The following is a 111,440-nucleotide window of genomic DNA, read 5'->3' as shown; positions in this document are numbered from 1 at the left end:
GCCCACACAGCCAAGCGGCGACACCTTAAACAGCTGAACAAGCGACATCGGCTTCGCCGTGGAATGCGCCGGTGCGGGCGTCACCGTCAAAAGGATCGGCAGAAATGAGATCGAAACCAGCACCGACATGACAACGAACAGGGAATATCCCGCCGGGTCACCGAGGTTGACCAGAAGCTGCGCAAAAATCACGCCCAGCATCTGCACGATGATGTAAAGCGAGAGCGCCTTGCCGCGCGTGCTGTTGGTGGAACTCTCATTGAGCCAGCTCTCCGCAACAACGTAGACCCCGCTGAAGCAGAACCCGACAATGAACCGCATGGCGATCCAGACCCAGGCATGGGGCGCGGCGGCATAGATGACGAAGGCGGCCGAAATCATCGACGCCAGCGCCGCAAACACACGCACATGGCCAACATTGCGGATCATGAAGGTCGCCCGCCGTGACCCGAGCAGGAACCCGGCGTAATAGGCGCTCATTACCCATGACATCGTGGCCGGGTCGTAGCCCTCAATGGCACCGCGAATACCCAGAACCGTGCCCTGAAGCCCGTTCCCCACGAGCAGGAGCATGACGCCGAGCAGCAGGGCCCATGAGTTCTTCATTACTTCGGTCATCGGTACGATCCTAAACTGTCCGCCAGACCTCTGGACGATTTACTGATTAAGTCATTGCCCGTCAGCGACCCTTTGGCGCGGATTCGGGACAGGTTGCGCGGATAGGGCAGGTCGTCTGATTTGACCAGAGCCTGTTTTTCACTTCGGTATCAGCAACGAAGAATCTCCGTAGGAGAAAAACCGGTACTTCTCCCGAATGGCGTGATCATACACCCGCAACATTGTCTCCCGTCCCATCAGTGCCGATACCAGCATCAACAGAGTTGATTTGGGAAGGTGAAAGTTGGTCATCAGCCCGTCGGTTATCCTGAATTCATAACCTGGCCGGATGAATATGTCAGTCAGACCGGTCCATGGCGCAACGGTGCCAAAGCCCGTCGCAGCGGTTTCAATGACCCTCAGAGCCGTTGTCCCGACCGGGATAATCCGTCCGCCGCGCGCCTTGGTTTCCGTGATGCGTTGGGCCGTCTCCACACTGATATTGCCCCATTCGGCGTGCATCCGGTGTTTGCTGATGTCCTCAACCTTCACGGGAAGAAAAGTGCCCGCACCCACATGCAGCGTAACCTTCGCCATACCGACGCCTTTTCCCGCCATGGCGTTCAGAAGCGCATCGTCAAAATGCAGCGAGGCCGTTGGGGCCGCGACGGCACCGGAATTTTTGGCGAAGACGGTCTGGTAATCCTCCCGGTCCTGATCGTCGACATCGCGCTTCGCCGCGATATACGGGGGCAGGGGCATTCGGCCGATCCGGTCCAGGATGGCCGCCAGTTCCTCCTGCGGCTGATTGAATTCCAGAATGACCTCCGCGCCATCCTTTTCAATGACCTGCGCCGAAAGATCGTCATCAAAGGCAATGTTGTCGCCGGTGGCCAGACGCTTGCCCGGACGCGCCAGAACCCGCCAGCGGCCCGCGTCAATCAACGAAATCAGCGTACAGTCGATGCGCGACCCCGTCGCCCCTGGGCGCGTACGCAGCCCTGTAATACGTGCGGGCAAAACTTTGGTGTCATTCAGGATCAGCAGGTCACCGGGTCTGAGATGATCGCCCAGGCGCGCCACCTGACTGTCCTCGATCCCGTCCCCTTCGGCCACCAGAAGCCGTGAGGCGGGCCGCGGTTTGGCTGGTCGCAGTGCGATCAGTTCCTCAGGAAGTTCAAAGTCAAAATCATCGAGTTTCATGCGGTGGCCCCAACCGGTTGGCCCGGCGCATTAGTGCGAATCCCGCACGCTGGCAACCGGTTTGAAGTTCGAACACACTGATTTCAACGCACTGAAAAGCAGGCATGAAATGGTTAACAAATCTGCCGCTTTCGAACGCTTTTGAATTAAAGGGTTGCAAAATTGTCGGGAAATGATGCATTGGCGATTTTCCGCTTACACCCTTTGCGCCACTCAATATCCGGTTGCAAAAACCGGGTTTCCTCCATAAGCCAACCTGGAACTTGCGCCTGTGGGTTGGGTGACAACAATATAGCGGATGAAAGTATGAGGAACAGTTCCCGTCAGAAGGGCGGCGTTTTATCTGTCGTTTTTCCGGAAAAACGTCTCTACATTCAATCAGGTGACAGCACCAAATACATCCGTTTCACCCCCGTTTCGCAGGCGCTTCTGACCCTCTCCGGGACGGCGCTTTTATGCGTTCTGACCGCCTCCACAACCCTTTTTGTGATGGATCGCCTGTCCTCGCCCAACGACGTCGATGAGGCCGTGTTCCTCAAAAGTTCCTATGAGCGCCGCCTCGATGAACTGGCCGAGGAACGGGATATACGCACCCGTGAGGCCCGCTCCGCGCAGGACCGTTTCAAGGTCGCGATGGACCAGATCAGCGAGCAGCAGAGCATCATTCTGGAGTCCATCGAGGACCGCCGCGAACTGTCTCTGGCCCTCGGTCTGATGCGTGAGCGCCTTGAGGAATCCGTGCGTCAGCGCGACCAGATTTCGCAGGTGAATGACCGCCTCGTTGAGCAGATCAACGACGTCAGCGACGACCTTGTCCGCAAGCAGGGCAACGGTGAGGACCTGACCGAAATCGTGGCCACCGTCTCCTCCGCACTGACCGAGGCCGCCGCGGCCCGGGACGTGGCGAATGCCGAAAAAGCTGAACTGGAACAAAAGCTTGCCGAACTTGAGCTGCGCGCTCTGGTCAATGACCGGCGCAATGACGAAATGGTTCAGCAGCTGGAGCAGACCGTCGCCCAGTCGTTTGAGCCGCTCGAGAAAATGATGGAGAAAACCAACATCGATATCGAGGGTGTTCTGGCGTCGGTGCGCAAGAGTTACTCCGGCACCGGTGGTGGTGACGTGGCGACCGTTACGGTCAGCAGCCGGTCCTTCGAGGGCGACCTGAACGAGCGCTTCAACGAGGTGATGCTCGACCTCGACCGGATGAATCTACTTAGGGTTGCGACGAGCAAAATCCCCTACACAAATCCGGTCCAGTCGGCCTATCGCTTTACCAGCGGTTTTGGCTACCGTCGCGACCCCAAAGGGGCCGGTCGCCGCATGCATCGCGGACTTGATTTTGCAGCTGCGAAAGGCACGGACATTCACGCCACCGCCGATGGCGTTGTAGAGTCGGCAAAATATGAGAGCGGATACGGCTACGCCATCCGCATTCGCCACGATTTCGGGTTTGAAACACTTTATGCGCATTTGTCGAAAATTTTGGTCGAACCAGGCCAGGAGGTATCGCGTGGGGAGCATATAGGTGATATGGGTTCAACCGGACGTAGTACGGGCGTTCACCTCCACTATGAGGTACACCTGAACGATCGCCCAGTGAACCCTATGATTTACCTGGAGGCAGCCAAGGATGTTTTCTAAACCGAAACCAGGCGAAACGGTACCGCAGCCCACGAATGCGAATCCGACGGAAGAAAAGATCAAACCTTCCGACCTTCGTCCCCCCACCATGGAAAAGCGCGCGACCGCTCCGGTCCCGGCCGCAACTCCAAAACCCAAGCCGGCCGCTTCGGTCTTCTCGACCGACCTCACCATTACCGGCAACGTACATTCCTCCGGCGACATTCAGATCGAAGGCACCATTGAGGGTGACGTCCGCGCTAACACGCTGATCGTTGGCGAGACCGCCGTCGTCAAAGGCGAGGTGAGCGCAGAGGAAGTGATCGCCCACGGACGCGTTATCGGCCGTCTGCGCGGTGTTAAGGTCCGTCTGTCCTCCACGGCCCGTGTTGAGGGTGACATTGTCCACAAGACCATCGCCATCGAGAGCGGCGCCCATTTCGAGGGTTCGGTTCAGCGTCAGGACGATCCGGTCGGCAAGCCGCAGCAGCCCCAGGCCGTTCGCAGCCAGCAGCAGAACACCGCAGCGACCGCAGCGGCAGAGTAAGGTTTCGACCTGCGTCAGGTCAGGGAGTGTCGCCGGGGTGTGGTGACCTGATGACGGCCTGAATAAAGCTATCCGGGTAAAGCCCCGTGGGGGGTAATTCCTGTTCAGGATTGTGCGGACCGAATTTTCCGCCAGCCAAATTTTTTTGAAATCTGTTACGTCAGAATTGGTCGTATTTCGTCCAGTAACGTCTGCCGCCAGTGATCAAACCGCCGACAGACCGGTATTCTCGGAAACCTTACTCGGCCTCGTCCATCTTTGAGGCGTTGAGCTGCGCGTAGCGCTCTTCCCCGATGTTCTTCATCAGATCAAGCTGGGTTTCCAGGAAGTCGATATGACCCTCCTCATCGGTCAGCAGTTCCTCAAATATGTTCTTGGTCACGTAGTCGCTCACGGACTCGCAATGGGCGCGGGCTTCCTTGTAGAGCGCCTGAGCCTCACGCTCGGCCGCCAGATCGCATTCCAGTGTTTCCTTTGGTGTCTGACCGATGCGCAGCGGATCGAGTTTCTGGAGGTTGGGGTGACCACCCAGGAAAATGATGCGGGCAATCAGTTTGTCCGCGTGGTTCATCTCCTCGATGCTTTCCTCACGGCTCTTGCGGGCCATGTGCCCACGGCCCCAGTCCTCCTGAAGCCGGTAATGCAGCCAGTACTGGCTGACGGCCGTCAGCTCCGAGCGCAGAGCCTTGTTAAGGTAGTCTATTACTTTTGAATCTTTTGCCATTTCCGGGTTCCTGTGTGACTTCGGCTCTCAAGTTGCGAAGGTGCATCGGTACTTCCAGGTTGGCATTTTCGCGCATGGAAGACAAGAATAGCGGGAGGCATCCGCCGCAATCCGCGGCCTTGCCGAGTGCCCGGTAGACCTTGCCCGGCGTGATAATGGTTTCAGCATCAGACGCGCGCATCCAGTCGATGGCGGCGTGAATATCCCGGTCGGTGATGTTTTTGCAGTGGCAGACGATCACGCGGTCGTTCCTCCAGTCGATCGTGCCCGGACGGGTCCGGGACCGCTTCCCTCAGCAGGTGTCCGGCGCATTACCACCACACACCCCGCCATTCCTGCCGTTCGAGCCGGTCGAAAAACCACTCGAGATTGAACCAGCCGACGGTACCGTCGCCCATCAACATCTCAATCATCTCCGGCCTGTCCGGTGACGCGCGGTGTACCTGGGCCGTGTTTCCGTTTGCTGACATTTCCGTGAAATCCTTCCAATCTTTCGATTCAGGCTTCCCTGGAGTTTCGGCAGGGTGGCGAAGCGAAAACTGAGTGAATTGGTCGGAAAAGTCAATCCGACTTTTTCAGTCAGTTAAAGGATATTCGAACCCGACCGGTCACGCCTCCGTCAGACGTGATGCAGCACATGCCGGTGCCCGTCGATTTCAGTCACGTGTGCATCCAGATCATAGAGCGTCCTCATGCCGACCTCGGTCACCACATCCTCCACCGGCCCCTCAATCACCACGCGGCCATCCCGCATCCCGATGACATGATCCGCCCAGGCGCAGGCGTAGTTGATCTCATGGACCACCATCACCACACTGCGGTTGAGTTCACGGGAAAGCGTGTCCAGATCCCGCATCAGTTTTCGGGCGTGGAACATGTCGAGATTGTTCAACGGCTCATCAAGCAGCAGCCAGTCCGTCGCCTGGGCATGAGCCATTGCGATAAACGCCCGCTGCTTCTGTCCGCCCGACAGTTCGTCGAGAAAACGGTTCTCCAGTCCATCGAGGGAGAAGAGCGCCAGTGCCTCCGTCACTGCCTCACGGTCCGCCTGTGTCGGCCTTCCATGACAGTGGGGCCAGCGTCCAAACCCGACCAGTTCAGCCACCCGCAACCGGCTCGCCACACCCGTATTCTGCGCCACATAGGCCATTTTCAGCGCCAGCTGCCGCGTGTCGGTGGTACTGACATCCAGACCGTCGACCGTAATGCGCCCGCTCTCAATCGGGGACTGCCGCGCGATCAGGTTCAGCAGCGTGGATTTTCCCGCACCGTTCGGACCGATGATCGCCGTAATCCCGCCTGCGGGGATTGACGTGGTCACGTCTTTCAGGATCCCGGAGCCACCAATACTGTGGCTCAGTCTGTCTACTTCAATCATCGGACCCGGCCATTTGCGACAAGATAGAGGAAGAGCAGTCCACCGAAGAACTCGATGACCACCGCCAGGGTGGACTGCATCCGGAACATGCGCTCAAACACGGTCTGCCCCGCGACCAGCACCGTTGCGGAAATCAGCGCCGCTGCGGGCAGCAGGAGCACATGCCGGTGGGTTTTCATGAGAATATGCGCAAGGCTGGCAACCAGCAGCCCCAGAAACGTAATGGGACCAACCAGCGCGGTGGAAACCGACACCAGCGCGGCCACCATGACCAGAACGCCCATCTGAATGCGGTCATACGGCAGCCCCAGCGAAATCGCCGTCGAGCGGCCGAGGGACACCACATCGAGCTTCGCAAGATTGCGCCACACGACCACAGAGACCACTGCGAAGACAGCTGTTGAGATCATCAGCTGCGTCGTGTCGATCGCGCCGAAACTGGCGAACATGGCGCCCTGAACCATGGCGAATTCCGACGGGTCGATCATGCGCTGAAAAAACGAGGTCAGCGAGCGAAACAGCAGGCCGCAGATCACGCCCACCAGGATCATCAGCTGAATGTCATGCCGGTTGCGCGACAGCAGCAGACCAAACAGTAGCATCGCCGCGCCCATCATCACCAGCATGTTCATCATGAACGTCATCGTCCCGGGAAGCTGCGCATACCCGAACCCGCCAAGCGTAAACACCAGCGAGGTCTGAAGAAGCAGAAACAGGGCATCAAACCCCATGATTGCGGGTGTCAGAATGCGGTTGCCGCTGATTGTCTGGAACATCACGGTGGCAACACCCACTGAGAAGCCGACAAGGATAAGCCCTGCGAGTTTGACGCTGCGCATCTCCAGAATGAGCCAGACCCGTCCCGTCAGGCCCCAGCCCAGGAAGAGCAGGGATACCGCAACCAGAAGGCACGCCAACACAAGAAGTCGCCTATCGGGCAAGGGACGCCCTCCGGCCGAGCAGCAGCCACAGGAACACGATCGCCCCGACGACGCCAAACACCGTTCCCGCAGGGATCTCATAGGGATAGCGCACCAGCCGCCCGATCACGTCCGACAGAAGCACCAGACCCGCACCCATGCCCGCAACCACCGGCAGGGTCTGACGCAGGTTGTCCCCGAGCAGCCGCGACACGATATTCGGCACCACCAGCCCAATGAATGGCAACAGGCCCACGGTCACCACCACCATGGCCGTCACCATGGCCACGGTCGCCACGCCAAGCGCCATCACCTGGTTGTAGTTCAGGCCAAGATTAAGGCTCGCACTGCGCCCAAGACCCACGATGGAAAACTGGTCCGCGGCAATCCACGCAACTCCGGCCAGCACACCCGCCAGCCACAGCAGCTCATACCGCCCGGCCAGCACACCGGAAAACTCCCCGTTCATCCAAACGCCGAGATACTGCATCAGATCGGTCTGCCAGGCGACGAATGTCGTGCCCGCGCCAATGATGCCGGAATAGATCAGTCCCACCAGCGGAATCAGAACCGGCTGTTCCGGCGGCAGGTTTCGGGTGAGAAGCAGAAACCCTCCCATCCCGATCAGGGCCGCCACCGCCGACACCATCATCTTCCCAAAAATCGCCATCCCTGGGGCCACCAGCGTGACCGCCAGCAGGCCCAGCATGGCCGCCTCCGCCGTACCGGTGGTGCCAGGCTCGACAAACCGGTTGCGCACCATCAGCTGCATGATCACCCCGGCCACGGCCAGACCGGCCCCGGTCAGCAGGCAGGCCAGCGTGCGGGGCAGGCGGCTCAGCATCAGAAGCTGTAACGCCTCGGGATCGGCAAAAATTTGGCGTGGATCGAGATGCGCCACCCCGGTCAGCAGGCTCACCCCGCTGAGCAGGAGCAGCCCAAGAACCGTCGCGAGCCTGGCCCGGGAAAGTCCCATAGCGTAATTCCCCAGGCCGTTGGTCAAATCAGGAGGACGATTTGTCGAATGCGTTGATGATCTCATCCATGGTGATGGTCATGGACTGGATGCCGCCGCCGGCGATGTAGAGGTTGGAGGCGGTCAGGAAAATCACCTGATCGTTCTGCCAGGCTCGGGTCCCGGTGACGAGTGCGTTGTCGAGCGTCTCCCGTGCGCTTTCGCCCTCGGCCCCAATGGCCGCTCCACGGTCAACCACGATCAGCCAGTCCGGATCGGCCTCCGCGATGAACTCAAACGAAATCGCCTCACCATGGGTCTGAACGTCCACGGCCTCCACCGCCTCGGGCAGGCCAAGCGCGGAGTGAATCCAGCCGAACCGGGAACCCGCGCCATAAGCGGAAACCTTCGGGCCATTGGTCAGCACGATGAGCGCGTTGCCGCGTCCCTCAACCGCGGCACGGGCCAGGTCGAGTTTTGCGTTAAACTCTTCCGTGATTTCAGCGGCTTTGTCCTCCCTGCCCATGAGTTTCCCATAGGCATTGAGGCGTTCCAGCGACTGCTCGATGTGATTGTCGCCCCAGACCGTCATGTCGACCACCGGCGCGATTTTCTCCAGCGCCTCGCCCTGTTCGGAGGAGCGTCCGCCAATGACGATCAGGTCGGGGTTCATGTTGACCAGAGCCTCAAAATCCGGCTCAAACAGCGTGCCGACCACTTCCGCGTCCTCTACAGCGCCGTCGAGATAGGGTACGTAATGCGGCGACGGCACGCCTGCGATGGGCACGTCGAGAGCGGCAAGCGTGTCGATGGCCGCCACGTCAAATACCGCAACGGTCTTGGGTGCTGCCGGCACGGAAACCTCGCCGGTCGCGGTGGAAACTGCGACGTCCTCGGCAGCTGCCGGGTTCCAAAAGCCAGCGGAAAGTGCGAGCATTCCGCCCGCGAGAGTGGAATGAATTTTCATGTGGTTGTCCCCCAACTGGATCGTGTGGCTCGCGGACCGCTGGCTTCACGGAAATTCCCTGGTAAATTAGTCTGTTGCCACAGGGAGGTCCAGCGCATAATCTGAGCAAAACAATCGGATATTGCCATGATCAGACTCACCGGACATTTTGAAACCCCCAACGCGGGCAAATATATCGGCCAGTTGTGCAAGCATTTCGGCCACAAGGTAGAGGTCGAATACGATGAGACCACCGGCCGCGCCGAGCTTCCCCTCGGGACGGCGCACATGGTCGCGCGCGATGGCGTGATGGAGGTCGTGATGGATGTCAGCGACGAATCAAGGCTCTCCATGGCGAAGGATGTGATCGACCGGCATCTTGTAACCTTCGCATTTCGCGAGGATTTCCAGAACATGAACTGGACCGAAACCGCGCTTCAGCCCTGAACGGGAGAGGGCACGGGTGTCAGCGCGGGCGGGCCACGGCGGCGCCCGAACTGCCTCTGCAAACTCCCTTCGCGTCAGGCATGCATCACCCGACACACGACCGCCGATTGTAACTCCTGTTACGTATTGGTGTTGCAAGACTTAATCCTGACAAATATAGTATGGTAATATCCCCGCGGCGGATTTGAGGCGCCGGAGGCGCCGGAGGCGCGGAAAAGCCGTGGATCAAGTGATTTTTTGCGGAGAGCGACACCGTGAGCAAAGCCAGCAAAGCAGTATTCGGGATGTTAGAGTCGGAAGGATCCTTGCGACGGTTTGGCCGTAAGAGCGGCATGATTCCCGCTTTGGTCTGTCTCGGTCTGCTGGTCGCAGCCTCACCCGGTTTCGCGCAGGACGCACCCGAGCCGATGACTTCGGTCGAGGCGCCGGCGTTCGAGGGCGGAGCCGACGCAACGGGCCAGGAAAAAGCCGAAAACCTGTTCTCCCCGGCGGAGACTGAAGCTTCTAAGCCGGATCTGCTGACGGCGTCTGAAGAGGTTGGTACCGAAACGGCCGTGGCGGAACCTGCCGCACCACAGAGCACCCCTGAAGCAGCCATCGACACCTGGCGATACGCCTGGGACACGGCGGCGACGTTCCTGCGTAATGGCGGGCCATCGATCTGGGCGATTGCGGCTCTTTCGGTGATTACGCTCGCGCTGATCCTGTGGAAAATCTGGCGGCTGGCCCTGATCGGGGCCTGGTCGACGGGCAAGGCGGGCAGCGCGCTCGAGGCGTTTGAGCATGGCCGCTACGACCAGGCCATTGCGACGGTACAGGGCCGCAGCGGGATCAGGTCGAAAGTCGTCTATGCTGCCCTCTCAGCCGTGCGTCAGCTTCCGGAGGACCGGGCCCGTGAGGAGACCGCACGTGTTGCCCGCAAGGGCATTGGCGAGGCCGGAACCGGTCTGCGCGCGCTGGAGCTCATCGCCACAATTGCGCCGCTTTTGGGGCTTTTGGGCACCGTTTTGGGCATGATTGCGGCGTTTCAGGCCCTGCAGCAGGCCGGTAGCCGTGCCGATCCCTCTCTGCTGGCAGGTGGTATCTGGGAGGCTCTGCTGACCACTGCGGCCGGTATGGCCGTGGCAATTCCGGCCTCCGCGGCGCTCACCTGGTTTGAGGCGGTCATCGACCGTATCCGGCGTGATGTTGAGGACGGCGCGGCCCGGATCTTTGTCGCCCGGGAGCCCATAGCGATGAAACTCGCCGCGGAATAGGCACATGCAGCTGTTGCCCCCAGCCAGACCGCGGCGGAAGCCGAGCCTGACACCAATGATTGATGTGGTGTTTCTGCTGCTGGTTTTTTTCATGCTCGCGTCGCGTTTTGGGGTGGATGAGGTCCTGCCGCTGCCGCTTGCGTCCGGGGGCGGGAGTTATACAGGGCCGCCGCGTTTGATTGATGTCACGCCGGGGCGTGTGCTGCTCAACGGTGCGGAGGTTGGCAGCATTGTTTCGGCGGTGACGCCGCTCATGGAGGCGCCCACTGACCCTTTGATCCTGCGCGGAAAGGATGGGGCGACGTTGCAGCACCTCGTTGATATTGCTGCGAAATTGCGGGCTGCGGGGTTTACCTCAATTGTACTGGTGGAATGATGATGGATTTTTCCGATCCGCCGCGTCGGGCAAGGGGCGAGTCCATTGTGCCGATGATCAACGTGGTGTTTTTGCTGCTGATTTTCTTTCTGATGACCTCGAACCTGTCGCAGCGGGAACCCTTTGAGGTGACGCCGCCCGAAACAGCCGATGCGCAGTCGGCGGGTGGCGAGGATGACGGTCAACAGGTTGTATTCATGGACGAAAACGGCCGGATTCACCATGACGGCCAGGAAGGTGACAGCGCCATCGACAGCCTCGCGGCTGCGGATCATTCCACGGTCAAAATACGCGCGGATGCGGATCTGGAGGCGTCGGTTTTGGCAGAAACCCTCCAGCGGATGGCGCAGGCGGGGCTGTCGAGCGTAGAACTGGTGGTGACGCCGGAATGAGAAAACCCGCTGAAATCACGGTATTTTTCGGTGTTGCGGTCGCGGTTCACGTGGTGCTGTTTGCACTGGTTCCGCGCGAGGGCGTTGAGGCCGGTGGCGTCGGTGGAGAGTATCTGATCAGCGTTCAGGCGGCGGATGCGAGCATCAGGGAACTGGTCGAGACCTGGGAGCGGCCGCCGGAGGTGGTGGAGGATCAAACGGAGTTGGATGCGCCGAATGAGGCGGCGCTGGATGTGAACCTGCCGGTGATCAAACCGTTGGTCGCGCCGCGGGCGGAGATCCAGCTGGCGATGGCCGCGCCGGAGCGGGATCGGCCGGAGAAGATGGAGACGGAAACGGTCGCGCCGCCGCCACCGTCGGAGCCTGAAAAACCGGAGGCCGAGGCGGAGTTGGAACCGGAGCCGGCACCGGCGGCGGCCAAAGCGGTAGTTGTTGAGAAGCCAAAGCGCCGTCCGGAGAACCTGGAACCCATTGAGGAAACTGCAAAAACCGCCGATGTGGACAGCGCGCGACAGGTGGAGCAGAAATCCGCAGGAGCGGGTGGATCCGTCGTGGCGGGCAACCGCGGAAATGCCAGTACGACGACCCTGTCACGGGGTGAGACCGTCAGGCTGACAACCGTCTGGGGGAGCCAAATCCGGGCCCGAATAGAGCGGCGAAAAAGGCGTCCGTCCGGGCGGCCGGAGAGAGTTTCAGTGGAAATTTTTGTTATTGTTCAGACATCTGGCCAGTTGGCGAATGTTGGAATTGAGCGCTCGTCGGGCATCGCGGAGTTCGACCATGCCGCGGTGCGCGCAGTGAAGCGGGCGGGCAGATTTGACAGGGCGCCGAAAGGTCTCGACAAGCCGCAATACCGTTTCACGCTACGCATGGATTTTGGCTGATTGCGGTGTCCGAAACCGCTCTGAAATGTGTCGAAACGGCTCTGAAACTGTCCGAACCTGCACCAAAAGTGGCACAGATTGTGAGTCAAATGGCACAGATTGCACGGGGTTTTGCCGAAAACGGCCGAAATTGAGAGGGGTTTTGGCCAAAACTGCCCTCGGATCAGGGCTCAAAAATCTCCTCAATCGGTAGGCTGAAGACCTGAGAAATCCGAAACGCGAGGGGCAGGCTCGGGTCATATCGGCCGCGCTCAATCGCGTTGACGGTTTGGCGTGAGACCTCCAGGGATTTGGCAAGTTCGGCCTGGGACCAGCCGCGATCCTGGCGGAGATCCTGAATTCGGTTTTTCATCGATACCTGATCCGGCCGACCAGTGTTCCGATCACCCAGAGAGCCGCCATCAGAGGCCAGACGGCGAACATCGAGAGTTTGGGGAAGCCGACATTTTCGAGAAAGCCGTAACTGAAGGTAATGAGTGCGGTGCCGGTGAAGGCGAGGGCCAGAGCTTCGAGCTGAAGTTTGCGCTGGAACTCGTCGAGGCGGGCGAGGTGGCGCAGGATGATCACGCACATGGCGAGGCCGGGCAGCATGGGCAGGAGGGAAAGGGCGATGCGGGTGGCCTGTGCGTCCACGCCGGTTGCGAGCATCCGGAGGGAAATGACGAGGGTGACGGCGTAGGCGAGGAAAGCGAGTCCCAGTTCGATGATGTAGCGTTTCATGGGTCACTCCGTATGTCAGGTCGGGGTGTGTAAAGGTTGTTTTACAATTGTGCCGGAAAGCGGATGTTGTCAAGGATGCTTTACATGGGCCGGTATTGACTGAAGTGTGCGCGGAAACGCCTGTTGCCCAAATTTTAAGCATGTGTGCAAATTTAGGCACAAGAATGTTGTGTGATGGATCTGGCGTTTACCGGCGGCGACCGCTCCCCACCGGGTCCGGTGAAACACATGCGTTTCGGAAAGTATCGTGAAAACAGGATTTTAACGGTTCAGGTGGGACGGGTTTAACGCCGTATTCCACCCGTTGACGGGACCTTGCCAGGCATCAGCCATGAGAGCCGGTTGATTGCGGTCACCTGAAAAATGTGCAACTGATTCAGCATGTATGCTTCGCACGGATTTCTCAGGTCTGATATCGGCGACGTCGATGTTGTGTACCACAATGGTTTGTTTCACCTTTTCCATCTGGTGCTGCCAAACCACGACTTCATAGCCCATGCCGTCAGTGAGGACGGAATGACGTGGCGCAGGGTCAAAAATGCCCTTTTTGTGGGCGATCCTGGCCAGTGGGACGATGACATGCTCTGGACCATGCATGTGACACCCGATCCGGAAAAACCGGGGTCGTGGCGCATGTTCTATACCGGGCTCTGCCGGGCGGAATATGGCCGGGTCCAGCGTGTGGGCCTGGCGCGGTCCGATGACCTTTACACCTGGGAGCGGTGTAATTCGGGGTCGTACCCGCTGGAGGTGCCAGGACCGTGGTACGAATCCACCGTGGATGAGGGGCGCAACTGGGTCAGTTTCCGCGATCCGTTTTTCTACCACGATCCGGTGACGGGGGAGCGGATGCTTCTGTCCTCGACGCGGGTCAAGGACGGGCCGATCATCCGGCGGGGCTGTGTCGGGGTCGCGCGGGAGACGTCGCCGAACAAATTCGAGTTTGGGCCGCCGCTTTATACGCCGGGGCTCTATGACGATGTGGAGGTGCCAAACCTCCTTCGGATGGACGGGCGCTGTTACCTCATTGGCTCGATCCGTGAGGATACCAAGATCCATTACTGGCAGGCGGACAAAATTGAGGGTCCGTGGATGAACTTCTCGGACAACGTGCTGCTGGCAAAGGGGAATTACGCGGCGCGGACCTGCAAGGTGGGTGACCGGGTGCTGCTGTTCAACTTCTTCCAGCGCAAGGAAATCATTTACGGGCGCGAGTTTACCGCGCGTCTGCTGCCACCGCCCAAGGAGCTGGTGACGGATGATGGCGGACGGTTGCGGCTCAAATCCTACCGTGGGTTTGATGACCTGACCTATAACCATTTTCAGGTGACCAATCCGGCCGAGTACAGCGCGATGATGGGCAACAATGCCAATGCCATGATCGACATGGATGCGGATGACGGTGTGCATCTGCGCTGTGACAGCGGGTTTGAGGCGTTTCTGATCCCCGGTGAGCATCAGGATTTCCGGCTGCGCACCAAGATGCAGCTTGAGGGTCGCGGGAAATGTGGCCTGGTGCTGCGGGTCTCGGATGAGGGGGACGGCTACTACCTGTCGCTCGATCTGGTGAAGGGCTTTGCGCAGCTCAGGCGCTGGGGCGCGAATTCGCGGCCGGAATTTGAACATGCGTTTGAGTATGAGACGCTGCAGACCGGAAATTTCCTGGCCAATCCGGACCGGAATGAGATCTCGCTCGAGATTGTCACGCACGGGACCTATATCGAGTTTTCGCTCAATGGACAGATCACCCTGTCGGTGGTGGATGACGGATATTCCGAGGGCCGGGTCGGGTTCTATACGGAATCCGCGAAACTGAAGCTTTGGGACACGTCGATGGAATGGCTGCGCCGGGCGGCCAGTGAGGTTGAATCGGTTTATACCGCGACCCGCGAGACGGATATGCCCATGCATGTTGATGGAGCTGCCGCATCGTGACCGGACCTGTGGAAGGTGGACGTGAGTGGCTTTTCATCAGCGATATTGACGACACGCTGACCGGGGATGACGCGGCGCTAAAACGCCTGTCGGAGGTGTTGGCGCGGAACCGGGACAGGCTTTGGTTAGTTGTCAATTCGAGCCGCCCTTCGGGCAGCGTGGCGGAGACGCTCATTAACGTGTTTCCAGCCGGGCTGACCCCCGATGCGGTGGTAACCGCGATGGGAACGGAGATTGGCGTGGGTGGTGAGAACCTGACCGTCTGGCAGGACCGGTTTGACGGCTGGCCCCAGGGGCGGATCTTTGAGATTTTGCAGGATCTCGGCCACACGCCGCATGATGAGGTTTACCAGACATCCTGGAAGGTGAGTTTTGCGGTCCCGGTGGAGGCACAGGCGGAGGCGGTGGCGGCCCTGGAGGGCGAAAACCTCAACTGTCAGATCATTGCCTCCGGCACGAGTGATTTTGATGTTCTGCCCGTGAACGCGGGCAAGGGCGAGGCGACACGGTTTCTGGCGGCGCATCTTGGTGTCGCAGCGGATCATGTCGTCGCATCCGGGGACAGTGGTAACGATGTGGAACTGTTGAAGGCTGCGGAACACCGGATTGCGGTGGGCAATGCGCGGCAGGAACTGCTCGACGCGCTGCCACCAGTGCCGTTCTACCATGCGCGGGCGAAACATGCGGCAGGCGTGCTGGAGGGGCTGATGCATTTCGGCGTCGTTCCGGCAGGCGGGGACCAGAACGGTCCGGTAAACGGATAGGGGAAAGATGGCACAGCAACATTCCGGCAACCTGATGATGATTTCGCTGCACGGCTACGTGGCGGGAACGCCCGAGCTGGGCAAGCCCGACACCGGCGGGCAGGTGGTTTTTGTCATGGAACTGGCCAAGCGGTTCGCGCGGCTCGGGTACCGGGTTGATGTGCTGACGCGCCAGTTCGAGGACCAGCCGGCGGAAGACCGGATCAATGACAATTTACGCGTCTGGCGCATTCCGTTTGGGGGGCCTGATTTCATCCGCAAGGAGGACATGCACGACTGGTACGGGGATTTCGTGACCAATGTGCTGTCGGCGGTGCGGCGGAACAATCTGCAGTATGACGTGGTGAACTCGCATTACTGGGATGCCGGTGTGTCGGGCCAGAAGATTGCCGAGGAGTTGCAGATCCCGCATATCCACACGCCCCATTCGCTGGGCTGGTGGAAGGCCAAGGACATGGAGAGCCTGGGCGAGGGCAAGAAGGCGAATTACCGGTTCGATGAGCGGATCGAGAAGGAATTCGTGCTGTACCGGTCGTGCGACCACATGATCGCCACGAGTGAGCAGCAGGTGGAGCTGATCGAGGATCACTACGATCTGCCGAGCAAGCATATCACCATGATCCCGCCGGGCATTGACGAACAGCGGTTCACCGCCACGACGCCGACCGTGCTGGAAGGGATCCGCAAGCGGCTGAACATGACGAAGCATGACGTGTATGTCGTGGGCCGGGCGGCGACCAACAAGGGTTATGACCTGGCCATTCAGGCGTTGCCGCATCTTCTGGAGCTGCAGCCGGAGGCGCGGCTGGTTCTGGCGGCGGGGGCCAATTCCGACGATGACAAGGCGCTGGTCAAGACCTGGAAGCAGCAGGCGCAGGACCTGGGTGTCGGGGATAAAATCGACTGGCGCGGTTATGTATCGGATGATGAGCTGGCGGATTACTATCGCGCGCCTGGGGTGTTTGCGTTGCCGTCCAGGTATGAGCCGTTTGGCATGACGGCCGTGGAGGCGATGTCCTGTGGCACGCCCACGGTATTGACCACGCGCGGCGGGCTCTTCGAGCAGGTGGAGTTCGGGCGTCATGCGCTGGTGGCCGATCCGACGCGGCCGAAGGAGTTTGCGGCGATGCTGAACATGCCGATGCAGCATGAGTGGGTGCGCGAGCGTCTGATGGTGGAGGGCGCGCGGTTTGCGCGGCGGACCTTCGGCTGGACGGGGATCGCGCGGCGCACGATTGAGATTTTTGAGCGGTATATCGGGCGGTATGACGATCCGTGACGGTGTGCCGCGGTAGCGGCGGGAGTTTTCGTGATGGCGGGTGATCTGGAACAGGTGCTGGCGGCGGTGGATGAGGCCAATGCCGCCGACCCGACGCTTGAGGACGATGGCGAGGGCAGCGAGATGCCCGCGGCTCTGCTCTATGGGCGGCGGATGAGTTCCGAGCTGGCGCGACTGTTCGGGGATGACGTGTCGGACGTTCTTAAGATCGCCTCACGGGGACAGCATATTGAGCGGTGGAAGATCGCGCGCACGTCCTATCCGGAGGGCCGCGCGGGATACCTGAAATGGCGTCGGGATCAGGGGCGCATTCACGGCGAGAAGCTGGGCGCGCTGATGGCCGATGCGGGCTATTCGGAAGAGGAGTGCGAGCGGGTTGGGGTTCTGCTCCGCAAGGAGGGGATCAAGCGGGACGATGAGGTGCAGATGCTCGAGGACACGATCTGCATGGTGTTCCTGAAATGGTATTTCCCCGCTTTTGCCGCCAAGCACGAGATGGAGAAGGTGCTCGACATCGTGGGCAAGACGGCGCGGAAGATGTCACAGGACATGCGCGACCGGGTGCTCCGCGAGTTTGACCTGCCGGCGCCGCTTGCGGAGCGTGTGACGGCGGCTTGATTTATTCCTTACGGGGCACGCCGCGCGATCCCGTCGGCTGGAGGGCTGTGCCCGGAGGCCGTGAAGGGTGTAGCTGGCCACGGAGGATTGGATCAAGGCGCGGCTGTCCTGGCGGTCGCGTGTGCGCGACTGCCCCGGACAGGACAGTCGCGGCTTGATTTGCCGCGGGTCAAATCAAGCGGGATCGTAACGATTGAATTTCGGACTCAACTTTGGGCTTGGGCATCCCGGACCGCATCTGCGGGGTGCCGGGGGCACACCGCGCGGTTCGGTCGGCTGGAGGGCTGTGCCCGTAGGCCGAGGGGAGTTGAGCCAGGACCGAACGCCTGGATCGGGGTGCGGTTGTCCTGGCAGGAGCGTTTGCGCGACTGCCCCCGGTAGGACAGCCGCGGCCCGATTTGCCGCGGGTCAAATCGGACGGGGTGGAGTCGGCTCGTCCAAAGCCCGTAAGTCGGGAGATCTGATCTTGAAGGGGGTGTCCCGCTCTGGCCCCTAATCCCCTACCTCGGCCCGGATGGCGCGGCGTTGGGAGACCTGGAGGCGCCAGGCGCGGAGGCTGTCGAGGAGGACGGCGACGAAGATCACCAGGCCGAGCGCGATGGGTTGCAGGTAGAGGTTGATGCCGGAGAAGATCAGACCGGTTTTGACGGTCTGGATCAGGGTCGCGCCCACGGCGGTGCCCCAGGCGGTGCCGACGCCGCCAAAGAGGCTGGCCCCGCCAAGGACGGCGGCGGCGATGACGTCGAACTCGCGGCCCTCGCCGAAGGCCACGTCGAGGCGGCCGATCTGGGAAATCAGGACAAATCCCGCGATGGAAGCGGTGGTGGCGGAGATGAGGAACACGCCGGTCTCGATGGTGCCGGTGCGGATGCCGGCTTTCTCCGCGGCTTCGGGGTCGGCTCCGATGGCGTAGACCTGTTTCCCGAACGTGGTGCGGGTGAGCGTCAGATGGGCGATCACCAGAGCCAGTGCGAAGAGCAGGATCGGGACGGGGATGCCCGCGACGGAGGAGAGGCCGAAATCGAGCATTTCGCGGTCGAAATCGAACTGGCGTGAACTGGTCATCCAGGTGCCCGCGCCGCGAAAGAAGAACAGCGTGGCGAGGGTGACGATGAAGGGCGCGATGCCGAGCCGGACGATGAAGAAGGCGTTGATGGCCCCCATGGCGAGGCCCGCTAGGATGGCGACGGCAAAACCGCCCGCGACACCGACGCCGTAGTCGCGCATGGCGAACCCGGCGATGAGCGGCCCGAGATACATCACGGAGCCGACCGAGAGGTCGATGCCACGTGTGAGCAGGACGAAGGTGATACCGATGGCGGCGATGCCGATGAAGGAGGACTGTTTGACGATGTTGAACAGGTTTTCCGGCGAGAGAAAGCCCGGCGCCACGAGGCCGAACAGCACGAGGACGGCGGTGAAGATCAGAATGGTGGCGTTGCGGAGCGCGAGGCGGGAGGGATCGGTGTTCACGCGGCGACCTCCCGGAAGGCGGCGGCAAGGATGGCTTTCTGGCTCCAGGGTTTCTCCGCGAAGGTGTCGATGATTTCGCCCTGGTTCATGACCATGATGCGGTCACACATGCCCATAAGCTCCTCCAGTTCCGATGAGATGATCAGCACTGCGCCGCCTTCGGCGGCGAGGCGGTCGGCCAGGGTGTAGATCTCGTATTTCGCGCCCACATCGACGCCCCGGGTGGGTTCGTCGAGGATGAAGAGGCGCGGGCCTTCCATGAGCCATTTGCCGATGACGACCTTTTGCTGGTTGCCGCCGGAGAGGGCCTTGGCGGGCTGGATGCTGATGTCGCCGGCCTTGAGCGTAACCTGGTCGGAAATGTCGGCGGTGGCCTGGGCGATGCCGGGGCGGTCCACGAGATTGAGGGGCTTGCGGCCGAAACGGCTGATCGAGACCAGAGAGAGGTTGTCGGAGATGGGAGCGTCCATCAGCAGACCCTCCTCGCGGCGGTTTTCGGTGACGAAGGCGAGGCCCGCGCGGATGCGGGCCTGGGGGCCGCCGGAGAGGGGTTTGCCGCCGAGTTTGATCCCGCCCGATGCGACGGGGTCGAGGCCAAAGAGTACGCGGGCAAGTTCACTGCGGCCGGAGCCCATGAGGCCGAAAAGGCCGAGGATTTCGCCGGAGCGGATCTGGAAGGAGACGTCTTTCATCACGCCGGGTTGGGTGAGGTTTACGGCTTCGGCCACGATTTCCGCGCCGGGTTGGGCGGTGCGGTCGGGGAACAGGGCGGAAAGCTCGCGACCGATCATGGCCTGGATCATCTCGGGGATGCCGAAATCGGAGGTGGGGCCTTCGGCCACAAGCTGGCCGTCGCGCATGACGGCGATGTGGTCGCAGAGGTGTTCCACATCGCCCAGGACATGGCTGATGAAGATGACGGTTTTGCCGTTCGAGCGCAGGCGGTCGATGACCTCGAACAGGCGTTCGATCTCGCGCGGGGTGAGCGAGGTGGTGGGCTCGTCGAAGATGATGAGTTCAGCCTCGCGGTGGAGGGCCTTGGCGATTTCCACCAGCTGGCGTTCGCCGGGGGAGAGTTCGCCCAGAAGCGTGTCGGGGGCGAGGTCGAGGTCCAGGAGTTTGAGCAGTTCGCGGGTGCGGGTGTCTATTGCTTTGCGGTCAATCAGGCCCATCCGTTTCGGGAAGCCGTCGATGAAGAGGTTTTCCGAGATGGTGAGGTTGTAGAAGAGGTTCAGTTCCTGGTGGATGAAGGCGATGCCGGTTTCCGTGGCCGCGGCGGTGTCGCGGGGGGTGTAGGGTTTGTCACGCCAGAACATGGAACCGGAAGTGGGCTGGTGGATGCCACCGATCATGTTCATCAGGGTGGATTTGCCCGCGCCGTTTTCACCGATCAGGCCGGTGACGGCGCCTTCGGGTATGTTGAGGGTGACGCCCTGGACGGCATGGACGCCGAAGAAGGCCTTGGAGAGGTCCTGGAGGGTGAGAAGGTGGCTCATCGTGATCTCTCCCGGATCAGGCGTTCGCGCAGGACATTGAGCATGGCGGCCCCGAGGATGACCGCGCCCTTGACCATGTCGATATGGAAGGAGGAGAGGTTCATCAGGTTCAGCGTGTTGGACAGAAGCACGAAGAACAGCACGCCGAACACCGTCCAGAGGATGCGGCCGCGTCCGCCGAAGAGGCTGGTGCCGCCGATGACCACGGCGCCGATCACGTCGAGCAGGAACGCGCCCTCGCCGAGGGTCGGGCGGCCGCCCTCCAGCCTTGCGGAGTAGAGGATGGAGCCCGCGGCGGCGCAGAGGGCGGAGATGACGAAGACGGCGACAATGACGCGGCGCACGGGCACGCCGGAGATTTCAGCCGCGCGGCGGTTTGCACCGATGGCGTAGACGTAGCGGCCGAACACCGTGCGGCTCAGCAGGATGCTGGCGGCGATGGCGATGCCCACGGCGATGAGCATGGGGTATGTGACGAAGGAGTAGATCTGGCGGCGGGGGATGCGGGGCTCGTCCTGTTCGCCGAGATAGACCGAGACGATGTCGCCCTTGCCGAGCTGGATGAAGCTTTCGGGCAGGGGGCGGATGTTCTCGGACTGGGTGAGCCAGATGGCGAGTGCGCCGAAGACGATCAAACCGACCAGAGTGACCATGAAGGGCGGCATGTTGAGGACGGCGACGGAGATGCCGTTGATGGCGCCGATGATGGCGGCGGTGGCGAGCATGGCGCCGATGCCTATCCAGATGGCGCCGGGGTGGCCTGCGAGGAGGCCGCCGTCCTCGGAAATGATGATGCCCCAGATGGGCGCGTTGGCGAGGACGGAGCCGGAGGCGGATGTGGCCAGGAGTGCGCCGGCAATGACGCTTGTGAGACCAATGACGCTGCCTTGGCTGAGGTCAATGCCGCCGACGGTCAGGACGAATGTCTGGCCGGTGGCGACCACGAGAAGCGGCCACATGTTGGAGAGGATGTTTGAGATGTTTGCCGGGTTTGAGAGCGTGGGCAGGAACGGGATCAGAACGATGAAATAGGCGAGGGACAGGTAGAGGACGAAATAGTCGGAGAGCAGCAGGTCCTGCGCCGTCCGGCTGAGGCTTGAGGCCAGGCCAGGGCGAGCGGCCCCGGTTCCTGGCAGATTGCCCGCAACAGGCGTGTCGGTCATGTCGTGTTCTCCCAGGCGCGTGCTGCAGGACTTTCTATTATTTTTCGAGGAAGCCTTCGGCCAGCAGGACGCAGCCCCACATGTCCATTTCGCTGTCCGTCACACTGTCGGCGGTCAGGGCGAAACCTGGATCCTCAAGCACCACGTTGGGGGCGTATTCACCCTCGTCGATGGCGGAGAGGATGGCGTCGAGTGCGGCCTCGGCCTCGTAGTAGAGGTCCTGCACGCCTGTCGCGTCCACATAGCCGTCCTTGATCAGCTGGCAGGCGGTGGCGTCACCGTCGAGACCGCCGAGCACGACATGGCCTTCCTGGTCACGGGTTTTCCACATGCCGCGGGGTTCGAAGACCGAGCGGATGGTGGGGAAGAGGAAGTCGGAGGAGGTGAAGACGAGGTCGATCTCGGGGTTGGCGGTGACTGCTGCTTCAAGGTTGGAGAGGGCCGTGGCGGCGTCCCATTCGGTTGCGACCTCGATGGGAGTTTCAAAGCGGTCGGACTGTTTGCCGATGGCGTTGTAGAAGCCCTTTTTGCGACCGACGGCGTTGGGGTCGCCCAGGTCACCTACGAGGATGAGGGGCTGGAGCGTTTCGCCCTCATCGGCGCCTTCGAGGGCATTCCCGACAAGGTAGTCAACGGCCTGTTCGGCGATGGTTTCGTTGTCGGCCACCACGATGATGCCGCGGCTGAGGTCGGAGGGCGGGCGGTTGAAGACGGCGATGGGCACGTCGTTGTCCTGGGCCTCGCCGACGATTGTGACAGCACTTTCACCGTCCTGGGGGATGATAATGATGCCGTCGACGCCCTGGGCGATGCAGTCGCGGACCTGTTCAAGCTGGCGGTTGGCATCCTCGTTGGCGTTGCGCTCGATGACGGTGTGGCCTTCCTCCTCAAGTGTTGAGGTGATGGCGGCGTGGCCGGCGACCCAGAACTCGGTCTCGAGGTCCTGGAAGGCGAAGCAGATGGTTGCCGCAGAGGCCTGGCCGGACAGTGCGGCCGTGGTTGCGAGCGCGAGGGCGCCTGCTGCCAAATATTTTTTCATTTTGTATCCTCCCTGTTGAATTTGATGGCCGGACGGCGGGTGATCAGTCGTCCGGGTGGCAGATTTCTTTCACGGAAGCGAGCACCGCGTCGGGGTCAAAAACGCGGTCAAGCCACCCGTCGCGGAAAATGACCGGTTTGGCCGTATCGATTGCCTTGAGCGCTCCGTCGGAAAACTGTCCGCCGGGGAAGATGCCGAAGGCGATGGCAAGCTCGATGTTGATGTGGCCGAGCATGAAGTCGTGGGCGGCCTGTTCGGGGACGCCGCGGCGCACGGCCTCGTCGGTGGCGTCGCGGAGCGCAAGGGCGAGTGTGGCGCCCACGGTCTCCGAGAGGGCCGGTTCCAGGATGGCGAGCTGTTCGACGGTGACGCGGTGGGAGCGCATGACCGGTTTCCATATCTCGCGGGAGATGGCCTCGCACATGGCATAATGTTCCTCCGGTCCCTGCATCAGGGCGCAGACGATGTGCTGTTTGGCCTTCACGCCGCCGAAGAAATCGAGGCGGTCCTCGCCTTCCTCATCGTTGAAAATCGGCGGGTGGCATGGATGTGTGACGAAATAGGTGACGTCGTCGCGTTTGGGCATTTCGCCCGCGTGGGGGGCGGCGGCGTCAAGCACAATGACGGCGGTGCCGGGGTCGAGGCGGTCGATGATCTCATGGGACACCGCACCGATGGCGCGGTCGGGCACGGCGAGGACGACGGCGTCGGCGCGGGAGAGGGCCTGGCCCTGTTCGACGCAGTCGAGACCGGTGGCGGCTTTGAGGCGCTCGCGGCCCGCTTCGCTGACCTCCACATGGGCCACGTCATAGTCGGTGCCGTGAAGGTTCGTGGCCAGGCGGACGCCCATTTTTCCGCCGGCGCCCAGCAGTGCGATTTTCGTCATGTGGTTTCTCCTGAGGTCTGTCCCCGCAAGGCGGAGAAATAGTCGGGCGCGCCCATCTGGCCGCCCTTGAGTGAGATTTCGATGCCATCAGTGGCGGGGGTGTCGCCATGGCCGCGCAAGAGCGGCGCGCCGGGTCCGATGGAGGCGGCGGCGGTCAGCGCCCAAAGGCCGAGGGCCTCGGTGGCCATGGAGGAGGTGTCGCCGCCCGCGATGGCCGCGCGGGTGAGGCCCGCCTCCTGCACGATGCGGCGCAGGACGGAGCCCAGGGCGCCACCGAGGCGGGCGTTGGTCCGGGCGGTGTCGGCACCAGCGGTCGTGATGGCCTCGCGGAAGCGGGCGACTTCGGGGTCGTCCGGGCCGGTGGCGGTGATGACGAGCGGGGCCTGGCCCTCACCAAGGGCCGCGAGCGCGAGGCTGCTGACCCGGGCGGTTTCCATGACGAGGGCGGTGGGGTCGAGCGCTTTGGTGGGGTCGAGGCGGATGGCGGCCCAGCCATTTTGCGTGGCGTGCTCGATCTGGCGGGCCGTGACGGGGGAACAGGAGCCGGAGACGGCGGCGATGTGGTCCACGGCGGCCGGTTTGGGAATGTCGGGCGCGGGGGCGAGGTCGCCTGCGGCGCGCCAGGCGGCGGTGAGGGCGTATTCGATGCCCTGGGAGCCGATGGTGAAGAGCTGGTTTTTGCTGGCTTCGGACCAGATCAGACGGCCTGCCTCGGTGAGGGTTTCCGCGTCGACGACGTCGATGGCGATGAGGGTGTGTCCGGCGGCGCGCTGGGCGGCTAGTTCCTCTGCGGCGGTGCCTGATTTGAGGGCGCGGAGGTCGATCAGGCCTACGGTGCGGCTGGTCTGCTGGCCGATGTGGCGGCGAAGATCGGCCTCGTTCATGGGCGTGACCGGGTGGACCGACATGGTGGGGTGGCGGTCGAGGCGTTCAACGTTGTCGCCCGCGGCCGCGAAGAGGTTGCCGAAGGCCTGCCAGCGGCCGATTTGGGGGGCGGCGGCAAGGACCGGAGCCCAGTCGCCCTCACGCAGGCCAAGGTCGGCGGCAGTGCCGATGGAGCCGATGTGAGGCGCGCTGTCGAGGGTGGAGCAGATTTTGTAGTGGATCACGGGGGCGCCGGTGGCGCGCAGGGCCTCGTAGACGGGCGGAAGGTGGTGGGCCATCCAGTCAGCGCTTTGGGTGCGGGCGTTGCCGGCGATGCCGATGCCGCGCAGGCCCTCGAACCGGGCCAGACGCTCAGGGGTGGGCAGGTCCAGGAAGAGGACGGAAGGCAGGCCCGCGAAGGTCAGAACCTCCATCACCGCGCCCGCGCCGGTGAAATCGTCGCCATACCAGGCGATCAGGGGACCGGCGGGCAGGGTCATGCGTATGTCCCCAGGGCTGCGGCGAGTTCGGGGTGGGTTTTGGCGTATTCCTCGGCGTCCTGGCCGGATGTGGCCGCCTCCCAGGCCTGCTGGAGGCTGGCGACACCGGCGGCGGGGCCATCTGGGTGCGCCATGATGCCGCCGCCCGCCGCGTAGATCAGGTCCGGGGTTTGCAGCGCGTTCCATGTGGCGGGCGGCTGTTTGGCGGACTGGCCGGAGGAGAAGACGGGCATGGCAACGCAGGGTTTGTCGTCCCAAAGCGGTGTGAGTACCGAGCGGGCGGAGGCGATGACGCTGTCATCCGGTTCGCAGAACTTGTTGGAAAGGCCATTGACATGCAGGTGGTCGGCCCCGGCGATCCGCCAGAGTTTGGACCAGGCGACATAGGAGATGCCGAGCATGGGATGGCGGGCGTAGAGGCCCCAGCCATTGCGGTGGGCGTGGATCGGGAGGCGTGAATGAGAGCGCAGGGCGCTGAAGCCGGTGAGGCCCACGGAGTGGATGCTGGCCATGACGCAGGTGCCATCGAGATCGGCCACAAGGTCGTGGCGGCGGCGCATTTCGTCGACCTCACCGGTGACGTTGAAGGCGAACATGACCTTCTTGCCGGTGCGTTCCGCGTGGTCATTGATGACGGCCATGACGGCGCGGGCGCGGTCCTCGAAGGGGCAGAGGGGGCCGTCGGCCTGAAGCTCGTCATCCTTGATGAAGTCGAGACCGGCCTCGCAGAGGGTTTTCACGAGGGCTGCGGTATCGTCGGCGGTGAAGCCGACACTGGGTTTGACGATGGTGCCGATGATGGGGCGGTTTTCGACACCCGCGAGCTGGCGGGTGCCGTCGATGCCGAAGGCGGGGCCGGGATAGGCGTCCCCAAAGGCGCGGGGCAGGCGGATGTCGAGGAGTTTGAGGCCGGAGAACTGTTTGAGCTCAAAAAGGTTTCCCGTGACGGTGGCCTGGAGGTTTGGCAGGGACGCGCCGAGATTGCCGAGCGGCCAGGAGACGGTAATTTTGGCGCGGCGGTGGGGTTTGTCCGGGTGGCCCGCGCCGGGCAGTGAGGGCCCGGCGACCGTTTCCCGCTCCTCAAGGCTTTCGACCACGGCGGCGGAGCGGGCCTTGAGTTCGGGGGTTTCGCCGGGAACGGGCATGAAGGTGCCGGAGGACTGCTCGCCTGCAAGCGCAGCGGCGGCCTCGGCGGGGTCGTACGCGGTCTCGATCAGGTAGTCGGCCTCGATGCGGTCGCTCACCGGTTCAGGTCCATTTCAATGTCGGCAATGCGGATGGTGCGGCCGGTGTCGTTGGATTCGTATGCCGCCACGGCCATGGCGAGGGTGGTGAGGTTGTGGCGGCCGGATGGCTGGGGCTCGGCCTTGCCCTCCAGCACGTCCACGACATGGTCCTCGAAGGCGGCGACGCTATCCTGCACCACATGCCAGGGACGCTCACCCCAGGGGGGGATTGCGGGCTCGGCGGGGATGGATTTGACCTCGCCGTCTTTGTGGACGCGGATTTCGTAGTTCTGGAGCAGTTCGAGCGTGCCCTCCATGCCCTCGATGCGGATGAGGGTCTCGGGGAAGGGGTCGGGCGTGACCTTGGTGAAGAAGGAGCAGTCGATGACACAGACGGTGCCGTTGTCGTGTTTGACCGTGGCGGTGAAGGCGTCCTCGCCCGCGATGCCCGGTTTGAGGCTCTGGGTGCGGCAGTGGATGTCCTGCACGTCGCCGAGCAGGAAGCGGTCGAGGTCGAAGAGGTGCAGGCCCACGTCCATGATCGCGAATTTCTCGGTCTCGGCCAGGTAGGGCTGGCCCGCGTAGACGTCGTACCCGTGGCGGAAGCTGAGGCGGGCGAAGGTGGGGTCGCCGATGATGTTTTGGTCGAGCAGTTTTTTCAGTTCGATCTTCGGATGCTGCCAGCGGAAGTTTTCGTGAATGATGAGGGGTTTCCCGGCGGCATCGGCGGCGTCGCACATGGCGCGGGCGTCCTTGAGCGTGTTGGCGAAGGGCTTTTGGCAGATGGTGAGGGCGCCGGAGGCGAGCGCCAGTTCGACGAGGGGGCGGTGGCTGTCGACGGTGGTGCAGACATCCACGAAGTCGGGTTTGACGGTGGCGAGGGCTTCCTGGACGTCGGTGAAGACATGGGTGATGCCGAATTTGTCGGCCATGGCCTGGGCCTTGGTACGGTCGAGGTCGCAGACGGCGGTGATCCGCGCGCCCTCGGCGGCGGCCCAGCCGTTCATGTGGTTGCCCGCGAAAAAGCCGCAGCCGATCAGAAGTCCGTTATACATCAGGCGTTCTCCCCGCCGTTGAAAAGGAAGGCCACGTCAAGCGGCTGTAAGGTTATGGACCCGGTTTCGCGCGGGGCGCTGTCGAGCCAGTCCGGGGTTCGGGCGGCGCCGGTGCTGTCTACGCACAGGAGTGCGGTGTGGGCGGTGCCGGGGTCGAGGGTTGCGGCGTCGGTGCCGGTGTTGGTGGCGAGGCCACAGAGGCCGGGTGCGCCGGTGCGGATGGTGGTGAGGCCGCTGCAGGGTGGGCCGGTGATTTCGGCCTGTTGGCCGGTGAGGCGGGCGAGGGCGTGGATGACGTGGAAGAGGGGGTAGACCGCGCCGGTGTCCTCGAGCGCCCCGAGCGGGCCGGAGGCCATGGCGGGGGAAAGCGATGTGATGCCGGATGCGGTCGCGGTGGCGGCGGCGCCCACGGCGAAGGCGGCGGCGAAGAGGCCGCGCTGGCGGGGGTCGTCGAGGGCCATTTCGAGGCGGATGCGGTCGGGGTTTTCGGCTACGGTGGCGCCGTAGGGGTTGCTGCGCATGCCGATGGAGACGAGGCCGAGACGGATGGGACGGTTGCCCGCGAGGGCGCGGGCGCTGGCGAAGACGTCTGGAAGCGCCTCTAGGGTTTCGAGAACCGCGCCATCGGCGGCGTCGTGGACGATTGCGGTGGTGCCGAAGGTGACAAAATCTCCGTCCGGGCCGGGCGGGCAGCGGTTAAGTTCGGTGAAGTTGGTGAGCATTCCGGCGCCGGTTTGGGCGTTGGGAAAGGCGCGGGCGGCGGCTTCGTGTGCGCCGGTGGGTGTGGTGCCGCCGGGCCAGGGGCCGTCGGGCTGGTGGCTGGCGAGATAGGGTTCGGGCAGGGCGATGATGTGGGCGGGTTGGATGCCTGCGGCCGCGCAGGCGTCGGCGAGGGACTTGAGGGCGGTGTCGGGGTCCTGGCCGTCGGGGATGACGGCTTCGAGCGTCAGGGGCGCGTTGAGGGTTTGCAGGGCGTCGGGGAAGACCGGGTGGTCGGTGGTGACGCGGAGTTGCAGACCGGAGAGGGGCAGGGCGGCGAGGGTTTGGGTGGTTTCCGCGTTTGGCGTGTGGATGGCGGGGTCGATGGCGAGGGCGATTTCGGGCAGGGTGCCGGTGCGGGGTGCTTCGGTGGCGCCAGAGGCGGGTTTGGCGGTGCCGGAGAGGTGGATGACGACGCGCTGTTGGATGGTTTCGCCGGTTTTGACGTCGAAGGGGCGCGGGGCGGCGAGGGGGCGGCAGTAGGTCTTGAAGGAGGCGTCGGTCCAGTTGCGCTGGTCCTCCATCTCAAAGATCTCGCCCTCGAGACTGATGCCGACACTGATGCCGTGGACGGTCTGGCGCAGTTCGGTGATGTCGAAGACAGGCTGGCCGGGGGAGATGTGGTCGGGGAAGCTAAGGGTTTCGGTTTCGCCGTTGGAATGGACGACCTCGACGGGTGCGCCTACGACGCCGGAGAGCGGGTGGAGCAGCACGAAACCGGCGCGGTTGACGGTTGTGGTGCTGCGGGCTTTCAGTGTGAGGCTGCCCTCGATCAGGGTGTCATCTCCGGTCTGGCGGGCGGTGAGGTCGAAATGGCCCTCAAAGTCTCCGGCCCGGAAGCTGCGCGAGACATGGGCCATGCCGGCGGTTTCGTCCTGGGTCGAGGCGGTGATGGTGGCGGGCGTGGTGGCCCAGTCGGCGTCGCGGATGGGAAAGGCGAGCGCGCGGATGACCTCGATGCCGTGATGGGTGATCGCGCCGAGGCCGCCGGGCGTGACGGAAAGCGTGGTGTGGCCGCAGTTCAGCAGAATCGGTGAGGCGGCAGGCTGTTCCGTGCCGAAGCGGGCCATGGCCGCATCAGTGGCGTCGCGTGTGTCCATCGCGAATTCCTCCCAAAATGGGTGCGGTGACGCACCGACCTTTCCGGTCTCTTATCTGGTATAATGAGTATAACATTGAATTTGGCTGTCAATAATTTCCTGCAAAAATTTGTTGCGGGGGGGGGGCGGATTGATGGCCGGGGGGTGGAGGTCCGTCGTAACCGGGGGACTTATTGGGATGATCTACGGCGCGATCGTAAGAACGCCTGGCAGCGTGCATGATTCCGAGGGGCGTTTATGGCGGATGATGTACCAGGTGCGATTGGGTTGTTCGGGTTCGGTGTCCAGTGCAAAGGCAATCGCGTCTCCGTCTGCAGTCAACCCGTTGGGATCGGGTTCAGAAAAATGGGCATTGGCCTCAGGTATTACGATCGTTCGCGCACCAGTTTCTTCTTCCCACCAAAGTCCGTTACTGCTGATGATCCAGTTGGGGAAATTCGCGGGCGGCGAGATTTGGTTGGTATGCCAGCTCCAGGTAGCTGCCGGGTCAGGCATCTCGAGTAGTTTTAGGGGGCGTCCTTTTCGGTACACGTACCAGTTGGTTGCGGTAGCAATGATCCACCGGTCGAAAGCCGGGCGGTATCCCGTCCAGTATACACGTCCGTCCAGCACGTGGCGGGGGTCAAGCTGCGTTGGTTTCGTTCCGTCAAAGCGCCAGGGACGGCCCGCTTCATCCCGCAGTAGCTGGCCATCGCTCAGGGGGTCGTCGGTCCAGTAGGCCAGCGGACCGGTTTCGCCGGGTTTCGGTCGAAACACCCTTCTGCCGTCGTGCCAGTATCGTTCCCGGGTTTCGTGTTCCTCCAGGACCGCACGGCCGGTGACGGGATCGTCGCCCACGTAGGCCAGCCGCAGCCACCAGAAATCGGGGATTCTCCGGCCCTTTCCCTCGTCGATATCGAACTCGTACGTGCGCTGTTTCCGTAGGGCTTCGCAGCACCACCATGTGGTGTAGCCGGTGTAGAAACCGAGACGGAGAGCGGGGCTGTAACGGGCGGACCAGGTGCCGGAAGACCTGGGGTCCCACGTCAGGCGAGGTCGCACCATGCCGCTGTCGGTTGGCTCAATGCCCGCCTCTGTGGACTGAAACTCGATCCAACCAATGCCTGCTGCATGACTGTCGCCATAGAGCCGTCCGCTCGGGGCATCGTAGTAGTTAAAACCAAGGTAATCGTCGCCGGAGGGGAACCACATTTCAGTGGTGTGTCCGGTTGCCGGGTCCCGGAATTCCACGCGGCCTTCTGATGGGTTGCTGATTTCAACGGGAAGGCCGGGAACCGAATAGGGAACGTTTCGGTCGCGGGTGGGTCGGCTGGCATCCTTGCGCAATGCGGGACGTTCGGCCACCTGTTCGATGCAGTAGTCCGCAGGGGATTCGGCGGTGGCAGGGGTTGCGAGGGCTGCGAGGGTGAGCAGTGCGGTCAGGGTAAGTATTGTCGCCACCATTTGGTCTTGTCCGTCTTTGTGACGTTAACCTGACCGGAAAAGGTGTTGAAGCCGTGAAGCGGGTGGCTTTGGCGGTCGAGGGGCCGCGTGCGGGCGCGGCCCCTGATTGGTTCGGCAGGCCCGGTCTAGTGGGTGAGGCCGGAGCCGCCGACGGCGGTGATGTTGAAGGGCAGGCCCTCGACCTCGATGGTGCGCAGTTCGCTGAAGGTTTCGGCGTCGAGGATGCGTACGAGGCTGGCGCGGGGGTCGGTGATGGCGATCTCATCGCCCATGACAGCGAGGCGCGGGCGCGGGTCCCTCCAATGGCCGTCCTTGCTGTAGGGGTCGGTGACCTGTGTGGAGCGGGAAAGCTCGCCGCTGATGGTGTCGAGCGCGTGGATCCGGCCGTCCTCGGTGAAGATGTAGGCGGTGGTCACGCGTTTGGGGTCGAGGGCGAAATCGACGCGGCGCACGGGCAGTTCCGTGAGGCTGAACGGGTTTTCCGCTTTGGCGTCGATCACGACGACGCCCTTGTCACCGTAGTTGCCGAGGAAATACTGCATGGATTTTGCGCCAAGCAGCGTGCCGACAGTGCCGTCGGGCAGGTCGTCGCCATAGGTCAGCATGGTGAGTTTCGGCTCGGCGCCGGACTGCGGTTCGGCCACCAGAACGCCCTCGGCACAGCCAAAGGCCACCATGCCGGCGGAGGAGGCTTCTCCGTGGAGGCCGGTGCAGACGGCGGCGTCGCCCACCTGGGCTTTCGTCTCATCGAGGATTGAGAGGCCAAAACGTGGGGGCAGGTCGCCGGCTTTGGTTTCCGCCGTCAGGTTGGGTTCAGCCATCAGCATGTATTTGTCCATCGGGACGGCGACACCGTGGACCGGGGCGGCGGATCTGAAAATGTCGTGTTTGGTGTCGCCTTCGAGCAGGGCGGCCTCGTTGTAGACGCGGGCCTCGCCGTCGCGGTCGTAGAACTGGATCATTTCATCGCCATGGGGAACGATGTGGACGGGACGGCTGCCGGCAAGCTCAAGGTCCAGAAGGGCGGGGTCGGATATTTCCACATCGCCGTGGTCGCCGTGGCTGGTAAAGCGGAGGCCGCTGTCGATGACGTTGACCATGTCGTGGTCCATCTGGACGGCAAAAAGGATGGAGCCGCTTTCGCTGGGCTTGAGGTGGGTGACGTAGCCGGTGGTGGGGAAGACGCCGAGGGTTTCACCGCTGGTCGCATCAAGCGCAGTGACGCGTCCCGCCTGCTGGTCGGTGACAAAAAGGCGCCAGACTTCTGCGGTCTCATCCGCCGCGAAGGTCGGCAGTGCGGAGGTTACGAGCAGGGCGGCGGCCAGCGAGGCCGGTCGGAAACGGGACGGCATGGGAGTAATCCTCAGTTCGTTATAATATAACATTACGTATAGGGGTTCGCGGTTGAGTGTCCAGTCGTTGCGCGGAAGAATTTTGGTTTTGCCGGCGCGCAGACGGCAAATGCCCGCTCAGCGTGGCGGGCTGTACGAGGGGCTGGCGGAGCCTGTGGGCTGTTGGGGTCTAGCGTGTCAAGCCGGCCTCGATTGCCATGCGGATGAGGTCGGTGGTGCTGGAGGCGCCGAGTTTTTTTCGGACGTTCGACGAGGTGTTGGCGGCGGTCTTGTAGCTGACGCGCAGGGCGTCGGCGATGGACTGGAGGTCCTGGCCCTGGCCGATGAGGCGCAGGACCTGGTGTTCGCGTTCGGTGAGCGTTGAGAGCGGGTCGGCGCGGCCGCCGATGCCTTTGCTGGCCACCGCAAGGGCCATTTCGTGGGAGAGGTAGAGGCGGCCCTGTTCCAGCGCCTCGACGGCGGCGAGAAAATCCTCGGGCGCGGAGTTTTTGGAGAGGTAGCCGGTGGCGCCGGTCTCGAGCGCTTTGGAGACGAAAACGGTCTGTTCGTTCATGGAGAAGATCAGGATCCGCGCGTCGGGCAGGCGGCGGAGCAGCGGCTCGATGAGGTTCAGCCCGCCGAGGCCGGGCATTCCGAGGTCGAGGACGATCAGGGACGGGGAATGGGCGTCGGCGAGTTTGAGGGCCCCGGTGTCGGTCAGGGCCTCGTGGATGGTGTCGTAGCCCGCCTCCGTGAGAAGCTGGCGGCAGCCGAGATGGGCGACGGGGTGGTCGTCGATGACAAGAGCGGATTTCATGATGCGATACTCAGGTCGCCAGTGGATTTGGTGTCGGCGGAAAGGGGGAAGCGGGCCTTCAGGCGGGTGCCGCTGGTGTCGGGGCGGTCGATGGTGAGCTGACCACCGACGGCGCCGATGCGGTCGCGCATGGCGGTCAGGCCGCGGCCCTCGCTGGTTTTTTCATCTATGCCGGGGCCGTCATCTTCGATTGTCATGTGGATCTGGCCTTTGGTGTCGGTGGTGAGGCCGGCGCGGATGTTCTGCGGGGTGCCGTGGCGCAGGGCGTTGGTGGTACCCTCCTGGAAGAAACGGTAGACGGTGAGGTCGATGATTTCCGGTGTTTCGGGCAGGTCGTCCGGCAGGTCTATGTGCCAGACGATGCCGGGATGGGTTTTGCGGAAGGCCTCGAAGAGGTCGCGCAGGGCGTCGGTCAGGGGGAGCTGGCCGATGGCCATGGGGCGGAGCGTGGTCAGGAGGCGGGCGTTGGAGGCCTGGATCTGGCTGACAATTTCGAGGATGGTCCCGGCGTCGGCCGTGATCTTTGGGTCGTCGGAGGCGCGGGCGATGGCGGAGGCCTTGACCTTGAGGCCGAACAGGCAGGGGCCGAACTCGTCGTGGAGTTCCATGGCGATGGCGCGGCGTTCGGCGTCGGCCAGTTCAACGATGCGGCGGTTGAGGCTGGCGCGTTCTTCGCTCGCGGTTTGGAGGCTGGCGGAGAGGGCATTGAAGCCTTCGGTGATGGGGGCGAGATCGGGGTGGCGTCCGGGGCGGATGCGGGTGGCGAGATCGCCGTCCTGCAGGGTTTTCAGCGCGGTGCGCAGGCGGCCCAGCGGACGCAGGGCGCGGTGGACGAGCCAGGAGAGCAGGGCTGCGGAGAACACGGCGGAACCCGCGATGATCCAGAACAGGCCCCTGATGTCGGCCCAGACCTCGGCGATTTCATCGGCAGGCGCGGTGGTGATGGAGACATAGCCGTAGTCGCGACCGTTGACCTGGACGGGCACGCGGGTTTCGACGGGTTCGGGCCAGACAAGGGTGGTGAACCAGGCGGGCGCGGGTGTGGGCAGGTCGTCCAGCGGGACCTCGCGGACGCGGATCAGGCCACGCTGGGCGTCGATCAGGGAGAGGTCGACATGGCGGGGCTGCACGAGAATGTCGGCGAGACGGGGCAGGACCTCGCCCGGTGGGGTGTCCTGAAGGGCGGAGCCCAGGGCTGCGATGACCAGGGCGCGGGCGCTGCGTTCTCCCGCGCCGATTTCCACGGCGACGGCGTTGCGGGCATTGGCCACGAGCACCGCGGCACCGAAGGCCAGTACCAGAAGCTGGACCGCCATGATGCTGAAAACCACCTGTTGTTTCAGGTGCATGCGCCTGAACATGCCGGATCCTCCCCAATGCGCCGGGCGGCCACGATAGACCTGGGCGGGGGAGCAAGTCGAACGAAAAGATGAGCCTGGGACGGGTGGGCCGTCAGAGGATCATCGACATTTCGTGCCAGGTCATGCCGCCGTGACCGGATGCGGACGGGCGGTCGTATCGGTATCCGAGCCGCTCATAGAGGGGGATGTGGTGGTCGCGGCACATGAGGTGGATTTCGCGTTTTCCTGCGGTCCGCATTCGGTTTACAAATTCGGTCATCAGGGTGCGGGACAGCCCTCTGCCCTGGTATCGGGGATCAATGACCACCGACATGATGACGACGTTCGGGGCGAGCGGGTCGTGGCCCACGAGTTCCTTGAAGTCATCATCGGACATTTCGACCTGATGGGCGCAGCCGGAGTTGATGAAGCCCGCGATGTCGTTGTCGATTTCGAGGATCAGGAAACCGTCCGGGTAGAGGTCGATACGCCTGGCGATTTTGTCGAGGGTTGCGGCCTCGTCGCCCTCGTAGGCGGCCTGTTCGATGTCGTAACAGCGTCGGGCGTCGGCGGGGCGGGCGTTTCGGAAAACATGCATGACTGTCGATAGCCCTGTTGGGCGTGGTTGGCCAGCGCCAAGGCAGGGATGCGCTTTGGAAGCCGGAGGGAAGGTGTGCATACAGACTTTAGTAGTCCCGCGGCGTTTCCCGGTTTCATTGCCGAATGTTCCCGGTATTTTTTGGGAGGCACGGTTCGGGAGGGGCGTGCTAGCAAAAAGGTTCTGGGAGGAGATTGGGGATAAATGACTGATATGCTTGACGCCGGTCCGCTGGTTTCATGGATGAAGCGGATGTGTCTGTCTGCGGCGACGGCGGTTCTGGTCTGTGGTGCGGTTTTCCCGGCTGCGGCACAGACGGCGACTGTTGCGGTGTTGCGCATTGATTATCCCTCTCTCCTTCCCCTTTCCCGTCTTGATCTGCTGCAGGAGGACCGGGCGTTTGCCGGGGCGCGTGTGGCGACGGATGACAACCGGACGACGGGACAGTTTCTGGGACAGACGCATGAGCTGGTCGAGGTGGCGACCACGCCGGAAAACGCGATGGCGGATTTTCAGGCGCTGGTGGAGGATGGTCTGAGGCTGTTCGTGCTGGTCGGCAGTTCGGAGGACATGCTTGCGATGGTGGATGCCGCGCCGGAGGATGCGGTTCTTTTTAATGCGTCCAGCGGAGATACGACCCTGCGCGATGAGCGGTGTCGGGCGAACCTTTTGCATATTGCCCCGAGTGACGCGATGCGGGCGGATGCGGTGACGCAGTTCCTGGTCTGGAAGCGCTGGACGGAGTGGTTTCTGATCGCGGGGTCGAACCCGGAGGATGTTGCGCTGGCAGAGGCTTACCGGACGTCGGCGCGGAAGTTTGGTGCGGAGATCGTCGAGGAACGCACGTTTGAGGATACCGGGGGCAGCCGGGTGTCGGATTCGGGGCATGTTCTGGTCCAGAAACAGATCCCCGTCTTCACCCAGGATGCGGAGGAGCATGACGTGGTCGTGGCGGCGGATGCCTCGGACGTGTTTGCCGAGTATCTGCCCTATCATGTCTGGGAGCCCGCACCGGTGGCGGGATCGGCGGGGCTGCGGCCGGTGACATGGGCGCCGACCCATGAAAGCTGGGGGGCCACGCAGATGCAGACGCGGTTTGAGGACTCGGCCGGTCGCATGATGGATGATCTGGACTACCAGACCTGGCTGGCGGTGCGTGTTGTGGGTGAGGCGGTGACGAGAACCGGCTCGGATGATCCTAAAGTATTACGTGAATACATGCTTGGCGACGAGTTTGAACTTGCCGCCTTCAAAGGCGTCCCGGTAACCTTCCGTGACTGGAACGGGCAGCTTCGCCAGCCCATTCTTTTGTCCAACGGGCGAATGACCGTAAGTGTCAGCCCGCAGGAGGGATTTCTGCATCAGGTGTCCCTTCTGGATACTCTCGGACTTGATCGTCCGGAAAACAACTGCAGTGCCTTTGCGGGGGGGAATTGATGATAAAGTATCTGCTGCTGGGAGGGCTGTCGGTGATGGCGGCCCCGGCGCTGGCCAATAATGTTTTCGTGTCGAACGAACGCGGGAACACCGTGACGGTGCTCGACAGCGAAACCTGGGAACAGATTACGGAATTTCCGGCCGGAAACCGGCCGCGGGGCATTACGATCGCGCCCGATGGAAGCGAGCTTTATGTCTGCTCGTCGGATGACGACCTGGTGCGGGTCTATGACCCGAACACGTTTGAGGAGTTGCACACGCTGCCTTCCGGGCCGGATCCGGAGCTGTTTGTGATCCATCCGTCGGGTAATCCGCTCTATATTGCCAACGAGGACGACAACCTGGTGACGGTGGTGGATACCGAGACCCATCAGGTGCTGGCCGAGGTGCCGGTGGGGGTTGAGCCGGAGGGGATGGCGATCAGCCCCGATGCGGGGATCGTGATCAATACCTCCGAGACCACAAACATGGCGCATTTCATCGATACGGAAACGTATGAGATCGTCCATAACGTGCTGGTGGACCAGCGGCCGCGCTATGCGGAGTTCACCTCCGATGGCAGCAAGCTTTACGTGAGCGCCGAGATCGGTGGCACGGTGAGCGTCATTGACCTGACGGCGGATGCGCCATCGATCACCAAAAAGATAACTTTTGAGGTGGCGGGTGTTCAGCCGGAATGGCTTCAGCCCGTGGGAATCAAGGTGACGGAGGATGCCAGCCGGGTGTTTGTGGCCCTGGGGCCGTCGAACCGGGTGGCGGTGATTGATGGCGAAACCGATGAGGTGCTGGAATACCTGCTGGTGGGGCAGAGGGTCTGGCAGCTTGGGTTCACGCCGGATGAGAAGTTTCTGATTACGACGAATGGCAACTCCAATGACGTGTCGATCATCGACGTGGAGAAGGAGGAGGTCATCAAATCCGTGCAGGTCGGACAGCAGCCCTGGGGCGTTGTCGTGGCGCCGGATCAATAACAAAGAGGGAGGATAAGGGACGTGAGGAAACTGTATCTTGCGGCGTTCGCGGCACTGATGGCCGGGCCTGCGGCGGCGGCGCCGCTCTGTGACAACATGGGATTTGCCGGGGTTCTGGCGTCGTGCAACCGTGGCGAGCCGGTGGAGCTGGAACTGTCCTCGGGCAAGCCGCTTTATGCCGGTGAGGGTCCGGTGGCGTTGCAGTCCGGTGCCTATTACGAGATCTACATCACGGCGGACGGGACGGCGGAACTGGCCGTGTCGGGGCCGGGTTTTTTTCGGGCGATCTGGATGAATGAGATCGTGATCAACGACATTGAGATCCGGCCCATGGCGATTGACAGCCTGGAGTTCGATGCCGGTGGCACCGCGCGGCTCTCGTTCGTGGCGATCAAGCCTGGCAGCTATACGCTCAGCATTCCCGGTTCGACCGGTGAGGCGCAGAGCGTGACCTTTCAGATCCAGTAGGTTTCAGGAGACATTCGATGCTTAAAAAGACCCTGTTCGCGGCGGCGCTGTGCCTGCCATTCGCTTCCGTTCCCGCCATTGCCGATGAGGAGGTGTCGGAAGAGGTTCAGGCGCAGATCATGGAGTATCTGGCGTCGGTTCAGTGTGAGATGGATCCGGGCGACATTGAGGTCGAGGATGACGGCTATGAACTCGATGACGTGTTCTGTGCTGATGGGCAGTATGACATTGAGTTGGATTCCAATCTTCAGGAAACGGGTCGGCGTAAGGAATAATCTCCGGGGCAGTTACGATCCCGGCTTTGCCGAACTTCGGCGGCCACCGGAAACGGTGGCCGTTTTTCGTTGTGCTGGGGAACCGGAGCGGGTGAGTGCCGCGCCGAGGGTCAGGAACCAGGCGATGCCGCCCAGGCCGAAGATCGTGCCCGTGGTCTCGCCGGTTGGCGCGACGATGGTGGCAAGGCCCGCGAGGCCGGTCACGAGGCCGAGCGCGGTCAGGGCGCGGGGCAGACCGGGGGTGGTCAGGGAGGCGCAGGTGATCCAGAGACCGCCCGCGATCTCATTGCCGCCGCCGAGGCCCTGTTCAACGGTGTGGAGCGTCAGCCAGAGGTCGGCGGCGCGGTCGGGGTCGGCTGGCAGGATGTGCGCGGCGCGCTCGAGGCCGACATTTGCGACCATTCCCGCTGCAAGGATGAGTGTGGCCCAGATCAGGCCAAAGGCGCGTGTGATGGCAGCCGGTGCGTCGTGGCGGCCGTGCGGGAGCATGACCACGAGAGACGCGAGTGCCGCGGCGTTGACGATGTAGATTACGGTGTTGAATGCCGTGAGGATGCCGGGTCGTGTGGCGTTGAAGGTCAGGATTGCGTTTGGATCGACGTCATGGGTGCCGTAGCCCATTGGGGCGAGCAGAAGGATCAGGACGGCCATGCCGATGAGCCAGGTTGCGCCGCAGAGGATGGCGGCGGGGCCGGCGGTGTTTTGGAGGGTCATGGGTCGAACGTGCTTTCGGTTTTGCCGGGAGTGATGTCCGCGAAATGGTCGGCCAGGTGGCGGGTGCCGTGGGGCGTGCCGGTCATTTCCATGCCGAAGGCGGTGAGGAAGAACAGGGCCGGACCGTGGATGCGTCGGGGTGTGATCCAGGGCAGGAGTGCGATGGCCGCACGGCGGGTCCAGTCGGGCAGCCGGGTGATGCGGGCGGGTTTATTGATGGCGCGGAAGGCGGCCCCGGCGATGTCGGTGTGGCTGAGGATGTCCGGGCCGCCGATGTCGAGATGGGGGCGCCGTTCGGCAATGGCGTCGGCAGTGGCTTTGGCGAGGTCGGCACCGTGGATGGGGTTTAGGCGCAGATCACCGGTTCCGAACAGCCAGACACGGCCTGAGCGGGCCATGTTGAGGAAATCGGCCATGTCGGAGAAGTAGCCTGAGGGCGCGATGATGGTGGAGGTTATGTCGGCCTGGCGAAGGGCGTCAGCGAAGGCGGATTTGGCGGCGACGAGGGGTACGTCGGGCATTTTGTCGGCATTCAGGACGTGGATATAGGCGAAATGGCGGATGCCCGCCGCCTGGGTCTCGTTGAGCAGGTTCAGGTTGGCGGCGTAGTCGACCTCGCGGTAGTCGAGCCCGTCCGTTTGTCGGGTAATGCCGAGGGCGGAGATGACGAGGTCGCAGCCGGTCATGGTGCCGGTGAGCGTTTCGGACAGGGTGGCCTCCGCCTCGATAAGGGCGTCGGCCTGGAGGTCTTGAGCGCTGCTGGCGTTGCGGACGAGGGCATGGACCCGCCAGCCGCGGCTTTGATATTCCGCGCAGAGGTGGCGGCCGAGGTATCCGGTGGCACCTGCGATGAATACGGTTTTCATGGTGGGGTGCCTCCGGGTGGTCAGGTTGTGTGAGTGTGCGGGTGTTTAGCCTACGACGTTGTGGCCGCGACCGCGCATGCATTCGGTGACGATGGACTGGCGGCGGTCATTGGCGCTGACGGCTCCTGCCGCGCCGCCTGCGACGGCACCGACGAGGGCGCCACCAAGGGCGTCGCCATCGTCATCCATTGCGCCGAGCAGGGCGCCGGCACCCGCGCCCATGGCGGCGGCCCCGGCGGTTTCGTCATCGAACTGGCCCTGGTTGCGCGCGAGGGTCTGGCAGGCGGTCAGGTCGCTGTCCCAGGAGGCGGCGCGGGTGCCGTCGGTGATGGGCTGGTAGTCCGATCCGGTGCCGGAACAGGCGGCGAGGAGTACGGGAAAGAGGGCGGCAAGGTATGTCGGTTTCATGGTTTGGTCCTTTGGTTTGAGACAATTAGAGTTGGATCGCGCGGACGGGTGTTCGCGCGGGTGTGGTCGTGATTGCGATGTGGCGGGCTTCAGGCGGGGCCGTCGCGGATGCGGTCGGGCCCGGAGCGGCGGAAGCGGTCGCGGTATTCGGTGGCGGAAATGCCGAGGTGGCGCTGGAAGGCGCGGCGCATGCGTTCGGCATTGTCAAAGCCGGTGTCGCGGGCAATGTGCTCGATGCTTTGGGCCGTGGTTTCCAGTGCCACGCGGGCGGACTGGACTCGGGCGGTTTCCACATGGGCCGCCGGGGTCATGCCGGTGGCGGCGCGAAAACGGCGGGCAAAGGTCCGCTCGGAGAGGCAGGCGCGGGCGGCGAGTGCCGTGACGGTCAGCGGATCGCCGGGATTGGCGAGGATGTGCTTGAGCGTGTCGTCGATGGCGGGGTCCTCCGCATGGCGGGCGACGAGATGGGCGCTGAACTGCGACTGGCCGCCGGGGCGCATCATGTACATGACATTGTAGCGGGCGACCTGGAGGGCGACGTCATGGCCCCAGTCCATTTCCACCAGTGCGAGTGCGAGGTCCATGCCCGCGGTCACGCCCGCGGAGGTCCAGATGTTGCCGTCGCGCAGGTAGATGGCGTCGCGTTCGACCTGAACCTTCGGGTAGCGCTTTTCGAGGATGGGGCACCACCACCAGTGGGTGCAGGCGCGTTTTCCGTCGAGCAGGCCGATTTCCGCGAGGATCATCGCGCCGGTGCAGATGGATACGATGCGGCGCGCGCGGGTGGCGGCGGTGCGGACGTAGGCGAGGAGTTCCGCATCCCCGACCGCGGCCATGGTGCCGTGGCCGCCCGCGACGATCAGGGTGTCGATGGGGGCGGTGTCATCCGTGGCGTCCGCGAAGCTGCGGTCGGCGGTCAGGGTCAGGCCGGAGGTGGTGGCGATAGCGCCGGGCGATTTGGCGACGACGCTGACCCCGTAGGGGTTGGGGCCGGCGGGGAGGAAATACTTCGCGCCGGTCAGGACCTCCAGCGGGCCGACCACATCGAGGATGTGGGCGTCGGGATAGGTTACCATCACGATGGACCGTTCGCGCCGGTCTGTCTGACATGTCCGTTTCTGTTCCATGGTCGGACACTAGCGTTTTGGCGACCTGACCGTTAGGACAAAGACCCCTCGGATTCTGCCAATTGGGATTTTTACGTGGCGGGTTCCGCCTGGGTCGGTTCGTCCATGGCCGAGCGGGTTTCGGCGTCGAGGCGTTTGGCGGCGGCTCCGGGAGCGGCCCCCCAGACGGCGATCCAGCGGTAGAAGACCGGCGTGAGGAACAGGGTAAAGACGGTTGCAAAACCAAGGCCGCCGACGATGACCCAGCCCACGGCCACGCGGGCCTCGGCCCCGGCCCCGGAGGTGAGGATCAGGGGGAGGCCGCCGAAAACGGTGGAGACCATGGTCATCATTACGGGCCGGATGCGCAGGCGCAGGGCGTTGCGGATGGCGGTGTCGATGTCCTGACCGGCCTCGCGCAGCTGGTTTGCGAACTCCACGATCAGGATGCCGTTTTTCGACATCACGCCGATGAGCATCACCAGACCGATCTGGCTGTAGTAGTTTAGTGATCCCCCGGTCAGGGATATGGCCATAAGGGCGGCGGCGAGGCCGAAGGGGACGGTCAGGATGATGACGATGGCGCTGGCGAAGCTCTCGAATTGGGCGGCCAGGACCAGCAGAACGACGAGCATGGCGGTGCCGAAGACCATGTACATGGCCTGGGTGCTGTCGTTCAGCGCCGCGGCCTCGCCCGTGAAGATCAGCGCCATGCCATCGGGAAGCGTGTCATCCGCGATGTTCTGGAGGCGGGTCATTGCGGTGGAAAGGTCGACGCCCTCGCCGAGGTTGGACTGGAGCGCGACCGAGAGCGATCCGCCCTGGCGTTCGATCTGGGACTGGCGCACCACGGTTTCGAGGCTGGCGAGGGATGAGAGCGGCACGAAGGAGCCGTCATCGAGGCGGATCGACATGGAGGCGAGGTCGGAGGGGTCGTCGATGGGTTCGCCGCCGGGGACAACGTTCACGTCCACCTCGGTGTCATCGAGAAACACGCTGACGGCGACATCGCCCTGAACAAGGGTTGAAACGAGGCTGGTGACTTCCGAGGGGGCGAGGCCCATGTCGGCGGCGGCGGTGTCGTCCACGGTGACCTGAAGCTGTGCCTCGACGCTGGTGTTGGACAGTTGCGGGTTGAGGAAGGTCGGGTCCTGCTGCATGGCGGCGACGAGGGCCTCGCCCGCCTCGGTCATGGCCTCGACACTGGTGCCGGTGATGGCGAAGCCGAGGCCGTTGCCCGCGCCACGGATGTTCAGCGAGTTGGTTGAGCGGGCGCCGACCTGAACGCCGGGGACCGAGGAGAGCTTGCCGCTAATCTCGGTTATCAGTTCCTGTTGGGTGAAATCGCGCTCGTCCCAGTCGGGCAGGCGCACGATGATGAAGGCACTGCTGCCGCCCCAGACGCCGATGATGCTTTGAACGGTTTCGATCTGACCGCTCTCCTGGTAGGGGGCGAGAATGTCCTCAACCTGCGTGACCTGGGTGTCGAGGTATTCAACGGTGGTGTCGGATGCGCCACGGGCGAAGACGAGGAAGAAGCCCCGGTCCTCGGATGGCGTGACTGTCGAGGGCAGGGTGAGGGCCGCCCCGAGGGAGACGATCACGAGCGCGCCCGCGACCGAGAGGACCAGAAGTGGCGTGCGAATGGCCCGGTCCATCACCGCGTCAAAGGCGCGGGAGAGGCGCGTGGGTTCCGCGGGTCCGGATTTGTGTCCGGGCTTTGGTTTGCCCGGGTCAAGCTGGGCCGCGAGGACGGGCACGAGGGTCAGCGCCGTGGCCGATGACAGCGTGACGGCGAAGGCGAGAACGAAGCCGAACTCGGAGAAGACGCCACCGGCCTGACCGGGCAGGAAGGAGATGGGGATGAACACCGCCGCGAGTGTGGCGGTGGTTGAGATGACGGCGAAGAACACCTCGTTGGTACCGGCGGCGGCCGCGGCGAAGGCGCCGAGGCCTTCCTTGCGTTTGCGCACGACGTTCTCGATCACGACGATGGCGTCGTCGACGACCATGCCGGTGGCGAGAACAAGAGCGAGCAGGCTGATGGTGTTGACGGAAAACCCGGTGAGCCAGATGGCGGCGAGGGTGCCGATCAGGGCCACGGGGATCGTCAGGGCCGGGATCAGGGTGGCGCGGGGCGAGCGCAGGAAGAGGAAGATGACCGCGATCACGATGACCGTCGCGAGCATGATGGATTTGACGACCTCGCGGATGGAGCCCTCGATGAAGACGCCGTCGTCGGAGGTGACCCGGAGAATGACGCCTTCGGGCATCTGGGGGCGGAGTTCCTCCACGGCCGCGTTGACCGCGCGGGAGATTTCGAGCGTGTTGCCCACGGACTGGCGGGTGATGTCGAGGCCGACCGCGCTCTGGCCGTTGACGCGGGCGAAGACGGTGCTTTCCTCAGGCAGAATCTGCACCAGGGCCACATCCGCTATGCGGGTGGTGGGATTGATACGGATCTCGCGGATGGTGTCGACCGTGACCTCGTCATTGCCCACGCTGAGCGCGATGGTCTGTGAACTGCTCTCGAGTTCGCCGAGTGGCGTATCGTCGCGCAGGACGGAAAGCGCGTCGCTGACGTCGAAAATGGTCAGGCCGCGGCTCAGGAGCGAGGGCATGTCGAGGGTGACGCGAAACTCGTTGGCACGGTCGCCGCGCACGGTGACCTCGGCAATGCCGTCGATTGTGGAAAGGCGCTCGTAGATCACGTCCTCGGCGATGCGGGTCAGTTCGTCAAAGCTGGCGTCACCCTGGAGGGCCAGGCGGATGATGGCGTCGGAGTTGCTGTCACTGCGGCGGACGGTCGGGTCGTCGATATCGTCGGGCAGGGAGCGGATGGTTTCCGAGACGATCTCGCGGGCCTCGTTGGCGGCGACGTTGACGTCCGTGCCTTCGGAGAGGTCGATTGTGATGCGGCTGGAACCGGCGCTGGACTCGGATTCCATGTAGGACAGGCCCTCAAGTGCGCTGAGCGCGTCCTCGAGCACCTGGGTGACCTCGGTGTCGACGGTGGCGGCGACCGCGCCGTCATAGTTGGTGCGGACGGAGAGGACGGGGCGGTCGACGTCGGGCATTTCGCGCACGTCGACACTGGTGAGGGCGGCGAGGCCTGCGATGATGACGAGCAGGCTCAGCACGATACCAAAGATGGGACGGCCGACGAAGGTGCCCGCAAAACCCGAGCGGTGGAGGGTTTTCTCGAGGCTCATGTGTTTGAGGTCTCCCGGGAGTTCGCGACCCCGGTGGCGGCGGCATCCGTGATCGCGGAGCCCTCGCGGAGTTTCGCCGCGCCCTCGGTCACGACCTGGGTGCCGGGGGCCACATCCGCGTCGATCCAGACCTCGTCACCGTCGCGGTAGCGGATGGTCACGGGAATGCGGGTGGCGCGGCCATTGTCGGAGATCCAGATCCCGGCACCGTCACGCTCCCAGGTGATGGCGGTGGCGGGCAGGACCGGCAGGGGCTCAGTCTCCTCGATCATGCGGATGGTGAAGGTCATGCCCGCGAGCAGAAGGCCGTCGGAATTGTCGATTTCGGCGCGCACCGTGGCGCTGCGGGTGATGCTGTCGAGGCGGCTGTCGAAGCCGGTGATTTTGCCCTCGAAGACGCGGCCGGCATAGGTGGGTGTGCCAACAAGGACCTTTTTGCCCGCCTCTAGGAGACCGATGGAGCGTTCGGGCACCTCGAATTCGGCAATCAGGGTGGAGGAGTCGTCGATTGTGACGATGATGTCGCCTTCGCTGACGCGGTCGCCTTCCTGGACGTCGCTGAGACCAAGGCGGCCGGAAATTGGAGCGCGGAGTGTGCGGTCCTCGAGGGCGACCTCGGCCATGCCGACATTTGCCTGAGCCAGACGCAGGTCGACCTGGGCCTCGCTGAGCGTGACGTCGGCGAGGGTGAGGTTTCCGGCGGACTGGAGCGACTGGTAGCGGGTGACCGTGTCGCGGGCGCGTTCCAGTTCGGCCTGGGCTATTTCGAGGGACAGGCGTTCGGCGCGGTCGTCGAGGCGCAGCAGAACGTCGCCCCGTTCCACGAGCGCGTTGGCCTGGAGGAAGGTTTCCACCACGTCGCCGGTGCCGCCGACACGGACGCTGGTTTTGCGAAGGGAGGTCGCCGAGCCCACGGTGCGCAGGGTGAGCGGGTAGCTGCGTTCCTCCAGCGGTTCCAGAACCACGGTGGTTGTGCGGCCCCCGCGTCCGCCGCCCGGACCGCCGCGCGCGCGCTCAGTACCGTCCGTGGTGTCGGCGGTGGTCGAGGCGGGTGCGCTCCACAGGCGGGTGATCTGTTCGGGCAGGCCAAAGGTGATGGCCCAGGCCCCGAACAGGATGCCCAGTGAAACGAGGATTGTGGCGAATTTTTTCACTGGTGTGTTCCCGTACTTTACTTAACTGGTGTCAGGACCGCGGCAAAACAATGGCATCTCACCGGGTCTGAATCACTCTGATACTCAGGTTATGTATACCACAACGGATCAGATCACGTTTTCCGTCGAAGGTCCCAGGATAATTTTCGGGAAGGGACATCACCATCCGGTGATTGCGGATACGGAATGGCCTGGGTCAGGCGGGACCGTGTTCCAGGGTCAGCAATTGCAGGGGGGCGGCTATCCGGACGCGCGTGGCAATTTTCGGGAAATCGATGGTACCAGCGCCCCGGCTCGAACGGGGGACCTCCTGATCCACAATCAGGCGCTCTAACCAACTGAGCTACGCCGGCACATCGTGGGGGGTGCATTAACGGGGGATAATCATGATTGCAAGACCCCTCTTGATCGGGTCATTAGGGTTTTGTGAAAAAACGTTAACTGAATGACGGGAATGTGCGGGATGGGTATCAACCGCGAAAGCGAAGTATCGGCAAATCTTCAGATCGGTCCGACCGACCAGGGCATGGTGCGGCTGTATATTGAGGGCGACGGCATCGACCTGCCCATGGATTTTGACCCTGATGAGGCCGATGAGATTGCCGAGGAACTGCGTGCCGCCGCGGCACGGGCCCGCAAGGTTGGGGGCAAGGGCGGGAAGGCCTGATCAGTATAAATTCGGCGCTCCGGCCGGGTTTGGGTCCGTGAGGGTCTGGAGCCTGGTGGCGGCTGTCCGCGCGATGCCCAGCACGAGTGCCTTGCGGCGGGCGGCGGCCAGTTTGGTTTCTTCCGGCCAGCGCTGGATTTCGGCGTCCCAGGCGTCGGCAATTATAATGCCGGTATCCTGCGGCAGAAGATCCGTGTCGAAATCCCCATCCACGGCCCAGAAGTAGCGGTCGCACCACGGCAGGTAGCCTTCCCATTTGCTGTCGGTCATGAAGTCGATGCGGCTCGATTTGCATTCCACGATCCAGATTTCGGATTTTGGGCCGATGCCGATCACGTCGACGCGCAGGCCGGAGGTGGGAACAAATTCGGTGATTGCAGCGAAACCGTGCCCGCGCAGGTGACGGCAGACGCCGCGCGCGAGAAGCTGGCCGGGTTTTTCCGCGGTGTTCATGTTACGTTCATGGCGCGGGCGTGCGGAAAGGTCAAGTCGGGTCGCGTGATGCGGGTGCGCTTCTAAATCGTTCAAATCTTTCCATGAACGCCACCTTGGGCTTGAGGCTGGGGGGATGTCGCTGTAGACAACCAAAAAGGCCGTCCACCGCAATGGATTCGGCCACGAGGGCTGTCAGGAGACGTATATATGGCCGATGCCGCCGTTCACGCACAGGATCATCACGCACCCCCGAGTTTCTTTGTCCGCTGGTTCATGTCCACGAACCACAAGGACATCGGAATTCTCTATCTGATTACCGCCGCGATTGTGGGGCTGATTTCGGTCGGCTTTACGATGTACATGCGGCTGGAGCTGATGGAGCCGGGCATCCAGTACATGATGGAGGACGGTGTTCAGAACGGTCACATCTGGAACGTCTATATCACGGCGCATGGCGTGCTGATGATGTTCTTTGTGGTCATTCCGGCCCTGTTCGGCGGTTTTGGCAACTATTTCATGCCGTTGATGATCGGTGCGCCGGACATGGCGTTCCCGCGGATGAACAACCTCAGCTACTGGCTTTTCGTGGCCGGTACGACCATGGCGGTGCTGTCGCTGCTGGTGCCCGGCGGTAACGGTCTGAACGGATCCGGTGTGGGCTGGGTTCTTTATGCACCACTGTCGACCACCGAGACCGGCATGTCGATGGATTTTGCAATCTTCGCCGTGCACCTGTCCGGTGCGTCCTCGATCCTTGGTGCCATCAACATCATCACGACCTTCCTGAACATGCGCGCTCCGGGCATGACGCTGCACAAGGTGCCGCTCTTCCCGTGGTCGATCATGGTTACGGCGTTCATGATCCTGCTGGCCCTGCCGGTTCTGGCCGGTGCGATCACCATGCTTCTGACCGACCGCAACTTCGGCACGGCGTTCTTTGATCCGGCCAATGGTGGTGACCCGGTTCTGTACCAGCACATCCTGTGGTTCTTCGGCCATCCGGAGGTGTACATCATCATCGTGCCCGGCTTCGGCATCATCAGCCACGTGATCGCGACCTTCTCGCGCAAGCCGATTTTCGGTTACCTGCCGATGGTTTACGCGATGATCGCGATTGGTGCGCTTGGCTTCGTTGTGTGGGCTCACCATATGTACACGGTCGGCATGTCCACCACGCAGCAGGCGTATTTCATGCTGGCAACGATGGTTATCGCGGTGCCAACGGGTGTGAAGATCTTCTCCTGGATTGCCACCATGTGGGGCGGTTCGATCGAGTTTAAGACGCCGATGCTCTGGGCGCTTGGCTTCCTGTTCCTGTTCACCGTGGGTGGTGTGACCGGTATCGTGCTCAGCCAGGCTGCCGTGGACCGTGCCTATCACGACACCTACTATGTGGTTGCGCACTTCCACTACGTGATGAGCCTGGGTGCGGTGTTCTGTATCTTTGCCGGTATCTACTACTGGTTTGCCAAGATGACTGGCCGTCAGTACCCCGAATGGGCCGGTAAGGTGCACTTCTGGATGATGTTCATCGGTGCGAACCTGACCTTCTTCCCGCAGCACTTCCTCGGCCGTCAGGGCATGCCGCGCCGCTATCCGGACTACCCCGAGCAGTTCGCTCTGTGGAACTACGTGTCCTCGATGGGTGCGTTCCTGTCCGGTGCCTCGCTGGTGTTCTTCTTCGGTATTGTGGCATACACCCTGCGCAATGGCGCGAAGGTGACCGATCCGCAGTACTGGGGCCCGCAGCCCGATCCGACGCTGGAATGGACCCTGCCGAACCCGCCGCCGGAGCATACCTTTGAGACGCTGCCGACACCGGACATGTGGGAAAGCAAGGTTACCCACTAAACACGGCAAGGACTTCAAAACGGGGCGGTACTTCGGTGCCGCCCTTTTTCGTTTGCGTTTCGCCGTGTTTAGCGGTGGTCTTTAAAGGTGCATCATGGGGCCGGTCGCGTTATATTCGCGGCAGATCAAGCGTTGTACGAAAGACCTGAATCACCCACCGCTACCTGAAATCCGGGATTTCAACGCTTTGGGTGGAAAGAGATTCGTCAGGTAATTCGTCAAATGCTGTTATGGAACTGGGAGGTTAAACCTGTGCGTTTTTTGAAATTTTCCGCTGTTGTTTGTGCTGGTGCCCTGTCCGTTGGTGCGGTTCCCGCGCAGGCCGATGAGTTCACCGATGTCGTGAATGAGGCCCTGCTGGCCTATGAGGAAGGCGACATTGAGGGTGCGAAGGAGGAACTGGACTACGCGGTAACTCTGCTTGCGGACATGAAGTCGGAGACCCTGCGGGAATTTTTGCCGGAGGCCATGGATGGCTGGACGCGCACGGAAGGTGATACGGACGGCGCCGGTATGGGCATGGCGATGTTCGGCGGCGGTAACGTGGTTGCGGCGGAGTATACCGGGAGTGGTGAGAACCTGACGATTACGCTGGTGGCCAATTCACCGATGGTCAGCTCGCTCGGCGCGATGATCACCGGTATGGCGAGCATGGGCGGTGGCAAGCCCATCCGTATTCAGCGGGTGACATTCGCGCAGAATGACGAGGAGTTGCAGGGCATCGTGGATGACCGGGTACTGGTGACGGTGGCGGGAAATGCGTCGCTGGAGACCAAGAAGGCCTATCTGGAGGCGATGGACCTGCGCGGGTTGCGGGATTTCTGAGAGAGCGGGCGTCCCCGACTGGGGTTCCAGTCGGTCAGACGCCGCCCAGGATGATCAGCCAGATCGTGACGCTGAACACGGACAGTCCGGTGGCGAGCAGCACGGCGCTCGCTGACTGGGCTTCGCCACGTGAGTAGAGCGTGGCGAAGACGTAGGCGTTGACGCCGGGGGCCATCGCGGCGGTGATAACGGCGGAGCGCACGAAGTTTTCGGGCAGGTGGAAGGCCTGGGTCGCCAGGAGCCATGTGATGGCCGGGTGAACGATAAGGGAGAGTACGGTCACAACGCTGGCTTCCATCAGGGAGGCCTTCAGCGCGTAGCGTGTGAGAATTCCACCCAGAGCAAAGAGCGCGGTTGGCAGGGCCGCACGGGCGAGCATGTCGGCCGCGTCCATGATGGTGTGGTGTACGGGTATGTTGCCGAGGTTCACGATAAAGCCAAGGAACAGGCCGATCATCAGGGAATTTTTGAACATCGCGGAGATTACCGCGCGGAAGGTCGCAGGCAGGCTGCGTCCGTCGGCGCGGGCGAATTCCATGGTGGTGATGCCGAGCAGGTAGCAGAAAGGCGAGTGGATCGAGATGATCGCGAAGTTGGGGGCCAGGGCCTCCACGCCATAGGCCTGCTGTGTGATTGGGAGGCCGAGCAGCAGGGAGTTGGAGAAGAGTGCCGCAAAGGCGATGGCGACGGCCTCGCCGGGCCGGCGCTTGAAGAGGCGACGGCCGGCGATAATGCCCAGCACGAAGGTCGAGGTGCAGCCGACATAGAAGGAGAGCAGCAGGCCCGGGTCGAAATTGGCGTTGAGATCAAGTTCCGCGATTGCCTTGAACAGCAGTGCCGGAACGGCGACTTTGAGCGCGAAGGACATCAGGCCGTCGACCGTGGTGTCGGAGGTGTATTTCAGCCTGACCGACAGATAGCCTCCGCCGCCCACGAGGAAGACCGGCAGGATGACGAAAAGGATATCGACGATCATCATCGGGCTATGCCGATCTCCAACCCGTCATATGCGGCGAGAATGTGGTCGGGTGTTTCGGCGGACAGGACCTCGTAATCGAGATCGTTGTGCAGGTTTGTGAGCACGGCGCGCCGGGGTTGTGCCCGGTCGATCCATTCCAGTGCCTTGTCGAGGTGGATGTGGGTCGGGTGCGGTTCGCGGCGCAGGGCGTCGAGGATCCAGGTGTCGAGATCCCGAAGCAGGTCCCAGGAGCTGTCGGGCAGGTCCGACACGTCCGGCATGTAGGCGAGTGAATGCACGCGGAAGCCGAGCGCGTCGATGCGGCCGTGATGGACCGGGATAGGTGTGAAAGGGATTGAGCCCGCTGCGCCGGTTATCTCGAATGGGCCCTCGATGTCATGGAGGTCGAGAATGGGTGGGTAGGAGCTTCCTTCGGGCTGGATGAAGGCGTAGCTGAAATTGTGGGTCATGATTGCCGATGTGGCCCGGTCGGCCCAGACCGGCAGGCGGGAGCGGCGGTTGAAGACGATCATGCGAAGGTCATCAATGCCGTGCAGATGATCCGCGTGGGCGTGGGTGTACACGACCGCATCGAGATGTCCCACACCGGCGGCAAGGAGCTGCGCGCGCATGTCGGGGGAGGAATCCACCAATACGCGGGTATGGGCGTCGCCCTCCTGGAGGTCGAGCAGGATGGAGCAGCGCTGGCGGCGGTTTTTGGGGTTACTGGGGTCGCAGTTGCCCCAGAGGCCGCCCAGACGGGGCACGCCGCCCGAGGAACCGCAGCCGAGGATTGTTGCGGTCAGTGTTGCCATCAGCCGTCTTTCCAGGCGGCGGCCTTGGGAAAGAGCCGATCGAAATTGGCGGAGGTCAGGGCGGCGAAATCGGCGTAGTCCAGCTCGAGATATTCGGCCATGGCCTGGGCGGTGTTGGCGGTATAGGCGGGCTCGTTGCGTTTGCCCCGGTGCGGCACGGGCGCGAGATAGGGGCTGTCGGTTTCCACCAGCAGCCGGTCGCGGGGCGCGGCCGCAAATATTTCGCGCAGATCGGCCGCATTTTTGAATGTGGCGATGCCGGAGATGGACAGGTAGAAGCCAAGTTCCAGAGATTTTTCAGCCAGTTCGCGGCCCGCGGTAAAGCAGTGCATGACGCAGGTGAAGGGGCTGGCGGCATGTTCGCGGGTGAGAATTTCCTGGATGTCCTCATCGGCACCACGGGCGTGGATGATAAGCGGCAGGCCGGTCTGGCGGGCGGCCTCGATATGGATCGCGAGGCTTTCCTTCTGAATGTCAGCGGTCTCGGACGTATAGTGATAGTCAAGGCCGGTTTCGCCAATGCCCACCATTTTCGGGTGTTTGGATATCCCGACCAGTTCATCGACGCTGGTCAGGGGCTCGTTCGCGGCGCTCATGGGATGGATGCCCGCGGCATAGAAGACGCCGGGGTTTCCCTCGGCGATGCGCCGCACGTTGGGCTCCTGGTGAAGCTTGGTGCAGATCGTGACCATGCGTGTGACACCGGCCTCGCGGGCGCGGGCGATGACCTGCGGAATCTCGTCCTCAAAATCGGGAAAATCGAGGTGGCAGTGGCTGTCTACGATGTCAGGCAAAGGCATGGCGGTCCGGTGCGGTGTTTTAAATTCAGGCAACCGGTTGGGACATGTCGGCCACGGCGGCACCTATCTGGGCAAACGTATCGTGCATGACCTGGGCAGGGTCAAGGTTGACAAGCCGGGCCTGGTCGGATCGGGCGCGAATTTTGGGTCCAAGCTCAGCCCAGGTACAGGCGGTGCCGGGTGCGCCGGCAAAACGGGCAAAAAGCTGCGCCTCGGTGTCAGAGACGGTGGCGAGGTTCATTCCGGCGGCGGCGCGTGCAATGCGGCCCAGCAGGAGTTCCAGCAGGTCGATGGTGATGCGGAAGCGCTCGGAATTGGCCGGGGTGGCGCAGGCGTCGCAGATGCGCCGCACGACCTGACGGTCCAGCGGCGGGCCGTTCAGCAGGAGCTGGATCAGTTGGCCGTAGATCTGGATGCCGTCGCCGGACGCGAGGTCCAGTGCGGCACCGGCGGACCCGGCGGAGAGGATTTCAAGCGCATTGGCCTCGTCCGGATCGATGGTGACATCGCAGGATCCCAGGACCTGGGCGAGGGCGTCGCGACCGAGCGGGCGGCCGCGCAACTCGCGGCAGCGGGACCGGATCGTGGGGAGCAGCATGGACGGGCGGTGGCTCACGAGGAAAAACACCGAGCGTGCGGGGGGTTCCTCGAGGATTTTCAGGAGCGCGTTGGCGGATGAGCCGGTCATCTCATCGGCGCAGTCAATGATGGCGACCCGCCAGTTGTCGCGGGCGGAACTCATCTGGAAATAGGATTTGATCTCGCGGATCTCGTCGACGGTGATCGCGGTTTTCAGGCGCTTTCGCTTTTCATCCCAGGGTCTGCGGCACAGGATGAGGTCCGGTGAGGACAGGTTGGCGATCTGGCGCAGGGTTTCGTTGGTGTCGGACGCCGTGCTGTCGCCCTTCAGAAGCCTGCGTGCGAGGGTCCAGGCGAGTGTGGCCTTGCCGATGCCTCGGGGGCCGGTGATGAGCCATGCGTGGTGCAGCCGACCGGAGGCTTCGGCCTGGTCGAATTCGGTCAGGGCGTGCTGCTGGCCCACCAGGGCGTCCACATGGCGGGGATGCGGCGCGCCGGGGTGACGGTCGGGTTCCTCTGGAAGATCGTGTTCGCTCACGCGCCGTCCACCGCCTCAAGAACGCGTCGGGCGACTTCCTCCTCGCCATCATCGGCGGGAATGACGGTGCAGCGGTTGGGAAACTCGCGGGACAGAGCCATGAAGCCGGTCCGAAGGCGGCGGTGAAATTCCAGGCCGAAATTTTCAAACCGGTCCTCGCCGCTGTCGCGGGCAAGGCCGCGTCTGAGGGCTTTTTCCGGGTCCATGTCGAGGATGAGTGTCAGGTCGGGCTCCATGGCTATGGCCATTTGGTGAAATTCGTCCACGGTCTGGCGCAGTTCGGCCCGTCCCACGCCCTGGTAGACCCGCGTGGAATCCGCGAAGCGGTCGGAAATGACCGTGTGGCCGGCCTCCAACGCGGGTTGGATGACCTTTTCCACGTGGTCGCGGCGGGCGGCGGTGAAGAGAAGGATTTCCGTTTCGGGGGACCAGCGTTCGGAGGCGCCCGCGACGAGCAGGTCCCGGATCTGTTCGGCCCCCAGCGTGCCACCTGGTTCCCGCGTCTCAATGACGGTGGTGCCGCGCGCACGCAGGGTTTCGGCAAGGCGTTTGACCTGGGAGGATTTTCCCGATCCGTCCACGCCCTCGAATGTGATAAATCGCCCCCGGGTCACAATGGTTAGTCTCCGCCTGGCAGAAGCTGCACCACACGGTCGCGGGCCAGGGCGGCCGCCGCGCCAATGCGGGTGACCAGGCCGCCGCGTTCCACGTCGGCACCGGCCACGAGGTCGAAGGTCACGTCCTCCTGGTCCGGGACGCTGACCACAAGAGCGCCGATGACCTGGCCTGCGGTGATTGGGGCCTCAATCGGGCCCTCATAGGTGATTTCGGCTTTGACCTCGTCGCGCAGCTGGCGCGGGACCAGCATCTGGATGTCGGTGGCGGCGACGAGCGGGACGGAGTTGACCTCGCCCAGCCAGACGTCGCCCACGGTAGCAACGGAGCCTTTTTCGAGGAATCGGACGGTGTCAAAAGCGCCATAGGCCCACTGCACCACGGCCTCGCTCTCGCTGCGGCGCTCCGAGGTGCTGTCGAGGCCGGTGATGACGAAGACGATGCGCTGGCCATTTTGGACGGCGGAGCCCACGAGGCCGTAGCCGGCTTCCTCGGTGTGGCCGGTTTTCAGGCCGTCCGCGCCAATGCCGAGATTGAGCAGCGGGTTGCGGTTCTGCTGGGTTATCTCGTTCCAGGTGTATTCGGTTTCCGCGAAATACTCGTAGTATTCAGGGAATTCGGTGATGATCATCCGGGCGAGTTTGACGAGATCCTCGGTGCTCATCTCGTGGCCTGGTTCGGGCCAGCCGGAGGAGTTTTTCAGTGTGGTGCCATCGAGGCCCAGTTCGCGGGCGCGGGCGGTCATCTGCTTGGCGAACTCGTCCTCGGTTCCGGCCAGGTTTTCCGCCACGACAACGCAGGCATCGTTGCCGGACTGTACAATTATTCCGTGTATCAGAGCATCGACAGGAACGGTGGTGTCGGCCTCAACGAACATGCGGGAGCCGCCCATGGCCTGGGCTTTTTTGCTGACGCGAAATTCGGTGTCGAGGGTGACGCGCTCATCCCGGATGGCCTCAAACAGCATGTAGAGCGTCATGAGTTTGGACATGGACGCGGTCGGCAGAGGGGTGGTTTCGTTCTTGCGCAGGAGCGCCATACCGGTGGTGTGGTCGACGACCATGGCGGCCCTGGCCTTCGTCTCGAAAGCCGAGGCATTGCCCGGAGACACCACCGCGAGGGCGAGGAGCGCCAAAAAAGCGGGTTTCATTAGCATCGACGGGTTCCATTTGCCGCGGCCGGAGCGTTCCGTCTCAGGGATATGGCAAGGAGAGGGGGCTGTCAAAATGATCATCGCTTCTGCGTCACTTTCCGTGTCTGCTGCGCCCGGGACCCGCTTCTGCAGGTTGTCGGCAATTTATGGCATGTTTCCGGCAACCCCATTTGAATATGGTTAATGGCAGGGGGCAATTGCAAGCGCGCAGGGCGGTGCTGGCGATTTTTCGGCCCTGCAGCGTCGGGAAAGCAGACACGGATTTGCGCGTTATGGTTGTATCAGTTGAGGCTCGATTCGGACCGCGGTCATGCGAATCGGAACCGGATCGTCTTCGATGCCAAGCTCGTCCGCAGCGGACCTGGACAGGCGCAGGATGATACCGCCGCCGCCGGTGGGGCCGGAGTAGAGCGGTATGGAGACGGTTTTGCCGTTTTCGGTGTTTTCGACCAGAACCTGTTCGGAGGTCCGCAGGCCCGATACAACGCCCCACATGCCGCCGGACTGGCTTGAGGATCGCGCGGCCGGCCCCTCGCGGGAGAGGATGTCGGGGCGCTGGACCTCCTGCATTTCGATCTGAAACCCGGTGCCTGGCCGGGCCGGTTCGTCCTCCGGCAGGAGCGTGCAGGCGGAAAGACACGTCAGGCCGATGGCGAGGACCATCGCGGGAATGCGGCTGTGCGGTTTCACCTGTCAGATGTTCCAAATCTTCATGACGCCATATGTAATGTGTCCGTTATTGCTGCCAAAGGGTAAATATGGCCCCGACCGGTCACGGCGGTCAGTTGGGTTCCTCGAGGACCACATCGACCTGGGGATAGCGGATCGTGGCGCGGCGGCCGTAGTACCCGCCGTACCAGCCCACATTCACGGCCGGGCCGTACCAGGAATTCCATCCGAGGCCGTAGGTTGGGTAGCCGTAGGTCGCGGCGCTGCGCCAGGCAGGTTCGGACACGGCTTCGCCTTTCAGACCGCCCGCGCTGCAGGTGACGTTGATTGGTGGTGAGGCGGCGTCGAAATCGGGGAAGCGCGCCCGGGCGGGTGTTGTGACCACGATGGTGGAATAGGGTGATGTGGCCTCGCACACCGCGCCGCGGATCATGTGGTTGTCGGGTGTGACCGTCACGATGACGAGGTCGGAGACGTCATAGGCCGGGGGCAGGCTGACGCCGGTGCGGTTCATGGCCACCTGTGGCGGCAGGTCCGGCAGGGTCGAACAGCCGCCCAGTATGGCCGCCGTGGCCAGCATGGGGGCTGTCTTTTTCAGGGCGCGTTTCATGCGGCCGGCTGTTCCGACAGCTTGCGGATGCGCCATGCCATATAGGCCTGGGCGCAGCCCTCGGCCACGAGTTGCACGCCGAGCAGGAAACCAAGAAGCCATTCGGACGCCTGGGGCATGTTGGCAAAGAGGATGACCGAGCAGAATACGGCCACGACGCCGCCGGCGAGGATCCAGGTCCAGTCGCGCATGGGGCGGATCATCAGGGCGAAAACGATCTTGGAGAGCCCGCCGATCATAAAGAGCAACAGCATCAGGAGCGTGATGGTGATGAGGCCCGCTTCGGGATTGGCGACGAAGAGGAAGCCCACGATGAACTGCAGCACGGCTGAGATCATCTGGATGGAAAAACTGGGGACCTGGGTGGCGCCGAACAGGGTGATTCCGTGGAAAATGGCAATGAGAATGAGCATCCAGCCCAGCAGGACAAGGATGCCGGTGCTGGCGAATACGGGAAAGATCAGTGCGAGCAGTCCGGCGAAGGCGAGGAAGCCTCCCTGGACCAGATAGAGCATGGACCGTCGGCGCAGCATGTTGCGCACGGCCTCACGCATGACGGTGGATGCCTCATTAAGAGAAATTGACATGGTGCCCCCTGGTGTTGCCCACCCAAAAAGGTTTTTGGCTTTTGAGCGTATCGACCTGATCCCGGGGCATATTTCGGCGGCCCATCGTGGAATTTATGGTCGAAACGCCCCTGGCTGAAACCGGAACGGTGGATGTCCTTGGGGCATTATTTCAGTGATTTGCACACTGCTCAACCGGACAGTTGTCCGGTCAGGCAAAAGTGTGTGATGCGCTGCGGCGGCCTTAGTCCGGGAGTCGGAGCAGGGTGTCGTAGCGCGCGCCGGTCAGGCGCACGGAATCGTTGCCGACAGCGGCCACCCGTTCGCCATTTACGCTGTCCCCGGGGCGGACCTTGGTCATTCGGCCGTTGGGGAGGCGGAGAATGGCGCGGCGGTGGCTTTTGCTCCCGTATAGGCCCACAAGCGAGATTTTGTTACGCTCAAGGCCTGCGCGTTCCTGAACCCGGCGGGTCTGGGTTTTGGGAGTTGGGGCCGTGGCGACCTTGACCGGTGGGGCCGGTGGCGCAATCGTTGGTTTGACCGAGATTGTGTTCGCGGTTGCCTTGAACGTGGTCTGGGGCGCCGGGGTTCTGGATGCGGTAACCCGGATCTGTCGGGGCAGAGGTCTGGCGCGTGTTGCCGTGGCTGCGGTGGCGTTGGCGGCGGCCACGGCGGCGGTGATTTCCTTTGACAGATCGGTGTTGGCGGCTGATTCCCGTTTGCGCGGGCGGACCGACATGGCCTCAGCCGCGTCCTCTATCGAGACGCCGGTAGGTGCCGGGGCTTCAGCGGTGTTTTCGGTATCGGTTTTTTCCGTCGCGGTGGATGGCCGGGGCAGTGGCATGAGGCCAACGGAGGCCACCCGTACCTGCGGTTCCGCTTCCGGCAGGTGGGCCGCGTCGTGGCGCAGGGTCGAGACGGTGGTTTTCAGCAGGATTGCCTGGGCAAGGTCCGGTGAGGTCAATCTGTTCGGTGCCACCCACCCAACGGGCTCGGAGGAAAGATCCGTGCCTGTGGGGGCCGTTCGGGTTGAGACGGTCACGGTCGGCAGGCTGACGGGTTCCTCGGGGGTGAAGCGTGCGATTTGGATCTGGCGTTCCTGTGGTGCGGGAACGGATTCCTGTTGCACGTCCGGGCGCGCTTTGGGCAGTTGGGCCGCTGGTGACCAGGGGGCCACGGGTTCCTCAATGACCGCCGAAGCCATGCGGTGCATGGGCGTGGTTTCGGCCGGGGTAACCGGAGGCAGTTCGACCTGCTGGATCGCCTCTGCGGTGGTCGTGACCGGTTGGGGGTCTTTTTCGGCGGACCCGGGCCAGAAGGCGAAGGCCAGGAGGGCCGTCAGTGCCGCACCGGCCGTGACCGGGACGGCGGGTTTGGTGGCCGTTTCGCGCAGAAGGTTCGCGAAGCGGGCCGGCTCCACGAAAGCGGGAACGTCGTGAAAGCATTTGACGTGGTCGGGATGGATACCGTGATCGGCCAGAAACTGCGCCGTCTCGCGGGCGGTTGATCTTGGAACGGCGGCAACCGGTGTGCGCCCCTCGTCGTTCTGTCGCCCGAGCGCCAAGATGAAGGACGTGGTCGGCAGGCAAAGTGCCTTTGAGGCCGCATCCCTGGCCCGAATGTACCCGGACGGGGTTCGGCCGCTGCCTTCGACAAAGCCTTTCCAGACCGCCTCATCGGGCAGATACACGGTCAGTTTGCCGCTGCTGTACTCGGCGGACTGTGCGATCGACCGCAGGTGGTCGGAAAGATCCGGGTCATCGACGCGGACGCTGATGACGGGGTCTTCCTGAGTGCCAATGTAGTATCCGATGGTTGGATACAGCAAAAGGAGCCGGTTTCCCGGCGTTTGGATGGTGGTACTGCTCATATTGCCCCGATCTTTGTCGAGTGATTTTGAAGAAGATGTTATCCGTGAATTTATTAAAAATCCAGTAATTTACGGCGCTGCGGCTTTACTCATGGTGGAGAAAAACGCCATATTGGGCAGATACGGTAGATTTGGAGGGAGATGACATTGAGGAAAGCATTTTTCGGATGGATGGTCGCGGCGGCGCTCGCGGCCCAGGGTGCGGCGGCGCAGGATGCGGAAAGACGGATCTACGTCACCGGGGTCGGTGAGGCGCAGGTGGTGCCTGATGTCGCAACCCTGACGATCGGTGTGACCCGTGAGGAGCCGTCCGCACGCGAGGCCATGGAGGGCGTGGCGGAGACGATGACGGAGCTGTTTACCGCGCTGGACAGCCTCGGCATTGCGGATGAGGACCGTCAGACGAGTAATCTGACGCTGCGGGCGGTTGAGCGGAACCGGGGCAACAGCAACGGTGATGATTTCAAGGGGTTTGTGGCCCGGAACATGCTGACCCTGACCGTACGGGATGTGGAGGCACTTGGGGCCGTTATCGATGGACTGTCCCTGTCAGGGGCGAATGCCATCCACGGGATCTCGTTTGACGTATCGGAGCCGGATGCGCATCTGACCGAGGCCAGGAAGGCGGCGGTGGCGGATGCAACGGCAAAGGCGCAGACCCATGCGGAGGCTGCGGGCGTGACGCTGGGGCCGGTCATGAGCATTCGGGAAAATCAGGGTGGGTATCGCCCGGTGATGCGGGCTGCCCGGTCGGAAATGGCGATGGACATGCCGGTTGCCGAGGGAACCGTGGGTCTGTCGGTGACCGTGGATATGGAATTCGCGATTGAATAACCGCTGAGGGTTGCCGTGGCGGCCGGGTTCACGACCGCCACGCTTTTTAGATTACTCGGCAGCGGCCAGGGCCTGGTCGAGATCGCGGATCAGGTCGTCGGCATCCTCGATACCGATGGAGAGCCTGATGACGTTCGGTGAGGCGCCCGCCGCTTCCTGCTGCTCCGGGGAGAGCTGGCGGTGCGTGGTTGAGGCGGAGTGGATTACCAGGGACCGGGTATCGCCCAGATTGGCCACATGGCTGAAGAGGTCCAGCGAATCCACGACCTTGACGCAGGCGTCGTAGCCGTCCTTGAGCGCTACGGTGAACAGGGCACCCGCACCTTTGGGATAGAGGCGCGCGACGCGCTCGGCATAGGGCGAAGTGGGCAGGCCCGCATAGGTGACATGGTCAACCCGCGGATCGTTTTCCAGCCAGCTTGCGATTTTGACTGCGTTCTGGACGTGGCGCTCCATGCGCAGGCTGAGCGTTTCCATGCCCAGAAGCGTCTGGAACGCCGTCTGCGGGGCCATTGTCATGCCAAGATCGCGCAGGCCGATGGCAATGCCGTGGAAGGTGAAGGCGAGCGGGCCGAAAGTTTCGTGGAATTTCAGGCCATGATAGGCGGTTTCCGGTTCGCTGAGGCTTGGGTATTTGCCGGACGCCGTCCAGTCGAAGTTGCCCGAGTCGATTACTGCTCCGCCGGTGACCGTCCCGTTGCCGGTGAGGTATTTGGTGGTGGAATGCACGACCAGCGTGGCGCCGTGTTCAATGGGCTTGCAAAGCCAGGGCGTCGCGGAAGTGTTGTCGACGATCAAAGGCACGTTGAGGGTTTCCGCCACCTTCGCCACGGCGGGAATGTCGGTCACATAGCCGCCGGGGTTGGAGATGCTTTCGCAGAAAATGGCTTTGGTGTTTTCGTCCGCTGCCGCCGCAATGGCGTCGGTGTCGTCAAAATCCACGAATTTCGCGGACCAGCCGAAGCGCTTGATGGTCTGGGAGAGCTGCGTCACCGTGCCGCCATAAAGACGGGTGGAGGCGATGACGTTGTCGCCCGGCTGCATCAGCGGGAACAGGGCCATGATCTGGGCCGCGTGGCCGGAGGAGCAACAGACGGCACCAACACCACCCTCAAGGGTCGCCAGACGTTCCTGAAGAACGGCAACCGTGGGATTGGTCAGACGGGAATAGATGTAGCCGACCTCCTGCAGGTTAAACAGGGCGGCGGCGTGATCGGCATCGCGGAACACATAGGCCGTGGTCTGGTAGATCGGGGTCTGACGTGCGCCCGTGGCGGGGTCCGGTCTGGAACCGGCATGGATCTGCAGGGTCTCGAAACCGAGCGGTGTGTCTGACATTTGTTTTTGCTCCCGGAAGTTTGTTTCCGGGAAGCTATGTCAGTGGCGGGAGATAGGCAACACGGGGTTTGGAACCTGCTTTGGCGTTGTGGTGGTGACAGTTACGGCCGGTTGGAGGAATTTTGGTTGCGGCTCCGGTTTCGTTACTCCGCCTTCCAACCGTCTATATAGTCCCAAGCCTCCTCGGCGGTTTCGACGTAGCGGAACAGGTCGAGGTCTTTGGCGGAGATGGTGCCGGCCTCAACCAGGACTTCCAGGTTCATCGCGCGTTCCCAGAACTCGCGGCCAAACATGACAATGGGGAGTGGCTCCATCCGTTTGGTCTGAACGAGGGTCAGGGTCTCGAACAGCTCGTCGAAAGTGCCGAAGCCGCCTGGGAACACGGCCACGGCGCGGGCGCGCATCAGGAAGTGCATCTTGCGGATGGCGAAGTAGTGGAAGTTGAAGCTGAGGTCGGGCGTGCCGAAGAGGTTCGGGACCTGTTCGTGGGGCAGGACGATGTTGAGGCTGATTGAAACACCGCCCGCATCCAGCGCACCGCGGTTGCCGGCCTCCATGATGCCGGGGCCGCCCCCGGTGCAGATGACGCCCTCGCAGTTGCCCGACGCAACGGAGCGGATTGTGCCGAGGCGGGCAAACTCCTGGGCCTGGGCGTAGTATCCGGTCATGGCGGCAAGGCCCGGGTGTTCGGTGCTTTCGGCGACCTCGGGCGCGGGGATGCGGGCGCTGCCCAGCATGGCGACGGTTGAGGTGATGCCGCGCTCAATCATCGACATCTCGGTTTTCAGCAGTTCAAGCTGGAGCCTGACCGGGCGCAGCTCGTCGCGCTGCAGGAATTCGGGGTCAGCAAATGCAAGCCGGTAGCTGGGGCTGGCCGTCTGTGGCGTTTCCGGCATTTCCCGGGTTCTGCGGAGATCCTCGCTGGCATCGGGGAAACGGCTTTGACGTTTGCTCAGGTCGGTCATTTGCTGCCTTTGCTGAAATCCAGGGACTGAGATTGCCAGCCAAGCGTTAACTAATTATAGCTGCCCGCGAAACCGAATTCAGCGCATCTGCAGAGGCCCCCGATGGATCAGACCCGCCGTACCGAACTGGAAACCGCCATTGAGGCAGCCTGGGAAATCCGGGACACGATCACACCGTCGACCGGTGGCGACGTGCGCGAGGCGATTGAGGAAACACTCAATGCGCTGGATGGTGGCGCGTTGCGGGTGGCGGAACCGACCGAAAGCGGTGAGTGGCATGTGAACCAGTGGGCCAAAAAGGCCGTTTTGCTTGGCTTCCGCGTCAAGGACATGGCGCCGCAATCCGGTGGTCCGCAGGGCGGAACGTGGTGGGACAAGGTCGACAGCAAGTTCTTCGGCTGGGGCGAGAGCGAGTGGACGGCGGCGGGTTTCCGCGCCGTGCCAAACTGCGTGGTGCGGCGGTCCGCGCATATCGCGCCGGGCGTGGTTCTGATGCCGTCCTTTGTGAATCTTGGCGCGTTTGTTGATTCCGGAACCATGGTGGACACCTGGGCAACGGTTGGCTCCTGCGCGCAGATCGGCAAAAACGTTCATCTGTCCGGCGGCGTTGGCATTGGCGGTGTTCTTGAGCCGATGCAGGCCGGGCCGACGATCATTGAGGACAACTGCTTCATTGGCGCGCGCTCCGAGGTGGTTGAGGGCTGCATCGTGCGTGAGGGCTCGGTGCTTGGCATGGGTGTGTTCATCGGAAAATCCACCAAGATCGTGGACCGCGAAACCGGCAATGTGAGCTATGGCGAGGTGCCGTCGGGCTCCGTGGTGGTCGCGGGTTCGATGCCGTCCAAAAACGGTATCAACCTCTATTGCGCAGTAATTGTGAAGCGCGTTGACGCGCAGACCCGTGCGAAGACTTCGATCAACGATCTGCTGCGCGACTGATCCCTGGCGTGAGCGGAAAGAAGACACAGAAGGTCTATACCCTTGTGGTGCAGGTCGGCCGGAAAAAGGGGGATGGCCTGCCCAAAAAGGCGACCGGAGCGGGGCTGTTGTGCTACGCGACGGGCGTTGACGAGGATGAGGCCGTCCGGGAGGCTGTGGCGCTGCTCAAGTCGGCCGACATGAACCCGCTCGATGTGACGGGTTACGGGACGCTGGAGGATCGCGAGGCTGAGGAGCCGGTGCCGGAGGAGGAACGGGCGCTGATGGCGCGCGCGCTCGACGAAAACGCGGTCATCGTGGCGGAATGCACGCCTTTTTTTGACGGGGACGCGGCATAAGGCGCGACTGTGACGCGGATCAGGCCGTGATTGTGTCGAGCAGTTCGGGATCCTCGGAGGCCCGGACGACCGAACCGTGGTTTTGCGTGTGCTCGATCAGGGATTTTGCATTGAGAAGAATGGTGCGGAGTTCCGGCTCCTTCACCTTGCGGGCGGCTTTCGCGGGGTTGAACCACTCGGTTTTGCGCTGGCCGGATTCCGGATAGCGTTTAAGCTGCTCCTTTACCTCGAGCGGGAAAACCTTGACCACGCAGCGGACGGCGCGTTTGCGGTTCAGGCGTTTCCGGTAGGTGTAGAGCCCGACGCTTTGCGGGTTGATGTCGCCGCGGACGCCGGCCTCTTCCCAGGCTTCCCGTTCGGCCGCCCCGGCAGTGGAGCGGTTGCTCATGGTCCAGCCCTTGGGGATGACCCAGCGTCCGGTCTCGCGGCTGGTGACCAGAAGCACCTTGATTTTGTCCTTCGCGGTGTACCGCCAACACAGGGCTCCGACCTGAAGGCGCGCGGGTTTCACGCAGCTTGATTTCGCGGCTGCACGGAGCTTCTTGCGGGTGCGTTTGGTCAGTTCTGGCGACATGGTACCTGGCGAATCGTTCTGAAATGGGCCGGTGTCGCTTTAGGGGTTAGTGTTTACCGTAATAAATGCCAACCACATGTTCGGCACGTGCGAAAAAGAGCCATCGAAGTAATACCATTCCGGCGATGTGGCTCACTACGGCGAGGCCGAATGTCGTGTGGCCGTTGTGGAATACGCCGATCAGAAAAAGTGGAACCGGAATGGCAAGGGTCATGCCTATTATATTGATCTTGTGCGCATGTTTCCGGCCGATCACGTAGACCATTTCCTTCAGCAGGTAGTTCTGGCCGGTATGGGGCGGTGCAAGCTGGCGCAGGCGGCCGAATTTTCCAAGACCGGTTGCCGTTGCAATATTACCATTCGCCCGGGAAAAGCGGCCCTCGCCCTGGACACTGTCCAGAATCAAAACGACGCCCAGCGACAGGATGATCCAGAACGACGCGGTCATGCCTGCGAGCAGAGCGCCACCGGAGAGGGAGGCCAGCAGGAACACGACCGGTGTGAGCGGCGAGTGCCAGCGGGGAACCGTTTTCATCTGGGTGTAGATCATGGCGGTGGAGAACACCGTTGCCAGGGCGGCAAGAGCGGCGAGCGCGCCAAGGGTGCCGGACCGGACGCCACCGAAGACCCAGATCAGCGAGAACAGGGCGAAGAGCAGCATGGTCACAATGGCCAGGATGCCCTCGCGGCTGAGCCAGGAGCTGCGCCACTGGGTCAGGGCTTTGGGAGCGCGTTCCGGGTGGCCAAGGTGGAACAGGCTGGACAGGAGGCCACCTCCGGCAAGGCCGAGCGCCATGAGGCAGAATGTCGCGGCGATCCAGCCCTCGACATCGACGGCGCCGAGGCCGAGCCAGATCATGAGCCCGAAGCCGAGGCCCGAGAGAACCGTGAATGTGATTATGGACGGTGCCGGATGCATGGAATCAGATCTTTGACAGGGTTCGGTCGAGCCAGCCGAGGAAGCCGCCCTGGGCTTCCGGCACCGGATCGAGCAGCGGCGCGAGAATGTCGGTTTCCTCCCGCGTGCGCGGGGGAAGGTATTTGTTGACCGGGCGGGTTTCCTGTTCCGGCATCAGGTCGAAACCGCCGCGTTTTTGGACCAGTTTGGAGACGTCGCTGTCCGGATCGGAGAGGTCACCGAAATGGCGCGCTCCGGCCGGACAGGTGCGGACGCAGGCGGGCTGGCGGTCCTCTTCCGGCAGGTTGACGTTGTAGATGCGGTCGACGCAGAGCGTGCATTTCTTCATCACGCCGGCGGAGGCGTCGAGCTCGCGTGCACCGTAGGGGCAGGCCCAGGCACAGAGGCCGCATCCGATGCAGTCGTCCTCATTGACCAGAACGATGCCGTCCTCCTCGCGCTTGAGGCTGGCACCGGTCGGGCAGACCGTAACACAGGGCGCGTCGGCGCAGTGGAGGCAGGATTTTGGGAAATGGACCACACCCGGCGCGGAGCCGTCCTCGGGCACGTACTCGTAGGAATGGACGCGATTCAGAAAGGTGCCAACCGGGTCGGCGCCGTAGGGCTCCTGGTCGGACAGCGGCGCGCCGTAGCCATTGGTGTTCCATTCCTTGCAGGCCGTCACGCAGGCGTGGCAGCCGACGCAGGTATCGAGGTCGATGACGAGGCCGAGGGATTTTCCTGTGGATTGGGGCAGGGAGGTCATTTCAGCCACTCCTCGCCCTGACGCAGGACGTCCGGACCGTAACCGACCGGCGATTTCTGGTCCGAAACCTCGGGGGCCGTGCGTTTCTGCGGTCCGGCGCGCTCAACGCGCACGCGCAGGTCGTACCAGGCCGCCTGACCGGTGACGGGGTCGGAATTGGACCAGCGGAGGCCGTCGCCTTTGGGTGGAAGGAGTTCGCTGATCAGGTGATTGAGCAGGAACCCGCGTTTGGCCTCCGGCGCGTCCGGATCAAGCGCCCAGGCGCCGCCGCGTTTGCCGATGGCGTTCCAGGTCCAGACCGTGTTGGGATTGAGCGCGTCCATGCGCGCGGCGGGCACGGTGATTTTGCCGTGGGCGGAGATCACATGCGCCCAGTCGCCATCCTCAAACCCCTGGGCGTCCCATATTTCGCCAGGTATGTAGAGTGGGTTTTCGCCATGGATCTGGCGCAGCCAGGCGTTTTGATTGCCCCAGGAATGGTACATGGCGGCGGGGCGTTGTGTAACGGCATGCAGGGGATAGTCGCCTTTGTCGACCAGGTCGTCCCCAAACGGCGGATACCAGATCGGGATGGGCGACATGGCCTGTTTCAGCTGCTCGCGCACGTTGTCCGGTGGCTGGTGGTCGCCGCGACCTTCTGCCGCGTTCTGAAACTTCGCCATGGGTTCGACGTATAGCTGGAACAGGTAAGGTGCGGGTTTGTCGCAGAGGCCGCGTTCGACGGCCCAGTTCTGGTAGCCCTCGTTCCAGGGTTTGAAGTAGCTCGCTTCCTCCGGCACATGGGCGCCCCAGAAACCGCCGTTTTTTATGTAGGCCTCGATCTGATCCGGGTTGGGCTCTCCGCGCCCGTTGCTGTCGCCGTCCGGACCGCGAAAGCCCGCGAGAGGGCCCACACCGGCGCGGCGCTGGTGGTTCACGATGTAATCGGCGTAATCCTTGTAAACCGCATTGCCATCGGCTTCGACCATACCCGGCAGGCCGAGCCGAACGCCGAGGTCGATCAGGACGGACTGGAAGCCGCGCACGTTGCGGTCGGGCTCCACCACGGGCCAGCGGATGGCGTCGGCCATGAGGTCAGGCTCGCCGATGGGACGGTCCAGGATGCTGATGCAGTCGTGCCGCTCAAGGTAGGTCGTGTCTGGCAGGATCAGGTCGGCGAAGGCCACGGTCTCCGACGAATAGGCGTCGGAGTAGATGATATGGGGGATTTTGTATTCGCCGTCGTCGCGTTTGGCCGTGAGCATGTCCATGACCTGGGCGGTGTTCATGGAAGAGTTCCACGCCATGTTGGCCATGTAGAGGAAGAGCGTGTCGATCTCGTAGGGGTCGCCCGCGACCGCATTGGCGATTACCATGTGCATCATGCCGTGGGCGGACATGGGGTTTTCCCAGGTAAACGCCTTGTCGATGCGTTTCGCGGTGCCGTCCTCATTGACGCCGACATCCTCGGGGCCGCGCGGGTAGCCGAGATGGGGGCCGTCGAGGGGCAGGCCGGGTGTAACCTTGAAATGTGGTTTGGGATGGCCCTCAACGGGGCGTGGATAGGGGGGCTTGAAGCGGAAACCGCCTGGCGTTTCGACGGAGCCCAGAATGAGTTGAAGCAGGTGGAGCGAACGGCAGGTCTGAAAGCCGTTGGAATGGGCCGATATGCCGCGCATGGCGTGGAAGCTGACCGGCCTCCCGACCATTTTGTCGTGTTTCACGCCACGAAAATCGGTCCAGGGCCGGTCGAGCGTTACGGTTTGTTCAAATGCGACATGGGCCAGTTCGGCGGCGGTTTTGCGGATGCTCTCCGCTGACACGCCGCAGGTCTCGGCCACCGATTCGGGAGCGTATTTGGCGTCGAGATATTCGCCCGCCATAAGCTGGAACACGGGAACCGCGTGGGTTGGTCCGATATTGACGGCCCCATGCAGCGAAGGTTTGGCATCGGGCGTGTCCCAGGGAACGGCCCTGTGTGTTTCCCGGTCGAAAATCAGCTCGCGGCCCTCTTCGTCACGCATGAAAAGGCCGTAATTGGGGGACTTGGGATCACGGTCGACCAGATGGGCGGCATTGGTGTAGCGCAACAGATAGTCGAGATCGATTTTGCCGGACGCCATCAGGACGTGAACGAGGCTGAGGATGTAAAGGCCGTCCGTGCCCGGTGTGATGCTGACCCATTCATCCGCTATGGCGTTGTAGCCGGTGCGGACGGGATTGACGCCAATGACCTTTGCTCCGCGGCCTTTTAGCTGGCCCAGACCCATTTTTATCGGGTTGCTGTCGTGGTCCTCGGCCACGCCGAAGATCATCAGCAGTTTGGTGTGTTCCCAGTCCGGGGTGCCGAACTCCCAGAAGGATCCGCCCATGGTGTAGATGCCGGCGGCGGCCATGTTGACGGAGCAGAAGCCGCCATGAGCGGCGTAGTTGGGTGTGCCGTACTGCTGCGCCCACCAGCCGGTGAAGCTCTGTGACTGGTCGCGACCGGTGAAAAAGGCGAGTTTCTCGGGGTGTTTCTCCCGGATCGGGGCCAGCCATTCGGTGGCAAGCGTCAGGGCCTCCTCCCAGGAAATCTCTTCGAACTCGCCGGAGCCGCGCGGACCGGTGCGTTTCATGGGCGCACGCAGCCTGGCCGGGGACAGGTGCTGCATGATGCCGGAGGAGCCCTTGGCGCAGAGCACACCACGGTTTACGGGATGGTCGCGATTGCCTTCGATGTGCCGGACTTTTCCGTCCTTCATGTGCACGTCTATTCCGCAGCGGCAGGCGCACATGTAGCAGGTCGATTTGCGTACCTCGTCCGATATTTTCGGATTGGGGTCAAAATGGTTCAAGCCGGTATTCTTCCCTGTTTTTTATCCAAGGATGTTGTCCGGCGGGGAACAGCGCAAGCGGTTTTCGGTCTGGACAGGTATTTTTTTCCAGCTGGCCTAAGCCTGGGCCTCGTTTGTTCCCGATTTGGCGGTCAGGCAGGAACAAAAATCCACAAAAATGAGACTTTAGTTTCCCCGGCCGTAAAGCTATCAGACCGGTGCGGTCGCGATGTCGGCCGGATTTAAGGGACAACTGATTTGGAAACCTGGGCACTTTTGGCCGTCGGCGCGGCGTTCATGCAGAACGTGAGATCCGCGCTGCAAAAGACCCTGACGGGGCGGGTCAGCGTGCTCGGGGCGGCCTATGCGCGGTTCATTTTTGCCGCGCCCTGGGCGGTGCTGCTGTTTATCGGGTTTTCCCTGGTGCGTGGTCTGGGCGTGCCGGACATGTCCGCGTCGTTTTTTCTTTGGATGCCGCTGGGTGGGCTGTGTCAGATTTCAGCCACACTGTTGCTGCTGCACCTGTTCACGCTTCGGAATTTCGCCGCCGGGAATACCTTCATGAAGACCGAGACGGTTCAGGCGGTGCTGATTGGTCTTGTGCTGCTTGGGGATCGGGTGTCGCCCGCCGCAATGACCGGGATCGTTGTTAGCCTTGTCGGGGTGCTGCTGCTGTCGCGGACGAGCGGACTGGCCGGGGGTATCTGGAGCCGGGCGACCGGTGTCGGTCTGGCCTGTGGCGCGATTTTTGCCCTGTCGGGGGTGGCTTATCGTGCGGCGGGGCTGGCGCTTGAGGGGGATGGAGGTTCGTTTCATCATGCAGCGTTTACGCTTGCCTGCGTGACGGTGCTACAGACAGTCGTGATGACGCTCTACATGCGGCGCAGGTCGCCCGGAGAGGTCGGGAACGTGCTGGGGCAATGGCGTATTGCGCTGCCGGTTGGCGTATCGGGGATGCTGGCGTCGTTCTGCTGGTTCTCCGCCTTTGCGCTTATTTCCGCGGCTCATGTGAAGGCGGTGGGTCAGATTGAACTTCTGTTCAGCTACCTGACGTCCCGCATCGTGTTTGGGGAAAAGCCGGGTCTGGTGGAGACGATTGGGATGATCCTCGTCGCGGTTGGAATTGTTGTTCTGGTATTGAATCCCTGAAGTCGCGGGGGCAGAGTGACGGCCACCGGCGCCGCCGGTCGCGCAGACCGAGGAGATCAAAATGAACTGTGTTTTCATTCAGTTGCGGTGCAGCCCTGGGCGGACCTACGAGGTTGCCGATGCCATCTATGACCTGGAATTTGCGTCCGAGCTGTTTTCGACATCCGGCGAATATGACCTGATCATGAAGGTCTATATCCCCGATGGTGAGGATGTCGGGCGGTATATCAACGGGAAAATCGTCAACATACCGCATATTGACCGGTCGCTGACGACACTCACGTTCCGGGCGTTCTGACCGGTATGGACTGGGACAACGCCTACGCGAATATCGCGAATATTCCAGGTGGCGAGGAGTTTCCCGCCGTGTGGCTGGAGCGCTCATCGGGTTTTCGGGATGGCATGGCGACTGATCGCATGCGGTGCAATCTGTCGTACGGGCCACATCCTCGAGAGGTGATGGATGTGTTTCTGCCCGAAGGCGTGTCCGGTGGTGTCGCCGTGTTCGTGCATGGCGGGTACTGGCTGAAGTTCGATCAGAGCGTTTTTTCGCATCTTGCCGAGGGCGCTCTGGGGAATGGCTGGACGGTGGTGATGCCGGGGTATCCGCTGGCGCCGGAGGTCCGGGTTTCCTCAATCACGCAAAGCATTGCCCGCGCGGTCACGCGTGTCGCGGAGGATTTTGATGGGCCGATCCGTCTGGCGGGACACTCGGCTGGCGGGCATCTCGTGACCCGGCAGATCTGCGCGGACAGCTCTCTGGCGGCGGCGGTCACTGAACGCATTGCGGGAATTTTTAGCATCAGTGGGGTGCATGATCTGCGCCCCATGCTGAAGCTGGCCATGAATGCCGAACTGCAACTCGACATGGCGGAGGCAACCCGCGAAAGCCCGGCGCTTCACGCGCCTCTGGAGAGCTTTGACGTGCATGCCTGGGTCGGGGACGACGAGCGTCCCGAATTCGTCCGTCAAACCACCCTCTTGGCCAATATCTGGTCCGGGTTTGACATGAGGATGCGACAGACGATTGAATCCGACCGTCACCATCTCGACGTGATTTCGGGGCTCGATGCCCCGCATTCGGGTATTACAAAGGCGTTACTTGGCCTTTGAAACACCCCTTCGTGTGGATCAGGCGAGGTACGGGCCGAAGCAGTGCTGTACGACACCGTTGCGTGTCAGGCCCATGGAAGCCAGTTCCTCGTCGGATTTCTGAAGCAGTTCAGCGGCTTCGCGGGCTGCCTGGCCACGGCGGGAATGCTGCTCGCACCAGGTGATCGCGGTCTCGAACTTTTCACCGATGGTGGACAGGATGGATTTCGTCTGCGGATCGTTTGTGATGACGCTCATGGGGTAAACTCCTTACTCTCAAAACTCCTGTTGCGTGTAATATGGACCTCAATGTTGCGTCGCACAATCCGGAGTTCCCGCAACTCCGCCATGCGTTTTTTGCAGTGCGGCAGGGAAATCCGATAAGTTTTTGTTTGATATTTTGTGGTTAACGACTGACGCACGCTGCGCTGCGGTTACCGGACGGGGGTCAGAGCGTGTTCTTCCAGCAGTTCCATCGGTATCACGGAGAGGGCGGATTGATGCGTACTGGCGAGAATTACCTTCGGCGCGGTACCGAAGTCGGCCGCCTCAAGCCAGCGTTCCGCGCAGAGACACCACCTGTCGCCCTCGCGCAACCCGGTGAAGCCGTATTCCGGTCGTGGCGTGATCAGATCGTTGCCACGCAACCGGGAATAGATCAGAAATTCCTCAGTCACGCGGACACAGACGACGTGTTTGCCGCGGTCCATCGGGCCGGTATTGCAACACCCATCGCGGAAATAGCCGGTTTTCGGGTCGAAGCCGCAGGGTTTCAGCGGGTCGCCATACACGTTCAGCGAGGGGGCGCGGTCTTCCTGCATGATCTTTTCGGTTCCTGGGCCTGGGGTGTTTCGGGGCATCCTGGCCTGGTGCGCCGCGAGTGTCCATCGCCGCGGATTTCAGGTAAGTCCTGGTTCACACTCCGGTGCCATACTGGCCAACGCCATTGAACCGGTGGCGACGCAACGCTAGATGTTAAAAAGACTTAGTAATCCGACACCACGGCGATGGTGGTTTATCATGACCCTTCGAGCCGACAGTTCCTGAGACATATTCGATTGAGACAGCCCCTGCCAGGTAACCGAGATTTCGTGCCGCTTCCCCGGACCCTGACGGGGCTTGTGGGACTGATTGCAATTATCGAGATCATTCTGACCATGTCCGATGAGGGCCTTCTCTTTGGACGGGGTCTGCGGTTGGCCGTGTTCAATACCGGTGCGTTCTGGTCGCCTCTGTTGCGTGGGGTGGAGCCGATCTTTGCGGCACAGCCCTGGTCGATGTTCATCAGTCATGCGGTGCTGCACGGCGGATTTTTACACATGGCGATGAACATGGCGGTTCTGCTGGCGATGGGCCGGTTTGTGTCTGATCGATACGGTAGCGGTGTGATCCTGCCGCTGTTTTTCCTGGGTGCCATCGGTGGCGGTGCCATGTTCGGTCTGTTGTCGGCCTCTCCCGCACCTATGATCGGGACATCGGGGGTGGTGTTTACATTCCTTGGCGTCTGGATTGTCTGGGACTGGCGCAGGCATGCGCGGGCGCGGCTATCAACACGTCCGGTTATGACGCGGGTGTTGGTTTTGGCCGGGTTGAACGTGGTGTTCTTTTTCGCTTTGGCCGGTGGACTGGCGTGGGAGACGCATCTGGGCGGCTTTATCGTCGGTCTGATTGCCGGTCTTTGGCTTGAAAACCGCGAAGAAGCGCGGGTGGTTGCGCGCAGGCGCGGGCTTTGAGGCTGCATGGTGCGGCTCCCCTGGCAGCCGCGCCACAGTGCATGAATTAATCCTCCCTCAAGTGAAAACCGTTTTGCGGATGGTCGGTTTCCGGGCACACTCGGATTTAGCAGACAGTTTGCACCGGATTTCCAGGGGAGGGGAACCATGGGGAAAACAGTCCTTGGTGTTCTGAGCGCCGCAGCTATTTTCGCGGCGACCAGCGCGCACGCGGTGGTTCTGAACCACTACACATCGCTGTCGATTTTTGGCGACAGTCTCAGCGATCCTGGAAACCTGTTTGCCGCCACCGGTGGCGCTGTTCCGGCCAACCCGCCGTATCCCAATGGGCGGTTCACCAATCTCGAGGTCTGGGCCGAGCCGGTAACACGCAGTTTCACCGGTGCCGAGCTTCACGCGCGCAACTACGCCTTCGGTGGTGCGAATGCGGTGACCAATGATGACGCGGTGCCCGACCTGGAAATGCAGCTTGGCATGGCTTCGGCGACGACACCGGAGCAGTTCGGCTCGAGGCCGATGCTGATGACATTCGTCGGAGCCAATGACGGCTTTGACATCGTTGGGTTGGGGACGAACAAAGACGTGACGGCCACCGCGGTCAATGCGGCCAATACCACCATCGGGTCGCTGGGTGCGTTTTCCGCCGGGACCGGTGTGCGGGATCTGGCGTTTTTCAGTCTTCCCGATCTTGGCATGACGCCAGCTTACGGCTCCAATGCCGCGCTGTCGGCCCAGGCATCGCTGTTTTCGGACACGTTCAATGCCACTCTGGACGCGGGGATCAGTAACCTGCGCGATGGCGGTTTCAATGTGCTGAAATTCGATACGCAGGCGGTTTTTGACAGGTTCAATGAGGACCCGTCGGCCTTCGGTTTGGCCTCCACGACCATTCCCTGCGTTATCCCGGATGTTCGGATCTGCTCGGCGGATGAGGCGAAAACGCTTCTGTTCTATGACGGCGTCCACCCCAACAATGTGGGTCATGAAACGGTCGCGGGCCTTGTGCAGGATCAGATCGCGCCGGTTCCGCTGCCACCGTCTTTAGCATTTGTGCTGGCCGGATTTGGGGCGCTGCTGCTGGCCGCGAGGAAGCGCCCGGTTTAATTCCCTTCAGTCCGTGTGACCGATGACCTCGAACCGGTCCACGTCCACCATGCCGTGATCGGTGATCTTTAGGTGGGGAATGACCGGCAGGGCAAGGAAGGCGAGTTGCAGGAACGGTTCTTCCAGTTCCACGCCCAGATCGCGAGCGGATGCACGTAAAGCTTCCAGTCGCGTCCGAACCTCCTCGAAGGGCTCGAGGCTCATCAGCCCGGCAATGGGGAGCGCGAGTTCGGCCTGGACCTTGCCGTCCCTCACGACCACGAACCCGCCTTCAATTTCGGTCAGGCGGTTGACCGCGATGGCCATGTCCTCATGGTCCATGCCAACCACGGCGATGTTGTGGTGGTCGTGGCAGACGGTGGAGGCGATGGCGCCGGATCTCATGCTGAAGCCCCGGACAAAGCCGGTGGCGATGTTGCCGTTGCGTCCGTGGCGTTCGACGATTGAGATTTTAGCGAGATCGCGCGCGGGGTCGGGCAGGATCTGACCGTTTGTTGGCTCGATATCCTCGACCAGGTGTTCGGTGATGATCCAGCCCGGTACAATTCCGATGATGTCGGTCCTGGGTGAGTTGGCGCGGTACTCGAAGCTTTTGGCGGTAACCTTGCTGGCCTTCACGCTGTGGCGACCCACGGGTTCGATGTGTTCCCGGTCAGCAAACGCGGCGTCGTTGATTTCCTGACCGCCACTGAAGACCATCGACGGCCTGCACTCCTCAAGGCTGTCCAGCACGACAATATCGGCCCGTTTGCCGGGGGCGATCAGGCCACGGTCCTTCAGCCCGAAAGCCTCCGCGGCCGAGATGCTGGCGGCTCGATAAACCGCGAGCGGTGACGCGCCGGCGGCAATAGCCGTGCGGATCATGTAGTCAAGATGGCCGTGCTCACCGATGTCGAGCGGGTTTCGGTCGTCGGTGCAGAAGGCGATATAGGGCGAGTTGGTCTCGGTAATGATTGGGGTCAGGGCGTTGAGGTCCTTGGAGACGGAGCCCTCGCGGATCAGGACGCGCATGCCCTTGCGCAGTTTTTCCAGCGCCTCCTCTGCCGTGGTGGCCTCGTGTTCGGTGCGGATGCCGGCGGAGATGTAGCCGTTGAGGTCGCGGCCCCGGAGCTGTGGCGCGTGGCCGTCGATATGTCTGCCGCGGAACGCCTCCAGTTTGGCCATGCATCCGGGATCCTGGTGGAGGACGCCGGGAAAGTTCATGAATTCCGCGAGACCGATGACTTTCGGGTGGTACATGAGCGGTACGAGGTCCTCGGCGGGGATTTCCGCCCCGGCGGTTTCCATCGCTGTCGATGGCACGCAGCTTGAGAGCTGCACGCGGATGTCCATCACGGTGCGGGAGGCGGCGGCGAGGAAATATTCGATGCCGGCGACGCCGACGACATTGGCGATCTCATGGGGGTCGCAGATGGCGGTGGTCACGCCATGTGGGCTGACACAGCGGTCAAATTCGACGGGCGTGACAAGTGAGCTTTCGATATGCAGGTGGGTGTCAATAAAACCTGGCACGAGGGTTTTGCCGCTCACGTCAACAATTGTTCGTCCCTCGTAGTCGCCGCAGGTTCCCACGATTGTGTCGCCGCAGATCGCCACGTCGCCCTCAAGGTAGCCGCCGGTGACCAGGTCGAATACACGTCCCCCGCGCAGAACGATGTCGGCGGGAACGGCGCCGCGGCCCTGGGAAATGAGTGACGAGAGGGGCGTTTGCGTCATTTGGAGCTTCCCTGCGTTGCGATGAGCGTAGATGCCGAAACCGTACCTTCCCACCGGGGACGTGTCGACGCAAATTCCCAGGGATTTGGGGCTTAGGCGCTTGCGAGAACCGGGCCTTCAAGGAGGCGCATGAGGTCGCCAAAATAGCCTCCGGACCGGGCCGGTTGCGTCGGGTCCGAGGTGATTGCCACGGCGAGATCGCGCCTTGGGTGGGCTGCGATGATCTGGCCGCCATAGCCACGGCCGAGAATGTATCCGGAACGCGAGAGGAACCAGCCATAGCCATAGGACAGCCCGGACCATGGCGAGCGGGTATGGGGGCGGGTCGATGCCTCGATCCAGCTTTGCGGGATGACCTGTTGGCCATCGTACCGGCCATTGTCCCGCATCAGAACCGCGATTTTCAGCATGGCCCGCGGTGTGAGCGCCATCTCGTTTCCGCCCATGTAGTAGCCCTGCGGATCGCGGGTCCAGGGCGGGATGTCGATGCCGAGCGGTCGGCCGAGGCGGGCGCGGGCAAGGTCAAGCAGGCTTTGGTCCGTTGACTCGGCAAGGGCCGCGCCGAGGATGTGCGTGGAGCCGGTGGAATAGAGCATTTGGCCGCCGGGTGTCGCCACCATTGGCCGGCTTAATGCGTCCGCGAGCCAGTTGGAGGAACTGACCCACTGGCCGTAATTTGGACCTGAAGTGCGTTCCAGCCCGGCGCGAAGCGAGACCAGATCCTCCATGGTGATGGCGTCTGCTCCGGGTGTTGCGTTTCGTGGCAGGATGGATGGGGCAACCTCGCCGATGGTGGCGGACACTGACGGTATTTCGCCCCTGTCAATTGCGGAGCCGAGCAATAGCGCGACGACGCTTTTGGAGCAGGATTTGATATTGGTTGGCCGGTCGAGCCCGGGTCCACGCGGCGCCGAAGCAAAAACCACGGTATTGCCACGCTGTACCTGTAGTGAATGGAGCTGCGGCAGCTCATTGATGGCCGTGGCAAGGTCGGTGCTTTGCGCGGACAGGAGTGCCGGCGCGGCGAAAGCTGCGCTGGCGGATAGCAGAAAGGCACGACGGTTTATCATGTCTGAGGATTGGCTTTGGTGGCCTTTGGTGTCCAGCACCCCACGGTCACGACTGCGTGGGAATGCCTTTCACCTTGCGTTCAGGCCGCTTCCTGGTGTGGTGTGACATTCGTCGCAGTTCGGTCTCCGACGAAGTAGAGCACGGTCGCAAGTAAAGCTGGAATGAGAAGGCCAAGACACATGGGTAGAGCCGTCGCCGTGCCACCGAGCGCCACGCAGAATGAGACCGTGAAGGCCACCGCGAACTGAATCGCACCCAGAAGCGCCGAGCCCATGCCCGCGCCGTTTTCCGCGAGCTCCATGGTCATCGCCATGGCGTTGGCCGAGAGCAGCCCGACCATGCCGACCGTCAGCCAGAGCGGAAAAGCCAGGATCCAGACATTGTCAGTGCCGCTTGTCAGTGTCAGGACGGCCGCAAACAATACGAAGGCGGGCAGGCCGCATCTGAGAATTTGCGACGGGCTGAACCGGCGCAACAGGACCGTGTTGATGCGGCCAAACACGATCAGGGCCGCGGCAATCAGCGCGAACATCAGGCCGAAACCGTGGGTGGAGAGGCCGTAGACGCCCTGGAATACGCCTGAGGAGCCGGTGATGAACGCGAACATGCCGCCCTGTGAGAGGGCCGCGACGAGGGCCATGAGGAGAAAGCCCTTCTGCGACAAAAGTGACGTAGCGGTTCTGATGCCACTGGCGAACGGCCGACCCGTTCGTTTTGCTGCCGGCAGGGTTTCGGGCAGGATGAGCAGTGACAGGATGAGTGCTACGGCCCCAATCGTCGCCATGGTCGCGAAAATGGACTGCCAGCCGAAGGCCTCCAGGAGAAGGCCGCCCAGTGTTGGGGAGACCACGGGGCCGATGGTCAACAGCATTACAAGAACGGTCATGACCTGTGCCGCCCGACGGCCGTGATAGAGGTCGCGAACGATGGCACGCCCGACGACCATGCCCGCGCTGGCGCCGATTGCCTGGAGAAAACGGAGTGCGTTGAAAACCGCGATATCATCCACAAGCGGTAGGATGATCGAGGTCAGCACAAAGAGAACGGTTCCGGCCAGCAGCGGAACTTTGCGTCCGAACCCGTCGGTCAGTGGACCGATCAGCAACTGCCCCGCGCAGAGGCCGAGGAAGAAAAGGGACAGGGAGAGTTCCGCCGCCGTGTGCGACGCTTTGAACGCAACAGCGAGGTCGCCGATGCCCGCGAGATACATGTCGGTTGCGAGTGGCGGGAACAGGGACAGAAGTCCGAGAACGGCCGTTATGGCGCCCGCTCGGACGGGCGACAGGGATGTTTGGGTCATGGTGACTCCGGTGGTTATGTGATTTAATGGACTGTAGTTTATTTGCGTTTATGGACGCAAGTCTATTAATTGTGATCGGGTACGCCAGGCGCGGGAGGATGCGGGTATGAACGAGAAAAAAAGGCCGGTCGGGCGGCCAACGAGTGCTGAGGCGGGAACGGCGTTGAAGGCCGCCGCCCTGAGCCTGATCCGGGAGAAAGGTTATGAGAAGGTCTCAATCGCCGACATTATCCGGACTGCCGGCGTCGCGCGGCAAACGCTCTATAACCGCTGGAACACCAAGGCCGATCTCGTTTTGGAAGCGGTATTTGATGAGACGGGCCGATATGCGGCGGAGCCGATTTCAGATGACGACCGCACCTGTCGTGATCAACTGGAGGCGTTTCTGATTGGGGTGTTTACCCATCTGGAAACGGATGGCGACACCCTGCGGGCCCTGATCGCGGCGGCGCAGAGGGACGCTGAATTTCGGGCGGCTTTTTATACCGGATTCGTTTTGCCGCGCGAACGCATGGTCACGGACCTGCTGCGTCGGGCCCAGGAGCCGGGGGAACTGTCGCGGGCGCGGGATCCTGAAATGCTGTCGGCATTCATTCACGGGGCCTTCTGGTACCGGCTGCTCAATGGCGGGAGCCTTGATGCGGGATACGCGCGGGCGATAGTGGGGGAGATCTTCGGCGGTTAGGCCGGTGAAGCTATGGAAACGGCCCCGTTTCCGGGGCCGGTTGACGCGGCTCAGAAGCCGCGGGATATGGCGGCCACGCCGGTGCGGGCCACGTCGATAAGGCCGAGGGGGCGCATCAGGGCCACGAAAGCGTCGACCTTTTCCGGTGTGCCGGTGATTTCAAACACGAACGACTCGAGCGTCGTGTCGACCACTTTGGCGCGGAACACCTCGGACGTGCGCATGGCCTCAACGCGTTTCTCGCCCTGGCTGCGGACCTTGATGAGCGCCAGTTCGCGCTCAACGGAGGGGCCCTCAACCGTGAGGTCGTGGACCTCGTGGACCGGGACCATGCGGCCAAGCTGCGCCTTGATCTGTTCGATGACCGCCGGGGTTCCGGTGGTCACCACGGTGATCCGTGACAGGTGGTCGCGGTGGTCGATCTCGGCCACGGTCAGACTGTCGATGTTGTAGCCCCGGCCGGAAAACAGACCGATGACGCGGGCGAGAACACCGGACTCGTTGTTCACGATCACGGCGAGCGTGTGGGTTTCCTGGTGGTCGCCCAACGGGTTGCGCAGGTCGTAGGCGCTGTGGCGGCTGGAGCCTTTTTTGATGGCCAGTGCGTTCATTGGGTCTACTCCGTCAAACCAGAACCGCGCCATCGGAATCGATGGCATCCGACGTGGACGCGTCGCCCAGCAGCATTTCGTTGTGGGCCTTGCCGCTCGGGATCATCGGGAAGCAGTTTTCGTGCTTCTCAACCAGGCAGTCGAACAGAACCGGACCGTCATGTTCCAGCATTTCGATGATGGCGTCGTCGAGCTTCGCCGGATCGCTGCACTGGATGCCCTTGGCGCCGAACGCCTCGGCCAGTTTCACGAAATCGGGCAGGGATTCCGACCAGGACGAGGAATACCGCTCACCATGAAGCAGTTCCTGCCACTGGCGGACCATGCCGAGCCGTTCATTGTTGAGGATGAACTGCTTGACCGGCAGCCGGTACTGCATGGCGGTGCCCATTTCCTGCATGTTCATCAGCCAGGAGGCCTCACCAGCAACGTTGATAACAAGGGCTTCCGGGTGGGCGATCTGTACGCCGATGGATGCGGGGAAACCGTATCCCATGGTGCCAAGGCCACCGGAGGTCATCCAGCGGTTCGGCTCATCAAACCCCATGTACTGCGCGGCCCACATCTGATGCTGGCCGACCTCGGTCGTGATGTAGCGGTCGCGACCGGTGGTCAGGGCCTCAAGACGCTGAAGCGCATACTGCGGTTTGATGACGCTGCTGCTGTTTTTGTAGGACAGACATTTCCGGTCCTTCCAGACCTCGATGGTCTGCCACCAGCGCTGAACCTCTGCCGAATTGGTTTTGGAGCCGCGGGCCTTCCACAGCTTCAGCATATCGGTCAGGACCGAGGCCACGTCACCGATGATCGGAACATTCACGTGGATGTTCTTGTTGATCGAGGACGGGTCGATGTCGATGTGGACCTTGAAGCTGCGTGGCGAAAAGGCATCCGTTCGACCGGTGATGCGGTCGTCGAACCGTGCGCCGATGCAGAGCATGTAGTCGCAGTCATGCATGGCCCAGTTGGCCTCGTAAGTGCCGTGCATTCCGAGCATGCCAAGCCAGTGATCGCCGGAGGCCGGATAGGCGCCCAGTCCCATCAGGGTCGATGTGATCGGGAATTTTGTCTCGTTGACGAGATCCCGCAACGCCGCAGTTGCCGTGGGGCCTGAATTGATCACGCCTCCACCGGAGTAAATCACAGGGCGTTTCGCGGTTTCCAACGCATCGACCGCCGCGAGGATGGCATCCGGATGGCCGGCCGTGGCCGGTCTGTAATGGGCGACAGGCGCGTCCTCGGGCTTGGTGTACTCGCCGTTGGCGAACTGAACGTCCTTGGGGATATCGACCAGAACCGGTCCAGGCCGGCCGTTGGTGGCAACGTGGAACGCCTGGTGGATGGTGGAGCCGAGCGTGTCGGTATCCTTGACCAGCCAGTTATGCTTGGTGCAGGGGCGGGTGATGCCGACCGTGTCCGCTTCCTGGAAAGCGTCGTTTCCGATCATGAAGGTCGGAACCTGACCGGTCAGAACGATCATCGGGATCGAATCCATCAGGGCATCGGTCATGCCGGTGACCGCGTTGGTCGCGCCAGGGCCGGACGTTACCAGAACAACACCGGGTTTGCCGGTGGACCGGGCATACCCCTCAGCCGCATGAGTCGCGCCCTGTTCGTGGCGGACCAGAATGTGGCGGATGTCGTTCTGTTTAAAAATCTCATCGTAAATTGGTAGCACGGCGCCGCCCGGATAGCCAAACACGGTGTCCACGCCCTGATCCTTGAGGGCCTGAACGACAATCTGTGCTCCTGTCATGCGACGGGTCATTACATTCTCCAATTCTTTACTCCGCCCGACCTTTCACGGGCTTCCGGCGGCCCCAAAAACATGAGGCCCCACCAGGGGGCCCGAATATGTACCGCTGTCGTGGCGTTTCAGCCATGGCAGGATTCCGACCTTCGTCTGTTTTGAGCCAGATGGCACATACCGTTCCCCCGGACTTCGCGTATTAGGGAACCTGGTCCGGATGGTCAATACAGGTTGAATTAGAAAAATTACCGGAAAGTTCTGTTTCCTGATATTTTATTCCCGAACATGCATATGTTTTTGTCTGAAAATTCGCAATCCGCCGTCTGACGGAGGTGAATCGCCCGGTTTTGGACATGCGACAGGTCCCGAAGCCCGTGTCAGTGCTTCGGAATCGCTCAGAACAAACAGATTGTGGTGGCTATTTGGTGGCGGGCAGTTCGATGGCCGCGACCTTTTCCGGGAACTCCGACTCGTCCGGTGTCTCGTCAAGGATGGCGTCGCCTGAGACGGCGTCGAGGTTCTTCCAGGTACCATTGTGGAAGATTTCCAGCGGGCGGTAGCGGGCTTTGTAGTCCATCTTGGGCGACCCGGGGACCCAGTATCCCAGATACACGTAAGCCAGCCCGGCCTCCCGCGCGATATTGATATGGTCGAGGATGATGAAGCTGCCCAGACTGTCGCGCTCCAGGTCCGGGTCGAAGAACGAATAGACCATGGAGATGCCGTCGGAGAGGATATCGGTCAGGCATACGGCGGCCAAACGGCTGCGGCCGGTATGTTCGTCCTCGCGATAGTATTCAATGACGCGGCTGCGAACCGGGGTTTCCTCTATCATGGCCGCAAATTCGTGCAGGTCCATGTCGGCCATGCCGCCGGTGGCGTGGCGGGCGTCAAGGTAGCGGCGAAACAGTTCAAACTGCTCCTCCGTTGCCCAGGCGCTGCGGACGCTGCGCGACAGGTGTGCGTTGCGTTTCAGGACACGCTTTTGGCTTTTGCCCGGCTTGAAGTCCCGCGCAACGATCCGGGCCGAAAGGCAGGCCGTGCAGCCGGCACAGGAGGGCCGGTACAGAACGTTCTGGGAGCGGCGGAATCCCTGATGGGACAGCACGTCATTCAGGTTTTTGGCAGAGTCACCGTGCAGGGCGGTGAACAGCTTACGCTCAACCCGGCCGTCAAGATACGGGCAGGGCTGTGGTGCGGTGACATAAAACTGATGCGATTGCGGCAGACTGTGTCGCATTTTAGCCCCGGGACAATGTTTTTGAGGGCAAACCTAGCAAGCGGATTTGTTTCTCGGCAACCAAATTCTGAACAAACGGTAAATCTCCGCCCGTCAAATCACGGGACGGTTAATGGCCGTTGTTCTGAGGATGATATCCTGGAGCCCCTGGCGGTAGCGCGTCATCAGGATCGACAAACAGCTTGCAAGCTGCAGGAAGAAGAAACCGAAGCAGACCGAGTAGATCGCGGTGTGCAGCAGAGCCGTCAGCGTGTCGAAGCGGTTGCCATCCTGGCGGCGGAACTCGATGCCCATGAACCGCATGCCCCACGTGGCCGAGCGGTTCGCGAGTGTTGCAAACCGGTATATGAAGCCGACGCAGACCATAATGAAGGGGAAGAGCGCAAACCCGAACCCGAGGGTTACGAGCCCAAAGAGCGTGGCGAGCGGAATGCCAAAGAGCGCGATGATCACGATATCCATGCACCAAGCGGCCAGCCGGCGGGAGGGCACACTCTCATAGAACTGCGGGTCGCGGTCGGGGTCTGGCAGCCCGTCCATCGTTCCGGAATAGTCCATCGTGTGCACTGTCGCTCTCTCCATGTTTGTGTTCCGTCCAAAGATGGGACCAAAACGCAAAATTGCAAGATCGCGGCAGTGCGGGGTGTTGGAGGCCCCGGTCAGGAGCCGATTTTTTCCAGTTCGAACGGAGTCGTCTGGTAAATATGGTTGATCCAGTTGCCGTAGAGAAGCTGTCCGTGGCTTCTCCAGCGGTTTTCCGGGGCCCGGTTGGGGTCGTCGTCCGGGAAATAGTTGTGCGGTACGCCGATATTGGTGCCGTTGGCCCGGTCGCGCAGGAACTCGTCGGCCAGCGTGGTCGAGTCGTATTCCAGATGATTGAACATGTAGAGGGCCCGGTGCTTCGGATCCTCGATGAGGCAGGGTCCCACCTCGTCCGAGTAAACCAGAATGCGCAGGTCCTCATGCAGATCCACGTCCTCGGAGCGGATTTCGGTCCAGCGGGACACCGGCACATTAAAGCTGTCGGAAAATCCGGTCAGGAATGGTGAACTGCGCTCAATCGCCATATGGCGGTAACAGCCGAATGCCTTGGCGGGCAGGGCGTGTTTGGGCACACCATAATAGTGATTGAGCATCGCCATCCCGGCCCAGCAGACACAGAGGGTCTGGTGGACGTTCGACTGGGTCCATTCAAACACCTCGCTCAGCTCGTCCCAGTAGGTGACAGCGTCGTAGTCAAGATGTTCCAGCGGAGCGCCAGTGATGATCAGGCCGTCAAACTTGCGGCTCTTCGCCTCCGCGAATGTTTGATAAAACGCTTGCATGTGCGCGGCGGGAGTGTTCTTCGACTCGTGTTCGGAGATTTTGATCAGCGTCAGGTCGATCTGAAGCGGCGTGGCCCCGATAAGGCGCGCGAACTGGGTCTCCGTCTCGACCTTCATGGGCATCAGGTTCAGAAGTCCGATCTGCAGGGGGCGGATGTCCTGCCGGTTGGCTGTGGACTCCGACATGACCGTCACGCCTTCGCGGCGGAGGATTTCCTTTGCAGGCAGATTTTCCGGTATTCTGATGGGCATTGTTCTTTCTCGCTTATTTGCGGAATGCCTAGATAGGGTCCAAACACCTGTCAGGCAACCTTTCCGGCGAGGACGTTGTAAGCTCAACCGTAGCGTGATTAAACCCGTGCTCTTCTGAAAGTCGGTTTTTGATGTTCCGACTGACCGTTTCACGGTCGGAATCCGGCTCAATCGTGGCAACGAGCGTCACAACCGGGCGCTCCTGGCTGATGGACCAGGCGTGCACGTGACTGATTCCCGACACGTTGGGGATATTTTTCACAAGATCGTGTGACAGTGCGTCGCGGTCAAAGCCCACCGGTGCGCCTTCCAGAAGGATGTGGGCGCTTTCGCGGATGATTGCCCAGGCCGAGCGCAGGATCAGGAGCGCGACCAGTACGGACAGGATGGGATCGATCGGTGTCCAGCCCGTCAGCAGAATGATCACGGCCGCTACAATGGCAGCGACCGAGCCGAGCAGATCTCCCATAACGTGCAGGAGCGCCGCGCGGAGATTGAGGTTTTCCCGGTCCCCACGGGTGAGGATCCGGAATGCCGCGACATTTACCAGAAGCCCGATAATTGCCACGGCGAGCATCAGGTTGCCCATCACCGGTTCCGGCGCCACGAAACGGTCTGCCGCCTCGAACAGGATCCAACCGGCGACGAGGAACAGCGCCAGGCCATTCACGAAGGCGGCGAGAACCGAAACCCGGTCAAATCCGTAGGTTCGCCGTTCGTCCGCAGGCTTGCGGGCGATACGCAAGGCGAGCCAGGCCATGGACAGGGCCGCGAAATCGGTCAGCATGTGCCCGGCATCCGCCACGAGCGCGAGGGAGCCTGAAACCACGCCGCCAACAAGTTCCGCCACCATAAAGACGCCGGTCAGGATTGCGGCCCGTCCCAGTGCCGTCGCGTTTGTTGCGTGGTGATGGTGGTGTCCGTGGCCGTGTGACTGTCCGCCCATCGGGACTATCCGTTTCTGGCGATGGCCGTTTCGATCAGCTGATTGAAATCCCGGGTGTCCCGCAGTTCGGCAACCTCGGCCGCCTCAATGGTCACGCCCCAGTTTTTGGCCATGGCCTCATACCGGGGCAGGCGCCAGTTCATCAGGGAGCGGAAACCGTGACGGATAAAGGCATCGGGATCGACGTCCTCAGGTGCGACACCTGTCTCCGCAAGGTAATCGTCCCAGACCTTCCGCAGGAACTCCTCCGAATAATACATTGGCTTGGGCGCTTTCTCGAAGCGCGCGGCCAGAATATCGAGATGTTCGGCGGTACCGCGGATCCAGACGGGCAGGGTCGAGGCCGACATCTGCGTCATCACGGGATCATTCGGGTCGCTCGGGTCCACCACTTCGCAGAGCGATCCGGAGGTGTCGTTGATGAAGTGTTTGTAACCATAGATCATCTCGGAGCGTTCGATGAAATAGGCTGCATCGAGCGTGGCCGCGATTTCGGCCGCGCGGTGCTGTCGCTGGCGTTTGATGTAGGTCTCGAACGGAATGCCGCCCTTTTCGACGCTGCCGGGTTTGCCCAGATATGCCGAAAGCGGTTCGAGGTTGTTGAAGGTGATGTTGGAGGCGATGTAGATCGAATCCGACCGTAACAGCTTGGCCAGAAACGGGATTTTCATGGCCTCCGACTTCACGTTGTCGGCAATGTACTCGCCCATGTACCGCGTGCCTATGCGGAAATCGACGGAATAGTGGAACCAGTTTGCCTCATGCCGAAGCATGTTGGCGATGTGGGTTTTTCCCAGACCCGACATACCAAAAAGAGCGACCCGCCGGTGCGGGGCGCTCCTCCAATCCTGCGCAGTTTCGTAGAGCATTTAAATCCCGGTACCGTTCGTTCCGACCTCGATATCCGTCGGAACGAAGCGGTGCAAGGGGACGGGTGGCTCAAAAATTCCAGCCGACGCGCACACCTGCGCCCCAGACGGAACCGTCGTTGAAGTCGGTCTCAAGAAGGTTCTCCGCATCCCCCAGCTTGCCGTAGGTCAGACCACCGGTGATGTTGAGATTATCGTCGATATCATAGCTCAAGGCTGCCGTCGCCGTGGTGCGTCCGTCATAGGGCCCAAGCGTCGTGAGCGTCTCGTCGACCGAAGGCTCATAGGTTACCGAGAACGATCCGGCGAGTTTTTCCGTGAGACGATGGGCGAGACCGAGCGAGTAGGTCCACCAGTCCTCCTCATAGTCGACAAGCGCGCGGCCGCCGGTCAGGGCGACATACTGATCGGGGTTGATGGCGAACTCGGACCAGTCGACCCACCGGACAGAACCGAAGACGAGGGTGTTTTCAGCAACACCGCTCTGGAAATCCAGCGTCACTGACTGCGGCGTATCGATATCGGTTTCCGTATCCTGCGCACCGAACGCGGCGCTGCTCTCGTCGAGATCCAGCGAATGCTCGATCTTGGAGTAGTATGTCAGGCCTACACGCAGGGCGATTTCGGGCATGTGGTAGGCGCCACCCACCAGATAGCCGTAGCCCCAGTCCGCGTCGGCGTCGACGGCATAGTCGGAGACGAACGGAATTGTGGCCGACGCGTCCAGACGCTGGGCACGCAGGCCGCCGAAGACCTTGAAACTGTTGTTGATGTCGTAGGCCAGAATGCCCGTGAACTGGTATGTGTCCAGATCGGCGGTCGAGCCGTCATAGGTGAACCCGAACAGCGGATCAAACGTACCGGCACCATAGGAGGTGTCCGCGCCCAGCGGCTGGTCCAGGATGATGGCGTAGGACATGCGGTCGTTGATGTTTGCCTTGTAGGCGCCGCTGATCCCGACATGGCTGTCGAAGAGATCACCGGTGTCGCCCTCAAGCTGGATCGGCGTACCAACGGCGGTGAGATCGGCGCCTTCGCCGCTCTGGTCCGGGTCGGCATAGTTTACGCCGAACTCAATGTAGCGACCTTCCTCAAAAAGAATACGCGTGGTTGAGGGAACCGCGCGCTCGAGGGCTGCGGAAAAAGCCGCGGACCCCGTGGTGAGTGCAAGGATGGTGGCGATTGCCGTTTCGGAACCGCGCCGCATTAGAATTCTCGACATTGGGCTTCCTCCAAAGACCGTGATTTTTTGTTTTTATCACGGCGTTTCACACGAAGATCATATCACGGGTCAACGTTAACGTAACGTCACCTTAACGCGATTTTTTGAGTGTTGCCAATCGGCAAACGATTGTTCCAGGCGGATGGAATCCCACAAAAAAACCCCGGCGCGGGCCGGGGTTTTCACTTACGTCCGCATTGGAGCGGAGTTACTTGTTCATTGCATCCAGCGAGGTCTGCAGGATCGACTCGGCCTCGGCGCGATCGCCCCAGCCGATGACCTTGACCCACTTGCCTTCCTCTAGATCCTTGTAGTGCTCGAAGAAGTGACGGATGCGGTCACGGGTCTTGGAGGGGATGTCCTCCAGGTCCTTGATGTGGGACTGGAACGGATCGACCTTGTCGTGCGGAACGGCGATCAGTTTGTCGTCCATACCACCATCGTCTTCCATTTTCAGGACGCCGACCGGACGGCAGCGAATGACATTGCCGGGGTGCAGTGGGAAGTCGGCCAGAACCAGCACGTCGGTGGGGTCGCCATCGGCATGCAGGGTGTTTGGCACGAAGCCGTAGCTGCAGGGGTAGAACATCGGGGTGTTGACGATGCGGTCGACAAAAACGGCGCCGGAGTCCTTGTCCAGTTCGTATTTGATCGGCGCACCGCCTGCTGCCCCACCGGTGATTTCGATGACCACGTTGATGTCCTGTGGCGGATTCTTACCGGCGGGGATCTTGTCGATGTTCATTTTGTTACTCCTGGGTGTACCTAATTCGGCGCCCGATTAGCATGGGGCCTGATGCAAAAAAAGGGGGCAAACGCGCTTCTTCGGATTCAGTTAACGGGGTGTTACTTTTTTGGCTGTCGTGCTGCCCGGGCCGTTCGGCTCTCGCGGTTGACGTTGAGAAGAATGCCGTAGGCGATGAGTGCGGCGCCGACAAATACGCTGACGCGGATGCTTTCGCCGTAGATCAGGAAACCGGCCGTTGCCATAGTCGGCAGGCGCATGAACTCCATCGGTGCCACGATGGTGGCCGGTGCGTTGCGCAGGGCGGATGTCAGGCAGAAATGGGCGGACAGACCGGTCGCGGCCACCACGATAACGGATGGGACGGTTTCGGTCGCGGGCCAGGGGATGCCACCCGGTAGCGACAGAAACAGCGCCATGACGCCCTGGCTCAGCGTCATCCAGAACAGAACGCAGTTCACGCTGTCGCGCTGCATGATCTGTTTGGTGTAAATCGTATTCATGGCAAAACCGATCGCGGCCATGAGTGCGGCGGCGTGGCCGAGGTTCACCGGCTCCAGGCCCGGCTGTGCAACGATCAGGATACCCGTAAAGCCCAGCAGCGCCGCAATAATTCGGACGCGTGTCAGAACCTCGCCGAGAAAAAACGGCGCGAGTACCGCGACCCAGATGGGGTTGGTCATTTCAAGCGCGACCAGTTGGGCCAACGGGATCATCGTCACCGCGGCAAACCACATGTTTTGGCCGAAGAAGTGGAACAGGTTGCGTTTTACATGCAGCAAGGGCGCGTGGGACAGGACCTGGGAAAACCCCAGCCCCTGTAACTGGATGACCAGACACACGATCCCGAAACCGATGAAGGACCGGTAGAGCATCAGCTCAAAGGTGTTCATCTCCGCAAGCATGTCGCGGCCGGCTACGGCCATGGCCGTAAACGATAAAATGGACCCGGTCATCCAGAGGAGGGCCACCCAGGGGCGTGACTGCACGCTTGCGGGAGTTGTTGCGGTCACTCCCACTCGATGGTTCCCGGCGGTTTGGAGGTGATGTCCATGGTGACACGGTTGATGCCACGGACCTCGTTGATGATGCGGGTGGCGGTCTCGGAGAGGAAATCGTGACTGAACGGGTAGTAATCGGCCGTCATGCCATCGACACTCGTCACCGCGCGCAGGGCGCAGGCGTAGTCGTAGGTGCGGCCATCGCCCATGACGCCAACCGTGCGGACCGGGAGAATGGCAACGAAGGCCTGCCAGATTTCATCGTAGAGACCATGCTTGCGGATCTGGTCGATATAGACGGCGTCGGCCTCGCGCAGGATTTCCAGCTTGTCGCGGGTGATTTCGCCGGGGCAGCGGATCGCAAGACCCGGTCCGGGAAACGGATGCCGTCCGATGAAACTGTCGGGCAGACCAAGTTCGCGCCCGAGTTCGCGTACCTCATCCTTGAACAGCTCGCGCAGGGGTTCCACCAGCTTCATGTTCATCCGCTCGGGGAGGCCGCCCACATTGTGGTGGGACTTGATCGTGACCGAGGGTCCGCCGGAAAATGACACGGATTCAATGACATCCGGGTAGAGCGTGCCCTGTGCCAGAAACTCCGCGCCCTCAATGTCGCCCGCGTATTTCTCAAAGACCTCGATGAACAGTCCGCCGATGATCTTACGCTTGGTCTCCGGATCGGAAACGCCGTCGAGTTTCTCGAGGAACAGGCTCGATTCGTCGGCGTGGATCAGCTGAAGGTTGTAGTGCTCGCGGAACATCGTGACGACCTCGGTCGCCTCGTTTTTCCGCAGAAGCCCGTGGTCGACAAACACGCAGGTCAGCTGATCGCCAATCGCCTCGTGGATCAGCAGCGCCGTGACGGAACTGTCGACGCCGCCGGAGAGGGCGCAGATGACCTTTTTGTCGCCGACCTGTTCGCGGATGCGCTCAATGGCCTGATCGCGGTAGGCTTCCATGGTCCAGTCGCCGTCGAAGCCTGCGATCCGGACGAAATTCCGGTAGAATTTTGACCCGTTGGGGGTGTGGTGAACTTCCGGGTGGAACTGCACCGCATAGAAACGCCGGTCCAGATCGGCCGTAACCGCGAAGGGCGCGTTGGGTGAGGTTCCATAGACCTTAAAGCCCGGGGCCAGGGCGGAGACGTGGTCGCCGTGGCTCATCCAGACCTGTTCGCGTTCACCCTCAAACCAGCCATCGAGGATGTCGGTGGTCTCTTCCGCCGGGCTGACATAGGCCTTTCCGTATTCGGCCGTGCCCTGACCGCGTAGAACGGTGCCGCCGAGGCAGTGCATCATAACCTGCTGGCCGTAGCAGATGCCCAGAACAGGGACGCCGGCCTCAAACACGCCCATGGGAGGCATGGGGGCGTTTTCGTCGTGAACGCTGGCCGGGCTTCCGGACAGGATTATCGCCTGGGGGCTGAAATCCTTCAGGAATTCTTCCGTAACGTTCTGAAACGGATGAATTTCGCAATAGACATTCAGCTCCCGCAGACGGCGCGCGATGAGCTGGGTGACCTGACTGCCAAAGTCGACAATCAGAAGGCGTTGATGGCTGGACTGGGTCATGCGGGCACGCTTATTCCGCAAATGCCCCCCGCGCAAGAGCGTGATGCGTGCCTGATGTCGTAGATGGTCGCTTTTGCGGCGGAATCGCAGGTCAGGGCCACACCACATTTCGATAGATGTCTGAAAGGCAGTACAAATTTATGGAGGGAGTGGCTCCGATGAGCGATTCCGCATCGAACAACGCGCGACCAACCCGTTCACGACGTTCCGGAGGCGGAGCCGCCCGACGGGCCGAACGCACGGCGGTGCGAATTGAATGCGCTCCCTATATTCAGCGCAGGGTCCCCAACTTCGACATACTTGATGAGGAGGGCCTGCAGCTTATTGAAAAAAATGCGGAAACCGTTCTCGAGGAAACCGGTGTCGCGTTTGTGGATAATCCTGCGGCACTTGAGCTGTGGAAGGAAGCGGGCGCGGATGTCCGGGGCGAGCGGGTTCACCTGCCGCGGGGGCTGGCGCGCAAGCTGTGCGCCACGGCGCCTGCCACCTACACGCAGCATGCCCGCAATCCGGAACGCAATGTTGAGATTGGCGGAAAAAGTCTCGTCCTCGCGCCGGTTTACGGACCGCCATTCGTGCGCGACATGGAGGGCGGGCGCCGGTATGCGACGCTGGAGGATTTCAACAGCCTGGTGAAACTTGGCTACATGTCCAAATGGTTGCACCATTCGGGTGGCACGGTCTGTGAGCCGACGGATGTTGCGGTGAACAAACGCCATCTCGACATGCTGAAATCCCACATGACACTCAGTGACAAGCCCTTCATGGGCAGTGTCACCGAGGCCGTGCGTGCTGAGGATTCGGTTGAGATGTGCAAAATTCTCTTTGGCGAAGAGAATGTTGGACCGAACTGTTACATGACCAGCCTCATCAACATCAACTCACCGCTGACGTTTGATGCAGTGATGATGGGATCGCTTGAGGTCTACGCCCGGGCCGGACAGGCCTGCATCATTTCACCGTTTATCGTGGGTGGTGCAATGGCGCCGGTATCGGTGGCGGGAACGTTGACGCAGCTTCTGGCGGAGGTCATGGCCGGGATCGCGTATTCGCAGTTGCTCAAACCCGGAGCACCGGTGGTTTTTGGCGCGTTTGTGACGTCAATTGACATGAATTCGGGTGCGCCGACATTTGGGACGCCGGAGGCGAGCAAGATCCTCTATGGTGCCGGGCAACTGGCCCGTCGCCTCAACCTTCCCTTCCGGTCCGGAGGCGCGCTGTGTGGCTCGAAGTTGCCCGATGCGCAGGCGGCGTATGAGACGTCAAACACCCTCAATGCGGCGCTTCTTGGTGGCGTCAATTTCATGCTGCACGCCTGTGGCTGGCTGGAGGGCGGTCTGGTGTCCTCCATGGAGAAATTCGTGCTCGATGCGGATCAGCTCGGCGTGCTGCATGCCGTGGCCGAGGGCGTGGACCTCAGTGAGAACGGTCAGGCCATGGATGCCATTCGGGAGGTCGGTCCCGGCGGGCATTACCTTGGCTGTCAGCATACCCAGAACAACTTCAAGAGCGCGTTCTGGCGCTCCGAGGTGCTGGATTACCGGCCCTACGAGACATGGGTGGACGGTGGGCGGCCGGATTCGATGCAGCTGGCCAACGCTAAGATGCGCAAGATGCTCTCCGATTACGTTCAGCCGGCGATGGATCCCGGTATCCTTGAGGGGCTGAATGACTACGTGGCACGGCGCAAGGCCTCCGAGCCCGACGCATTCGGCTGATTGAGCCTCCACTGGCGGCGCGTCGAGGCGGCGCGTTGTCCGATTTTGACCACTCCATGCCTGTTGCGCGATCGACGTTTCATGCGGCCAGCCGCAGGCACTTGGTCTCGAAGGCGGGTGTTGCGTTTACGAGCTCGGAGAAGTGCCGTGCTTCAGCCATGATCGCAATCAGCAGATTGATGTGACGCTGAACATTGTAGTTGGCGTTGCCCTCCGTACGGAACTCTTCCATCTGCTGCTCCGCGGCCATCAGATGCACGATGGTGTTGCGCTTCACATCCACCTTCGTACCGCGAAAAATCCTTTTTAAATCGCGTTCCCGACGAAACCCGTTAACGCCTGAACGTGCCGCACGGATAAGGATTTTTGGGCGGCGGAGGTTGTCGAGGAGAGCTGCGAGATTGGTCATGGATCACCTGTGAATCGATTGATTTGCAGGGCGATATTGGCGAATGCTCCGGGGTGTTGCGCGAAAAACGGGTGCATCGTACGCAACATGAAGCGGTTCTGACAAATTCCTTAAATTAAAAGTTCATTAGAGAATTAATCTTAAAACGAGTTTTGCGAAAATTGTAACGAACTGCCCAAGGGCTTGTTCGGTAAGGGAAACTCCAGACCCTCGCGTGGGTCGCAATAGGGAAGAGCCGGTTTATGCTTCCATTCTGGTTACCTGAACCCGCAGTTACCTATCTTGCCCACACCTCCGCAGGCCATGCCATACGTGCTCTGGCGCGCGCCAAGGGCTGTCACGCCTCAACCGTGCTCAGACAGGTGCGGAAGGTCGAGGCATGGCGCGACGACCCGCTCGTGGATGAGGCTCTGGACGAATTTGGCCGAACAATTGCTTCGCAGCTTTCGGAACTTAACGAATTGGAAGAGGTACTGCCCGTGTCAAAGCCGAATACCCAGAAAAGCACCAGCGCCGATCTTAAAATCGAGAGGGAGGCGCGGCGGATTCTGCGTCGGCTCTGCGAAAAAGGTGCTTTTTTGGCTGTGGCCCCGAACATGGAGAAGGCCGTCGTACTGCGTGAGGTTGTTCCCGGACGTCAGAACCGCATTGCGGTTGTTGATCGCGATGTGGCTCATGCGTTTGCTCTTCAGGAGTGGATATCCTGCGAAAAACAGGGGAAAATCTGCTGTTATGAGATCACGGCCGTGGGTCGTGCCGCCCTCAAGCGCCTGTTGGCCGAGGAGCGGCAGGCAAAAACCACGAATACCGGCTTTGCCGAGGAGCACAGCCCGTTTCAGGAGCAGCATCGCGATTACGCGGAGCGTGTTGTTCCCGGTAACGGCGGCAAGGGTGAGAAAGTCCGCTACAACCTTGCGGAATCGCCGCTCTCCGTGCTTGGCCGCAAGCGTGGCAAGGATGGAAAACCCTATCTTGATGCGGATCTGATTGAGGCGGGCGAGCGCCTGCGTGAGGACTTTGAGCTGGCGCAGATGGGTGCAAGCACCACCCAGAACTGGGAAAGCTTCCTGACCGCCGGCACCAACCGCGGCTCGGCCGGATCGTTCGGATCAAGCCCGGCAGAGGGTCCGTCGGACGCACGGACACGTGTCGCAAAGGCCCTCGAAGCCATGGGGCCGGGTCTTTCCGACATCGTGTTCCGCGTTTGCTGCTTCCTCGAAGGCCTTGAAACGGCGGAAAAACGGCTTGGCTGGTCGGCCAGATCGGGCAAGGTCGTTCTCAAAATAGCCCTCGACCGCCTGGCGACACATTATCGCAGCCCTGGCCAGATCCAGGAATTCCGCAAGGCGGGCTGATTACTTCGCGGCGGAGATAATTCCGCCGAAGTCTTCCGCCTTCAGGGATGCACCGCCTACCAGGGCACCATCAACGTTACTGACTGCGAAGATTTCCTCGGCATTTCCGGGCTTTACCGAGCCACCATAAAGTACCCTGACCGCTTCGGCCGTATCCCCGCCGAAGCGGTCTTTTAGTTTTGAGCGAATGAAATCATGGACTTCAGCGATGTCGCTCATCTCAGGAATGCGCCCGGTGCCAATGGCCCAGACCGGCTCATAGGCGACAACAAGGTTTTTGCCGGTGGCGCCATCGGGAATGCTCGCGTCCAACTGGGCGCCGATTCTGTCCAATGTGGTGCCCGCATCGCGTTCGTCACCCGTCTCACCGACACAAACGACCGCCATCAGGCCGGCTTTCCAGGCGGCTTCGGTCTTTTTCGCGACCATTTCATCGGTCTCGCCGTGGTCGGTTCTGCGCTCCGAATGGCCGAGAATCACCGCGTCCGCACCCGCATCCGCCAGCATTGCGGCTGAAATATCGCCCGTATGTGCGCCGGATTCGTTCCAGTGACAGTCCTGACCGCCGATTGCGATGGTCCCGCCACGCAACGCGTTGATCAGGGTGGCGGGCGGACAGACCAAAATATCGCAGGCCGCGTTGCCATACTCCCGCGAAATTTCGAGAAGCAGGGACTTGGAGGCCAGAAGGCCGTTCATTTTCCAGTTGCCGGCGACCAGTTTTTTTCGAGCCATTTCGGTTTCCTCCTGCTCCATGAATACACGGCGCAGGGATTAACAGAGCTTCCTGGCGGCGGAAAGATGGATTGGTGAGGTGTCAGAAGCGCAAAATGCGCACCCTACATGCCCTCAAATCGAATCGATTCTCCGCAGCCGCAGGCCTCGGTGACGTTCGGATTGTTAAATTTGAATCCGGATTCGAGAAGTCCGGTCTCGTAGTCGATCTCGGTGCCAAACAAAAACATCTGCGCCATGGGGGCGATCATGACCCGCGCACCGTTTTGTTCCACAACCTCATCGTTGCGGTCGATCTCATCCACGTAGTCCATGGTGTATTCCATGCCCGCGCAGCCGCCTTTTTTTACGCCGATACGCAGCCCCTTGGAGGATCCGTTCTCCATGAGCTTGAGAATATGCCGTTCGGCGGCAGGGGTGATGGTCACCGGTGCTTTTCCTGGAATGCCAAACATGTCAGTCGCGTCCTTCCGAAATCCTGATTCCGTTGCGGGAACCGTGGATCATTCTATCACATAAACCCGAGTTCGAGCCGGGCCTCATCGGACATCATGTCCATGCCCCACTGGGGCTCCCATACCAGTTCGACGTTCACATGCCGCACGCCGGGCAGCGGTGTGATGACATCCGCGACCCATCCTGGCATCTCGCCCGCCACCGGACAGCCCGGGGCCGTCAGTGACATGGCGATGTTTACGTCGTTTTCCCCGCTGATATCGATGGTGTAGATCAGCCCGAGATCATAAATGTTTACCGGAATCTCGGGGTCGTACACGGACTGGCAGGCCGCAACGACATCGTCATACAGCGGATGGTCCGTTGTCGACGGTTTGATCAGCGGCGTTCCTTCCAGCGGTGCTTCCGGTTCTACGGTCATATCCATGAGGCTCCTGTAATCCTGACCGTTTATATATGTTATGCACCCCCGCCGGTAAAGGTGGGCCGCCCGAAATGATCGGAAATGGACTTCCACCGCCGGGCGATGTAACGCCACCGGCTGGACATGACATGAACGGGCACATGATGACGGGTTTTGGGTATTCGATACACGCAAAGGACGGCAGGGCACGAACCGGTACGGTTTCGACACCGCGCGGGGACATTCGCACGCCCGCCTTCATGCCGGTTGGAACGGCGGCGACCGTCAAGGCGATGATGCCGGAAAACGTGCGGGCGACCGGGGCCGATATTCTGCTCGGGAATACCTATCATCTGATGCTCCGTCCGGGGGCGGAGCGGGTGAATAATCTGGGCGGTCTGCACAGGTTCATGAATTGGGACAGACCGATTCTCACGGATTCGGGTGGTTTTCAGGTCATGAGCCTGACCGGTCTGCGAAAGCTCAATGAGAATGGTGTAACGTTCCGAAGCCATGTGGACGGCTCAAAGCATCTGATTACGCCGGAACGCAGCATGGAGATCCAAAAGCTGCTCGGCTCCGACATAGTCATGTGCTTTGACGAATGCACCCCGTACCCCGCCACGCGCAAACAGGCCGAGGACAGTATGCGCCTGTCCATGCGATGGGCGGACCGTTCCAGGGAAGCTTTCGGTGACCGGCCGGGGCATGCTCTGTTTGGGATTCAACAAGGCAGTACGTTTAAGGATCTGCGCGAGGAAAGCGCCGAGGCCCTGCGTAATATCGGCTTCCATGGTTATGCCATCGGTGGCCTGGCCGTGGGTGAGGGCCAGGACATGATGTTCGACGTGCTTGACTACGCTCCTGGCCAGTTGCCGGACGACCGTCCGCGGTATCTGATGGGCGTGGGCAAGCCCGACGACATACTCGGGGCCGTACAACGAGGCGTGGACATGTTCGACTGCGTGCTGCCAAGCCGGTCGGGACGGACCGGACAGGCCCTTACACGATTTGGTGCGGTTAATCTGAAAAATGCGAGACATAAAGATGACCCGCGCCCGCTCGACCCCGAATGTACCTGTCCAGCCTGTTCGAACTATTCCCGCGCCTACCTGCATCACGTGGTCAGATCCGGGGAAATGATCTCGTCGATGCTTCTGACATGGCATAATTTGCATTACTATCAGGAACTTATGTCTGGCATCCGCGCCGCGATATCCGAGTGTGCGCTGGACGCCTTCGCGAAGGACTTCCGCGCCCGCCGCGAGACCGGGGACATGGAGCCGGTTTGACAGGGGCGGGTCGGGTCACCATTTCGTCTTTCCGTTCTTGCAACCCCTGGGCCATAAGCGCAAAATGCGCATGTCTTAAAATCGTCTTGAAATCGACCGGGGCGAACTCCATTTCACACGGTGAGGAGACGCGTGACTGCCGGATGATCCGGGGTCTGTCGTCTTGCCGCAGAAGGAAAAATACATGAGTGAGTTGAGCAGCGCATCCCATCCGGTTCTTCCCCTGCGCGATATTGTGGTCTTCCCGCACATGATCGTGCCGCTTTTCGTCGGGCGTGAGAAATCGGTTCACGCGCTTGAGGCCGTGATGAAGGATGACCGTCAGATTCTTCTGGCCAGCCAGATGGACCCCTCTGACGACGAACCCACCACGGACGGAATTTATCACGTTGGTGTATTGGCCAACGTTCTTCAGTTGCTGAAGCTGCCCGATGGAACCGTAAAGGTTCTGGTCGAGGGCAAAACCCGCGTGCGGATCAACGAGTTTGTTGAGAATGAGGCCTATTTCGAGGCCCATGCCGAAGAGATTTTCGAGACGAATCCGTCTGCCGAATCCCTGGAGGCCCTGACACGGGCCGTTTCCGAGGAATTTGCGCGCTATGCGAAACTGAACCGCAATATCCCCGATGAGGCCATGGCGTCCCTGTCCGAGGACATGGAGCCAGGTAAACTGGCTGATACCGTCGCCGGGCATCTGGGCTCGAAGCTTGAGGAAAAACAGAAGCTTCTCGAGATCGCGGATGTGGGCGAGCGGCTTGAGCAGATCTATGGCCTGATGCAGAGCGAAATGTCGGTTCTGAAGGTCGAGAAGAAGATCAAGAGCCGCGTCAAAAACCAGATGGAGCGCACCCAGCGCGAGTACTACCTGAATGAGCAGATGAAGGCTATTCAGCGCGAACTGGGCTCTGGCGGTGACGGTGAAGCCCAGGACGATGCCGCCGAGTTTGAGGAGCGCATCGAGAATACCAAACTGTCGAACGAGGCCAAAGACAAGGCCATGGCGGAGCTTAAGAAGCTGCGCTCCATGTCGCCCATGTCGGCCGAGGCGACGGTTGTGCGCAACTACCTCGACTGGATGCTCGCCATTCCGTGGGGCAAGCGCAGCCGGATCAAAAAGGATCTCGGCCGGGCGCAGGACGTGCTCGACGCGGATCACTACGGGCTTGAGAAGGTCAAGGACCGCATTGTCGAGTTCCTGGCCGTGCAGTCACGTTCTTCGAAGCTGAAGGGCCCGATCCTCTGTCTCGTTGGTCCTCCGGGTGTTGGTAAGACCTCTCTGGGTAAATCCGTGGCGCGTGCCACGGGACGTGAGTTCATCCGCATATCGCTCGGCGGTGTCCGGGACGAGGCCGAAATACGTGGTCACCGGCGGACTTACATTGGCTCCATGCCCGGTAAGATCATCCAGTCGATGAAAAAGGCGAAAACCACCAACCCGCTCATTTTGCTCGATGAAATCGACAAGATGGGTCAGGACTTCCGTGGTGATCCCGCCTCTGCAATGCTTGAGGTGCTCGATCCCGAGCAAAACGCCACCTTCATGGACCACTATCTTGAGGTGGAGTATGACCTGTCGAACGTGATGTTCATCACGACATCGAACTCCTACAACATGCCGCGGCCTCTGCTGGACCGGATGGAGATCATCTCAATCTCGGGGTACACCGAGGAGGAGAAATCCGAGATAGCGAAGCAGCATCTGCTTGAGAAACAGAAAAAAGGTCATGGCCTCAAGAAGGGTGAGTTCGAACTGACCGACGAGGCTCTGCGCGACACGATCCGCTATTACACCCGCGAGGCCGGAGTGCGGAACCTGGAGCGTGAGATTGCCAAGCTGTGCCGCAAGGCGGTGACGGAAATCGTCAAGGGCGACTCTGCGCATGTGAAGGTCACGCCGGAAAACCTTGAGGATTATCTTGGGGTTAAGCGCTTCAAATACGGTCTGGCCGAGGAAAAGGATCAGGTCGGTGTCGTTACCGGACTGGCCTGGACCGAGGTTGGCGGCGATCTGCTGCAGATTGAGGCGCTGAAGCTTCCGGGTAAGGGTCGCATGAAAACGACCGGTAAACTCGGCGACGTCATGAAGGAAAGCATCGACGCGGCATCGTCCTACGTGCGGTCGAAGGCACCGGATATTGGTGTAAAACCAACGACTTTCGAGAGCGTGGACATTCACGTCCATGTTCCCGAGGGTGCTACGCCGAAGGACGGACCGTCGGCCGGTATTGGCATGGTGACGTCGATTGTGTCGGTTCTGTCGGGTATCCCGGTACGGCGCGATGTGGCGATGACCGGTGAGGTGACGCTGCGTGGTAACGTTCTGCCGATTGGCGGTCTGAAAGAGAAGCTTCTGGCGGCTCTGCGCGGTGGAATTACCACGGTTCTGATCCCGTTCGACAACGTCAAGGATTTGCGTGAGATCCCCGACAACGTGAAGAACGGTCTGGAGCTTATTCCGGTGTCGAACGTGACCGACGTTCTGAAGGTTGCGCTGACTGAAACTCCGGAACCCATTGAATGGGATGAGGAAATGGAAGCGGCCGCGGTTGCGGCGCGCAAGGACTCCTCGGGCTCCGGTGTTGGGTCGGGCTCGGCCACGCACTGAGTTTTTGAAGCCAGATGAGATGAGAACGCCCGGATATTTCCGGGCGTTTTTCGTTTGAGGGTGTGACCTCGGACAGGGTACAAAAAAATTGGTATTTGCGGTAAATTTTCCGGCGTTTTGGGCTTGCACATACCCCTGAATGCGCGCTATGTGCCGCTCCGGAACGGGTGATTAGCTCAGTTGGTAGAGCGCTTCGTTTACACCGAAGATGCCGGGAGTTCGAGTCTCTCATCACCCACCATTCCCCCTCACATAAGTGTCCATTCTGTTGCCAAAGTGGCGCAGATTGTGAGTCATTTGGCACAGATTGAGAGTCAAATGGCACAGATTGCTGAGGATATGGCACGAATTGGGCCTTGAGTGGCGCAATCCGCACGCGGTTCGCCACTGCCAGGTCTGAATGCAGGGGGTTCCATTGATAGTAGGATTTGTTGGCCTTGGTAACGTGGGTGGTAAGCTCGCGGGCAGTTTGTTGCGCAATGGGGTGGACCTGGTGGTTCACGATTTGCGCCCCGACCTGACGGCGGAATTCGCTGGTCGTGGCGCGGCGGTCGCGGGTGATGCGGCGGGGCTGATGCAGGCGTGTGACGTGGTCATTACCTGCCTGCCGTCGCCGGCGGCGTCGGATGCGGTGATGGCGCAGATGCTGCCGCATGTGGGACCTGGAAAAACCTGGCTGGAAATGTCGACCACGGATGCGGCGGAGGTCACGCGGCTGGGTCAGTTGGTCATCGACAAAGGCGGGGCTGCGGCGGACTGTCCGGTGTCGGGTGGATGTCACCGGGCGGATACGGGGAACATCTCGATTTTCGCGGGATGTGACCGGGCGACGTTTGAGCGGGTGTTTCAGCTGCTAACCAAAATGGGGCGGCGGATTTTGCACACGGGCGAGCTGGGCTCCGCGTCGGTCCTGAAGGTGGTGACGAACTATCTGGCGACGGCGAACCTGGTGTCGTGCTGCGAGGCGCTGGTGGTGGCGAAGGCCGCCGGGATGGACCTTGGGACGGCCTATGAGGCGATTAAAATCTCATCCGGAACGTCCTTCGTGCATGAGACGGAGAGTCAGGTCATTTTGAACGGGTCGCGGGACATTTCCTTTACGATGGATCTGGTTTCAAAGGATGTGGGCCTGTTTCAGCAGGTGGCCGACCGGGCGGGCGTGCCGCTGGAAATCTCGCCGCTGTTGCAGCAGATTTTCGAGGACGGTCAGGCACGGTATGGCAGCCGGGAACTGTCGCCCAACATTATTCGCCGCCTGGAGGACGCCACTGGCCTGAGCATTCTGGCCCCCGGTTTTCCGCCGGAAATGACGGACGATGAGCCGGAAGAGCCCGGATATGAGGTGGTGCCGGGTGGTCGGGCCTGAGTGAAGGCTGGGGGTCGTTCCTTTAAGCCGGGGCTTTGGCTTGCTGGTGGTCAGCGATCTTTTGCGTGTTGTCCTCGATCCAGTCAACGAGGACGCGGACGTGTTGAGCGACCTCGTCCCCCATGGGGGTGAGGCTGTATTCGACATGTGGCGGAACCACGTCGTAGACCTTGCGGTGAACGAAGCCGTCGGCCTCAAGGGTTTGCAGGGTTTGGGTCAGCATGCGGTCGCTGACGCCGCCGATCAGGCGCCGGAGTGCAGAGAACCGGATGGTGCGGTCCTGAAGCGCGATGAGGGTAAGCACGGCCCAGCGGCCGGTGACGTGTTTGAGGATGGTCCGCGACGGGCATTCCTTCGCCATAAGATTGCCGGCCAATTTACCGGACCGGACGGCTTCGCTGAGTTTTGGCATGGGTCTCCAGATTCTTTTCAAACTAACATTTATGTCAGTACTTACTTTTTGCAAGTGACGTTTCCATCTGCTGTCGGGCAAGCAGAGGAGACATGAGAGATGACAATTGCAATCACCGGAGCGACCGGCCAACTGGGCCGCCTTGTTGTCGCAAACCTGAAGACTGCCGAGAATTCAGAGGATGTTGTGGCGCTCGTGCGCGACACGGGGAAGGCGGCTGATCTGGGTGTTGAGGCGCGGCGCTTTGACTATGATGCGCCGGAAACACTCGCACCGGCGCTTGCGGGTGTGGAAACGCTGCTGCTGATTTCGGGCAGTGAGGTTGGGCGCCGCGGTCCGCAGCACCGGGCCGTGATTGATGCAGCGAAAGCCGCCGGAGTGGAACACATCGTATACACGAGCCTGTTGAGGGCCGACACGAACACGTTGGGTCTCGCGGCGGAGCATGCGGAAACGGAAGAGGCGCTGGCGGCGTCCGGCATTGCCCACACCATTTTGCGCAACGGGTGGTATACGGAGAACTATACGGGCGGGCTGGCGTCGGCCGTTGAGCATAAAGCCCTGATCGGCGCGGTGCAGGACGGCAGGATTTCCGCCGCGACGCGGGCCGACTACGCGGCGGCGGCCGCGATGGTGCTCCTGAACACGGAGTTGCGCGGGCGGACCTATGAGCTTTCAGGTGATGAGAGCTTCACGCTGACTGATCTGGCCGCGGCGTTGTCCAAGGAAGTGGGGGAGACCATTCCCTACGTGGACATGCCGAAGGATGACTACTGCGCAGCATTGGTAAAGGCCGGTTTGCCTGAGGGTCTGGCGGAATTCCTGGCACATTGTGACGAAGAGGCCGCGAAAGGGGCGCTGTTTGACGAGGGGAATGAGCTTTCCAGGCTGATCGGACGGCCGACAACGCCATTGGCGGAGGCGGTGCGTCAGGCCCTGCGCTGACGGACAAGGCGATCGGGGCTTTGAAGTGAGGCCCTGATGCGCCCTAAAACCATCGTCAGGTGGCTTGAAATGGTGGCGGCATGGTGCCATTGAGCGTGATCCTTTGAGAAATTCCGGAGCTGTGATTTATGACAGAGGTTCAGATTGATGCCGGACGGCTGAAAACGATCCGCAAGGCGCGCAAGATCGGACGGCCGAAGCTTGCGAAACTGTCCGGGATTACCGAGCGGCAGATGGGCCGGATCGAGACCGCGGGCAATGCGGTGCTCGATGCATCGCTGGTAATCCGGCTGTCGGACGCGCTTCAGGTGCCACCGCAGACCCTGACCGGCGAGTTTCAGATGGTTGCGGAAGATCTGGAGCAGGTGCAGGCCCCGAAATGTACCAGCGGGTGCTGCGGGTAACGGGGGCCTAAATCCTTTAAAGCCTGAGAATGCGGGGCAGGTGGCCGATATCGGGGGCTATGACGTCCGCGAGGGGGGCCAGTTCATCGGCGCTGGCCGGTCCGGTCAAAACACCCATGGTGATCATGCCCGCCGAGCGGCCGGCGGTGAGGTCGTGCAGGCTGTCGCCGATCATCAGGCATTCCTCGGGCGCGATGTCCGCCAGTTCGCAGAAGGCGGTGAGCATGCCGGGTTCGGGTTTGGAGCCGTAACCGCTGTCATATCCGGCGACGAAGGCGAAATGCTCAAAAATACCGGCGTTTTTCAGGTGCACGTTTGCGGGCTCAATGGCGTCGTTTGTGGCCACACCCATCGCGTAGCCCGCGGCGGTGAGACGCTCCAGGAGCGGCAGCAGGGGCACGGACGGGGCCTGGGGCGCGTGGGAGGTGCTCTCGATGACGTAGTCCCACAGTTCGCCGCGGTCGAGGCCCGGGACGGTGCCCATGACGGTGTCGATCATAAAATCCATGGTTTCCGCAATCGCGGGGCTGGTGGGGAGGAAGGTTCCGGTCTCGCGGTCGTATTCCAGCCTCGCGGCCAGTTCCCGTGATAGTTCGGGGTCGCCATCGGTGATGTATTCGATGAAACTGCCGGTCCACGGCCCCCAGGTTCCGTCATAGCTGAAGAGCGTGCCGTCCTTGTCGAAGACAATTCCCCTGATTTTTGCGGTCCGGTGGTGGGGGAGTGCGTCGGCGTTTGGGCGCTGATCGGAGGTCGTTGCGTCCAGGGGGCTGTTCATTTTTAACTTTCCGGTATTCATTTGTGTCAGTTTGGTGCCGTTGGGCCGGTCATCTCGGAGTTAATTATGGTTTTACCATTTTTTATGTCACAGGCCCGTGACCGATTCGTGTTAACGGTTCGTAGACCGTGTTTTCCCTATGTCCACCACGGGTTTTCGCCGCCTGGAAGGCTCGATTTTGCCTGTGCCAGCGTCTCGGGCGGGACGTCGTTTTCAGCGGCCGCTGCCATGACCCATCTGTCGTCCATCATCACGAAATCCATAATGAAACCAAGGAATTCCGGGTCGGAGCCGCGTTGTTTCAGGTCGTCGATCGAGGAGCCCGAAGCCTGCATGAAATGGGTCAGTTCGTCGGGGTTGTTGACCAGCCAGAGGAGGCATCCCTGGGCAATGTTAATGGCCTGTTTTGTGTTCATGCATCGTTCCGGTTTTCAGGGATTAAGAAACCATTCCTTAACACTTCCGGCGTTAATGTCGCGGGTGAAACGATGATAGCCGCTTGATTCCAGCGGGAGGGTCATGAATGTCAGGTCGTGTCCTGGTGGTGGACGATGTTGCAACCAACCGTCTTCTGTTGAGAGCCAAGCTTTCGACGGCCTATTACGACGTGGTTGTTGCTGAGAACGGCACACAGGCGCTTGATCTGGCCCGGAGTGAACAGCCCGACATGATCATGCTCGACGTGATGATGCCGGATATGGACGGGTTTACCGTCTGCCGCATTCTCAAGTCGCAGGAAGCCACAGCCCATATCCCGGTGATCATGGTCACGGCGCTCGATACGCCGGAAGAACGTGTTCGGGGTCTCGAGGTGGGCGCGGACGACTTCCTGTCGAAACCTTTCAATGACCTTGCGCTGTTTGCCCGTGTCAGAAACCTGATGCGGATGAAGATGATGTTTGACGAGCTTCGCCTGCGGGACATGACCTCGCGGGAACTGGGTCTGACGGATTTCATCACTGAACAGGACATGGACCCGGAGATGGGCGGGCCGATCATGCTTGCGCCCAAATGCGTGGCGGATGGCGAGCACTGGGCGTCGGAGCTTAATGAGAAGCTCGGCGTCTCAACCATTGTGACCTATTCCGAGCGGGAATCCATGAACCTGGCGCAGCTGGAGCTGCCGGACTGTTTTGTGGTGCATCAGGATCTTTTGGAAGGCGGGGACGGGCTGCGGCTTGTGTCGGCTCTGCGGGCGCGGCCGGAAACGCGGCAGTCGGCGGTGATCCTGGTGGTTGAGAACGGTGACATTCAGACGGCGGCCAAGGGGCTGGATCTGGGTGCGTCGGACTACATTGAGGCGCCGTTTGACGTCAGCGAGCTGATCGCGCGCATACGGTCGCAGCTGCGGCGCAAACGCTATTCGGATCGGCTGCGGTCGAATGTACGCGATGGTCTGAAGATGGCGGTGATCGATCCGCTGACCGGTATTTACAACCGCCGCTATGCCAGCGTGCATATGGGCCGTGTCATGGAGCGGGCCCGTGAGGTTGGTGGTGTTTTTGCGGTGATGATGGTGGATCTCGACCGGTTTAAGAACGTGAATGACAGGTACGGGCATGATGCCGGCGATGCCGTTCTGCGCGAGTTTTCGAGGCGTCTGCAGGAAAACATCCGCGGTGTTGATCTCGTTGCCAGATTTGGCGGCGAGGAGTTTTTTGTCGCCATGCCGGATGTTGACGAGGATGCCGCGGCGAAGGCTGCGGAACGTATCCGTGCGGCGGTGGAAGGCACGCCCGTGGTTCTGCCTGGCGGAGCCGGTGAGGTTCACGTGACCGTTTCGATCGGAGTGGCGATTGCGGACGCCCATGAGACCGATCCGGATGCAATCATCAAGCGGGCCGATCAGGCCCTGTTTGAGGCAAAGGAGGCCGGCCGCAACCGGGTTACCTTTTCTGCCGCGGCCTGACGACCGGGCTGTCTAAGACCTTTAAGTCTGAAATCCCTGAACAATTATCCGGCCCGGTCTTGACACCGGCGGCTTGAAATGGCTTTAGGCTAAACCTGATAAATTTACTCAGGTCAGGCGGCGGGCATTCATGAAGTCAGTACATTCACTTGTATGTGCCGCGTTTTTTCTACCAGCGACAGGTCTCTCGCAGGACATGGACGAGGCGAAAGCCCATGCAGAGAGGGGATTGAAGGCAGCTGAGGCGTTTCCAGGTTATGCCTCGCTCTGCAATCTCGAATCCCGCATCAGGAACGTGAACGACAGAAGCGCGTCGAACGGTGCACGGCGCGAGCGTCCTGCTTCCGGTCAGCGGAGCGGGCAGGGTGGCGGGGAGCGGGCCGAGCGTCCGCCTTTGCCGCCGATGCAGGTTTTCGACAACCTCTACTTCCTTGGGAACCGGTCGGTTTCGGCGTGGCTCTATGGCACGGATGAGGGGTACCTGCTGATCGATGGCCTCAACAATGACGAGGAGGCTGAAAAATATATTCTTGGTGGAATGGAGACTCTCGGTCTGGACCCGGACAGGATTGAGGCCATTCTGGTGACCCATGGTCACGGGGACCATTATGGTGGGGCGGATTACATTTCCGAGGAGCTGGGCGTCGAGATTTTAATGTCCGCTGAGGACTGGAAATTTATGGCGCCGTTTGGGGTACATCCGCGGTTTGGACCTCCGCCGCCGCGTGGAACGGATGTCGCGGATGGTGAGGTTCTTGAGTTTGGTGAATCTTCCCTGACCGCGCATTTGACACCCGGTCACACGCCAGGAGGATTGTCCCTGGTTTTTGATGTGTATGACAACGGGATTCCCCATGCCGCGATGATGTGGGGCGGGACCGGTTTCAACTTTGGAATGTATCCTGAGATTTTCCGCCAGTATGCGGATTCGGCCGTCAAGATGCGCGATCTTTCGCAGGAGGCAGGCGTGGATGTGATGCTGTCCAACCATTCAAGGCGCGACGGATCGGACGTTTTGATGGCTGAACTTGCGGAACGGGAAGCCGGTGAGGCCCATCCGTTTGTTGTGGGTGAAGAGGGATATGACCTGTTCACGGTGCTGGAGGAATGCGCGCTGGCTCAGGCGGCGCGGTTCGCTGAACCGGAGTGATGTAAAAACGCAACATGAGTGCCACCAAAGGTTAAGGCTGATTTTACAGCGTGGCACTCCCGTTTTATGCGGTCGGCAGGTAGAGACGCGTTTGCCCGCCGGGCCGCTATCCAGAAAATTGTCAGATAGCTTATGAGGCCCGCCATGTCCGCATACGGTTCGTCCGTCCGTGCAACCCTACTTGCAACCGTTTGCATCATTGTTCCCGCCGCTGTTGGCGCGCAGGAATATGGTGAATCCATTGAGCTTGACCCGATTGTGGTATCGGCCGCGGGGGTTGGGGTGAGCTCATTTGAGGCGCCCGCAAGTGTGTCCGTCATTACCGGTGAGGAACTTGAGCGGCAGGGCGTGAATGACCTGACCGATGTGGTGGCATTCACGCCGGGTGTTTCCGTGGCAGGCAGCGGAGATGCCGCGAATATTTACATCCGTGGCGTTCCCGCGGAATACACGCTGATTCTGATCGACGGGCAGCGGTTGAATTCGCGGGTTTCGCGCCAAAATAATGCGGGTGGCGTGGACCAGTATTATATCCCGCCCGCCTCGGCGATTGACCGGATCGAGATCGTGCGCGGACCCATGTCCTCGCTCTATGGAGCCGATGCGGTTGGTGGTGTGATCAACATCATCACGAAGCCGGTGGCGTCGGAGTGGACCGGCTCGGTTACGTTAGAGAGCACCTTTGCGGAGGACAGCGAGGACAGCACGGAGCAGCAGGCCTCGTTCTATTTGTCCGGGCCATTGGTGGGTGAGAAACTTGGACTGCAACTCTGGGGGCGTCACCTCGACCGTGATGGCTCGACGCGGATGGAAAATGGCCGCTACGTTGGCGAGGACAGCCGTGAACTCACCGAGCTTGCCGGTCGCCTGACCTGGGCTCCGAGCCTCGACCACCGGTTTACGCTTGAGGCCGGGAAGAACGACAACCGGTCGGAATCCGAGATCGGTACTTTTTCGGACTGGCCGCGTCGGCACGGGGCGCTGGGGTATGAAGGTTTTATCGCCGGCTGGGATGTGATTTCGCTGCTGTCCTACGAGCACGCGAAAACCCGCAACAGTGCCTCACGAACGGATCGCCGGCCCGAGATCGAAACCACGGTTTTCGATCTGAAGGGATCGCGTGGCTTCGATCTCTATGGGTTCCACGAATTTACCCTCGGCATGCAGGTGATGGACACGGTTCTGACCGACCAGAACCTGGGAACCGGCACGCTGGACTACGGGGATTTTGACAACCTGCAAACCGCCCTGTTCCTTGAGGACCTTTGGGCTCCGGTTGACCGGTTGAGTGTAACATTTGGCGCGCGCTACACGGATGACGAGCAGTACGGGAACGATCTGTCGCCGCGCGTGTATGCGCTTTATGATCTCAATGTAAACTGGAAGCTTTCGGGTGGTATCGCGACGGGCTTTCGGGCACCGGATATTCGGGAGACCGCTCCGGACTACCTGAGCTGTACCTCGGCGGGATGTGCTTCCGTGGCGCCGGGAAGTACTGATCTGGACCCTGAGGAAAGCACCAACTACGAGATTGGTCTGCGGTTCCTCAATGCCAACAGTTCCTTCAACATCACCGCCTTCCACACGGATTACCGTAACCGTATCTCAACGCGGGAGACCGGCGAGACCATTGAGATCAACGGTGATATCGCGGACCTCGATGAGTGGTACAACATCGACAAGGCTGAGGTTCAGGGTGTTGAGGTTGGCGGGCGTCATTTCATCACCCCCACGCTTGAGGTCAGCGGGAGCTACACATTCGCGAAGTCGGAGCAGCTGAGTGGCGTGAACGAGGGTGAGCCTCTTTCGCGGGCACCGGAGCATCAGGCCAGTCTGCGTTTTGACTGGGTCACGCCCATTGTGGACCTGGATGCCTGGGCGGCGGCGACGTATTTCGGCAAGAGCACGAATATCAGCTCGCGCACGCGGACGGATCTGGCCAGCTACACAACCTTTGATGTGGGTGCGGTTTACCGGATTACCGACAACGTGATCCTGAAGGGCGCCATCGATAACCTCGGTGATCGCGAGATCACTAATTACGAGCATGGATCCTCGAAAAACGGCCGGACTTACTGGGTGGCGTTGACCGGCGAGTTCTGAGCAGTTTTGCCTTTTTCAGGTGCCAGGGGCAGCCTTTACGGTTGCCCCTTTTTTTTGTCACTTGCGCCGGGCCGAGAGCAGGTTTTCGGCGTAGGCGGTGCGTTCGTCTGCGGTCATCAGGGTGATCTGGTCAAGGAGGAGTTCGGTGCCCTGGTTTTGCAACTCGTCGCGGACGCTGCGGTCGGCGGCGAAGGCGGCGCGGACGGCCTCGATCTCAAATGGCTCGGCTATTAGTGCGTCGGCCACGGCCTGGCGGCGTTCGGACATGGTTTCGCGGAAGGTTTCCCAGTCGGGTTTGAGCTCCCGGATCTGCGTGGTCAGATTTTCCCGGTAGGGTTCGGGCAGGGTCTCGGCGTTGGACCAGCTGATGGAGAGACTGCGTTTTGGGGGTGGTGGACCCTTCAGGAGCAGGCCAAGCGCCAAGCCGAGCACGGTCACGTTCAGGCCAAGAGACACGATCAGTATCCATTTGATCCAGCGCCGTGATTTTGGTGTGTCGGTGTTCATGTCAGCCTTCCGAAAGAGCAATATCAAAATAGTCGGTCACGGTGTCCGACGGGAAATCCAGCGCGACGGTTTCACCAAAGATCAAAGATGAGGCCGCATCGGTGCCACCGGAGAGACCTGCCGCGAAGCCTACAAAGGCGCAGACGGTCAGGGCGGTGGCCGTCTGCCAGCCGCCGAGAGGGGCAAAGAGGCCGCTGAGCCGACCAAACAGGCCCGCGGGGCGCGGTTGGGTGCTGGCGGGTTTTGCCTCGGCTGCGGCGCGGGCGGCGGAAACCTCGGCGGCATCGGCCAGGACCGCGTTTATCAGGCGCAGGGACGGGGCGGGCGGTTCGTCTCCCTCGTCGCGCAGGATCAGGTCCAGCTCGAAATCGCTGATGTCGTCGTGGTCGCTTCCGTTTTTACCGTTCACGTTCATCTTCCGTCTCCCACCAGTCCAAGCTGGTCGCGTCGATGTTCAAGCCTGCCCGAAAGGCTTCTTTTGGCGCGTGCGAGGATGCTTTCGACGGCCTCCACGCTTGTTCCCATGATCTCGGCAATCTCGGGGTTGCCGCGGTCCTCGAAGTGCCGGAGCATAATGGCAAGTTTTTGTCTCTCCGGCAGTTTTTCAAGTGCCGCCAGCAGAGCCGAGCGGCGTTCGTGTGTCTGGAGCCTTTCCAGGGCTCCGGGTGCGTCATCCGCCACCTCCGGGATCTGGTCCGGTGAGCGGGTTTCCCGGCGGCGTCGCAGGCGGTCGATGCAGAGGTTGCTGGCGACCCGGTGCAGCCATGTGCTGACCTTTGCGTTGCCCTCCTGCCAGTCCGGGGCGATCTTCCACAGGCGCAGCATGGCCTCCTGGGTGACGTCCTCCGCCTCCACGCGGTCGTGAAGCATGCGCCAGGCGAGGGCGTGGACACGGGGCATCAACCGCCCGGCCAGGAGGCGCGCGGCGGACTGGTCGCCATTGGCGTAACCCTTGAGCAGTTCGTCGTCCGACGGTTCCTCGGAAGTCCCGGTCATGCGCTCCGTTATAAAATTTTTCTGGTACACTGTCCCGATGTTTCAGCCGGGTTGATGCCTGTTCCGTTCAGTTGCCCGCGAAGGCGGCCAGGATCCATTCGCTGGTTTTGTTGTCATGGCCGCCTCCTTTTTTCGGTGTCCTGCCTGTGTCGTCTGATATCTGAACGTGCGGGGTCGCTGGTTCCGTCGAAAAAACTTCATGGGGTGTAAAATTTTATGGGAGGGCTGATTCCCGTGGTTAAACAGGTGTTCAGGCCGCCGGTGGCATATTGGCCGTATGGATGGATAAACCGGTATTGATCGCCTATATATCAGGCAGCAAAACATGATGGATGATTCCGAGATGGTTGATGATCGCGACACGAAGACCGCTCTCTGGCGGGGCTGGCAGCGGCACTGCCCCTGCTGCGGCGAAGGCGCCATGATGGAAGGGTATCTGAAGGTTGCCGATACCTGTTCCGTGTGCGGTACCGAGCTTTACCATCACCGGGCCGATGACGGACCGGCCTGGGCGACCATCCTGATCACCGGTCATATTCTCGCGCCGCTTATGCTGCTGGTGTTTGAGGTGTTCCGTCCGGAGGCCTGGGTCATGGCGCTGGGGCTTTCGGTGTTTTTCGTGGCCCTGTCGCTCTATCTGTTGCCGCGCCTGAAGGGGGCCTTTGTGGGGTTGCAGTGGGCCAAGCGGATGCACGGCTTTGGTGATGCGCCCGGGATGGCCCGCGCGCGGTGACATCGCCGGACATTCGCAATGCGGCCACCGTTATTCTGCTACGCAGGGACGGTGACGATGTTCGGGTGCTGATGGGCCAGCGGGGCCGCGGCGCCGTTTTTATGCCTGACAAGTTTGTTTTCCCTGGCGGGGCGATCGACGAGGGCGATTTCGCCCTGGCCGAGGCGCTTGGTGTGCAACCGGTCGACCGGGAACGTCTGGAACGCCGCTCGGTGCCGGGGCTGGCCGGGGGGCTGGCGATTGCGGCGGTGCGCGAGGTCTGGGAGGAAACCGGGCTGAAACTGGCGCATGTTGGTGAGGCGCCGACGGCCTTTGTGGTGCCGGAGACCTGGGCGCGGTTCTTTGCCGGTGGGCTGATGCCGAATACCGGTGCGCTCCGGTTTTTCTTTCGCGCCGTGACGCCGAAGGGCCGCCCGCGCCGGTTTGATGCGCGGTTTTTTCTCGCGGATGCGGACGCGCTGTTTGACACGCTGGATGATCACACCGAGGCTGATGGAGAGCTGCGCCACCTTCAGTGGCTGAAGGTCGCGGAGGCGCGGAAACTGTCGCTGCCGTTTATCACCGAGGTGGTGCTCTCGGAGCTGGAAAATCATTTGAAAACCGGCGATGCCGACCGGAAGGTGCCTTTTTTCGACCATGACGATGAAGGTTCGCATTTCCGGCTGCTGTGACGCTTGACAGATGGGCGAGGATCGGTAGAAGGACGGTCTGAAATTCGGGTGCGGTTGGGCGTACCCACGGGACTGCATGGCGGATCACCGCCCGGAAGGACGAACAATGGCGAAGCCGACAACTGTCAAGATCCGCTTGAACTCGACTGCGGATACCGGTCATTTCTATGTGACCAAGAAAAACGCACGCACGATGACCGAGAAAATGGTCGTTAAAAAATACGACCCGGTCGCGCGCAAGCACGTGGAATACAAGGAAGGCAAAATCAAATAGCCTTCTCGTTCCCTGGATGCCCCGTGCATCCGGAGACTAAAAGCCCGGCACCTTTCAGGTTGCCGGGTTTTTTATTTTGTACTTCGCTTGATACCGTCACGCGCATTGCTGAACTTAAAGCGTTTTGCATTTAATCTGAGGCATACCCTGCAGCTTTGAGGAAATTCCAGCACTCCTGCGGGTCGAACAGATCGCAGATGTCTCCGAGCGCCTGAAACAAGGTTTCAAAGGTTCTGGCACCGATGCGTCGCAGGTGGGCTTTGAGCTTCGAGAAGGCCATTTCGATGGGATTGAGATCGGGACTGTATGCAGGCAGGAACAAGAACCAGCAGCCGCGCTCTTTCAGGGCTTGTGCCGCACGCGGGCTTTTGTGGGTGGACAGGTTGTCGAGGATCACAACTGTTCCGGGTTCGAGCGCCGGGGCCAGTTGGGTTTCGATGTAAGTGTCGAAGGCCGGACCGTTCATGGCTCCCTTGATCACCCACGGTGCGATCAGGGCATCCTGCGTCAGCCCTGCGATGAAGGTCTGCGTGCCCCATTTGCCAAAAGGTGCCCCGGCATAAAGCCGCTCACCGACAGGGGCCCGACCGCGCAACCGTGTGAGGTTCGTCTTCACGGCAGTTTCATCGATAAAAACCAGCCTGTGCGGCTCCGCGCGCATACGGGGCTGGCGGCGCTTGATCCAATCACGGCGGGCCTGGAGCAACGCCGGTCGGTCACGTTCCGCCGCGATCAGTCCTTTTTTTATATGACAGTCCGGCGCGTTCGAGCGCGCGGTGCAGCGAGGAGAGCTGTACTTCCACGCCATGTGTCTCTGCGAGGGCGGCGGCCAGTTCCTTGAGCGTGATGTCCGGTTCGGCCTGCACGATCTCCAGCAAAAAGTCCCGGTGCGGGGCGAGTTTGCCGAACCGGCCGGCGGTACGACCTTGCGGCTTGGGAACCGCCGTGCCGTGTTTACGGTGCTCCGCTGCCAATCGCACCGCCGTGGCTGCGCTCACACCGAACAGCCGCCCCGCTGAACGGGCCGAATTGCCCTTAGCGACGTAGGCGCAAATCCGTTCCCGAAGGTCCAAAGAGTAAGGTTTGCCCATGATCCACCTCCAAACAGAAGTGAATCAGACGAAGGCGGGCTTGTGAATCCCAATTCGATTCAGATCAAACGCAAACCGCTTTA

General features: G+C 61.6%; 115 protein-coding genes and 2 tRNA genes (1 of these 117 running past the window's edge). 41 read left to right on the top strand and 76 right to left on the bottom strand.

What is annotated here, in order from left to right:
• Together ACP15P_RS00585 and queA are read right to left on the bottom strand one after the other, a co-directional pair.
• Positions 1-618 carry the 5' portion of an MFS transporter gene (locus tag ACP15P_RS00585; protein ID WP_424926546.1) on the bottom strand. Its footprint begins 678 nt before the window's first position, so only the first 618 of its 1,296 coding nucleotides appear in the window; the start codon lies at positions 616-618; its stop codon lies off the left edge, out of view.
• 138 nt (positions 619-756) lie between these two features.
• On the bottom strand, positions 757-1,800 hold the full coding sequence (queA, locus tag ACP15P_RS00580; protein ID WP_424926545.1) for a tRNA preQ1(34) S-adenosylmethionine ribosyltransferase-isomerase QueA: 1,044 nt from the start codon (positions 1,798-1,800) through the stop codon (positions 757-759).
• A 306-nt stretch (positions 1,801-2,106) separates the two neighbouring features.
• On the opposite strand from queA, the gene ACP15P_RS00575 reads away from it, so the two are divergent.
• Both ACP15P_RS00575 and ACP15P_RS00570 read left to right on the top strand, forming a co-directional pair.
• Entirely contained in the window at positions 2,107-3,444 is a 1,338-nt protein-coding gene (locus ACP15P_RS00575; RefSeq protein WP_424926544.1) for a DUF5930 domain-containing protein, read from the top strand.
• Positions 3,434-3,970, top strand: a complete 537-nt coding sequence (locus ACP15P_RS00570; RefSeq protein WP_424926543.1) for a bactofilin family protein — start codon at positions 3,434-3,436, stop codon at positions 3,968-3,970. Before ACP15P_RS00575 ends, ACP15P_RS00570 begins: the two co-directional genes overlap by 11 nt.
• Before the next feature lie 238 nt (positions 3,971-4,208).
• Here the strand turns inward: ACP15P_RS00570 and bfr are convergent, their stop codons facing one another.
• The 7 genes from bfr to ACP15P_RS00535 all read right to left on the bottom strand — a co-directional run bounded on the left by bfr (position 4,209) and on the right by ACP15P_RS00535 (position 8,914).
• The gene (gene bfr / locus ACP15P_RS00565) at positions 4,209-4,694 is read right to left on the bottom strand and encodes a bacterioferritin (RefSeq protein ID WP_424926542.1); all 486 of its coding nucleotides are present in this window, start codon (positions 4,692-4,694) and stop codon (positions 4,209-4,211) included.
• On the bottom strand, positions 4,660-4,935 hold the full coding sequence (locus tag ACP15P_RS00560; protein ID WP_424926541.1) for a (2Fe-2S)-binding protein: 276 nt from the start codon (positions 4,933-4,935) through the stop codon (positions 4,660-4,662). Before ACP15P_RS00560 ends, bfr begins: the two co-directional genes overlap by 35 nt.
• Positions 4,936-5,005: 70 nt before the next feature.
• Entirely contained in the window at positions 5,006-5,164 is a 159-nt protein-coding gene (locus ACP15P_RS00555; RefSeq protein ID WP_424926540.1) for a hypothetical protein, read from the bottom strand.
• A gap of 149 nt (positions 5,165-5,313) precedes the next feature.
• A complete protein-coding gene (locus tag ACP15P_RS00550) occupies positions 5,314-6,072 on the bottom strand; it encodes an iron ABC transporter ATP-binding protein (RefSeq protein WP_424926539.1) in 759 nt (252 codons plus the stop codon).
• Positions 6,069-7,013 carry an iron chelate uptake ABC transporter family permease subunit gene (locus tag ACP15P_RS00545; RefSeq protein WP_424926538.1) on the bottom strand — a complete coding sequence of 315 codons (945 nt, stop codon included), beginning with the start codon at positions 7,011-7,013 and terminating at the stop codon, positions 6,069-6,071. Before ACP15P_RS00545 ends, ACP15P_RS00550 begins: the two co-directional genes overlap by 4 nt.
• Complete coding sequence (locus ACP15P_RS00540) at positions 7,003-7,968, bottom strand: ABC transporter permease (protein ID WP_424926537.1); 966 nt, start codon at positions 7,966-7,968, stop codon at positions 7,003-7,005. Before ACP15P_RS00540 ends, ACP15P_RS00545 begins: the two co-directional genes overlap by 11 nt.
• A 28-nt stretch (positions 7,969-7,996) precedes the next feature.
• Positions 7,997-8,914, bottom strand: coding sequence for a siderophore ABC transporter substrate-binding protein (locus tag ACP15P_RS00535; protein WP_424926536.1), 918 nt, complete (start codon positions 8,912-8,914; stop codon positions 7,997-7,999).
• Positions 8,915-9,040: 126 nt separating this feature from the next.
• Between ACP15P_RS00535 and ACP15P_RS00530 the strand changes: the two genes are divergently transcribed.
• From ACP15P_RS00530 to ACP15P_RS00510, 5 genes are all read left to right on the top strand, one after another.
• A complete protein-coding gene (locus ACP15P_RS00530) occupies positions 9,041-9,340 on the top strand; it encodes a DUF2218 domain-containing protein (RefSeq protein WP_424926535.1) in 300 nt (99 codons plus the stop codon).
• Between the two features lie 332 nt (positions 9,341-9,672).
• On the top strand, positions 9,673-10,596 hold the full coding sequence (locus ACP15P_RS00525) for a MotA/TolQ/ExbB proton channel family protein (RefSeq protein ID WP_424927280.1): 924 nt from the start codon (positions 9,673-9,675) through the stop codon (positions 10,594-10,596).
• 4 nt (positions 10,597-10,600) lie between these two features.
• Positions 10,601-10,972: an ExbD/TolR family protein gene (locus ACP15P_RS00520; protein ID WP_424926534.1), complete on the top strand. Its 372-nt coding sequence runs from the start codon at positions 10,601-10,603 to the stop codon at positions 10,970-10,972.
• The gene (locus ACP15P_RS00515) at positions 10,972-11,364 is read left to right on the top strand and encodes an ExbD/TolR family protein (RefSeq protein ID WP_424926533.1); all 393 of its coding nucleotides are present in this window, start codon (positions 10,972-10,974) and stop codon (positions 11,362-11,364) included. The genes ACP15P_RS00520 and ACP15P_RS00515 overlap by 1 nt, the downstream gene beginning before the upstream one ends.
• Positions 11,361-12,248, top strand: coding sequence for an energy transducer TonB family protein (locus tag ACP15P_RS00510; protein WP_424926532.1), 888 nt, complete (start codon positions 11,361-11,363; stop codon positions 12,246-12,248). Before ACP15P_RS00515 ends, ACP15P_RS00510 begins: the two co-directional genes overlap by 4 nt.
• A 163-nt stretch (positions 12,249-12,411) precedes the next feature.
• Here the strand turns inward: ACP15P_RS00510 and ACP15P_RS00505 are convergent, their stop codons facing one another.
• Entirely contained in the window at positions 12,412-12,600 is a 189-nt protein-coding gene (locus tag ACP15P_RS00505) for a helix-turn-helix transcriptional regulator (protein ID WP_424926531.1), read from the bottom strand.
• Complete coding sequence (locus ACP15P_RS00500) at positions 12,597-12,968, bottom strand: hypothetical protein (protein ID WP_424926530.1); 372 nt, start codon at positions 12,966-12,968, stop codon at positions 12,597-12,599. Before ACP15P_RS00500 ends, ACP15P_RS00505 begins: the two co-directional genes overlap by 4 nt.
• A gap of 381 nt (positions 12,969-13,349) precedes the next feature.
• On the opposite strand from ACP15P_RS00500, the gene ACP15P_RS00495 reads away from it, so the two are divergent.
• The 4 genes from ACP15P_RS00495 to ACP15P_RS00480 are packed head-to-tail and all read left to right on the top strand — an operon-like array spanning position 13,350 to position 17,564.
• Complete coding sequence (locus ACP15P_RS00495) at positions 13,350-14,903, top strand: glycoside hydrolase family protein (protein WP_424926529.1); 1,554 nt, start codon at positions 13,350-13,352, stop codon at positions 14,901-14,903.
• Entirely contained in the window at positions 14,900-15,667 is a 768-nt protein-coding gene (locus ACP15P_RS00490) for an HAD-IIB family hydrolase (protein WP_424926528.1), read from the top strand. The genes ACP15P_RS00495 and ACP15P_RS00490 overlap by 4 nt, the downstream gene beginning before the upstream one ends.
• Before the next feature lie 7 nt (positions 15,668-15,674).
• Positions 15,675-16,946, top strand: coding sequence for a glycosyltransferase (locus ACP15P_RS00485; RefSeq protein ID WP_424926527.1), 1,272 nt, complete (start codon positions 15,675-15,677; stop codon positions 16,944-16,946).
• 33 nt (positions 16,947-16,979) lie between these two features.
• Positions 16,980-17,564: a DUF4202 domain-containing protein gene (locus ACP15P_RS00480; protein WP_424926526.1), complete on the top strand. Its 585-nt coding sequence runs from the start codon at positions 16,980-16,982 to the stop codon at positions 17,562-17,564.
• A gap of 492 nt (positions 17,565-18,056) precedes the next feature.
• Here ACP15P_RS00480 and ACP15P_RS00475 read toward each other — a convergent pair whose 3' ends face one another.
• The 14 genes from ACP15P_RS00475 to ACP15P_RS00410 all read right to left on the bottom strand — a co-directional run bounded on the left by ACP15P_RS00475 (position 18,057) and on the right by ACP15P_RS00410 (position 34,654).
• Complete coding sequence (locus tag ACP15P_RS00475; protein WP_424926525.1) at positions 18,057-19,037, bottom strand: ABC transporter permease; 981 nt, start codon at positions 19,035-19,037, stop codon at positions 18,057-18,059.
• Positions 19,034-20,533, bottom strand: coding sequence for a sugar ABC transporter ATP-binding protein (locus ACP15P_RS00470; RefSeq protein WP_424926524.1), 1,500 nt, complete (start codon positions 20,531-20,533; stop codon positions 19,034-19,036). Before ACP15P_RS00470 ends, ACP15P_RS00475 begins: the two co-directional genes overlap by 4 nt.
• Positions 20,530-21,696 carry an ABC transporter permease gene (locus tag ACP15P_RS00465; protein WP_424926523.1) on the bottom strand — a complete coding sequence of 389 codons (1,167 nt, stop codon included), beginning with the start codon at positions 21,694-21,696 and terminating at the stop codon, positions 20,530-20,532. The genes ACP15P_RS00470 and ACP15P_RS00465 overlap by 4 nt, the downstream gene beginning before the upstream one ends.
• A 37-nt stretch (positions 21,697-21,733) precedes the next feature.
• Positions 21,734-22,735, bottom strand: a complete 1,002-nt coding sequence (locus ACP15P_RS00460) for a sugar ABC transporter substrate-binding protein (protein WP_424926522.1) — start codon at positions 22,733-22,735, stop codon at positions 21,734-21,736.
• A gap of 43 nt (positions 22,736-22,778) precedes the next feature.
• A complete protein-coding gene (locus ACP15P_RS00455) occupies positions 22,779-23,621 on the bottom strand; it encodes a phosphogluconate dehydrogenase C-terminal domain-containing protein (RefSeq protein WP_424926521.1) in 843 nt (280 codons plus the stop codon).
• Positions 23,618-24,985 carry a four-carbon acid sugar kinase family protein gene (locus tag ACP15P_RS00450; RefSeq protein WP_424926520.1) on the bottom strand — a complete coding sequence of 456 codons (1,368 nt, stop codon included), beginning with the start codon at positions 24,983-24,985 and terminating at the stop codon, positions 23,618-23,620. Before ACP15P_RS00450 ends, ACP15P_RS00455 begins: the two co-directional genes overlap by 4 nt.
• Positions 24,982-26,229, bottom strand: coding sequence for a ribulose-bisphosphate carboxylase large subunit family protein (locus tag ACP15P_RS00445; RefSeq protein ID WP_424926519.1), 1,248 nt, complete (start codon positions 26,227-26,229; stop codon positions 24,982-24,984). The genes ACP15P_RS00450 and ACP15P_RS00445 overlap by 4 nt, the downstream gene beginning before the upstream one ends.
• On the bottom strand, positions 26,226-27,266 hold the full coding sequence (locus ACP15P_RS00440; protein ID WP_424926518.1) for a Gfo/Idh/MocA family protein: 1,041 nt from the start codon (positions 27,264-27,266) through the stop codon (positions 26,226-26,228). The genes ACP15P_RS00445 and ACP15P_RS00440 overlap by 4 nt, the downstream gene beginning before the upstream one ends.
• The gene (locus ACP15P_RS00435) at positions 27,266-29,125 is read right to left on the bottom strand and encodes a D-apionate lactonase family protein (protein ID WP_424926517.1); all 1,860 of its coding nucleotides are present in this window, start codon (positions 29,123-29,125) and stop codon (positions 27,266-27,268) included. The genes ACP15P_RS00440 and ACP15P_RS00435 overlap by 1 nt, the downstream gene beginning before the upstream one ends.
• Positions 29,126-29,308: 183 nt before the next feature.
• Positions 29,309-30,568, bottom strand: coding sequence for a hypothetical protein (locus ACP15P_RS00430; protein WP_424926516.1), 1,260 nt, complete (start codon positions 30,566-30,568; stop codon positions 29,309-29,311).
• Between the two features lie 125 nt (positions 30,569-30,693).
• A complete protein-coding gene (locus tag ACP15P_RS00425; RefSeq protein ID WP_424926515.1) occupies positions 30,694-31,920 on the bottom strand; it encodes a hypothetical protein in 1,227 nt (408 codons plus the stop codon).
• A gap of 169 nt (positions 31,921-32,089) precedes the next feature.
• Positions 32,090-32,716, bottom strand: coding sequence for a response regulator (locus ACP15P_RS00420; protein WP_424926514.1), 627 nt, complete (start codon positions 32,714-32,716; stop codon positions 32,090-32,092).
• Positions 32,713-34,077: a histidine kinase gene (locus tag ACP15P_RS00415; RefSeq protein ID WP_424926513.1), complete on the bottom strand. Its 1,365-nt coding sequence runs from the start codon at positions 34,075-34,077 to the stop codon at positions 32,713-32,715. The genes ACP15P_RS00420 and ACP15P_RS00415 overlap by 4 nt, the downstream gene beginning before the upstream one ends.
• A gap of 91 nt (positions 34,078-34,168) precedes the next feature.
• Positions 34,169-34,654 carry a GNAT family N-acetyltransferase gene (locus ACP15P_RS00410; protein WP_424926512.1) on the bottom strand — a complete coding sequence of 162 codons (486 nt, stop codon included), beginning with the start codon at positions 34,652-34,654 and terminating at the stop codon, positions 34,169-34,171.
• Between the two features lie 252 nt (positions 34,655-34,906).
• Here ACP15P_RS00410 and ACP15P_RS00405 point away from each other — a divergent pair, with 252 nt between their 5' ends.
• The 4 genes from ACP15P_RS00405 to ACP15P_RS00390 are packed head-to-tail and all read left to right on the top strand — an operon-like array spanning position 34,907 to position 37,805.
• Positions 34,907-36,091 carry an ABC transporter substrate-binding protein gene (locus ACP15P_RS00405; protein WP_424927279.1) on the top strand — a complete coding sequence of 395 codons (1,185 nt, stop codon included), beginning with the start codon at positions 34,907-34,909 and terminating at the stop codon, positions 36,089-36,091.
• Positions 36,091-37,062: a YVTN family beta-propeller repeat protein gene (locus ACP15P_RS00400; protein ID WP_424926511.1), complete on the top strand. Its 972-nt coding sequence runs from the start codon at positions 36,091-36,093 to the stop codon at positions 37,060-37,062. Before ACP15P_RS00405 ends, ACP15P_RS00400 begins: the two co-directional genes overlap by 1 nt.
• A gap of 21 nt (positions 37,063-37,083) precedes the next feature.
• Positions 37,084-37,530 carry a cupredoxin domain-containing protein gene (locus ACP15P_RS00395; protein ID WP_424926510.1) on the top strand — a complete coding sequence of 149 codons (447 nt, stop codon included), beginning with the start codon at positions 37,084-37,086 and terminating at the stop codon, positions 37,528-37,530.
• A 17-nt stretch (positions 37,531-37,547) separates the two neighbouring features.
• Positions 37,548-37,805, top strand: a complete 258-nt coding sequence (locus tag ACP15P_RS00390; RefSeq protein ID WP_424926509.1) for a PepSY domain-containing protein — start codon at positions 37,548-37,550, stop codon at positions 37,803-37,805.
• 12 nt (positions 37,806-37,817) lie between these two features.
• On the opposite strand, the gene ACP15P_RS00385 is transcribed toward ACP15P_RS00390, so the two are convergent.
• The 7 genes from ACP15P_RS00385 to ACP15P_RS00355 all read right to left on the bottom strand — a co-directional run bounded on the left by ACP15P_RS00385 (position 37,818) and on the right by ACP15P_RS00355 (position 45,618).
• Complete coding sequence (locus ACP15P_RS00385; protein WP_424926508.1) at positions 37,818-38,519, bottom strand: hypothetical protein; 702 nt, start codon at positions 38,517-38,519, stop codon at positions 37,818-37,820.
• Positions 38,516-39,385: an SDR family oxidoreductase gene (locus ACP15P_RS00380; RefSeq protein ID WP_424926507.1), complete on the bottom strand. Its 870-nt coding sequence runs from the start codon at positions 39,383-39,385 to the stop codon at positions 38,516-38,518. The genes ACP15P_RS00385 and ACP15P_RS00380 overlap by 4 nt, the downstream gene beginning before the upstream one ends.
• A 45-nt stretch (positions 39,386-39,430) precedes the next feature.
• Positions 39,431-39,793, bottom strand: a complete 363-nt coding sequence (locus ACP15P_RS00375) for a glycine zipper family protein (RefSeq protein WP_424926506.1) — start codon at positions 39,791-39,793, stop codon at positions 39,431-39,433.
• Positions 39,794-39,882: 89 nt separating this feature from the next.
• Positions 39,883-40,920, bottom strand: a complete 1,038-nt coding sequence (locus ACP15P_RS00370) for a GlxA family transcriptional regulator (RefSeq protein ID WP_424926505.1) — start codon at positions 40,918-40,920, stop codon at positions 39,883-39,885.
• A gap of 71 nt (positions 40,921-40,991) precedes the next feature.
• Positions 40,992-44,111: an efflux RND transporter permease subunit gene (locus tag ACP15P_RS00365; protein ID WP_424926504.1), complete on the bottom strand. Its 3,120-nt coding sequence runs from the start codon at positions 44,109-44,111 to the stop codon at positions 40,992-40,994.
• Entirely contained in the window at positions 44,108-45,265 is a 1,158-nt protein-coding gene (locus ACP15P_RS00360) for an efflux RND transporter periplasmic adaptor subunit (RefSeq protein WP_424926503.1), read from the bottom strand. Before ACP15P_RS00360 ends, ACP15P_RS00365 begins: the two co-directional genes overlap by 4 nt.
• 276 nt (positions 45,266-45,541) lie before the next feature.
• Positions 45,542-45,618 (bottom strand) — tRNA-His (locus ACP15P_RS00355).
• 110 nt (positions 45,619-45,728) lie between these two features.
• Between ACP15P_RS00355 and ACP15P_RS00350 the strand changes: the two genes are divergently transcribed.
• Positions 45,729-45,932, top strand: coding sequence for a DUF6324 family protein (locus ACP15P_RS00350; RefSeq protein WP_424926502.1), 204 nt, complete (start codon positions 45,729-45,731; stop codon positions 45,930-45,932).
• On the opposite strand, the gene ACP15P_RS00345 is transcribed toward ACP15P_RS00350, so the two are convergent.
• Positions 45,933-46,385, bottom strand: a complete 453-nt coding sequence (locus ACP15P_RS00345; protein ID WP_424926501.1) for an MmcB family DNA repair protein — start codon at positions 46,383-46,385, stop codon at positions 45,933-45,935. It abuts the gene before it with no gap.
• Between the two features lie 189 nt (positions 46,386-46,574).
• On the opposite strand from ACP15P_RS00345, the gene ctaD reads away from it, so the two are divergent.
• Together ctaD and ACP15P_RS00335 are read left to right on the top strand one after the other, a co-directional pair.
• Positions 46,575-48,218: a cytochrome c oxidase subunit I gene (ctaD, locus tag ACP15P_RS00340; protein ID WP_424926500.1), complete on the top strand. Its 1,644-nt coding sequence runs from the start codon at positions 46,575-46,577 to the stop codon at positions 48,216-48,218.
• 252 nt (positions 48,219-48,470) lie between these two features.
• Positions 48,471-49,043, top strand: a complete 573-nt coding sequence (locus tag ACP15P_RS00335; protein WP_424926499.1) for a hypothetical protein — start codon at positions 48,471-48,473, stop codon at positions 49,041-49,043.
• 34 nt (positions 49,044-49,077) lie between these two features.
• Here ACP15P_RS00335 and ACP15P_RS00330 read toward each other — a convergent pair whose 3' ends face one another.
• The 10 genes from ACP15P_RS00330 to ACP15P_RS00285 all read right to left on the bottom strand — a co-directional run bounded on the left by ACP15P_RS00330 (position 49,078) and on the right by ACP15P_RS00285 (position 58,174).
• Entirely contained in the window at positions 49,078-50,022 is a 945-nt protein-coding gene (locus tag ACP15P_RS00330; protein WP_424926498.1) for an AEC family transporter, read from the bottom strand.
• Positions 50,019-50,816, bottom strand: coding sequence for an MBL fold metallo-hydrolase (locus ACP15P_RS00325; RefSeq protein WP_424926497.1), 798 nt, complete (start codon positions 50,814-50,816; stop codon positions 50,019-50,021). Before ACP15P_RS00325 ends, ACP15P_RS00330 begins: the two co-directional genes overlap by 4 nt.
• Entirely contained in the window at positions 50,816-51,616 is an 801-nt protein-coding gene (locus ACP15P_RS00320) for a TatD family hydrolase (protein WP_424926496.1), read from the bottom strand. Before ACP15P_RS00320 ends, ACP15P_RS00325 begins: the two co-directional genes overlap by 1 nt.
• Before the next feature lie 25 nt (positions 51,617-51,641).
• Entirely contained in the window at positions 51,642-52,733 is a 1,092-nt protein-coding gene (locus ACP15P_RS00315; protein ID WP_424926495.1) for a DNA polymerase III subunit delta', read from the bottom strand.
• Positions 52,730-53,347 carry a dTMP kinase gene (tmk, locus tag ACP15P_RS00310; RefSeq protein ID WP_424926494.1) on the bottom strand — a complete coding sequence of 206 codons (618 nt, stop codon included), beginning with the start codon at positions 53,345-53,347 and terminating at the stop codon, positions 52,730-52,732. Before tmk ends, ACP15P_RS00315 begins: the two co-directional genes overlap by 4 nt.
• 5 nt (positions 53,348-53,352) lie before the next feature.
• Positions 53,353-54,498, bottom strand: a complete 1,146-nt coding sequence (locus ACP15P_RS00305) for a D-alanyl-D-alanine carboxypeptidase family protein (RefSeq protein WP_424927278.1) — start codon at positions 54,496-54,498, stop codon at positions 53,353-53,355.
• 273 nt (positions 54,499-54,771) lie between these two features.
• Complete coding sequence (locus ACP15P_RS00300) at positions 54,772-55,191, bottom strand: hypothetical protein (protein WP_424926493.1); 420 nt, start codon at positions 55,189-55,191, stop codon at positions 54,772-54,774.
• Between the two features lie 91 nt (positions 55,192-55,282).
• Positions 55,283-55,780 (bottom strand): hypothetical protein, encoded by a 498-nt coding sequence (locus ACP15P_RS00295; RefSeq protein WP_424926492.1) that lies wholly within the window; start codon positions 55,778-55,780, stop codon positions 55,283-55,285.
• The gene (locus ACP15P_RS00290) at positions 55,777-56,367 is read right to left on the bottom strand and encodes an HdeD family acid-resistance protein (protein WP_424926491.1); all 591 of its coding nucleotides are present in this window, start codon (positions 56,365-56,367) and stop codon (positions 55,777-55,779) included. Before ACP15P_RS00290 ends, ACP15P_RS00295 begins: the two co-directional genes overlap by 4 nt.
• 223 nt (positions 56,368-56,590) lie before the next feature.
• Positions 56,591-58,174 carry a hypothetical protein gene (locus ACP15P_RS00285; protein ID WP_424926490.1) on the bottom strand — a complete coding sequence of 528 codons (1,584 nt, stop codon included), beginning with the start codon at positions 58,172-58,174 and terminating at the stop codon, positions 56,591-56,593.
• A gap of 189 nt (positions 58,175-58,363) precedes the next feature.
• Here ACP15P_RS00285 and ACP15P_RS00280 point away from each other — a divergent pair, with 189 nt between their 5' ends.
• The gene (locus ACP15P_RS00280; protein ID WP_424926489.1) at positions 58,364-59,050 is read left to right on the top strand and encodes an SIMPL domain-containing protein; all 687 of its coding nucleotides are present in this window, start codon (positions 58,364-58,366) and stop codon (positions 59,048-59,050) included.
• Positions 59,051-59,101: 51 nt separating this feature from the next.
• Here the strand turns inward: ACP15P_RS00280 and ACP15P_RS00275 are convergent, their stop codons facing one another.
• Both ACP15P_RS00275 and ACP15P_RS00270 read right to left on the bottom strand, forming a co-directional pair.
• Positions 59,102-60,388 (bottom strand): O-acetylhomoserine aminocarboxypropyltransferase/cysteine synthase family protein, encoded by a 1,287-nt coding sequence (locus ACP15P_RS00275; RefSeq protein ID WP_424926488.1) that lies wholly within the window; start codon positions 60,386-60,388, stop codon positions 59,102-59,104.
• A gap of 143 nt (positions 60,389-60,531) precedes the next feature.
• On the bottom strand, positions 60,532-61,353 hold the full coding sequence (locus tag ACP15P_RS00270; RefSeq protein WP_424926487.1) for an LOG family protein: 822 nt from the start codon (positions 61,351-61,353) through the stop codon (positions 60,532-60,534).
• A gap of 102 nt (positions 61,354-61,455) precedes the next feature.
• Here ACP15P_RS00270 and dapD point away from each other — a divergent pair, with 102 nt between their 5' ends.
• Both dapD and ACP15P_RS00260 read left to right on the top strand, forming a co-directional pair.
• Positions 61,456-62,292 (top strand): 2,3,4,5-tetrahydropyridine-2,6-dicarboxylate N-succinyltransferase, encoded by an 837-nt coding sequence (gene dapD / locus ACP15P_RS00265; RefSeq protein WP_424926486.1) that lies wholly within the window; start codon positions 61,456-61,458, stop codon positions 62,290-62,292.
• Positions 62,293-62,300: 8 nt separating this feature from the next.
• The gene (locus tag ACP15P_RS00260; RefSeq protein ID WP_424926485.1) at positions 62,301-62,630 is read left to right on the top strand and encodes a hypothetical protein; all 330 of its coding nucleotides are present in this window, start codon (positions 62,301-62,303) and stop codon (positions 62,628-62,630) included.
• Positions 62,631-62,649: 19 nt separating this feature from the next.
• On the opposite strand, the gene ACP15P_RS00255 is transcribed toward ACP15P_RS00260, so the two are convergent.
• From ACP15P_RS00255 to ACP15P_RS00240, 4 genes are read right to left on the bottom strand one after another with little or no spacing between them, the layout of a single operon-like run.
• Positions 62,650-63,204 carry an NUDIX hydrolase gene (locus tag ACP15P_RS00255; protein ID WP_424926484.1) on the bottom strand — a complete coding sequence of 185 codons (555 nt, stop codon included), beginning with the start codon at positions 63,202-63,204 and terminating at the stop codon, positions 62,650-62,652.
• Between the two features lie 46 nt (positions 63,205-63,250).
• A complete protein-coding gene (locus tag ACP15P_RS00250) occupies positions 63,251-64,123 on the bottom strand; it encodes a dimethyl sulfoxide reductase anchor subunit family protein (RefSeq protein ID WP_424926483.1) in 873 nt (290 codons plus the stop codon).
• Positions 64,124-64,127: 4 nt separating this feature from the next.
• Positions 64,128-64,868 carry a 4Fe-4S dicluster domain-containing protein gene (locus tag ACP15P_RS00245; protein WP_424926482.1) on the bottom strand — a complete coding sequence of 247 codons (741 nt, stop codon included), beginning with the start codon at positions 64,866-64,868 and terminating at the stop codon, positions 64,128-64,130.
• Positions 64,865-67,624 (bottom strand): molybdopterin oxidoreductase family protein, encoded by a 2,760-nt coding sequence (locus ACP15P_RS00240; protein ID WP_424927277.1) that lies wholly within the window; start codon positions 67,622-67,624, stop codon positions 64,865-64,867. Before ACP15P_RS00240 ends, ACP15P_RS00245 begins: the two co-directional genes overlap by 4 nt.
• A 297-nt stretch (positions 67,625-67,921) precedes the next feature.
• Between ACP15P_RS00240 and ACP15P_RS00235 the strand changes: the two genes are divergently transcribed.
• The 3 genes from ACP15P_RS00235 (at position 67,922) to ACP15P_RS00225 (ending at position 69,925) form a co-directional block, all read left to right on the top strand.
• Complete coding sequence (locus tag ACP15P_RS00235) at positions 67,922-68,812, top strand: EamA family transporter (RefSeq protein WP_424926481.1); 891 nt, start codon at positions 67,922-67,924, stop codon at positions 68,810-68,812.
• A gap of 61 nt (positions 68,813-68,873) precedes the next feature.
• Positions 68,874-69,110, top strand: a complete 237-nt coding sequence (locus tag ACP15P_RS00230) for an Lrp/AsnC family transcriptional regulator (RefSeq protein WP_424926480.1) — start codon at positions 68,874-68,876, stop codon at positions 69,108-69,110.
• 5 nt (positions 69,111-69,115) lie between these two features.
• Positions 69,116-69,925 carry an alpha/beta hydrolase gene (locus ACP15P_RS00225; protein WP_424926479.1) on the top strand — a complete coding sequence of 270 codons (810 nt, stop codon included), beginning with the start codon at positions 69,116-69,118 and terminating at the stop codon, positions 69,923-69,925.
• Between the two features lie 18 nt (positions 69,926-69,943).
• Here the strand turns inward: ACP15P_RS00225 and ACP15P_RS00220 are convergent, their stop codons facing one another.
• Positions 69,944-70,162 carry a hypothetical protein gene (locus ACP15P_RS00220; RefSeq protein ID WP_424926478.1) on the bottom strand — a complete coding sequence of 73 codons (219 nt, stop codon included), beginning with the start codon at positions 70,160-70,162 and terminating at the stop codon, positions 69,944-69,946.
• 176 nt (positions 70,163-70,338) lie between these two features.
• Positions 70,339-70,725 (bottom strand): DUF2237 family protein, encoded by a 387-nt coding sequence (locus tag ACP15P_RS00215; protein WP_424926477.1) that lies wholly within the window; start codon positions 70,723-70,725, stop codon positions 70,339-70,341.
• Between the two features lie 237 nt (positions 70,726-70,962).
• On the opposite strand from ACP15P_RS00215, the gene ACP15P_RS00210 reads away from it, so the two are divergent.
• Complete coding sequence (locus tag ACP15P_RS00210; RefSeq protein ID WP_424926476.1) at positions 70,963-71,637, top strand: rhomboid family intramembrane serine protease; 675 nt, start codon at positions 70,963-70,965, stop codon at positions 71,635-71,637.
• Positions 71,638-71,784: 147 nt separating this feature from the next.
• The gene (locus ACP15P_RS00205; protein WP_424926475.1) at positions 71,785-72,741 is read left to right on the top strand and encodes an SGNH/GDSL hydrolase family protein; all 957 of its coding nucleotides are present in this window, start codon (positions 71,785-71,787) and stop codon (positions 72,739-72,741) included.
• A 6-nt stretch (positions 72,742-72,747) separates the two neighbouring features.
• On the opposite strand, the gene ade is transcribed toward ACP15P_RS00205, so the two are convergent.
• From ade to ACP15P_RS00190, 3 genes are all read right to left on the bottom strand, one after another.
• Positions 72,748-74,457 carry an adenine deaminase gene (gene ade, locus ACP15P_RS00200; RefSeq protein WP_424926474.1) on the bottom strand — a complete coding sequence of 570 codons (1,710 nt, stop codon included), beginning with the start codon at positions 74,455-74,457 and terminating at the stop codon, positions 72,748-72,750.
• Between the two features lie 92 nt (positions 74,458-74,549).
• On the bottom strand, positions 74,550-75,527 hold the full coding sequence (locus ACP15P_RS00195) for a serine hydrolase domain-containing protein (RefSeq protein WP_424926473.1): 978 nt from the start codon (positions 75,525-75,527) through the stop codon (positions 74,550-74,552).
• 80 nt (positions 75,528-75,607) lie between these two features.
• A complete protein-coding gene (locus ACP15P_RS00190; protein ID WP_424926472.1) occupies positions 75,608-76,828 on the bottom strand; it encodes a multidrug effflux MFS transporter in 1,221 nt (406 codons plus the stop codon).
• A gap of 106 nt (positions 76,829-76,934) precedes the next feature.
• On the opposite strand from ACP15P_RS00190, the gene ACP15P_RS00185 reads away from it, so the two are divergent.
• Positions 76,935-77,513 carry a TetR/AcrR family transcriptional regulator gene (locus ACP15P_RS00185; RefSeq protein ID WP_424926471.1) on the top strand — a complete coding sequence of 193 codons (579 nt, stop codon included), beginning with the start codon at positions 76,935-76,937 and terminating at the stop codon, positions 77,511-77,513.
• Positions 77,514-77,563: 50 nt separating this feature from the next.
• On the opposite strand, the gene ilvN is transcribed toward ACP15P_RS00185, so the two are convergent.
• From ilvN to guaA, 11 genes are all read right to left on the bottom strand, one after another.
• Positions 77,564-78,124 carry an acetolactate synthase small subunit gene (gene ilvN / locus ACP15P_RS00180; protein WP_424926470.1) on the bottom strand — a complete coding sequence of 187 codons (561 nt, stop codon included), beginning with the start codon at positions 78,122-78,124 and terminating at the stop codon, positions 77,564-77,566.
• Between the two features lie 13 nt (positions 78,125-78,137).
• Positions 78,138-79,892: an acetolactate synthase 3 large subunit gene (locus ACP15P_RS00175; protein WP_424926469.1), complete on the bottom strand. Its 1,755-nt coding sequence runs from the start codon at positions 79,890-79,892 to the stop codon at positions 78,138-78,140.
• 400 nt (positions 79,893-80,292) lie between these two features.
• Complete coding sequence (locus tag ACP15P_RS00170) at positions 80,293-81,114, bottom strand: arginyltransferase (protein ID WP_424926468.1); 822 nt, start codon at positions 81,112-81,114, stop codon at positions 80,293-80,295.
• Positions 81,115-81,207: 93 nt separating this feature from the next.
• Positions 81,208-81,696, bottom strand: a complete 489-nt coding sequence (locus tag ACP15P_RS00165) for an RDD family protein (RefSeq protein WP_424926467.1) — start codon at positions 81,694-81,696, stop codon at positions 81,208-81,210.
• A 77-nt stretch (positions 81,697-81,773) separates the two neighbouring features.
• Complete coding sequence (locus ACP15P_RS00160) at positions 81,774-82,691, bottom strand: homoserine O-succinyltransferase (RefSeq protein ID WP_424926466.1); 918 nt, start codon at positions 82,689-82,691, stop codon at positions 81,774-81,776.
• A gap of 28 nt (positions 82,692-82,719) precedes the next feature.
• Positions 82,720-83,637, bottom strand: coding sequence for a cation diffusion facilitator family transporter (locus ACP15P_RS00155; protein WP_424926465.1), 918 nt, complete (start codon positions 83,635-83,637; stop codon positions 82,720-82,722).
• A 5-nt stretch (positions 83,638-83,642) separates the two neighbouring features.
• The gene (locus ACP15P_RS00150) at positions 83,643-84,506 is read right to left on the bottom strand and encodes an ATPase (RefSeq protein ID WP_424926464.1); all 864 of its coding nucleotides are present in this window, start codon (positions 84,504-84,506) and stop codon (positions 83,643-83,645) included.
• A 70-nt stretch (positions 84,507-84,576) separates the two neighbouring features.
• Positions 84,577-85,728: an OmpP1/FadL family transporter gene (locus tag ACP15P_RS00145; RefSeq protein WP_424926463.1), complete on the bottom strand. Its 1,152-nt coding sequence runs from the start codon at positions 85,726-85,728 to the stop codon at positions 84,577-84,579.
• Positions 85,729-85,936: 208 nt separating this feature from the next.
• Positions 85,937-86,473: an inorganic diphosphatase gene (gene ppa / locus ACP15P_RS00140; RefSeq protein ID WP_424926462.1), complete on the bottom strand. Its 537-nt coding sequence runs from the start codon at positions 86,471-86,473 to the stop codon at positions 85,937-85,939.
• A 101-nt stretch (positions 86,474-86,574) separates the two neighbouring features.
• Positions 86,575-87,429 carry a DMT family transporter gene (locus tag ACP15P_RS00135; RefSeq protein ID WP_424926461.1) on the bottom strand — a complete coding sequence of 285 codons (855 nt, stop codon included), beginning with the start codon at positions 87,427-87,429 and terminating at the stop codon, positions 86,575-86,577.
• Between the two features lie 53 nt (positions 87,430-87,482).
• A complete protein-coding gene (gene guaA / locus ACP15P_RS00130; RefSeq protein ID WP_424926460.1) occupies positions 87,483-89,045 on the bottom strand; it encodes a glutamine-hydrolyzing GMP synthase in 1,563 nt (520 codons plus the stop codon).
• A 158-nt stretch (positions 89,046-89,203) separates the two neighbouring features.
• On the opposite strand from guaA, the gene ACP15P_RS00125 reads away from it, so the two are divergent.
• Entirely contained in the window at positions 89,204-90,763 is a 1,560-nt protein-coding gene (locus tag ACP15P_RS00125; RefSeq protein WP_424926459.1) for a trimethylamine methyltransferase family protein, read from the top strand.
• Between the two features lie 79 nt (positions 90,764-90,842).
• On the opposite strand, the gene ACP15P_RS00120 is transcribed toward ACP15P_RS00125, so the two are convergent.
• Positions 90,843-91,172 carry a DUF6477 family protein gene (locus ACP15P_RS00120; RefSeq protein ID WP_424926458.1) on the bottom strand — a complete coding sequence of 110 codons (330 nt, stop codon included), beginning with the start codon at positions 91,170-91,172 and terminating at the stop codon, positions 90,843-90,845.
• 242 nt (positions 91,173-91,414) lie between these two features.
• On the opposite strand from ACP15P_RS00120, the gene ACP15P_RS00115 reads away from it, so the two are divergent.
• Positions 91,415-92,527 carry a DUF6456 domain-containing protein gene (locus tag ACP15P_RS00115; RefSeq protein WP_424926457.1) on the top strand — a complete coding sequence of 371 codons (1,113 nt, stop codon included), beginning with the start codon at positions 91,415-91,417 and terminating at the stop codon, positions 92,525-92,527.
• Here the strand turns inward: ACP15P_RS00115 and tpiA are convergent, their stop codons facing one another.
• The 3 genes from tpiA to ACP15P_RS00100 all read right to left on the bottom strand — a co-directional run bounded on the left by tpiA (position 92,528) and on the right by ACP15P_RS00100 (position 94,139).
• A complete protein-coding gene (tpiA, locus tag ACP15P_RS00110) occupies positions 92,528-93,262 on the bottom strand; it encodes a triose-phosphate isomerase (RefSeq protein WP_424926456.1) in 735 nt (244 codons plus the stop codon). It abuts the gene before it with no gap.
• A 104-nt stretch (positions 93,263-93,366) separates the two neighbouring features.
• A complete protein-coding gene (locus ACP15P_RS00105; RefSeq protein ID WP_424926455.1) occupies positions 93,367-93,717 on the bottom strand; it encodes a HesB/IscA family protein in 351 nt (116 codons plus the stop codon).
• Between the two features lie 56 nt (positions 93,718-93,773).
• Positions 93,774-94,139, bottom strand: a complete 366-nt coding sequence (locus ACP15P_RS00100; RefSeq protein WP_424926454.1) for an SUF system Fe-S cluster assembly protein — start codon at positions 94,137-94,139, stop codon at positions 93,774-93,776.
• A gap of 143 nt (positions 94,140-94,282) precedes the next feature.
• Here ACP15P_RS00100 and tgt point away from each other — a divergent pair, with 143 nt between their 5' ends.
• From tgt to ACP15P_RS00080, 4 genes are all read left to right on the top strand, one after another.
• Positions 94,283-95,413, top strand: a complete 1,131-nt coding sequence (gene tgt, locus ACP15P_RS00095; RefSeq protein WP_424927276.1) for a tRNA guanosine(34) transglycosylase Tgt — start codon at positions 94,283-94,285, stop codon at positions 95,411-95,413.
• 184 nt (positions 95,414-95,597) lie between these two features.
• Complete coding sequence (lon, locus tag ACP15P_RS00090; protein WP_424926453.1) at positions 95,598-98,018, top strand: endopeptidase La; 2,421 nt, start codon at positions 95,598-95,600, stop codon at positions 98,016-98,018.
• Between the two features lie 165 nt (positions 98,019-98,183).
• Positions 98,184-98,259 (top strand) — tRNA-Val (locus tag ACP15P_RS00085).
• 174 nt (positions 98,260-98,433) lie between these two features.
• Positions 98,434-99,384, top strand: a complete 951-nt coding sequence (locus tag ACP15P_RS00080; RefSeq protein WP_424926452.1) for an NAD(P)-dependent oxidoreductase — start codon at positions 98,434-98,436, stop codon at positions 99,382-99,384.
• 22 nt (positions 99,385-99,406) lie between these two features.
• On the opposite strand, the gene ACP15P_RS00075 is transcribed toward ACP15P_RS00080, so the two are convergent.
• A complete protein-coding gene (locus tag ACP15P_RS00075) occupies positions 99,407-99,796 on the bottom strand; it encodes a winged helix-turn-helix transcriptional regulator (protein ID WP_424926451.1) in 390 nt (129 codons plus the stop codon).
• 99 nt (positions 99,797-99,895) lie between these two features.
• On the opposite strand from ACP15P_RS00075, the gene ACP15P_RS00070 reads away from it, so the two are divergent.
• On the top strand, positions 99,896-100,741 hold the full coding sequence (locus ACP15P_RS00070) for an SDR family oxidoreductase (RefSeq protein WP_424926450.1): 846 nt from the start codon (positions 99,896-99,898) through the stop codon (positions 100,739-100,741).
• 128 nt (positions 100,742-100,869) lie between these two features.
• On the top strand, positions 100,870-101,145 hold the full coding sequence (locus ACP15P_RS00065) for a helix-turn-helix domain-containing protein (RefSeq protein WP_424926449.1): 276 nt from the start codon (positions 100,870-100,872) through the stop codon (positions 101,143-101,145).
• Between the two features lie 16 nt (positions 101,146-101,161).
• Here the strand turns inward: ACP15P_RS00065 and ACP15P_RS00060 are convergent, their stop codons facing one another.
• Both ACP15P_RS00060 and ACP15P_RS00055 read right to left on the bottom strand, forming a co-directional pair.
• A complete protein-coding gene (locus ACP15P_RS00060) occupies positions 101,162-101,923 on the bottom strand; it encodes an HAD family hydrolase (protein ID WP_424926448.1) in 762 nt (253 codons plus the stop codon).
• 137 nt (positions 101,924-102,060) lie between these two features.
• Positions 102,061-102,339, bottom strand: a complete 279-nt coding sequence (locus ACP15P_RS00055; protein WP_424926447.1) for a DUF3572 domain-containing protein — start codon at positions 102,337-102,339, stop codon at positions 102,061-102,063.
• Positions 102,340-102,446: 107 nt separating this feature from the next.
• On the opposite strand from ACP15P_RS00055, the gene ACP15P_RS00050 reads away from it, so the two are divergent.
• From ACP15P_RS00050 to ACP15P_RS00040, 3 genes are all read left to right on the top strand, one after another.
• Positions 102,447-103,832 (top strand): PleD family two-component system response regulator, encoded by a 1,386-nt coding sequence (locus tag ACP15P_RS00050; RefSeq protein WP_424926446.1) that lies wholly within the window; start codon positions 102,447-102,449, stop codon positions 103,830-103,832.
• Positions 103,833-103,962: 130 nt separating this feature from the next.
• On the top strand, positions 103,963-104,982 hold the full coding sequence (locus tag ACP15P_RS00045) for an MBL fold metallo-hydrolase (protein WP_424926445.1): 1,020 nt from the start codon (positions 103,963-103,965) through the stop codon (positions 104,980-104,982).
• Between the two features lie 144 nt (positions 104,983-105,126).
• Complete coding sequence (locus ACP15P_RS00040) at positions 105,127-107,085, top strand: TonB-dependent receptor domain-containing protein (RefSeq protein ID WP_424926444.1); 1,959 nt, start codon at positions 105,127-105,129, stop codon at positions 107,083-107,085.
• Positions 107,086-107,142: 57 nt separating this feature from the next.
• Here the strand turns inward: ACP15P_RS00040 and ACP15P_RS00035 are convergent, their stop codons facing one another.
• From ACP15P_RS00035 to ACP15P_RS00025, 3 genes are read right to left on the bottom strand one after another with little or no spacing between them, the layout of a single operon-like run.
• The gene (locus ACP15P_RS00035; RefSeq protein WP_424926443.1) at positions 107,143-107,592 is read right to left on the bottom strand and encodes a periplasmic heavy metal sensor; all 450 of its coding nucleotides are present in this window, start codon (positions 107,590-107,592) and stop codon (positions 107,143-107,145) included.
• A 1-nt stretch (position 107,593) separates the two neighbouring features.
• Entirely contained in the window at positions 107,594-108,007 is a 414-nt protein-coding gene (locus ACP15P_RS00030; protein WP_424926442.1) for a hypothetical protein, read from the bottom strand.
• Complete coding sequence (locus ACP15P_RS00025) at positions 108,004-108,588, bottom strand: RNA polymerase sigma factor (RefSeq protein ID WP_424926441.1); 585 nt, start codon at positions 108,586-108,588, stop codon at positions 108,004-108,006. Before ACP15P_RS00025 ends, ACP15P_RS00030 begins: the two co-directional genes overlap by 4 nt.
• A gap of 325 nt (positions 108,589-108,913) precedes the next feature.
• On the opposite strand from ACP15P_RS00025, the gene ACP15P_RS00020 reads away from it, so the two are divergent.
• The 3 genes from ACP15P_RS00020 to rpmG all read left to right on the top strand — a co-directional run bounded on the left by ACP15P_RS00020 (position 108,914) and on the right by rpmG (position 110,266).
• Entirely contained in the window at positions 108,914-109,321 is a 408-nt protein-coding gene (locus tag ACP15P_RS00020) for a DUF983 domain-containing protein (protein ID WP_424926440.1), read from the top strand.
• Positions 109,318-109,992 carry an NUDIX hydrolase gene (locus ACP15P_RS00015; RefSeq protein WP_424926439.1) on the top strand — a complete coding sequence of 225 codons (675 nt, stop codon included), beginning with the start codon at positions 109,318-109,320 and terminating at the stop codon, positions 109,990-109,992. Before ACP15P_RS00020 ends, ACP15P_RS00015 begins: the two co-directional genes overlap by 4 nt.
• 106 nt (positions 109,993-110,098) lie before the next feature.
• Complete coding sequence (rpmG, locus tag ACP15P_RS00010; RefSeq protein ID WP_424926438.1) at positions 110,099-110,266, top strand: 50S ribosomal protein L33; 168 nt, start codon at positions 110,099-110,101, stop codon at positions 110,264-110,266.
• A 130-nt stretch (positions 110,267-110,396) separates the two neighbouring features.
• On the opposite strand, the gene ACP15P_RS00005 is transcribed toward rpmG, so the two are convergent.
• Positions 110,397-111,357, bottom strand: a protein-coding gene (locus tag ACP15P_RS00005) for an IS630 family transposase (RefSeq protein ID WP_424926437.1) whose coding sequence is annotated in 2 segments (ribosomal slippage) — positions 110,397-111,011 and positions 111,013-111,357 — 960 coding nt in all. Because the reading frame shifts where the segments join, the coding sequence is not laid out codon by codon here.
• Positions 111,358-111,440: the final 83 nt, after the last annotated feature.

The sequence above is a fragment of the Amaricoccus tamworthensis genome, assembly GCF_049800875.1.
Lineage (GTDB): Bacteria > Pseudomonadota > Alphaproteobacteria > Rhodobacterales > Rhodobacteraceae > Amaricoccus > Amaricoccus tamworthensis.
Note: the sequence above shows the minus strand (reverse complement) of the source record. Positions and strands in the feature narration are given on the sequence as shown.

Coding starts and splice junctions, on each gene's coding strand:
- queA (WP_424926545.1), bottom strand. CDS start 1,800: ATGAAACTCGATGATTTTGACTTTGAACTTCCTGAGGAACTGATCGCA.
- ACP15P_RS00575 (WP_424926544.1), top strand. CDS start 2,107: ATGAGGAACAGTTCCCGTCAGAAGGGCGGCGTTTTATCTGTCGTTTTT.
- ACP15P_RS00570 (WP_424926543.1), top strand. CDS start 3,434: ATGTTTTCTAAACCGAAACCAGGCGAAACGGTACCGCAGCCCACGAAT.
- bfr (WP_424926542.1), bottom strand. CDS start 4,694: ATGGCAAAAGATTCAAAAGTAATAGACTACCTTAACAAGGCTCTGCGC.
- ACP15P_RS00555 (WP_424926540.1), bottom strand. CDS start 5,164: ATGTCAGCAAACGGAAACACGGCCCAGGTACACCGCGCGTCACCGGAC.
- ACP15P_RS00550 (WP_424926539.1), bottom strand. CDS start 6,072: ATGATTGAAGTAGACAGACTGAGCCACAGTATTGGTGGCTCCGGGATC.
- ACP15P_RS00540 (WP_424926537.1), bottom strand. CDS start 7,968: ATGGGACTTTCCCGGGCCAGGCTCGCGACGGTTCTTGGGCTGCTCCTG.
- ACP15P_RS00535 (WP_424926536.1), bottom strand. CDS start 8,914: ATGAAAATTCATTCCACTCTCGCGGGCGGAATGCTCGCACTTTCCGCT.
- ACP15P_RS00530 (WP_424926535.1), top strand. CDS start 9,041: ATGATCAGACTCACCGGACATTTTGAAACCCCCAACGCGGGCAAATAT.
- ACP15P_RS00525 (WP_424927280.1), top strand. CDS start 9,673: ATGATTCCCGCTTTGGTCTGTCTCGGTCTGCTGGTCGCAGCCTCACCC.
- ACP15P_RS00520 (WP_424926534.1), top strand. CDS start 10,601: ATGCAGCTGTTGCCCCCAGCCAGACCGCGGCGGAAGCCGAGCCTGACA.
- ACP15P_RS00515 (WP_424926533.1), top strand. CDS start 10,972: ATGATGGATTTTTCCGATCCGCCGCGTCGGGCAAGGGGCGAGTCCATT.
- ACP15P_RS00510 (WP_424926532.1), top strand. CDS start 11,361: ATGAGAAAACCCGCTGAAATCACGGTATTTTTCGGTGTTGCGGTCGCG.
- ACP15P_RS00505 (WP_424926531.1), bottom strand. CDS start 12,600: ATGAAAAACCGAATTCAGGATCTCCGCCAGGATCGCGGCTGGTCCCAG.
- ACP15P_RS00500 (WP_424926530.1), bottom strand. CDS start 12,968: ATGAAACGCTACATCATCGAACTGGGACTCGCTTTCCTCGCCTACGCC.
- ACP15P_RS00495 (WP_424926529.1), top strand. CDS start 13,350: ATGTATGCTTCGCACGGATTTCTCAGGTCTGATATCGGCGACGTCGAT.
- ACP15P_RS00485 (WP_424926527.1), top strand. CDS start 15,675: ATGGCACAGCAACATTCCGGCAACCTGATGATGATTTCGCTGCACGGC.
- ACP15P_RS00480 (WP_424926526.1), top strand. CDS start 16,980: ATGGCGGGTGATCTGGAACAGGTGCTGGCGGCGGTGGATGAGGCCAAT.
- ACP15P_RS00470 (WP_424926524.1), bottom strand. CDS start 20,533: ATGAGCCACCTTCTCACCCTCCAGGACCTCTCCAAGGCCTTCTTCGGC.
- ACP15P_RS00465 (WP_424926523.1), bottom strand. CDS start 21,696: ATGACCGACACGCCTGTTGCGGGCAATCTGCCAGGAACCGGGGCCGCT.
- ACP15P_RS00460 (WP_424926522.1), bottom strand. CDS start 22,735: ATGAAAAAATATTTGGCAGCAGGCGCCCTCGCGCTCGCAACCACGGCC.
- ACP15P_RS00455 (WP_424926521.1), bottom strand. CDS start 23,621: ATGACGAAAATCGCACTGCTGGGCGCCGGCGGAAAAATGGGCGTCCGC.
- ACP15P_RS00450 (WP_424926520.1), bottom strand. CDS start 24,985: ATGACCCTGCCCGCCGGTCCCCTGATCGCCTGGTATGGCGACGATTTC.
- ACP15P_RS00440 (WP_424926518.1), bottom strand. CDS start 27,266: ATGTATAACGGACTTCTGATCGGCTGCGGCTTTTTCGCGGGCAACCAC.
- ACP15P_RS00435 (WP_424926517.1), bottom strand. CDS start 29,125: ATGGACACACGCGACGCCACTGATGCGGCCATGGCCCGCTTCGGCACG.
- ACP15P_RS00430 (WP_424926516.1), bottom strand. CDS start 30,568: ATGGTGGCGACAATACTTACCCTGACCGCACTGCTCACCCTCGCAGCC.
- ACP15P_RS00425 (WP_424926515.1), bottom strand. CDS start 31,920: ATGCCGTCCCGTTTCCGACCGGCCTCGCTGGCCGCCGCCCTGCTCGTA.
- ACP15P_RS00420 (WP_424926514.1), bottom strand. CDS start 32,716: ATGAAATCCGCTCTTGTCATCGACGACCACCCCGTCGCCCATCTCGGC.
- ACP15P_RS00415 (WP_424926513.1), bottom strand. CDS start 34,077: ATGTTCAGGCGCATGCACCTGAAACAACAGGTGGTTTTCAGCATCATG.
- ACP15P_RS00410 (WP_424926512.1), bottom strand. CDS start 34,654: ATGCATGTTTTCCGAAACGCCCGCCCCGCCGACGCCCGACGCTGTTAC.
- ACP15P_RS00405 (WP_424927279.1), top strand. CDS start 34,907: ATGTGTCTGTCTGCGGCGACGGCGGTTCTGGTCTGTGGTGCGGTTTTC.
- ACP15P_RS00400 (WP_424926511.1), top strand. CDS start 36,091: ATGATAAAGTATCTGCTGCTGGGAGGGCTGTCGGTGATGGCGGCCCCG.
- ACP15P_RS00390 (WP_424926509.1), top strand. CDS start 37,548: ATGCTTAAAAAGACCCTGTTCGCGGCGGCGCTGTGCCTGCCATTCGCT.
- ACP15P_RS00385 (WP_424926508.1), bottom strand. CDS start 38,519: ATGACCCTCCAAAACACCGCCGGCCCCGCCGCCATCCTCTGCGGCGCA.
- ACP15P_RS00380 (WP_424926507.1), bottom strand. CDS start 39,385: ATGAAAACCGTATTCATCGCAGGTGCCACCGGATACCTCGGCCGCCAC.
- ACP15P_RS00375 (WP_424926506.1), bottom strand. CDS start 39,793: ATGAAACCGACATACCTTGCCGCCCTCTTTCCCGTACTCCTCGCCGCC.
- ACP15P_RS00370 (WP_424926505.1), bottom strand. CDS start 40,920: ATGGAACAGAAACGGACATGTCAGACAGACCGGCGCGAACGGTCCATC.
- ACP15P_RS00365 (WP_424926504.1), bottom strand. CDS start 44,111: ATGAGCCTCGAGAAAACCCTCCACCGCTCGGGTTTTGCGGGCACCTTC.
- ACP15P_RS00350 (WP_424926502.1), top strand. CDS start 45,729: ATGGGTATCAACCGCGAAAGCGAAGTATCGGCAAATCTTCAGATCGGT.
- ACP15P_RS00345 (WP_424926501.1), bottom strand. CDS start 46,385: ATGAACACCGCGGAAAAACCCGGCCAGCTTCTCGCGCGCGGCGTCTGC.
- ctaD (WP_424926500.1), top strand. CDS start 46,575: ATGGCCGATGCCGCCGTTCACGCACAGGATCATCACGCACCCCCGAGT.
- ACP15P_RS00330 (WP_424926498.1), bottom strand. CDS start 50,022: ATGATGATCGTCGATATCCTTTTCGTCATCCTGCCGGTCTTCCTCGTG.
- ACP15P_RS00325 (WP_424926497.1), bottom strand. CDS start 50,816: ATGGCAACACTGACCGCAACAATCCTCGGCTGCGGTTCCTCGGGCGGC.
- ACP15P_RS00320 (WP_424926496.1), bottom strand. CDS start 51,616: ATGCCTTTGCCTGACATCGTAGACAGCCACTGCCACCTCGATTTTCCC.
- ACP15P_RS00305 (WP_424927278.1), bottom strand. CDS start 54,498: ATGAAACCCGCTTTTTTGGCGCTCCTCGCCCTCGCGGTGGTGTCTCCG.
- ACP15P_RS00295 (WP_424926492.1), bottom strand. CDS start 55,780: ATGAAACGCGCCCTGAAAAAGACAGCCCCCATGCTGGCCACGGCGGCC.
- ACP15P_RS00290 (WP_424926491.1), bottom strand. CDS start 56,367: ATGTCAATTTCTCTTAATGAGGCATCCACCGTCATGCGTGAGGCCGTG.
- ACP15P_RS00275 (WP_424926488.1), bottom strand. CDS start 60,388: ATGTCAGACACACCGCTCGGTTTCGAGACCCTGCAGATCCATGCCGGT.
- ACP15P_RS00270 (WP_424926487.1), bottom strand. CDS start 61,353: ATGACCGACCTGAGCAAACGTCAAAGCCGTTTCCCCGATGCCAGCGAG.
- dapD (WP_424926486.1), top strand. CDS start 61,456: ATGGATCAGACCCGCCGTACCGAACTGGAAACCGCCATTGAGGCAGCC.
- ACP15P_RS00255 (WP_424926484.1), bottom strand. CDS start 63,204: ATGTCGCCAGAACTGACCAAACGCACCCGCAAGAAGCTCCGTGCAGCC.
- ACP15P_RS00250 (WP_424926483.1), bottom strand. CDS start 64,123: ATGCATCCGGCACCGTCCATAATCACATTCACGGTTCTCTCGGGCCTC.
- ACP15P_RS00245 (WP_424926482.1), bottom strand. CDS start 64,868: ATGACCTCCCTGCCCCAATCCACAGGAAAATCCCTCGGCCTCGTCATC.
- ACP15P_RS00240 (WP_424927277.1), bottom strand. CDS start 67,624: ATGTGCGCCTGCCGCTGCGGAATAGACGTGCACATGAAGGACGGAAAA.
- ACP15P_RS00230 (WP_424926480.1), top strand. CDS start 68,874: ATGAACTGTGTTTTCATTCAGTTGCGGTGCAGCCCTGGGCGGACCTAC.
- ACP15P_RS00225 (WP_424926479.1), top strand. CDS start 69,116: ATGGACTGGGACAACGCCTACGCGAATATCGCGAATATTCCAGGTGGC.
- ACP15P_RS00220 (WP_424926478.1), bottom strand. CDS start 70,162: ATGAGCGTCATCACAAACGATCCGCAGACGAAATCCATCCTGTCCACC.
- ACP15P_RS00215 (WP_424926477.1), bottom strand. CDS start 70,725: ATGCAGGAAGACCGCGCCCCCTCGCTGAACGTGTATGGCGACCCGCTG.
- ACP15P_RS00205 (WP_424926475.1), top strand. CDS start 71,785: ATGGGGAAAACAGTCCTTGGTGTTCTGAGCGCCGCAGCTATTTTCGCG.
- ade (WP_424926474.1), bottom strand. CDS start 74,457: ATGACGCAAACGCCCCTCTCGTCACTCATTTCCCAGGGCCGCGGCGCC.
- ACP15P_RS00195 (WP_424926473.1), bottom strand. CDS start 75,527: ATGATAAACCGTCGTGCCTTTCTGCTATCCGCCAGCGCAGCTTTCGCC.
- ACP15P_RS00190 (WP_424926472.1), bottom strand. CDS start 76,828: ATGACCCAAACATCCCTGTCGCCCGTCCGAGCGGGCGCCATAACGGCC.
- ACP15P_RS00185 (WP_424926471.1), top strand. CDS start 76,935: ATGAACGAGAAAAAAAGGCCGGTCGGGCGGCCAACGAGTGCTGAGGCG.
- ilvN (WP_424926470.1), bottom strand. CDS start 78,124: ATGAACGCACTGGCCATCAAAAAAGGCTCCAGCCGCCACAGCGCCTAC.
- ACP15P_RS00175 (WP_424926469.1), bottom strand. CDS start 79,892: ATGACCCGTCGCATGACAGGAGCACAGATTGTCGTTCAGGCCCTCAAG.
- ACP15P_RS00170 (WP_424926468.1), bottom strand. CDS start 81,114: ATGCGACACAGTCTGCCGCAATCGCATCAGTTTTATGTCACCGCACCA.
- ACP15P_RS00165 (WP_424926467.1), bottom strand. CDS start 81,696: ATGGAGAGAGCGACAGTGCACACGATGGACTATTCCGGAACGATGGAC.
- ACP15P_RS00160 (WP_424926466.1), bottom strand. CDS start 82,691: ATGCCCATCAGAATACCGGAAAATCTGCCTGCAAAGGAAATCCTCCGC.
- ACP15P_RS00155 (WP_424926465.1), bottom strand. CDS start 83,637: ATGGGCGGACAGTCACACGGCCACGGACACCACCATCACCACGCAACA.
- ACP15P_RS00150 (WP_424926464.1), bottom strand. CDS start 84,506: ATGCTCTACGAAACTGCGCAGGATTGGAGGAGCGCCCCGCACCGGCGG.
- ACP15P_RS00145 (WP_424926463.1), bottom strand. CDS start 85,728: ATGTCGAGAATTCTAATGCGGCGCGGTTCCGAAACGGCAATCGCCACC.
- ppa (WP_424926462.1), bottom strand. CDS start 86,473: ATGAACATCGACAAGATCCCCGCCGGTAAGAATCCGCCACAGGACATC.
- ACP15P_RS00135 (WP_424926461.1), bottom strand. CDS start 87,429: ATGACCGGGTCCATTTTATCGTTTACGGCCATGGCCGTAGCCGGCCGC.
- guaA (WP_424926460.1), bottom strand. CDS start 89,045: ATGACCCAGTCCAGCCATCAACGCCTTCTGATTGTCGACTTTGGCAGT.
- ACP15P_RS00125 (WP_424926459.1), top strand. CDS start 89,204: ATGAGCGATTCCGCATCGAACAACGCGCGACCAACCCGTTCACGACGT.
- ACP15P_RS00120 (WP_424926458.1), bottom strand. CDS start 91,172: ATGACCAATCTCGCAGCTCTCCTCGACAACCTCCGCCGCCCAAAAATC.
- ACP15P_RS00115 (WP_424926457.1), top strand. CDS start 91,415: ATGCTTCCATTCTGGTTACCTGAACCCGCAGTTACCTATCTTGCCCAC.
- tpiA (WP_424926456.1), bottom strand. CDS start 93,262: ATGGCTCGAAAAAAACTGGTCGCCGGCAACTGGAAAATGAACGGCCTT.
- ACP15P_RS00105 (WP_424926455.1), bottom strand. CDS start 93,717: ATGTTTGGCATTCCAGGAAAAGCACCGGTGACCATCACCCCTGCCGCC.
- ACP15P_RS00100 (WP_424926454.1), bottom strand. CDS start 94,139: ATGACCGTAGAACCGGAAGCACCGCTGGAAGGAACGCCGCTGATCAAA.
- tgt (WP_424927276.1), top strand. CDS start 94,283: ATGATGACGGGTTTTGGGTATTCGATACACGCAAAGGACGGCAGGGCA.
- lon (WP_424926453.1), top strand. CDS start 95,598: ATGAGTGAGTTGAGCAGCGCATCCCATCCGGTTCTTCCCCTGCGCGAT.
- ACP15P_RS00075 (WP_424926451.1), bottom strand. CDS start 99,796: ATGCCAAAACTCAGCGAAGCCGTCCGGTCCGGTAAATTGGCCGGCAAT.
- ACP15P_RS00070 (WP_424926450.1), top strand. CDS start 99,896: ATGACAATTGCAATCACCGGAGCGACCGGCCAACTGGGCCGCCTTGTT.
- ACP15P_RS00065 (WP_424926449.1), top strand. CDS start 100,870: ATGACAGAGGTTCAGATTGATGCCGGACGGCTGAAAACGATCCGCAAG.
- ACP15P_RS00060 (WP_424926448.1), bottom strand. CDS start 101,923: ATGAACAGCCCCCTGGACGCAACGACCTCCGATCAGCGCCCAAACGCC.
- ACP15P_RS00055 (WP_424926447.1), bottom strand. CDS start 102,339: ATGAACACAAAACAGGCCATTAACATTGCCCAGGGATGCCTCCTCTGG.
- ACP15P_RS00050 (WP_424926446.1), top strand. CDS start 102,447: ATGTCAGGTCGTGTCCTGGTGGTGGACGATGTTGCAACCAACCGTCTT.
- ACP15P_RS00045 (WP_424926445.1), top strand. CDS start 103,963: ATGAAGTCAGTACATTCACTTGTATGTGCCGCGTTTTTTCTACCAGCG.
- ACP15P_RS00040 (WP_424926444.1), top strand. CDS start 105,127: ATGTCCGCATACGGTTCGTCCGTCCGTGCAACCCTACTTGCAACCGTT.
- ACP15P_RS00035 (WP_424926443.1), bottom strand. CDS start 107,592: ATGAACACCGACACACCAAAATCACGGCGCTGGATCAAATGGATACTG.
- ACP15P_RS00030 (WP_424926442.1), bottom strand. CDS start 108,007: ATGAACGTGAACGGTAAAAACGGAAGCGACCACGACGACATCAGCGAT.
- ACP15P_RS00025 (WP_424926441.1), bottom strand. CDS start 108,588: ATGACCGGGACTTCCGAGGAACCGTCGGACGACGAACTGCTCAAGGGT.
- ACP15P_RS00020 (WP_424926440.1), top strand. CDS start 108,914: ATGATGGATGATTCCGAGATGGTTGATGATCGCGACACGAAGACCGCT.
- rpmG (WP_424926438.1), top strand. CDS start 110,099: ATGGCGAAGCCGACAACTGTCAAGATCCGCTTGAACTCGACTGCGGAT.